General features: G+C 37.1%; 92 protein-coding genes, 2 tRNA genes and 1 riboswitch (2 of these 95 cut by a window edge). Of the genes, 38 read left to right on the top strand and 56 right to left on the bottom strand.

What is annotated here, in order from left to right; genetic code table 11:
• Positions 1–2184 carry the 3' portion of a B12-binding domain-containing radical SAM protein gene (locus CHB66_RS11730; protein WP_089241181.1) on the top strand. Its footprint begins 12 nt before the window's first position, so only the last 2184 of its 2196 coding nucleotides appear in the window; its start codon lies off the left edge, out of view; its stop codon occupies positions 2182–2184.
• 131 nt (positions 2185–2315) lie between these two features.
• On the opposite strand, the gene CHB66_RS11725 is transcribed toward CHB66_RS11730, so the two are convergent.
• Positions 2316–2387: transfer RNA gene (locus CHB66_RS11725), tRNA-Glu, on the bottom strand.
• Between the two features lie 33 nt (positions 2388–2420).
• Positions 2421–2492 (bottom strand) — tRNA-Glu (locus CHB66_RS11720).
• A gap of 316 nt (positions 2493–2808) precedes the next feature.
• Between CHB66_RS11720 and gap the strand changes: the two genes are divergently transcribed.
• Complete coding sequence (gene gap / locus CHB66_RS11715; RefSeq protein ID WP_089241136.1) at positions 2809–3807, top strand: type I glyceraldehyde-3-phosphate dehydrogenase; 999 nt, start codon at positions 2809–2811, stop codon at positions 3805–3807.
• A 27-nt stretch (positions 3808–3834) separates the two neighbouring features.
• Here gap and CHB66_RS11710 read toward each other — a convergent pair whose 3' ends face one another.
• Positions 3835–4185, bottom strand: a complete 351-nt coding sequence (locus CHB66_RS11710; protein WP_089241134.1) for a hypothetical protein — start codon at positions 4183–4185, stop codon at positions 3835–3837.
• Entirely contained in the window at positions 4178–5401 is a 1224-nt protein-coding gene (locus tag CHB66_RS11705) for a BaiN/RdsA family NAD(P)/FAD-dependent oxidoreductase (protein WP_089241132.1), read from the bottom strand. The genes CHB66_RS11710 and CHB66_RS11705 overlap by 8 nt, the downstream gene beginning before the upstream one ends.
• A 123-nt stretch (positions 5402–5524) precedes the next feature.
• Here CHB66_RS11705 and CHB66_RS11700 point away from each other — a divergent pair, with 123 nt between their 5' ends.
• Positions 5525–6262, top strand: a complete 738-nt coding sequence (locus tag CHB66_RS11700; RefSeq protein WP_089241179.1) for an outer membrane protein assembly factor BamD — start codon at positions 5525–5527, stop codon at positions 6260–6262.
• A gap of 327 nt (positions 6263–6589) precedes the next feature.
• Here CHB66_RS11700 and CHB66_RS11695 read toward each other — a convergent pair whose 3' ends face one another.
• Positions 6590–7192 (bottom strand): tetratricopeptide repeat protein, encoded by a 603-nt coding sequence (locus CHB66_RS11695; RefSeq protein WP_089241177.1) that lies wholly within the window; start codon positions 7190–7192, stop codon positions 6590–6592.
• A gap of 32 nt (positions 7193–7224) precedes the next feature.
• Complete coding sequence (locus tag CHB66_RS11690; RefSeq protein ID WP_089241130.1) at positions 7225–8040, bottom strand: 2,3,4,5-tetrahydropyridine-2,6-dicarboxylate N-succinyltransferase; 816 nt, start codon at positions 8038–8040, stop codon at positions 7225–7227.
• Positions 8041–8082: 42 nt separating this feature from the next.
• On the opposite strand from CHB66_RS11690, the gene CHB66_RS11685 reads away from it, so the two are divergent.
• Positions 8083–9219, top strand: a complete 1137-nt coding sequence (locus tag CHB66_RS11685; protein ID WP_141107398.1) for a glycosyltransferase family protein — start codon at positions 8083–8085, stop codon at positions 9217–9219.
• Positions 9220–9365: 146 nt separating this feature from the next.
• On the opposite strand, the gene CHB66_RS11680 is transcribed toward CHB66_RS11685, so the two are convergent.
• Positions 9366–9848, bottom strand: coding sequence for a hypothetical protein (locus tag CHB66_RS11680; protein WP_089241126.1), 483 nt, complete (start codon positions 9846–9848; stop codon positions 9366–9368).
• A 417-nt stretch (positions 9849–10265) separates the two neighbouring features.
• On the opposite strand from CHB66_RS11680, the gene CHB66_RS11675 reads away from it, so the two are divergent.
• From CHB66_RS11675 to CHB66_RS11655, 5 genes are all read left to right on the top strand, one after another.
• Positions 10266–10928 carry a metal-dependent transcriptional regulator gene (locus CHB66_RS11675; protein ID WP_089241124.1) on the top strand — a complete coding sequence of 221 codons (663 nt, stop codon included), beginning with the start codon at positions 10266–10268 and terminating at the stop codon, positions 10926–10928.
• Between the two features lie 193 nt (positions 10929–11121).
• Positions 11122–11571: a thioredoxin family protein gene (locus tag CHB66_RS11670; protein WP_089241122.1), complete on the top strand. Its 450-nt coding sequence runs from the start codon at positions 11122–11124 to the stop codon at positions 11569–11571.
• Positions 11572–11573: 2 nt separating this feature from the next.
• Positions 11574–12953 (top strand): tRNA uridine-5-carboxymethylaminomethyl(34) synthesis GTPase MnmE, encoded by a 1380-nt coding sequence (mnmE, locus tag CHB66_RS11665; protein WP_089241120.1) that lies wholly within the window; start codon positions 11574–11576, stop codon positions 12951–12953.
• A 490-nt stretch (positions 12954–13443) separates the two neighbouring features.
• The gene (locus CHB66_RS11660) at positions 13444–13923 is read left to right on the top strand and encodes a hypothetical protein (RefSeq protein ID WP_089241118.1); all 480 of its coding nucleotides are present in this window, start codon (positions 13444–13446) and stop codon (positions 13921–13923) included.
• A gap of 268 nt (positions 13924–14191) precedes the next feature.
• Positions 14192–14743, top strand: coding sequence for a hypothetical protein (locus CHB66_RS11655; RefSeq protein ID WP_141107397.1), 552 nt, complete (start codon positions 14192–14194; stop codon positions 14741–14743).
• An 18-nt stretch (positions 14744–14761) separates the two neighbouring features.
• On the opposite strand, the gene moeB is transcribed toward CHB66_RS11655, so the two are convergent.
• From moeB to CHB66_RS11615, 8 genes are all read right to left on the bottom strand, one after another.
• Positions 14762–15817: a HesA/MoeB/ThiF family protein gene (moeB, locus tag CHB66_RS11650; RefSeq protein WP_245812720.1), complete on the bottom strand. Its 1056-nt coding sequence runs from the start codon at positions 15815–15817 to the stop codon at positions 14762–14764.
• Positions 15817–16944: a 2-iminoacetate synthase ThiH gene (gene thiH / locus CHB66_RS11645; protein WP_089241114.1), complete on the bottom strand. Its 1128-nt coding sequence runs from the start codon at positions 16942–16944 to the stop codon at positions 15817–15819. The genes moeB and thiH overlap by 1 nt, the downstream gene beginning before the upstream one ends.
• Complete coding sequence (locus CHB66_RS11640) at positions 16937–17722, bottom strand: thiazole synthase (RefSeq protein WP_089241112.1); 786 nt, start codon at positions 17720–17722, stop codon at positions 16937–16939. The genes thiH and CHB66_RS11640 overlap by 8 nt, the downstream gene beginning before the upstream one ends.
• Before the next feature lie 10 nt (positions 17723–17732).
• Entirely contained in the window at positions 17733–18374 is a 642-nt protein-coding gene (locus CHB66_RS11635) for a thiamine phosphate synthase (protein WP_212668459.1), read from the bottom strand.
• 248 nt (positions 18375–18622) lie between these two features.
• Positions 18623–19237 (bottom strand): thiamine phosphate synthase, encoded by a 615-nt coding sequence (locus tag CHB66_RS11630; RefSeq protein WP_089241110.1) that lies wholly within the window; start codon positions 19235–19237, stop codon positions 18623–18625.
• Entirely contained in the window at positions 19238–21118 is a 1881-nt protein-coding gene (gene thiC / locus CHB66_RS11625) for a phosphomethylpyrimidine synthase ThiC (RefSeq protein ID WP_089241108.1), read from the bottom strand.
• A gap of 100 nt (positions 21119–21218) precedes the next feature.
• On the bottom strand, positions 21219–21422 hold the full coding sequence (gene thiS / locus CHB66_RS11620; protein ID WP_089241171.1) for a sulfur carrier protein ThiS: 204 nt from the start codon (positions 21420–21422) through the stop codon (positions 21219–21221).
• An 87-nt stretch (positions 21423–21509) separates the two neighbouring features.
• Positions 21510–21602: riboswitch (TPP riboswitch) on the bottom strand.
• A 484-nt stretch (positions 21603–22086) separates the two neighbouring features.
• A complete protein-coding gene (locus tag CHB66_RS11615; protein ID WP_089241105.1) occupies positions 22087–23247 on the bottom strand; it encodes a DUF4221 family protein in 1161 nt (386 codons plus the stop codon).
• Between the two features lie 163 nt (positions 23248–23410).
• Between CHB66_RS11615 and CHB66_RS11610 the strand changes: the two genes are divergently transcribed.
• Entirely contained in the window at positions 23411–24820 is a 1410-nt protein-coding gene (locus CHB66_RS11610; protein WP_089241103.1) for an MATE family efflux transporter, read from the top strand.
• Between the two features lie 104 nt (positions 24821–24924).
• Positions 24925–26073: a hypothetical protein gene (locus CHB66_RS11605; RefSeq protein WP_089241101.1), complete on the top strand. Its 1149-nt coding sequence runs from the start codon at positions 24925–24927 to the stop codon at positions 26071–26073.
• A gap of 304 nt (positions 26074–26377) precedes the next feature.
• On the opposite strand, the gene CHB66_RS11600 is transcribed toward CHB66_RS11605, so the two are convergent.
• The 9 genes from CHB66_RS11600 to CHB66_RS11560 all read right to left on the bottom strand — a co-directional run bounded on the left by CHB66_RS11600 (position 26378) and on the right by CHB66_RS11560 (position 43174).
• On the bottom strand, positions 26378–28819 hold the full coding sequence (locus CHB66_RS11600; protein WP_089241099.1) for a TonB-dependent receptor domain-containing protein: 2442 nt from the start codon (positions 28817–28819) through the stop codon (positions 26378–26380).
• A 334-nt stretch (positions 28820–29153) separates the two neighbouring features.
• Entirely contained in the window at positions 29154–29519 is a 366-nt protein-coding gene (locus CHB66_RS11595) for a hypothetical protein (protein ID WP_089241097.1), read from the bottom strand.
• Between the two features lie 25 nt (positions 29520–29544).
• The gene (locus tag CHB66_RS11590) at positions 29545–30903 is read right to left on the bottom strand and encodes a sulfatase (protein WP_089241095.1); all 1359 of its coding nucleotides are present in this window, start codon (positions 30901–30903) and stop codon (positions 29545–29547) included.
• Positions 30904–30917: 14 nt separating this feature from the next.
• Positions 30918–32516 carry a sulfatase family protein gene (locus CHB66_RS11585; RefSeq protein ID WP_089241093.1) on the bottom strand — a complete coding sequence of 533 codons (1599 nt, stop codon included), beginning with the start codon at positions 32514–32516 and terminating at the stop codon, positions 30918–30920.
• Positions 32506–34227: a right-handed parallel beta-helix repeat-containing protein gene (locus CHB66_RS11580; protein ID WP_089241091.1), complete on the bottom strand. Its 1722-nt coding sequence runs from the start codon at positions 34225–34227 to the stop codon at positions 32506–32508. Before CHB66_RS11580 ends, CHB66_RS11585 begins: the two co-directional genes overlap by 11 nt.
• Positions 34228–34447: 220 nt before the next feature.
• A complete protein-coding gene (locus CHB66_RS11575) occupies positions 34448–36334 on the bottom strand; it encodes an alpha-1,3-galactosidase-related protein (RefSeq protein ID WP_089241089.1) in 1887 nt (628 codons plus the stop codon).
• A gap of 123 nt (positions 36335–36457) precedes the next feature.
• Complete coding sequence (locus tag CHB66_RS11570; RefSeq protein WP_089241087.1) at positions 36458–38101, bottom strand: RagB/SusD family nutrient uptake outer membrane protein; 1644 nt, start codon at positions 38099–38101, stop codon at positions 36458–36460.
• A gap of 11 nt (positions 38102–38112) precedes the next feature.
• Positions 38113–41229: a SusC/RagA family TonB-linked outer membrane protein gene (locus CHB66_RS11565; RefSeq protein ID WP_089241085.1), complete on the bottom strand. Its 3117-nt coding sequence runs from the start codon at positions 41227–41229 to the stop codon at positions 38113–38115.
• Positions 41230–41617: 388 nt separating this feature from the next.
• Complete coding sequence (locus CHB66_RS11560; protein ID WP_394335282.1) at positions 41618–43174, bottom strand: sulfatase family protein; 1557 nt, start codon at positions 43172–43174, stop codon at positions 41618–41620.
• A gap of 190 nt (positions 43175–43364) precedes the next feature.
• Here CHB66_RS11560 and CHB66_RS11555 point away from each other — a divergent pair, with 190 nt between their 5' ends.
• On the top strand, positions 43365–47342 hold the full coding sequence (locus CHB66_RS11555) for a hybrid sensor histidine kinase/response regulator transcription factor (RefSeq protein WP_170932483.1): 3978 nt from the start codon (positions 43365–43367) through the stop codon (positions 47340–47342).
• 356 nt (positions 47343–47698) lie between these two features.
• Here CHB66_RS11555 and CHB66_RS11550 read toward each other — a convergent pair whose 3' ends face one another.
• Complete coding sequence (locus tag CHB66_RS11550) at positions 47699–49516, bottom strand: alpha-1,3-galactosidase-related protein (protein WP_089241079.1); 1818 nt, start codon at positions 49514–49516, stop codon at positions 47699–47701.
• Between the two features lie 334 nt (positions 49517–49850).
• Between CHB66_RS11550 and CHB66_RS11545 the strand changes: the two genes are divergently transcribed.
• On the top strand, positions 49851–50492 hold the full coding sequence (locus CHB66_RS11545; RefSeq protein WP_089241077.1) for a hypothetical protein: 642 nt from the start codon (positions 49851–49853) through the stop codon (positions 50490–50492).
• A 38-nt stretch (positions 50493–50530) separates the two neighbouring features.
• Here CHB66_RS11545 and CHB66_RS11540 read toward each other — a convergent pair whose 3' ends face one another.
• The gene (locus tag CHB66_RS11540; RefSeq protein WP_089241075.1) at positions 50531–51208 is read right to left on the bottom strand and encodes a response regulator transcription factor; all 678 of its coding nucleotides are present in this window, start codon (positions 51206–51208) and stop codon (positions 50531–50533) included.
• A complete protein-coding gene (locus tag CHB66_RS11535) occupies positions 51201–52649 on the bottom strand; it encodes a sensor histidine kinase (RefSeq protein WP_170932482.1) in 1449 nt (482 codons plus the stop codon). The genes CHB66_RS11540 and CHB66_RS11535 overlap by 8 nt, the downstream gene beginning before the upstream one ends.
• A 195-nt stretch (positions 52650–52844) precedes the next feature.
• On the opposite strand from CHB66_RS11535, the gene CHB66_RS11530 reads away from it, so the two are divergent.
• From CHB66_RS11530 to CHB66_RS11515, 4 genes are all read left to right on the top strand, one after another.
• Positions 52845–53591: a GLPGLI family protein gene (locus CHB66_RS11530; RefSeq protein ID WP_089241071.1), complete on the top strand. Its 747-nt coding sequence runs from the start codon at positions 52845–52847 to the stop codon at positions 53589–53591.
• Positions 53592–53824: 233 nt separating this feature from the next.
• Complete coding sequence (locus CHB66_RS11525; protein WP_089241069.1) at positions 53825–56644, top strand: outer membrane beta-barrel family protein; 2820 nt, start codon at positions 53825–53827, stop codon at positions 56642–56644.
• 289 nt (positions 56645–56933) lie between these two features.
• Positions 56934–57221: a hypothetical protein gene (locus CHB66_RS11520; protein WP_141107395.1), complete on the top strand. Its 288-nt coding sequence runs from the start codon at positions 56934–56936 to the stop codon at positions 57219–57221.
• Between the two features lie 35 nt (positions 57222–57256).
• Positions 57257–57448 carry a CsbD family protein gene (locus CHB66_RS11515; RefSeq protein WP_089241065.1) on the top strand — a complete coding sequence of 64 codons (192 nt, stop codon included), beginning with the start codon at positions 57257–57259 and terminating at the stop codon, positions 57446–57448.
• A 29-nt stretch (positions 57449–57477) separates the two neighbouring features.
• Here CHB66_RS11515 and CHB66_RS11510 read toward each other — a convergent pair whose 3' ends face one another.
• On the bottom strand, positions 57478–57921 hold the full coding sequence (locus tag CHB66_RS11510; RefSeq protein WP_089241169.1) for a CHY zinc finger protein: 444 nt from the start codon (positions 57919–57921) through the stop codon (positions 57478–57480).
• A gap of 244 nt (positions 57922–58165) precedes the next feature.
• Positions 58166–58975 (bottom strand): hypothetical protein, encoded by an 810-nt coding sequence (locus tag CHB66_RS11505; RefSeq protein ID WP_089241063.1) that lies wholly within the window; start codon positions 58973–58975, stop codon positions 58166–58168.
• A 486-nt stretch (positions 58976–59461) separates the two neighbouring features.
• Between CHB66_RS11505 and CHB66_RS11500 the strand changes: the two genes are divergently transcribed.
• Complete coding sequence (locus CHB66_RS11500; protein ID WP_089241060.1) at positions 59462–60715, top strand: hypothetical protein; 1254 nt, start codon at positions 59462–59464, stop codon at positions 60713–60715.
• A gap of 187 nt (positions 60716–60902) precedes the next feature.
• Here CHB66_RS11500 and CHB66_RS11495 read toward each other — a convergent pair whose 3' ends face one another.
• Together CHB66_RS11495 and CHB66_RS11490 are read right to left on the bottom strand one after the other, a co-directional pair.
• Positions 60903–61307, bottom strand: a complete 405-nt coding sequence (locus tag CHB66_RS11495) for a GNAT family N-acetyltransferase (RefSeq protein ID WP_089241058.1) — start codon at positions 61305–61307, stop codon at positions 60903–60905.
• Positions 61308–61364: 57 nt separating this feature from the next.
• Positions 61365–62810, bottom strand: a complete 1446-nt coding sequence (locus tag CHB66_RS11490; protein WP_089241167.1) for a protein adenylyltransferase SelO — start codon at positions 62808–62810, stop codon at positions 61365–61367.
• Positions 62811–63153: 343 nt separating this feature from the next.
• Between CHB66_RS11490 and CHB66_RS11485 the strand changes: the two genes are divergently transcribed.
• A complete protein-coding gene (locus CHB66_RS11485; protein WP_089241056.1) occupies positions 63154–63807 on the top strand; it encodes an ROK family protein in 654 nt (217 codons plus the stop codon).
• 16 nt (positions 63808–63823) lie between these two features.
• On the opposite strand, the gene CHB66_RS11480 is transcribed toward CHB66_RS11485, so the two are convergent.
• From CHB66_RS11480 to CHB66_RS11470, 3 genes are read right to left on the bottom strand one after another with little or no spacing between them, the layout of a single operon-like run.
• Complete coding sequence (locus tag CHB66_RS11480) at positions 63824–64786, bottom strand: MlaD family protein (RefSeq protein ID WP_089241054.1); 963 nt, start codon at positions 64784–64786, stop codon at positions 63824–63826.
• A 2-nt stretch (positions 64787–64788) separates the two neighbouring features.
• The gene (locus CHB66_RS11475; RefSeq protein ID WP_089241165.1) at positions 64789–65529 is read right to left on the bottom strand and encodes an ABC transporter ATP-binding protein; all 741 of its coding nucleotides are present in this window, start codon (positions 65527–65529) and stop codon (positions 64789–64791) included.
• 5 nt (positions 65530–65534) lie between these two features.
• A complete protein-coding gene (locus tag CHB66_RS11470) occupies positions 65535–66311 on the bottom strand; it encodes an MlaE family ABC transporter permease (RefSeq protein ID WP_089241163.1) in 777 nt (258 codons plus the stop codon).
• A 520-nt stretch (positions 66312–66831) separates the two neighbouring features.
• On the opposite strand from CHB66_RS11470, the gene CHB66_RS11460 reads away from it, so the two are divergent.
• Complete coding sequence (locus CHB66_RS11460) at positions 66832–69594, top strand: M14 family zinc carboxypeptidase (RefSeq protein WP_089241050.1); 2763 nt, start codon at positions 66832–66834, stop codon at positions 69592–69594.
• A 60-nt stretch (positions 69595–69654) separates the two neighbouring features.
• Here the strand turns inward: CHB66_RS11460 and CHB66_RS11455 are convergent, their stop codons facing one another.
• The 7 genes from CHB66_RS11455 to arfB form a co-directional block, all read right to left on the bottom strand.
• Positions 69655–70779 carry a cytochrome-c peroxidase gene (locus tag CHB66_RS11455; RefSeq protein WP_089241048.1) on the bottom strand — a complete coding sequence of 375 codons (1125 nt, stop codon included), beginning with the start codon at positions 70777–70779 and terminating at the stop codon, positions 69655–69657.
• Positions 70780–70810: 31 nt separating this feature from the next.
• Positions 70811–72334 carry a DUF6850 family outer membrane beta-barrel protein gene (locus CHB66_RS11450; protein WP_089241046.1) on the bottom strand — a complete coding sequence of 508 codons (1524 nt, stop codon included), beginning with the start codon at positions 72332–72334 and terminating at the stop codon, positions 70811–70813.
• A gap of 72 nt (positions 72335–72406) precedes the next feature.
• On the bottom strand, positions 72407–73723 hold the full coding sequence (locus CHB66_RS11445; protein ID WP_089241044.1) for a DUF4876 domain-containing protein: 1317 nt from the start codon (positions 73721–73723) through the stop codon (positions 72407–72409).
• Positions 73724–73738: 15 nt separating this feature from the next.
• Entirely contained in the window at positions 73739–76483 is a 2745-nt protein-coding gene (locus CHB66_RS11440; RefSeq protein WP_089241042.1) for a TonB-dependent receptor, read from the bottom strand.
• Between the two features lie 125 nt (positions 76484–76608).
• Complete coding sequence (locus CHB66_RS11435) at positions 76609–77916, bottom strand: sensor histidine kinase (RefSeq protein ID WP_089241040.1); 1308 nt, start codon at positions 77914–77916, stop codon at positions 76609–76611.
• A 21-nt stretch (positions 77917–77937) separates the two neighbouring features.
• Positions 77938–78615 carry a response regulator transcription factor gene (locus CHB66_RS11430; protein ID WP_089241038.1) on the bottom strand — a complete coding sequence of 226 codons (678 nt, stop codon included), beginning with the start codon at positions 78613–78615 and terminating at the stop codon, positions 77938–77940.
• Between the two features lie 29 nt (positions 78616–78644).
• The gene (arfB, locus tag CHB66_RS11425; protein WP_089241036.1) at positions 78645–79064 is read right to left on the bottom strand and encodes an alternative ribosome rescue aminoacyl-tRNA hydrolase ArfB; all 420 of its coding nucleotides are present in this window, start codon (positions 79062–79064) and stop codon (positions 78645–78647) included.
• A gap of 109 nt (positions 79065–79173) precedes the next feature.
• On the opposite strand from arfB, the gene CHB66_RS11420 reads away from it, so the two are divergent.
• Both CHB66_RS11420 and CHB66_RS11415 read left to right on the top strand, forming a co-directional pair.
• Entirely contained in the window at positions 79174–79674 is a 501-nt protein-coding gene (locus CHB66_RS11420) for a GNAT family N-acetyltransferase (RefSeq protein WP_170932480.1), read from the top strand.
• Positions 79675–79678: 4 nt separating this feature from the next.
• Positions 79679–80113 (top strand): DUF6526 family protein, encoded by a 435-nt coding sequence (locus tag CHB66_RS11415; protein WP_089241161.1) that lies wholly within the window; start codon positions 79679–79681, stop codon positions 80111–80113.
• 91 nt (positions 80114–80204) lie between these two features.
• On the opposite strand, the gene CHB66_RS11410 is transcribed toward CHB66_RS11415, so the two are convergent.
• The 4 genes from CHB66_RS11410 to CHB66_RS11395 all read right to left on the bottom strand — a co-directional run bounded on the left by CHB66_RS11410 (position 80205) and on the right by CHB66_RS11395 (position 84375).
• Complete coding sequence (locus CHB66_RS11410; RefSeq protein WP_089241032.1) at positions 80205–80735, bottom strand: hypothetical protein; 531 nt, start codon at positions 80733–80735, stop codon at positions 80205–80207.
• A gap of 93 nt (positions 80736–80828) precedes the next feature.
• Positions 80829–82829, bottom strand: coding sequence for an alpha amylase C-terminal domain-containing protein (locus tag CHB66_RS11405; protein WP_089241030.1), 2001 nt, complete (start codon positions 82827–82829; stop codon positions 80829–80831).
• 206 nt (positions 82830–83035) lie between these two features.
• Positions 83036–83248, bottom strand: coding sequence for a hypothetical protein (locus CHB66_RS11400; protein WP_089241028.1), 213 nt, complete (start codon positions 83246–83248; stop codon positions 83036–83038).
• Positions 83249–83346: 98 nt separating this feature from the next.
• Positions 83347–84375: a LacI family DNA-binding transcriptional regulator gene (locus tag CHB66_RS11395; protein WP_089241026.1), complete on the bottom strand. Its 1029-nt coding sequence runs from the start codon at positions 84373–84375 to the stop codon at positions 83347–83349.
• A gap of 239 nt (positions 84376–84614) precedes the next feature.
• Here CHB66_RS11395 and CHB66_RS11390 point away from each other — a divergent pair, with 239 nt between their 5' ends.
• The 8 genes from CHB66_RS11390 (at position 84615) to CHB66_RS11355 (ending at position 92976) form a co-directional block, all read left to right on the top strand.
• On the top strand, positions 84615–86204 hold the full coding sequence (locus tag CHB66_RS11390; RefSeq protein WP_089241024.1) for a sodium:solute symporter: 1590 nt from the start codon (positions 84615–84617) through the stop codon (positions 86202–86204).
• Complete coding sequence (locus tag CHB66_RS11385; RefSeq protein WP_089241022.1) at positions 86189–87358, top strand: amylo-alpha-1,6-glucosidase; 1170 nt, start codon at positions 86189–86191, stop codon at positions 87356–87358. The genes CHB66_RS11390 and CHB66_RS11385 overlap by 16 nt, the downstream gene beginning before the upstream one ends.
• A gap of 4 nt (positions 87359–87362) precedes the next feature.
• Positions 87363–88283: a carbohydrate kinase family protein gene (locus CHB66_RS11380; RefSeq protein ID WP_089241020.1), complete on the top strand. Its 921-nt coding sequence runs from the start codon at positions 87363–87365 to the stop codon at positions 88281–88283.
• Positions 88284–88312: 29 nt separating this feature from the next.
• Positions 88313–89035 carry a 5-oxoprolinase subunit PxpA gene (gene pxpA / locus CHB66_RS11375; protein WP_089241018.1) on the top strand — a complete coding sequence of 241 codons (723 nt, stop codon included), beginning with the start codon at positions 88313–88315 and terminating at the stop codon, positions 89033–89035.
• An 8-nt stretch (positions 89036–89043) separates the two neighbouring features.
• The gene (pxpB, locus tag CHB66_RS11370; protein ID WP_089241016.1) at positions 89044–89754 is read left to right on the top strand and encodes a 5-oxoprolinase subunit PxpB; all 711 of its coding nucleotides are present in this window, start codon (positions 89044–89046) and stop codon (positions 89752–89754) included.
• The gene (locus CHB66_RS11365) at positions 89714–90628 is read left to right on the top strand and encodes a 5-oxoprolinase subunit C family protein (RefSeq protein ID WP_245812719.1); all 915 of its coding nucleotides are present in this window, start codon (positions 89714–89716) and stop codon (positions 90626–90628) included. Before pxpB ends, CHB66_RS11365 begins: the two co-directional genes overlap by 41 nt.
• Complete coding sequence (locus CHB66_RS17305; RefSeq protein WP_089241012.1) at positions 90612–91295, top strand: CPBP family glutamic-type intramembrane protease; 684 nt, start codon at positions 90612–90614, stop codon at positions 91293–91295. The genes CHB66_RS11365 and CHB66_RS17305 overlap by 17 nt, the downstream gene beginning before the upstream one ends.
• A 169-nt stretch (positions 91296–91464) precedes the next feature.
• Positions 91465–92976, top strand: coding sequence for a DUF4301 family protein (locus CHB66_RS11355; RefSeq protein WP_089241010.1), 1512 nt, complete (start codon positions 91465–91467; stop codon positions 92974–92976).
• A gap of 68 nt (positions 92977–93044) precedes the next feature.
• On the opposite strand, the gene CHB66_RS11350 is transcribed toward CHB66_RS11355, so the two are convergent.
• The 6 genes from CHB66_RS11350 to CHB66_RS11325 form a co-directional block, all read right to left on the bottom strand.
• Positions 93045–94190, bottom strand: coding sequence for a hypothetical protein (locus CHB66_RS11350; RefSeq protein WP_089241008.1), 1146 nt, complete (start codon positions 94188–94190; stop codon positions 93045–93047).
• A gap of 106 nt (positions 94191–94296) precedes the next feature.
• Positions 94297–95211 (bottom strand): helix-turn-helix transcriptional regulator, encoded by a 915-nt coding sequence (locus CHB66_RS11345; protein WP_089241006.1) that lies wholly within the window; start codon positions 95209–95211, stop codon positions 94297–94299.
• 87 nt (positions 95212–95298) lie between these two features.
• Entirely contained in the window at positions 95299–96159 is an 861-nt protein-coding gene (locus CHB66_RS11340; RefSeq protein WP_089241004.1) for a DUF5777 family beta-barrel protein, read from the bottom strand.
• A gap of 2 nt (positions 96160–96161) precedes the next feature.
• Positions 96162–96710 (bottom strand): YceI family protein, encoded by a 549-nt coding sequence (locus CHB66_RS11335; protein ID WP_089241002.1) that lies wholly within the window; start codon positions 96708–96710, stop codon positions 96162–96164.
• Positions 96710–97210, bottom strand: coding sequence for a QcrA and Rieske domain-containing protein (locus tag CHB66_RS11330; RefSeq protein WP_089241000.1), 501 nt, complete (start codon positions 97208–97210; stop codon positions 96710–96712). Before CHB66_RS11330 ends, CHB66_RS11335 begins: the two co-directional genes overlap by 1 nt.
• A gap of 94 nt (positions 97211–97304) precedes the next feature.
• Positions 97305–97829, bottom strand: a complete 525-nt coding sequence (locus CHB66_RS11325; protein ID WP_089240998.1) for a hypothetical protein — start codon at positions 97827–97829, stop codon at positions 97305–97307.
• Positions 97830–97898: 69 nt separating this feature from the next.
• Here CHB66_RS11325 and smc point away from each other — a divergent pair, with 69 nt between their 5' ends.
• The 6 genes from smc (at position 97899) to CHB66_RS11295 (ending at position 106752) form a co-directional block, all read left to right on the top strand.
• Positions 97899–101438, top strand: a complete 3540-nt coding sequence (smc, locus tag CHB66_RS11320; protein WP_089240996.1) for a chromosome segregation protein SMC — start codon at positions 97899–97901, stop codon at positions 101436–101438.
• A 155-nt stretch (positions 101439–101593) separates the two neighbouring features.
• The gene (locus CHB66_RS11315) at positions 101594–103003 is read left to right on the top strand and encodes a TlpA family protein disulfide reductase (RefSeq protein ID WP_089240994.1); all 1410 of its coding nucleotides are present in this window, start codon (positions 101594–101596) and stop codon (positions 103001–103003) included.
• Positions 103004–103359: 356 nt separating this feature from the next.
• The gene (locus CHB66_RS11310) at positions 103360–104016 is read left to right on the top strand and encodes a hypothetical protein (protein WP_089240992.1); all 657 of its coding nucleotides are present in this window, start codon (positions 103360–103362) and stop codon (positions 104014–104016) included.
• A 161-nt stretch (positions 104017–104177) separates the two neighbouring features.
• Complete coding sequence (locus tag CHB66_RS11305) at positions 104178–104786, top strand: hypothetical protein (protein ID WP_141107394.1); 609 nt, start codon at positions 104178–104180, stop codon at positions 104784–104786.
• 62 nt (positions 104787–104848) lie between these two features.
• Positions 104849–105754: a bile acid:sodium symporter family protein gene (locus tag CHB66_RS11300; protein ID WP_089240988.1), complete on the top strand. Its 906-nt coding sequence runs from the start codon at positions 104849–104851 to the stop codon at positions 105752–105754.
• A complete protein-coding gene (locus CHB66_RS11295; protein WP_089240985.1) occupies positions 105751–106752 on the top strand; it encodes a 1-acyl-sn-glycerol-3-phosphate acyltransferase in 1002 nt (333 codons plus the stop codon). Before CHB66_RS11300 ends, CHB66_RS11295 begins: the two co-directional genes overlap by 4 nt.
• Positions 106753–106832: 80 nt before the next feature.
• On the opposite strand, the gene CHB66_RS11290 is transcribed toward CHB66_RS11295, so the two are convergent.
• Positions 106833–107858, bottom strand: coding sequence for a DUF481 domain-containing protein (locus CHB66_RS11290; protein ID WP_170932479.1), 1026 nt, complete (start codon positions 107856–107858; stop codon positions 106833–106835).
• 157 nt (positions 107859–108015) lie between these two features.
• On the opposite strand from CHB66_RS11290, the gene hppD reads away from it, so the two are divergent.
• Together hppD and CHB66_RS11280 are read left to right on the top strand one after the other, a co-directional pair.
• Positions 108016–109110 (top strand): 4-hydroxyphenylpyruvate dioxygenase, encoded by a 1095-nt coding sequence (gene hppD, locus CHB66_RS11285; RefSeq protein WP_089240981.1) that lies wholly within the window; start codon positions 108016–108018, stop codon positions 109108–109110.
• A 181-nt stretch (positions 109111–109291) separates the two neighbouring features.
• On the top strand, positions 109292–111025 hold the full coding sequence (locus tag CHB66_RS11280) for a phospho-sugar mutase (RefSeq protein WP_089240978.1): 1734 nt from the start codon (positions 109292–109294) through the stop codon (positions 111023–111025).
• Positions 111026–111139: 114 nt separating this feature from the next.
• Here CHB66_RS11280 and CHB66_RS11275 read toward each other — a convergent pair whose 3' ends face one another.
• From CHB66_RS11275 to CHB66_RS11260, 4 genes are all read right to left on the bottom strand, one after another.
• On the bottom strand, positions 111140–112072 hold the full coding sequence (locus tag CHB66_RS11275; protein WP_089240976.1) for a YihY/virulence factor BrkB family protein: 933 nt from the start codon (positions 112070–112072) through the stop codon (positions 111140–111142).
• Between the two features lie 78 nt (positions 112073–112150).
• Positions 112151–113107 (bottom strand): aldo/keto reductase, encoded by a 957-nt coding sequence (locus CHB66_RS11270; RefSeq protein WP_089240974.1) that lies wholly within the window; start codon positions 113105–113107, stop codon positions 112151–112153.
• Positions 113108–113179: 72 nt separating this feature from the next.
• Positions 113180–114562, bottom strand: a complete 1383-nt coding sequence (locus CHB66_RS11265; protein ID WP_089240972.1) for an NmrA family NAD(P)-binding protein — start codon at positions 114560–114562, stop codon at positions 113180–113182.
• Positions 114563–115343: the 3' portion of a protoporphyrinogen/coproporphyrinogen oxidase gene (locus tag CHB66_RS11260; protein WP_089240970.1), read on the bottom strand. 461 nt of this gene lie beyond the right edge of the window; only the last 781 of its 1242 coding nucleotides appear in the window; the start codon falls outside the window, past its right edge; the stop codon is at positions 114563–114565. It abuts the gene before it with no gap.

Below are 115343 nucleotides of genomic sequence, written 5' to 3'. Positions count from 1 at the left end.
ATATTATTACTAACGCCTCCATTTACCCAACTTAACACGCCATATCCTGCAACAGCATACATCAAGGGGTTTCTAAATACGCTAGGGAAAGATTCCTTTCAAGCCGATCTAGGGTTGAATGTAATTCTCAAGATTTTTTCCACAAAAGGTTTAAGTGATGTTTTTGAAAACATTGAAAAACAAGGTGTTAATAAGTTGAGTATTAACTCAAAAAGGATTCTCAAGCTCAAGGAGGATTATTTGTGTACAATTGCGCCTGTTATTGATTTTTTACAATTCAAGAACCCGACAATCGCATATAATATTTGTGATGGAGATTTTCTTCCACAAGCTTCAAGGTTTGATCACATTGATGAACTCGAATGGGCATTTGGTACCATGGGAATACAAGATAAGGCTAGGCATTTTGCTACCTTATATTTAGAAGATCTCGGAGATTTGATTCAAGAGGCATTAGATCCTCACTTTGGCTTTAGTAGGTATGCAGAGCGATTGGGAAGATCAGCTGTTCATTTTGATCCATTAGAGCAGGTGTTACAAGGTGAATTGTCCTATGTGGATCAGGTATTGATAGCAGAACTTGATGGGCTTATCCAGATAAATCAACCGGATTTGGTTTGTATTTCAGTGCCATTCCCAGGCAACCTATATGGTGCATTGAGAATAGGTCAGCATGTAAAAAATCACTATCCGTCCGTCAGGATAGCTATGGGTGGTGGTTATCCCAATACAGAGTTGAGGTCATTAGGAGATCCTCGAGTTTTCAAATATGTAGATTTTATTACTTTAGATGATGGTGAACGCCCTTTGATGACTTTGATCTCTTATTTGGAAGGTCAGATCGAGCTTAGATCATTAAAGAGAACCTTTGCATTGGTAAATGGAGAAGTTTCTTACTTAAATGGCTCTAAGGAAAGAGATATACCGTTTAGCCAAACTGGTACGCCTGATTACAGAGATTTATATTTAGATAAGTACCTTTCTGTGATCGAGGTAGTCAATCCTATGCATAGACTTTGGTCTGATGGCCGATGGAATAAATTAACCATGGCCCATGGTTGCTATTGGAAGAAGTGTTCTTTTTGTGACATTACTTTGGATTACATTAAGAATTACGAACCAGTCTCGGCGGCTTTGATTTGTGATAGGATTGAGGAATTGATAGCTCAGACAGGACAAACGGGTTTTCACTTTGTGGATGAAGCAGCACCACCTGCTTTGATGCGGGAGTTAGCTATAGAAATATTGAGAAGGAAGCTAAGTATCACTTGGTGGACAAATATTAGATTTGAGGAGCGTTTTACGTATGATTTGTGTCGCTTGCTTAAGGCTTCGGGCTGTATTGCAGTTTCTGGAGGACTGGAAGTGGCATCAGACCGACTTTTAGAAATGATGCAAAAGGGAGTCAATGTAGCACAAGTCGCACGGGTTGCTCGGAATTTTACAGAATCAGGGATAATGGTGCATGCTTACTTGATGTATGGTTTTCCAACTCAGACTGCGCAAGAGACGATAGATAGTCTTGAGTTGGTTCGACAGTTGTTTGAAAACAATGTGATTCAATCTGGATTTTGGCATTTATTTGCAATGACTGCTCATGCCCCTATTGGTTTGCAGCCCGAAAAATTTGGTGTTGTCAAGCTTGGTCCAGAAAAGGGTTTATTTGCGGATAATGATCTAAGCCATGGAGACCCTAAAGGGACAGACCATGAATTATATAGTGCAGGACTCAAAAAAGCACTTTTTAACTATATGCATGGGATGTGCTTTGATTTTCCTCTTCAAGAATGGTTTGATTTCAGAGTGCCCAAGACAAGTGTAAAATCCAATTTTGTATTCAAGTCTATATCCGAGCCTGATACTTTGGAAGCCAAGACAAATTCGAAATTGATTTGGATTGGTAATTTACCGGAAATGAAAGTGGAAGTAAGCAATAAACATTCAAAGCATTGCAAGCTACTTTTTGAAAACAAAAACTCAAGTTTTGAACTGAGTGTAGACTTGGCAAGAGGCGAATGGTTGGTGGAAAATATAAAGGCCATGAAACCAATGCAGGGCCAAAAGGATTTAACCTTTGGGCAGTTGGAAAAATCGTATACAGCGTCAGGTTTTGGAGACATCAAAACCTTGGTGTATTCGCAGCTTTGGATAGACTTGATGGATGCTGGAATGACAAGGGTATAAATGAAAAATCCGGCCTAAAAGACCGGATTTTCACTCACTTTAACCACTAACAACCATAAAACAAATTCATCATGTGAAGCTGATAAAACAGCCTTTCAACAATCTGAACGATGAAAAACATCAATTTGTTGTAGTCCGTACGGGAATCGAACCCGTGTTTTATCCGTGAAAGGGATACGTCCTAACCCCTAGACGAACGGACCATTTAAACAAAGAAAAAAGGTTAAAAGATTTTGTAGTCCGTACGGGAATCGAACCCGTGTTTTATCCGTGAAAGGGATACGTCCTAACCCCTAGACGAACGGACCATTTTTGAATCATTTAACCCTTTTTCTCAATGGTGATGCAAATATAGAGGGTTAAATTCACAATGCAAAACATGACCAAAAAATATTTGGTTAGGAAATCCAATAGCTTGAAAATAAGGGAAAAATATTTTGTATAGATGTAAAGGTTGAATTTAGCCGCATTAAAAGCAGTAAGCATTCTATTTCTTCCATTCTCAATTCATTGAAAGCACTTGTACAGATTTCTTCTAGCAGTGAAACTTTCCCGATTCTACTTTGTTTGTAGTCTTTATAATTCAGGTTTATTAACTTCGTGGCCTGAAAACAGAATACCCAAATGAATAAAAAGAGAGTAGCTGTCAATGGTTGTGGTAGGATCGGAAGATTGACTATCAAGTTATTGTTAGAACAGCCTGATATTGAATTGGTCGCAGTGAATGACCTCACAGACCCTTCTACCTTGGCCCATTTACTGCAATATGATTCTGTCCACGGTAAATATCCTTATCGAGTAGAAGAGTCTGATGGAAACTTACGGATCAATGGAAAGTTGATTAAAATTTTTGCTGAAAAGAATCCTGAATTGATTCCTTGGGCCGATTTAGGAGTTGATATTGTCTTGGAGTCAACGGGGAAGTTTACAGATCTTGAAGGTGCTTCCAAGCATTTGAGTGCAGGGGCAAAAAAGGTGATCATAACCGCACCTTCCAAGTCAGAAGCCGTTCCTACAGTAGTACTAGGAGTCAATGACCATGTCATTACAGGAGATGAACAAATCATTTCAAATGCTTCTTGTACGACTAATTGTTTGGCTCCTATGGTAAAAGTTTTGAATGATCATTTTGGTATTCAAAAAGGCTATGTTTCTACAGTACATTCTTACACAAACGATCAAAATTTACATGATGCGCCGCATCGGGATTTGAGAAGAGCGAGAGCAGCAGCCTATTCTATTATTCCTACGACTACACATGCTGCGATGGCAATGGAAATTGTATTGCCTGAATTGAAAGGTAAAATTGAGGCTTCTGCCATGCGTGTACCTGTCCCGGATGGTTCTTTGACTGATCTAATTGTATTGTTGGATAGAGAGACTACAGCTGAGGAAGTAAATCGAGTTTTTGAACAAGAGTCAAATGGCAATTTGAAGGGTATTGTAGAATACACTGATGACCCGCTAGTTTCGATCGATATTATAGGTAATCCACATTCGTGTATATTTGACTCTGGTTTAACCTCTGCAAAAGGTAATTTGGTTAAAATAGTAGGTTGGTATGATAATGAAGCAGGTTATTCCAATCGTTTAGTTGACCTGGTGAGAAAAATAAAAATGTGAGCTCAAAAGCTCACATTTTTTTACTTTTTATTCATCAAGATTTTCTTTTACAAAATCGTATGCTTCTTGCCAAGCGTCTAGGAATTCCTCTAAGTGCGCTAGAAATGCTCCTTTAAAGCCATTTTCTTCAATGATAGTTTTCCCACTGAGGACAATATCATTGAGTTTTTCAATTTCGAAAAGTGCTAGCGTTGGCTTGACTTTATGGCGTATTTGTTGGATAGTTTCGATATTTTCTTCCTCAGAACCTTCAAGATACTTTTCCTTAAGTTCTAGTAAGGAATTGTGTATAGCAGTGATAAGTTCATTCCTGAACTCCATATCACCTTCAGCCATTTCGTCAATTCGTTCAAAATTAACAGGTGGAATTCTATTCATTACTATTGGGTTGATCAGCGTGTTTCCCAGCGATATATCCTGTTGTCCAAGCGGCCTGAAAGTTAAAACCTCCAGTGATTCCATCAATGTCCAATACCTCGCCAGCGAAAAACAAACCGGGTGTGATTTTGCTCTCCATTGTCTCAGGATTAACTTCATTCAAACATACCCCACCAGCTGTCACAAATTCCTCTTTGAAAGTAGTCTTCCCTTCGATTGCGACAATATAGCAAAAAAGATTCTGGATTAATCTATTCAAATGCTTTTTTGATATCTCATTCCACAGATCAGCCTCAGTAATTTCTGCCCGAAAGACTAGATGCTCCCATAACCTGGCTGGAATTCCAAACAATGGGTTGGTACTTACTTTCTTTTTTGGGTGGGCTATTTTGAAGCGGGAGATATCTTGTACCAAACTCTCTTCTGTCCAAGAGGCATTCCATCTGATATGCGCTTTGGCTTTGTAAGTCTGCTCAGCCAGCCATCTGGCGCCAAAAGCTGAAAGCTTGAGTACCGCTGGACCAGATATCCCCCAATGAGTAATTAAAAGTGGGCCTTGGTAAGAAAGTTTTGTTCCTTCAAGTTTGACATGTGCGTCTGGCATTGCTATCCCCATAAGACTTTTGATTGGTTCTGTGGGGGTATTGAAAGTAAAAAGGGAAGGTACTGGAGGCTGAATTTGATGTCCTAATTCTTTGATGAAATCAAAGCCCTCTAGCTTAGGATTTCCTCCGGTACAGATGATTAATCTATCAAATGTTAAGGTTTCTTTACCATTACTCAATTCAAACTTTCGGGAGTTGTATTTAATTTTGATGACTCCAAATTGATATTTGATGGTCACTTGTTTTTTTAATGCTTCCTCCTTCAAAGCTCGAATGATTGATTCAGAATCATTTGAAATGGGAAACATTCGTCCATCAGCTTCAACTTTTAGTTTCACTCCCCTACTTTCAAACCAATCAATGGTATCTTTTACAGCAAAATGCTGAAAGGATTTTTTTAAAAATTTCTCTCCTCTAGGATAGTTTTTAACTAGGTGGTTGAGCTCTAGAGCTGCATGTGTAACATTGCACCTACCACCACCTGATATCTTTACTTTGGCTAAAGATTTTGAGGTCTTTTCTAGGATTGTTACCTCTGCATGTTGATTTGAGAGATGTATGGCTGCAAAGAATCCAGCTGCCCCTGCTCCTATTACTCCAACTTTTAGCATGTTTTCATGTTAATCCAGTATTGAACTTGGAATTAAAGTTTAGCTTGAAATTGATTTATGCCATAAAGGTCATTATTTTGCCGATACAAACCACATGATTTTATAAAAATGAGTCAAAGCCCAATGAATAGCCCAAAATTGATCAAATCATATGTATTGATGGTTTTCCTTTGTTTTTTGTCTACTGTATCCATGTCACAAGTTCAGCCGACATTGGGAGGTACATCCAGAATGATGAATAATGCTTTAGCAGAGATGAATAAGGGTGATTTTGAAAAGGCAAATAACTTGTTTAGGCAAATCATAGAGTCAAACCTACCTATTCCTCCAGAAATGCCTTATTATTTTGCGGAAACCTTGTTTCAATTGAAGCAATATGATAATAGTGCCAACTTTCTCAATAAATATTTGGAACTGAATGGACTCAAAGGAGAGAATTTTGAAAAAGCTAAGGCATTGGAATCCATGTTGGAAAAGCCTCTGAACGAGATAAAAGCTTGTCAGTTGTGTGATCGAAGAGGCTATAAGTTTCAAGTCTGTTTTACTTGTGAAGGGGCTAAAGACATTGAGCAAGATTGTAATTACTGTAAGGCAAAGGGAATAGTTGGCTGTAATAAGTGTGTAGGTTCGGGATTGATTACCAAAAGAAACGTCTTCAATATTGTAGAATACCACGAATGTGATAAGTGTGGTGGAGATGGCAGACATACTTGTCCCATTTGTGATGGTACTAAGATTGAGTCTGGAACTTGTAGAACATGTCAAGGAGTGGGACAGCTACAGTCAGACCAAATTTGCAATCATAAAGCAGACGAGCCAAGGCATCTTTCGGCAGTTTTCAATAGGATGAGGAGCCATTGAGTAAAGTTAGAAGATTTGGAAGTTTTAAAAGTTTTGGATTAGGAGAACTTGTTTTGGGATTGGGTGATTGAGTAACTGGGTAATTGAGTAAAGTGGGGAGTTCTCAGCGATTACACTTTGTGTTAGTTGATTGAGCTAATGGAGATTAGTTGATTGGGTTATTAGGGAATAGTTGATTGATTTATTGGGGATTGGGTGATTGAGTAACCTTGGGATCTGCACCTGCTACATTTGATTATTTGTACTTGATAAGAATTGTTACTAGCTAAAAAAAAGGCAACTGATCATTCAGCTGCCTTTTAATTTTATGTTTGCATGTAATTTTACTTATTTACAATACTTTTCTTGTGCTTCTACAGCAGCTTCAAAGTTGAGTTTGACAGCCATATTGATATCCTCACAGGCGGAGGATTTTCTTTTGTTGGTTGCTAATTTTAAAATGCCTCTATAGAAATAAGCTTGGCCAAACTCTTTATCCATTTTGATGGCTGCACTGTACTCTTTATACGCTTCATCTGTATTTCCCAACTGATGCAAGGCTCTGGCTTTGAGAAAATAGGCCATGGCTGGTGCACCGGGAACTTCTACAGCGTAGTCGGCATAAAGTAAAGCTGAGTTGTGGTTTTTCTTTTTTTGATAAAGGTTAGAAAGACTTAGCATTACTTGAATATTTTTTGTGTCATTTTCAAGTGCTGCAATAAAGTCCTTTTCAGCTTGATCAAGTTCCCCTAATTCCTCGTAAGCACGCCCTCTGTTGTAAAGTGCCTTGACATTTTTTGGTTTTGTGGCCAAGACATTATCATAGGCTTTGATGGCTTCTTGATACTGTCCAGCCGCATAATAGACATCTCCATCATTAGAAGTTTCTCCGCATGCTGAGAAAGTGAAAATTGCAATTAAGACTGCTAAGATTTTAATCTTGTAATTCATAAGTATTGAAATAGGTTTGAGGTTGCCTGTCATCAGACGGCAACATTATTTTCTCTTAAAGCATCATTTAGAGATGTTTTTAAGTCTGTTGAAGCTTTTCTTTGTCCGATAATCAAAGCACAAGGAACTTGGAATTCACCTGCTGGGAATTTCTTGGTCAAAGATCCTGGAATCACCACTGATCTCGCTGGGACATAACCTTTATACTCTTTTGGCTCGGATCCAGTTACATCGATGATTTTGGAGCTTGCAGTGAGGGTAACACCTGCACCTATTACGGCTTCTTTTCCAATTCTGACTCCCTCTACTATAATCGCTCTCGAACCGATAAATGCACCATCTTCCACAATTACTGGAGCCGCTTGCACTGGTTCCAATACGCCACCGATACCAACTCCACCGCTCAGGTGAACATTCTTGCCAATTTGAGCACAAGAGCCTACTGTAGCCCAGGTATCAACCATTGTGCCACTGTCCACAAAAGCACCTATGTTTACATAAGAGGGCATCATCACTACACCTGAGGCGAGATATGCGCCATATCTTGCAACTGCATGTGGTACTACCCTGACACCTTGCTTGGCATAATTGGTTTTGAGTGCCATTTTATCATGAAACTCAAAAGGTCCAACCTCGATGGTGTGCATTTTTTGGATAGGGAAATAAAGGATTACTGCCTTCTTTACCCAATCATTGACTTTCCAAGAACCATCTGTCTGAGGTTCAGCTACTCTTAGTTTTCCAGTATCAAGATCAGAAATCACAGATTTAATAGCAATTTCGACATCCTTTTCTTTCAACATTTCTCGGTTATCCCAAGCACTTTCAATGATCGTCTTTAAGTCCATATTTTTTGTTAGTTTCGCTTTTATACAATGAATATTCCGGTAATGGAAAAAACAAGGATTGTCATCGCTTCCCTACTAAAACCCTTGAAGGATTCTAGGGCTTTTTACCGGATGGCGCTTTCGCTGCGTGAAACAAATAAATACCATCTTAACATCATAGGATTTTCTACAAAAAAAGAGGATGATCAAAAGGATATTTATTTCTACAGTCTCTATGAAAGCGATAGAACAGCTTTAAAAAGGCTATTTGTAGCTTATAAGTTCCTTCGCTTGTTAAAAAAAATCAAACCAAAGCTCATTATAGTAACTACCTATGAGTTACTTATTCCCGCGGTGATTTACAAAGTATTAAAAAACAGTAAATTGATTTATGATATACAAGAAAATCATAGTCTTAATATTCGCTTTAATAGAAGTGTATCCAAGCCTTTACATTTCTTGATTTCACCTTTGATTCAGTTTCTTGAATTTTGTTCAAGGCCATTTATAGACCAATATATCCTAGCAGAAACTTGCTACAAAGCTGAAATTCCCAAGTTGGTAGATGCTGTGATTTTAGAAAATAAATTTACAGGTGCATATAGAGAAGTCAAACCAAAATGTTTTGAATTAGATCAGCCCTTGCGTTTTTTGATTTCAGGTACTTTGACGGAAGTTTATGGTATTATAGGTGCCATGAGGTGGTTTGGGGAGTTTGTTCAGCAATATCCAACAGCAAGTCTTCATGTGATTGGTCATGTTACTATTCCCAACTATGGTGAGGAAATGATTCGAGTTAATACATCCATCCCTCATGTTGATTTGGAGATTTCTCGTACCCCTATCGCTTATGATCGGATATTGAAAGCTTATGATCGAGCAGACTTGGTGCTCCTTCCCTATTATCAAATTCCAAGTATCAGTCCCAAAATTCCTAGTAAAATGTATGAGTGTTTGGCGATGGGTAAGCCATTTTTACATTCACCGAATGAAAAATGGAAGTCAATCGCAAATCAACATAAAGCGGGACTTGAAGTTGATTTTTGTGATTTGAGCAATATTCCCCAAGTAATTGATAGTATTACTAGCTCTACTTTTTTTGAAAAAGGAATTGTGAAAAGTGCTTATTGGAAAGCGCAGGAACATGAGGCTTTACAAAAGCTTATTGAGGTGAATTTAAAAAAGCGCTATGTCCCTTAGAGTCTCTGTGACTTTAAATATATTGTTGATGCCACAAAGGCTCCAAGGCACAATGCTAAATCTGATAGACGAGTAAATAGATTTGGAAAGCAACTAATAGCTTTTACTTTAAAGAAAAGCCCAATTTATAAAGCATTTATTTTTTATCAGAAATTAAGTGATAAGCCAAGTCCATTTCTTTGTACTCCAAAGGCTAGTTGTAAAGGTCTATAATTAGATGCATAAGGCATATTTGCATTGTAAACTTCAGTAACAAGTTGGGCATTTTTACTGTAAGCTACTTGAAATAAAATTCCAGCGCCTATTAAACCAGCTCCTGCTCCTACCCAACCCCACTCGATTGGAGCACCAGCTAGTGCACCACCTAAACCCCAGCCTATGGCAAATGAACCGGGATAGGCCATCACACCTGACATGATTTGATTGGTTCTTGCTTTACGAGCCAGATTGTTTGCCTCTTCATTGACTTTAGTGAGTTGTATCACCTCAGCCATTTTTAGTCGCTTGCCATTTTGAAAGAACTGACCACTTCCAAAGCTCAGCATTCCTTCATAAGGATTAGAGCTTTGTTGTGCCTGCAAGCTTATCCCTAAGCCTAAGGTCAATACTAATAGGATTACTTTTTTCATGTATGATAATGATTTTTTAGTTAAAAATAGATTAAAAAACTAAATAGTCAATAGGATGAAAAAATAATTGATAAATAACCTTGGAATTGCTCTAACCCTTGCTGTTTATAAACTGCATAGCTTATCCACATCAATTATTGAAAACAAGTAAATTTCCTTTTCAAGGAAACTACTTTTCAGTAATTGGAAACTTTGCTTGGAAACATCAATTGTAATACAATCAAGATATAGATGAATTAGTATGTTGAATTTGAATTCGTTGTGTTCTTTTTAGATAAGGCTAAAATAAAAATAAGGATGTCCTAATATACTACAAACATTCATTTATGACTTATCCACATTTGTTTTAGCCTGTATTAAATTATTTTTTAGTGTTGGCTAAAACCTTATCTTTGTCCTCCCATTCGTTAGATATATATGATCAAGTTGACTTACGCAGAAGAGAATTATTTGAAGGCCATTTATGAATTGACAGAGGCTGGGAAGAGGAGTACTTCCACCAATGACATTTCCACTTGGATGAAAATCAAGCCGGCATCTGTCAGCGATATGCTCCGCAAACTCGGAGAAAAGACGGTGATAGATTACCGTAAATACTATGGGGTGCATATTACTGAAGAGGGGAAAAAATTAGCCTTGAGGACCATTAGAAAGCATAGGCTATGGGAAGTGTTTTTGGTTGAAAAGTTGCGGTTTTCTTGGGACGAGGTAGCAGAGGTAGCTGATGAATTGGAGCATGTGCAGTCCCCTACCCTCATTCAAAGACTGGATGAATATTTGGGTTTTCCAAAGTTTGATCCCCATGGTGATCCCATTCCCGATGAGTTTGGAGATGTTCGCTCTCGCCCAAGAGTTCCGCTCAATGAAATAGAACTAGATGGTACTGGACAGATTGTGGCAGTAAAGGATAGCAGTGCAGCGTTTTTAAGATATTTGGATAAAGTTGGCGCCTATATCGGTGCCAGAATCAAAGTTTTGGAAAAGGTCGAGTTTGATGGTTCTATCGAAATATTGGTAGATAACAAAAAGACGATCTTCATGTCCAAGGATGTAGCTGGGAATATTTTGGTGATACAGTAAGGGATTAAAGGTTAGAAAGTTTAAAAGTTGGGGAGATTGGAAGAACTTGACCCCAGGCATCAGGATTGTAAAATTGGGGATAAAGTTGAAAGTTTTGGGCTTTGTTCTTGGGACTTTGTACAACGACCTTTGAACTTACTCGGAATTGAAGTCGTTTTGGAAAGGATTGGGTAGAAATAGTTAAATTTGAATTATGAAAAAATTGAGTGTGATCATCTGTTTGTTTTTGTTAGCTAGTTTGAGTGCTTTTGCGCAGGAGGAGATCAAATGGATGAAATTTGAGGAGGCTGCCAAAGCTACTCAAGAAAACCCGAGGATGATTTTGGTAGATGTATACACGGATTGGTGTGGTTGGTGTAAGAAGATGGATAAAGAAACTTTTACAAATCCTGAGGTCATTGCTTATGTGAATGCTAATTTTTACCCAGTTAAACTACATGGAGAGAAGGAAGATAGAAAATTTACTTTTAAAGGCAAAGAATACACTGAGGCTAGCATGGCCAAAACCATGCGAGTAAGTTCCTATCCTAATTTTGTTATCATGGATGTCACCATGGAGAATATTACTCAATTGCCTGGCTACAGACAGCCAAAGCCTTTTATTGAAGGTTTGGAAGGTATAGTGAAGCGATTTACCAAGTAAGGATGTTCAGTTTACACGAGAAAGAAGACACCATTGTAGCCTTGGCAACACCACAGGGTGTGGGTGCTATTGCAGTCATCAGACTTTCTGGCAAAGATGCCATCAAGATTTGTAATAGAATTTTTAAGGGAAAAGACCTTGAGAAACAGGAATCACATACCATACATTTTGGCACGATCAGAGATGGAGATCGGATTATAGATGAAGTTTTGGTTTCTTTATTTATAGCACCAAAGTCATTTACCAAGGAAAATGCCGTGGAGATTTCTACCCATGGCTCTTCTTATATTGTCAATCAAGTCATCAAGTTATTAATTCGTAATGGGGCGAGACCAGCTAAGCCGGGTGAGTTTACCCAACGAGCATTTTTGAATGGTCAATTTGACTTGGCACAGGCTGAGGCTGTGGCAGACTTGATTCATGCCGACTCTGAGACTTCCCATCAGGCTGCTTTGAATCAAATGCGAGGAGGATTCAGTGGAGAAATTTCAAAGCTTCGCGCAGAATTGATCCACTTTGCTTCCATGATCGAATTGGAGCTAGACTTTACTGAAGAGGATGTAGAGTTTGCCAGCAGGGATGATTTGAGGATATTGGTAGAGAAACTCCTACGTGTGGTGGAGCAACTGATCAGCAGTTTTGATCTCGGCAATGTGATCAAAAATGGGGTACCTACCGTGATTGCCGGTAAGCCCAATGCTGGGAAATCTACCCTGCTCAATGCTTTACTTAACGAAGAAAAGGCAATTGTTTCGGACATCGCAGGAACCACCCGTGATTTTATTGAAGATGAAATCAATATTGGGGGGGTAATCTTCAGATTTATCGATACTGCAGGTTTACGTGAGACAACTGATGTGATCGAATCAATTGGTGTTAGTCGAACTCAGGAGAAAATGAAGACCGCCTCCTTGATTCTTTACCTATTTGATCTGGGAGATACAGATATGGTAGAGATCAATAGAGATATTAATAAACTGGAAAATCTAGGTGTACCTTTCCTTAAAGTAGCGAATAAGCTAGATAAAGCTAATGATCAATTTGTCAATGAATTAAAGATTAATCATCCTGACACTATTTTTATTTCGGCGGGTCAAAAGGAGAATTTAGAAGACCTAAAAAGTCAGATCTTGGCCTTGGTCAATTTGGATAAGTTCAAGACGGGTAATACCATCGTCACCAATATTAGGCATTATGATTCCTTGGTAAAAACTAGGGAATCGCTACTGGATGTTTTGAATGGATTGGATGCAGAAGTGACCAATGATTTCTTAGCGATGGATATCCGTAGGTCATTGCACTACCTTGGGGAGATTACAGGCGAGATCACGACGGATGATTTGTTGGCGAATATCTTTAGTAAGTTCTGTATCGGGAAATAGGGTTCGCGCAGATTTCACTGATATATTTTACCACGGATGAACAAAGGTGAACACGGTTTTGATTTAAGATTTTAGCCCCGAGGGATCAGAGGAGATTTAAGATTTAAGATTGAGTCTCCTCCCTAAAGGGAGACAAGCACACAGATCCTCACTTGCGGGAGACAGGTACGCAGATTACACTGATTTATATTATCACGGATGAACACAGGTGAACACGGTTGTAGTTAGATAGTGATGACTGTTAAACGTTAAGTGCGTTAAGTGTTTGTCGTTGGAGATGTTGTGTTTTTTGTGAAATCATATTTCTTTATTAATTCCGTCCAATCAGCAAACATGAAACTGTTCTTATAATATTAAATAGAGGATCAATTTTTTAATGATTAAACCTCTAGGTTCTTCAATCGTTTTGAATAAGATAGCTCTATTTTGGCTGTAATATTTTAATTTTGGGAAGATTTCAATAAATTATTGAGTATTAAATTTCATAAAAATGAAAAAAGGCAGAATTATTCTTCAATTTTTAAGTTTATCTACAATTGTGATTTTGTTCTCTTGTATTGATCATGAATCTGAGGCTACCCATAGTTTAATTGGAGATTGGGAGGTAAATGAAGTGATGATTACATTTGGGAGTTCTCCATCAAGTCAGGACAGTGTTTTGCGCTTTGAAGGTGAGCTTGGGAATTTTTCTTTTGATAGCAACAATGTTCAGTTTAGCTTCCTTGAAGGAAATTTTAAACAACAAGGTGAAGATGAATATGAGCTTACTTCTTCTATGGAGCGAATGGGATTTAATCGTGTTCGCAAATGGCAGTTAAAATTATCAGATCGTGAATATGAAGTGGAGTTTGATAACAGAACAAGGAGGTCATATGTAAATGCCAATAGGATTACGGTGATTCAGCAAGGAGTCATGTTATTTCCAGACATTTATTCTAATCTTGTTTTGGAAATGACCAAGGTTGAATAGAAGCCTCATTTCTAGTAAAATTAGGTTTATCTGATGAATAGGGATGGAACCAAGAGATTAAATGAATGAAACAAGATTTAAGACCTAGAACGGATCGAAATTTCTAGGATTTTGATCGGATAGTTTCAAAAAAAATGAAGCTGAGTTTTCAAAAATCCATGTCATATTAAAGTTTACTAGTACAAAATCTATGAAGCCAAATTTTCCTTTTATTTTCCTTATAATAATACTTTTCAATTTAGACCTTAATGCTCAAGTAAACACTGAGATGAAATTCCCTAATGTAAAAGAAATCAAAACGTTAGAAGCTTCAATGAAGGGTGTTTTAGAAGGGAGTGCGGAATTAATTTTAAACTTTAATCCATTGGAAAAGGATGGGAAAAGCAGGAAAACTAAGGGAGAAATTTACAAAAGACCGACCTCTAGTTTTCCTTTAGACCTTCATGTTTGGTATCTATTTGATCAAAAAGCTAAACCAGCCTCAGTAATTATTTACAATTGGGGACTTTATAATCCCAGTTTTAATGCCAATGAAAATGTGGAGTTACTTAGAGAACTCAACAAAAAGGAGGTTGAATTTGTGGCGCATTTTAATAGTTTATACCAAGATTTTGTCCAAAAGCATGGAGATCCATTACCAACCGATACTGATATAGATGAACCCCACATCTTACTGAAGTCTTGTTTTTGGGAAAAAGAAGATAGATTTATAAAGTTGAAATTAGAATTTACTAGGAAGCTCAATGATTTTCCAGGTATAGGTTATCAAACTAATAATTTTAAAATTGAGGTGGTTGTAAGTAGTAAGGCAGAGATTTAGGTTTCTATTTCTCTACTATCATTCCCTTGCTGAACCTATTCCACCTGAAAGGCTGAAAATGTTTCCTCGGAATCTGTTCAACAGAAAGCTTACTGCTGATTTACTTCTTATGCCGCTTTGACAGCATACAAGTAGCCTTTTGTTTTCGGGTAGCTCCCCTACTCTTTTTGGTAATTCCTGCAAAGGAATATTGATACCTCCGAAATTATGGGACTCAAACGCTGTCTTTTCCCTGACATCCAGAATGATAATGGCATCAGGATCTGATTTTTGTTCTGAAAGGAATGTGGAATAATCCATTTCAGGGATTTCTGCTTGTATTTCAGCGCTTTTATTTGAAACTAATGCTGTTTTATTTTTAGGAATGTTAAAAATATTAGTGGTATTGGTCAGCGAATTGATGTGCAATAGTTTTCCTGACAGACTTGTGCCCAATCCACAGATTACCTTGATCGCTTCATTGGCCATATACATGCCTATCAAGCCTGGGAGAATTCCTATTACACCAATGTCAGAGCAGTTGGGAACTTCATCTCGTGGCGGAGGCTCAGGAAAAAGATCTCTGTATTGAGGACCATTTTGGAAGTTGAAAACAGACACCTGCCCTTCAAATTTGAGAATAGACCCAAATATTAAAGGAGTACCTAATTTCACGCAGGTATCATTGACCAAATACCTTGTCGCGAAATTATCCGAGCCATCAATGACCAAATCATAACCCTGAAAAATAGCCTCGGCATTGCTTGAATCCAAGCGCACTTCATAAACTTTGGTTTGTACAAAAGGGTTGAGCGCCTCCAGTTTCTTGGCTGCGGTAGGCGCCTTGGCAAGGCCAATGTCAGTCGTGTGGTAAAGGATTTGTCGATGAAGGTTGCTTATATCCACCAGGTCATTGTCCACTATTCCCAAGTGGCCGACTCCAGATGCTGCGAGGTATTGTAGGATAGGGCAACCTAATCCACCTGCACCGATTACCAAAATCTTGGCATTTTTTAATTTCATTTGACCTCCTAGGCCAAATTCAGGCAGCATGATTTGCCTGCTGTAGCGATTCATTTCCAATTCTTGTGCCATCAGTAATTAACTTTTGAATTCAAGATACTGTCCCAGTCTTTCCAAACCGGTTCGTAACCTTGTGACTTGATCAGTAGGGCGATAGCTTCTGGGCTTCGCTCGTCGGATATTTCAAACTGTTCCAAAGCTTCAGGTTCTACAGCATATCCCCCTGGATTGGTTTTGGAGCCTGCACTCATGGAAGTGATGCCCAATTTGATGATGTTGTTTCGAAAAAGCTCAGATTCTCTGGTAGAAATAGAAAGTTCCACTTCTTCATTGAAAATCCTGTAGGCGCAGATCAATTGCACCAATTCCCGATCATTCATGGCTACTTTGGGTTCCAAGCCTCCAGAAAATGGTCGTAGCCTTGGAAATGAAATGCTGTATTTGCTTTGCCAGTAGGTTTTTTCCAAATAGGATAAATGAAGAGCCGTGAAAAACGAATCTGTCCTCCAGTCCTCTAAACCAATCAGTACCCCCAATCCCATCTTATGGATTCCGGCTTTTCCAAGTCTGTCGGGGGTTTCCAGTCTGTAATCAAAATTTGATTTTTTCCCTTTGGGATGATGCATTTTATAATCCTGTCTATGGTAGGTTTCCTGATAGACCAAAACAGCATGAAGCCCGCGTGGAATCAGAGCCTCGTATTCTTCCTGTTCTAGCGGCTGCACTTCTATCGATACATTGGCGAAGTGTGGGTTAACCAATTCCATTGCTTTTTTGAAATAATCCACATGTACGGTCTGGTTAGCCTCACCTGTTACCAAAAGTACATGGTCATAGCCCATTTTTTTGATCGATTCGACTTCTTGGAGTATTTCCTTTTCAGTAAGTGTTTTTCTCCTCACTTTATTGTCAAAGCTAAATCCGCAATAGGTGCAGATATTATTACATTCATTGGACAAGTAAAGCGGCACATAGAGTTGGATGGTCCTTCCAAATCTTTTTTGGCTGAGCTGCTGACTGAGTTGCGCCATTTCTTCTAAAAAAGGCGCCGCTGCTGGAGAAATTAGCGCTTTGAAATCCTCCAAATCTCTTTTCGAGGCATGTAAGGCCTTGAGGACATCAGTTTCGGTTTTGCTGTAAATACTTGCTTTGACATCCTCCCAGTGATAGGTATCGAATAGATCTTTGAAGCTAGACATCGAGAAAGGAAGTTAATGGACTACTTGGAATTGCGTTGGAATGTTGAGGAGCAAGTTTTGCTTTGAAAGCCATGTGCCCTGCTTCCACGGCAAGCTTAAATGCCAATCCCATTGCTACAGGATTAGGAGAAACCGCGATTGCGGTATTGACTAGTACCGCGTCAGCACCTATTTCCATGGCTTTAGCAGCATCTGACGGGGCTCCGATTCCGGCATCTACAACGACCGGTACTTTACTTTGTTCAATGATTATTTCCAAGAAATCGATTGTTTTCAGGCCCTTGTTGCTTCCAATGGGAGAGCCCAGAGGCATTACAGCTGCTGTGCCCGCATCTTCCAGCCTTTTACAGAGTACCGGATCTGCATGGATGTATGGAAGTACGGTAAATCCCAACTTGGCCAATGCTTCAGTTGCGATCAGGGTTTCAATTGGGTCCGGCATCAGATATTTGGGATCAGGGTGTATTTCCAGTTTGATCAGGTTGGTTTCCAATGCCTCTCTAGCCAGCTGTGCCGCAAAAATGGCTTCTTTGGCATTTCTAACTCCAGAAGTATTCGGAAGTAGCTGAATATGTGGATGCTTGAGCCTACCCAGTAAATTGTCATGATCCTGATTTTTAATATCCACCCTCTTCAATGCCACTGTGATTAGCTCTGAACCTGATGCGAGAATAGATTGCTCCATCAGCTCTGTAGCGCTGAATTTGCCAGTGCCTGTGAAAAGTCTTGAACTGAATTCAACTTCTCCTATTTTTAATTTATTGATGACTTGTTCCATACTTGTTTTATTAATTTTCTATCTCCAGCATTTGATAAATCCCATCTACTTTGCTTTTCATATCAGGTGCCCGGTTGATATCACCTGAGATAGCTACACCATGGACACCTGTTTTCAACAAATCAGGGATATCATCAGCTGTGATTCCTCCAACAGCTATGATTGGGATAGTGATATCCATGCTTTTCAATTTGTCCATAATGACTTGAAAGCCTTCCAGTCCTAATACAGGACTTAGCTTTTCTTTGGTCATGGTAAATCTGTATGGACCTACACCGATGTAATCAGGATCAGCCTTTAAGTGCATTTGTATATCCTCAATTGTATTGGCGGTGGCTCCGATAATTTTATCGCTTCCCAAAATCATTCTTGCTTCTGCGACGGACATGTCATTGAGTCCGATATGCACTCCGTCAGCATTTACTTTTTTAGCTACAGTAACATAATCATTGATGATCAACAGCGCCTGATGCTCGGTACACAGTTGTTTTGCGACTTTGGCAATGTCTAAAACCTCCTGTTCCTGCAGGTTTTTCAGTCTTAGCTGCACCCATTTACAACCAGCCTCCAGTGCATGTAAGATAGACTCAAGGTGAGAATTGAAGGGCTTCTCCTGAGAGATGTATTGGAGTTTGTTTATTTCTTTTTTCATATATGTTTATATGATTATTCACAATTTTACTAGTATTTAAATGTTTCAAATATTATCACGCGAATCGTTGCTTGTCGATGGGTCACCAGTCATCAGTCAACAGTCGACGGACAACAGTCAACAGTCGATGGTCAACAGCTGATTTTATGAGATTTATTTCTTATTTTCTAGAGCTACTGGTATGAAAGCGGATAGGCATATCAATTAGTAGCTACCATATTCATATTTTGCTGCCAACATGAAAACCCTTATCGAGAATAGAGATTCCTGCATGTTTCCATTAAGCCTTTTAATACCTCAATTCTTTCCTCCTCTTCCTGATTCCAAATTGTTCCCAATACAGCTGCTCCATCAAATTTCATTGATTTGACCTGAGAGATATTTTTCAATTCCACTCCACCAAGCGCAAAAACCTTCGGCGAACCAATAGGCTTCTCAAGTCTAAATCCACTCTCCAAACTACTGCTGTATCCCTGCTTGGAGATGCTGTCAAATACAGGGCTGAAGAAGGTATAATCGAATTGATCTAGACTGTTCAGTAAATACAGGTCATGGATAGAGGTACTGGTGATCAATCCATTTCCCTTGATTTCCTGCAAAGCTTTGAGGCTTACTTTCTCTCTATGATTTTCTGTGAAATGCAATCTTTTGAGTCCAAATTCGGCAGCTAAACCGTGATGCTGATGAATGGCTATCCTATCATAATACTGTGGGTCAATTTGGGAGAGCAGATTGGCTACAGATTCCAGATCACTTTCAGGCTTCCGCAGATGAAACAAGCCCAAACCAGCCTCCATCAGTAGATTGATGTTGTCGGCCTCGTTGGGCACTGGCTTCGGATATGAAATGACGATTAGCTCCAATTAGAGGTAAATTTGGTTTCCTTTTTCAGCGAATTCCTTGGCTTTTTCCTGAAGCCCTTTTTCCAGCGCTTCAGACTCCTCTAGGTCATTCTCTGCCGCATATTTCCTTACATCCTGTGTGATCTTCATGGAACAGAAATTTGGACCACACATGGAGCAGAAATGTGCAATCTTGGCACCTTCGGCAGGGAGTGTTTCATCGTGAAAGGATTTGGCTGTATCAGGATCAAGGGAAAGGTTGAACTGATCTTCCCAGCGGAATTCAAATCTGGCTTTGCTCAGTGCATTGTCTCTGTACTGTGCTCCAGGATGGCCTTTTGCCAAATCTGCCGCATGCGCAGCTATTTTGTAAGTAATCACCCCATCTTTGACATCTTTTTTATTGGGAAGGCCTAGATGTTCCTTAGGCGTCACATAGCAAAGCATGGCTGTCCCATACCAGCCAATCATAGCTGCTCCGATGGCAGAGGTGATGTGGTCATAACCAGGTGCTATGTCAGTCGTCAATGGCCCCAAAGTATAAAACGGGGCTTCACCACAATGGGCAAGTTGCTTCTCCATATTTTCCTTGATCAAATGCATCGGTACATGACCCGGCCCTTCTATGATTGTCTGTACATCATGTTTCCAGGCAATTTTTGTGAGTTCACCCAAAGTCTCAAGTTCCCCAAACTGTGCTGCATCATTGGCATCAGCAATGCTACCGGGTCTCAAGCCATCACCCAAAGAGAAAGTGACATTATAGGCTTTCATGATTTCACAGATTTCTTCAAAATGGGTGTAGAGAAAATTCTCTTTGTGATGCGCAAGGCACCATTTCGCCATGATGGAACCACCTCGGGAAACAATCCCCGTCATTCTTTTGGCTGTGAGGGGAACGTATCTCAACAGTACCCCTGCATGGATAGTGAAATAGTCCACTCCTTGTTCAGCCTGCTCAATTAAAGTATCCCTGAACAGCTCCCAGGTGAGATCCTCGGCCTTTCCGTTTACTTTTTCCAAAGCCTGATAAATCGGAACAGTTCCGATGGGTACGGGGGAGTTCCTGATTACCCATTCGCGGGTTTCATGGATATTCTTTCCTGTAGAAAGGTCCATAATCGTATCTGCTCCCCATCTGCAAGCCCAAACTGCTTTTTCTACCTCTTCTTCAATATTGGAGCTCACCGCGGAGTTTCCAATGTTAGCGTTGATTTTTACCAGGAAGTTTCTTCCTATGATCATAGGTTCCACTTCAGGGTGATTGATATTTGCTGGGATCACTGCCCTTCCCAAAGCAATTTCCTGTCTTACAAATTCTGGCGTGATCAAGCCTTTTGGGGTATTGGCACCAAAGCTTTGTCCTTGGTGTTGGTGTAGGAGCTCCTTGTTGCCAATATCATTTTTTCCCAGTTCAGCGATTCTTTGATTTTCCCTGATTGCTACATATTCCATTTCAGGAGTGATGATTCCCTGCTTGGCATAGTGCATTTGAGAGACATTTTTCCCTGATTTAGCTTTGAGAGGTTTATTGAGGTTGGGAAAACGGATGTCATTTAGGCTACTATCATTTTTCCTTTTTTGTCCATAATCTGAGCTGATATCAGCGAGGTATTCCACATCTCCTCTTCGGAGGGTCCATTTTTCAAAATTCCTTGGCAAACCCTTCTCAAGATTTACCTGATAAGATGGGTCTGTGTAGGGTCCACTGGTGTCATAGACTGTGACGGGTGGGTTTTGGCTTGCAGTGCCGCCTTTGATTAAGGCTTTGGTATCGTGGAGCGAAATCTCTCTTGCGGGAACTTTGATTGCATTCAGCTGACCGTCTAAGTAGACTTTTTTGGAAGCAGGAAATGGACTGGTTGAAATGCTCTGGTTGTTAGGTGTCTGTTCTGTTTTCATGTGTTTAAAATTTGTTTTCATAGGTCACATGGAATCTTGCCATTATAATCATTCCAGTGTGTGAAGTTCTCGTCATGCTCGATTTCATCTTTCTGTGGTTTTATCCTCCTTGGGTTGCTTTGATCAAAATGATGTTATCACCGGAACCAATGAAGGTTTTCCCCCAATTTTCTTTAGGGATCACGGATTGGTTGATAGCCACAGCGATGCCTTCTGCTTTGAGCTGAATATGATCTTCCAATAATTGTGAGAGAGAACAGGAATCTGAAATTTGAAGCGGTTCATTGTTTACGGTAATATCCATCCTTGAAATTGTTTGATTGAACATATAACTTCAGGAGTGGTCCGCAACAACGGATCAAAAAACGAAAATACAGCCTTGCGAAAAGGCAGGTATTATTTCACTTTTCCCTTCGGCAGTACTAACTGCATCAGGTTCGTAGGGTATGATCTCAGTCCGTAATGGACACCCCTAAAGTTTACTCAAACCTATTGAAAACAATTTGGAATAGCAATCGGTAATTGATTAAATCAGTGTAAAAACATGCCAGCTAACTTTAAATCAAGTGTTTGTAATTTACATTTCCTTTGCATCATGTTATTCCAATTTCTTCTTTTAAAAGCGTAAATTGCTTACTGATAGCAAGCTGAGAGACGATAAAATCCTGAGCTGCTTTGGGAAAGCCATTTTTTTGCTGGCAACTGCTAGAAATATTTCATATAGCTAATCACATTATCTGGGTCTCGAAACCCGAGGTGTCAGGGCAAAATTCAAGAAGTGAGTGTTTGTCAAGGAATGCAGTTTGAAAACTGCGGTGGATGGAGGTCCAAGTCAGAAGACTTGAACCAATGGGTCTCGAATTCCGGGGTGTCGGGGCAAATTTCGAGAAGTTAGTGTTTGTCTAGGAATGCAGTTTGAATACAGCTATGGCAAGAGGTCCAAGTCAGAAGACTTGAACCAACAATGATTAAAACTGAATACGGATAAAGTTTAATTCATCATCTAAATTCAGGAACATCCAAATGGCTCCTTCTTTGATAAAATATTTAGGGATTCCTGATTTTTTGATCTCAGGAATTTTTTGGTCTAGGAGATGATTGAAGTTTTCATCAAAAAATGAAATGTAGAGTGTGCTCTTGTCAATCTCTGGGAGTAGATATTCTTCTCTTTCTTTTTCCCCATAGTCGATAGAAGCCGATAATCTGAGGTATTTCTTGTTTGTGTTGTCAAAAACCAAATGGCCATATACGATTTGACTGCGATAGTTTTTAAGCGCATTTTTCCTATCTTCTGTGGAGTTTACTAGGTCTCCTTCAGTCGTAGGAGTAACTTTTGAAGGTAGGTTTGGAGCATCGTACTGTATGGAGATGAGAGAATCCTTTTCGGGATACAAAACATAAAAATCATTGGCATATTCGTGGGAGACAATGATATGATCCCTGACACTTTTAATATTGACTCTTGGGTCCCATTTGTTGTAATTGCTTAAATCACCTAAGGTGTATGTTTTGTAGTTTTCATTGGGATCAATGTTGTAGGACTGAATGAAATCATCTGAGCTATCGAGTTGTCGAAGAGAAACTGTGTTGGCATGGTCATTCACAACAATGGCAAAAACCTGCTGTTGAAAGTTGGGATTCACCACTTGATAGAATACGCGTTCTTCAGCCAAGATTCCTCCTTTCTCTTTTTCAATAGCAGACCAATCGAATCTGTGTTGTAATTTGCCTTCAAGGGTATAGATTCCAGCGCGTTCTCCCCCTAAAAAAAGCTGTTGCTCAGAAGCAATCTTCAGATCAGAAGTCCAAAACCCTGTACCATTGGGGCCTTCTTGCTCAAAAGGAATGACTTTTTCGACTGTTAAGGTATTGAGATTGATTTGTTCGACCTGATTAGTTTTGTCGTTGAAATTGTACAGCATCCCATCGAATTCCGAATAAGCTGAAGTATATAAATCACGCTGTAAGAATAAAATTTTATCCTTGGAGTCAATGGAAACTGTGTCAATAGAATAGTTTAATGTACTTTGATTTTCCTTATCCGCTTCATTTCCACAGGAAGTCAAAAAAGATAATGTAGTACCGAATAGGTATAAATAAAGTAATCTGTTCTTTTTGAATGAATGCATGGCTTAAAACTAAGGAAATTATGAAGAAGGAGGTGTAGGGGTTAACTAAAATTAACTTCTATATGAAAAATAGAAGATCCTAGAGAAAGATGAATTATTAATTCAGCGAAACTTAAATTACCAAAAAAACAATTTATTTTCGATCTTCTTTAATTTGATTTTCATGAAGGAAGATATTAAGGTATCCACAAAGGGGCTTTGGCAGCACCTTATTTTGGCCTTGAAAGGCTCAGAGGAGGACTACACGCAAATTGACATGAAAAAAGCCATTTTTCTTTTGGCTGTTCCAATGATTTTGGAATTGTTGATGGAATCCACTTTTGCTGTGGTCGATATCTATTTTGTAGGAAAGCTTGGCGCTTCCGCTGTGGCAACTGTAGGATTGACAGAAACTTATTTGTTTTTATTGTATTCCATTGGGATGGGTCTTGCAACAGCTGTAACGGCTATAATTGCACGAAGGACGGGTGAAAAGGAGAAGAATCAAGCTGCTATATCTGCTGTACAAGCTATCTTCTTGGCCATATTGGCGTCTTTGCCTTTTGCAGTCTTGGGTATCTTCTATTCCAAAGAACTCCTTGCCTTAATGGGTGCTGATGAATGGGCTATTGCATATGGGTATCGCTACACCCAATGGATGCTTGGAAGTAATGCGGTGATCATGTTGCTTTTTGTCATCAATTCGATTTTTAGAGGGGCTGGTGATGCAGCTATCGCAATGCGGGTTTTGTGGGTTTCCAATGGAATTAATATCCTTTTAGACCCCATTTTGATTTTTGGATTAGGACCAATTCCTGCTTATGGAATTGAGGGGGCTGCAATTGCGACTACTATAGGTCGTGGGATTGGGGTTTTAATTCAGATTTGGGTTTTATTCCGTGGAGGGAAACATATCAAGGTTCTTAAAAGGCATTTGATCTGGAGTGGAAATGTAATTTTGAACTTAATTCAAACCTCCTTAGGTGGAATTGGACAAATGATCATTGCCATGAGTGCCTGGATATTTATTATGCGGATCTTGGCAGATATCAGCAGTGAAGCAGTTGCAGGAGCTACTATTGCTTTGCGGGTTTTATTATTTACTATGATGCCAGCTTGGGGACTTTCTAATGCTGCTGCAACGCTTGTAGGTCAAAATTTGGGAGCCAATGACGCTGACCGGGCTGAATCAGCAATTTGGAAAACAGGAGCATATAATATGGTTTTTCTTGTTTTGGTCTCTTTCATATATTTCTTTTTTGCTAACGACTTGATGGCAACATTTACTTCAGATTCTGTTGTCATTCAAGTGGGATCCGATTGGTTGCGGATCCTCTCCTACTCTTTCTTCATTTATGGTTGGTGGATGGTTTCTGTCCAAGCTTTCAACGGGGCTGGTGATACGGTCACACCAACAAAAATCAATGTTGTCTTCTTTTGGCTTATACAAATCCCCCTAGCATACCTCTTGGCTATTCATTTGGATTGGGGATATATAGGTGTTTTTTGGGCCATCTTCTTTTCAGAGTCGTCAGTGGGACTTTTCACACTTTGGCTTTTTAGCAGGGGTAAATGGAAAACTTACAAAGTTTAATTGAACCACTTTTTATAAATGTTAGCAAGTTGAGGGATTTAATTAACTAATGTTTTTCTATTTTGATTGGGATTTTTATATTTGAGAATAATGTAAATACAACTATGAAAAATTATACAAGTATTCTATTACTATTTTTTGGTTTACTTTTTTCTTGTAAAGAGTCTGAGGAACCTTCAATTGAAACAGAAGTTGAGTTGGAACAGTTTGAGAGGCATGATCATTTTTTATTCAACTTTGGATATTCTGATGTGCAGAGAATAAAAGTCATTGGTGATCGGATGCTTTTCTCCAATAAAACCAATCCTGGGTATATGGACAACAGTGGAGAAATTATTCAGTTATGCTGTAGTAGAAATAATAATATGGACTTGAGACAAAGTTTGTCATCCCAATACATTGTTGCGGCAGATCAGAGTTTGAATGTTTACAATATCTATGATGTCAATGAAAGTAGAAGTTCATCTATATTTTTGGATAGACTTATTTCCCATGAGAATTATGTCCGCGTTAACCCTAGCGTTTCGCTGAGTAATTTTGAAATGAATGAAGATCATTTGATCAGTTCGCTCATTGTGGACGGTGTCAATGGCATTTATATCTTTGATTTTGAAAAGCACTTTAGCTTATTTGGGACGGTAGAAAGTGGTAATGATGTTATCAAGGTAGATATACCAACCAGCAGCCAAAATTTTGGCCCCACTTTTTATAAAGTAGATGCTTTCGAAGACGGGTGGATTGCCTCTATTAACAATATTGATTTTTCTTCCAATGGGACTTATTTTATAGATAAAGCTGGTAGAGCTGAGCTCTTATATTCGCAAGACGATCTATCTTATTTTGGTCATGCTTTTACTAGTGAAGGTCAGCTTTTATTGGGAGGTTTTCGTGAATTAAGAGTTTCTTCAGATCAAAGTAGAGATAACTTTTACTTTATCATTACTTCTTTTAACAATTTTAAATTTAGATTAATCCAAGATCGATTGGTGATTTGGAACCCTAACTTTGCTGAATTCTATGAAGTAGAGGGTTACAAAGCAGACGAGGAACTTGTAGTCAGAAGGTTGAATAATGAAGGTGTGGAATTTACAAAACTAAATGATATCGCTGAGTTTAACGGGAAAGTGTATCTGGCTACAACTCAAGGACTATTCAGCAAAAGTCTTGAAGGCTTTTGGGATTCCTTTCCTGAACAAGATGGAGTTAGTGCTTTGGATGATTTTATGGAGGGACTTGAGATTAGGAAGTATTGAAAAATTGAAAGATTTTAAGATTGGAGATGGCTGATTAAAAATTATCAATAAGTGCAACGTTGCAATTTAATTAAGTAGAGGCATTTACATTTTGCGGAAACCCATCAACAGACAACAGTTAACCGAACATGAAATCGACCATTCTACTATAAGTTTTTTTGATACGTGAATTCAAGCTGAATACACATAATTTTACAAACAAATCCTGCTTTTACCAAAAGCAGGATTTGTTTTTAGGACTTTTAGAAATCTTGATCACAATACTCAATTCCAGATTTATTTGTTTCTTAGGATCAATTGATTTTTAATACTCCTTATCCCCAAATTCACTTTTAGAGAACCTTAATAATTTATTGATTTGATTGAGTCTATAGGAGATACTGAATGCGACGATATCTCTTTCGGAAATGTATTCGGTAGAGGTGAAAAAGCCCCTTCCTGATCCAGATATAGTTTGTCGATTTGAATTGATCATGCCTAGTCCTATGTTCCTCCAATGCAATGCTAAATCCAGCTTGGCTCGAGGCAAACTCTTTTTCAAGCTTAGGTTAGGTGAAAAGAAAGATGATTCTTCGCCCTGGAAGGTTACAGTTCTTGAGAGATAGTTAAAATTAAAAACCATAGTAAACCCTTTGGTCAGACCAATGGTAGTGTTGATATCAAAAGAAGAGTTTAAGCTTGAATTGGAGCGCGGTTCGCCCATCAGTTCACCTTGGATATTAAAATAGAAGATGTTTGCACCAAAATAGATTTTTGCCCAATCGGTAAATTCATACTCGGTACCAGTCTCTAGCCCCAAAACATTGGAGACACCTGCATTGGTATAAACTCTCAATAATATTGAATCATTGAATACTGCATTGATTCTATTGATCGAGTTGGTAGTTCTTCTATAATAAGAAGTCATAAAAAGAGAACCTTTATCAAAGAGCTTTTTTCCGCCAATTTCGAGTGCATCTGTAAATTCAGGTAATAATTCAGGGTCTCCTACTTCAAGAACTTCAGCATGTCTTCTTGCAAAGAAAGGATTCATCATGGATGTGATGGTTCTGTCAATCCTTCTTGAATAAGCAAAATTGAAAGAATAATCTCCCATTGCATAGTTTAAATTCAAGTTTGGAAACACATTAAGAAGCGAGAGATTATAATTTTCCGAATTGGTATTATCTAAAAAGTCCCTCTCTGTTTTTTCAAGCCTAAGTCCAACGCTATAATCTAACTTATTTGATTTTTTGCCATTGATTTGGCTATAAAAAGCATGAATATTTCTTTCTAATAAAATATCGCTACTAAATTCTGGTAATAAATTGTCTCTTCCAATATCAAATTGTCTTTCGAAAAATTCAAAAACACCGGTATGCTTCAATCTCCTAAATTGGTAGCCAGCCATCAAATCCAGATTATCAGAAAGTTTATTTTCGAAGTCAATGTTTGCCCTGAAACCTTCTAGTGGATTGAATTCTTCCATTCTTTGTAAATCATAGACATCTAAAGGGTTTTCTGGATTTCTATTAATATTGATAGTCGGTCCACCCAACTCGGTTTTTTCATATAGAAAAGAAGCATCAACTTTTGATGTTTTAGAGATTTTCCATGAATGATCCATTTGAATGATTAAAAAATCACTGTTTCTTTCTCTTCCGTTTTCATTGAAATAAGGGAAATTCTCGAATGCCATAGGATTTGAGGCTCTTCTCCTTGATTGATTATAAAGTAAGTCAGCAGTTCGGAGCTCCCTTTTGGCTCCTGCATTGATAGAAGCGCTTGTTTTATGCAAGTCATTCCAATTATAAGAAACTAAGCCTCTGTAAGAATAACTGCTCCGTCTATAACTTCTTTCACCACTAGAAATGGAGCTGGTGAGCGTATCCCCTCTTAGTACTTCAATGGTTCCATTTCTAAAACCAGCGATATCATTTCTGTTATAATCCGCTCCTATAGCGATGTCCCATTTATTTTTAATATAATTTAAAGTGAAATCAGCATTGTACCTCCTAGGTTGGTTTTGATTGTCATGAAGGTCTAGCGATGGTGCACCGGCAAAGCCATTCATGACTAGAGAAAGACCATCGATGGTGCCCTTTTTTGTCAAAATATTGATCACACCAGCTTTTCCATCTGCATCAAATTTTGAAGAGGGAGAAGTGGTAATTTCAATATTTTCAATGATGTTGGCTGGAAGTTGGCCGAGAATACTCATGGGATCCCCTTGGACTGGTTTACCATTCAAGAGCAGTAAAAATCCCGTTGCTCCTCTTAAAGTCAATTCTCCCTCGCCATTGATAGAGATCGATGGTAGATTTCTCAAAATATCAGTTACATTTCCACCAACTGCTGCTTCAAAATCCGAGCTTGAGAAAATTTGCTTGCCGACGGTTTGTTGAATTGCAAAACTCTTTCCTTCTACTTGGTATTCCGCAAGCTCTTGCACTGATTCTTCCAGTTTGAATTGACCCAAGTCCAAATTTTGACCAGTTACCTTAATTTCTGGAACCACCAATTCTTTGAAACCCATAAATGACACGACCATTTGGTAGGTATTGGGTTCAAGGGTAATTTGAAACAATCCAACTTCATCTGCCACAGTGGAGCTAAGAAGCTTTTCTCCTGATTTGTCTAAAAATGAAACCAAAGCAAATGGAATAGGATCATCAAGGCTATCGATAATTTTCCCTTTGACATTTGTCTGAGCGAAAGCGTTAAAACTTAAAAGTGGAATAAGTAATATTGAAAATATGTATTTCATTGTTTAGTTAATAGCTAGAAATTAAGTTCAAATTTTATCTTTCAAATTTAGCCTCTTTATAGACTTGAATTTTGTGTTATCTGTTCAAAATATAGGTTAAATCGTTCATTAAAAATCTTAAAACAATTTATGTGAATAAATTAGTCAATTTTTTCTCAACATTCAGGCACAAAAACATGACGCATCTACTACTAGTATAGATGCGTCAATATCGCAAGCCTGTATTTGGCTTGTCCATTTATTAATTATAAAATCGTCTGCTATAATTTGAGTACTACTCTTTAATGAATATAACTTTCTTAATAGCACATGATATTTTGTCATTCATGTTTATTTACATGGTCATCTTATTCATGATTGGGTGTACCCTATCATTAAATGGTTCTAGTTTATCCCATTGAACACCTATGGCATCCATTACAGCTTTTGTATGTGGGTAGACATTTTTTTTCCTATACTGCTCCATTTCTGATTTCTTGATTTCACCACTTTTGTTCTTGTCAGCCATTTCCTTTTGAGCTTGAATCAGTGCCAATTTGGCCTCGTATATTGCTTGCTTTTTGGAGTCTTTAAGTTTGAAATGCTTGACTGCCTCAGCAGCATAGTATTCGGCTTTTTTTTCTTGAAGGGAGGTTTGAATATCAGATGCCCAAAGGACATTTGAAAGGATCATTGCTAAGATTAATAGTACATTTTTCATTTTAATTGAATTTAGGTTATAGGTATTAATAAGTTGGAACCGCTTCAGATTCCCATTTTTCTAGTTTGTTTTTCAATGCTACTTCTATGGCTAAGCCCTCTCCTACTCGATTTTGTTGCTCGGAGATGTCTTGGACTACATTAAATAATTCGAACTTTCCGCTTCTGTATTTGATTAGTTTCCAGTCTCCTGATATGATGGCTGCATACTGGTCTTCATAGCTTCTGTAAAAAAACAAATCTCTGGTATCGAGTGGCTCCTCTTTCAATGCAGGCATGAAGCTAACTCCTTGTATTTTATCAGACGAATAAGGCTTTAAAGATGCTATCTCAACCAATGTTGGAAATACATCGATTGTTTGGATGGGTGTGTCAATGGTAGAATCAGGTGTGGTTAAGCCTGGATAATACACGTAAAATGGAACTCTTGCCCCACCTTCACCTAAGGTATTTCCTCCAGTTTTAGCTCCTGACAAAGGCGCATTGCTATAGAATCCTCCTTGATCAGAAATAAGCAAAATTACGGTATTTTCATCCAAACCATTTAGCGCAAGTGCTTCCCTAATACGTCCTACAGATTCATCCACACTTGCCACCATCGCAGCATAAGTAGCTTCTTTTGATTCATAACCTTTTGCAAGAAAATGATCAACAAGATCCTTCCTTCCAACAAAAGGTGAGTGAACATTGTAATACCAAAAGGTCAGCATAAAAGGATTTTCTTGTTTGTAATTATTTAGAAAATCCACTGCTTTATTTGTCAAAATATCTGTTAGATAATCTTCTTCATACTCGGCAAGTAAATCATCTTTGAAAAATTCAGGATAGTAACTTTTTGGATGACCCCAATTACCGGTTCCAAACATCTCGTCAAAACCTTGATAAATTGGATAATAGGGTTCATGTCCCAAATGCCACTTTCCAATGAACATATTGTAGTAGCCTTGCTCCTTCAATACTTCTGCATAAGTTTCCTCCTCCAATGGAAGCCAATTGATGGAAGGCATTTGTGCAGGATCATTTTTCCAGTAATTATATTTGTCATCATTGCTACCGTCCTTGTTTTTATGTTCTATATGACGCGGCATCTCCAAGCGTATTGCCTCCTTTCCCGTAAGCAAACTTGCTCTACTTGGACTACAAGTGGGTGTCGGTACATAAGCTCTTGTGAACTCCATCCCATCTCTTTTTAATCGATTGATATGGGGAGTTTCAAACCTGTCATTGCGATAACCGACATCAGCCCATCCCCAGTCATCTACAAATAAGAGTACAATGTTAGGTTGAGTCTTATCAGGTGTATTCTGGGCAAAGGCTGATGCATCAAGTAGATGTGTAAAGATGATTGGGATCAACAAGTGCTTAAATTGGTTCTTATAGGTCATTTTGGGAAATTGTTTTAATCTATTGGCTCTTTTTCAGCATCTGTGGGATTTACCCATGGCGTATCCTTAATTGTAAATTCTCCATTCATATAGCGCTCGTAGTAATTCCATCCTTGTGGATTGTTGAATCCATAAGAATTGAAAATATCTCCATTTCCAAACATCCTTGGATCTTCTTGCTCTTTGAGAATTGCCTCCATTTGATTTTTCATAGATATTTTCAATTTTAGTAAATTAGGGTCTTCGGATAGGTTGATCATACAATCTGGATCATTCTTGACGTTAAAGAATTCCTCTTCAGAAATTCTTTTGCCAAAGGACAAATTCCAGAAAAACTGGTCTTGACCGGAGCGACGCATATTGAGTATTTGTGTCTTAGTCGGCGAAGCATCACAATCCAAATAACCTACCTCAGGGTTTCCAGCAGGATACAGTGAAATATCATAATTGAACAGGTACATGTAATCATTGGAAACTATACCACGAATGGGAAATCCTTTATTTTCTGGTCTGCCATAATCATGACGCTCTCGTCCAATCAAAACAAAATCTCTTTCGGGGTTTACCTGACCTTCCTTGTTTGAATAAAATATATCCGTAAGGCTCTTTCCAGGAGAGGGATGCATTTTTGAGTCTTTAAAAGATATGCCTGCTAATTCCAAAAATGTAGGGGCAAAATCTATGAAACTCACCATGTCTTTGATAATTCTGCCTGGGCTTTTTATTCCTTTGGGCCATCTGATAGCCAAGGGCACTTTGTTGGAGTAAATGTATTCCTGCGCTTTTGCTCTTGGGAAAGGCATTCCATGATCCGAAGTCATGACAATGATTGTATTTTCCAGCAATCCTCTTTTTTCAAGGCTTGCTATCATTCTTCCTAAATGCATGTCTGCATATTCTATCTCTAGTGCATAATCCAACATGTCATTTCTCACCGTGTCGGTATCTGGCCAAAATCCTGGCACCCTATCTATATCTTCCAGTTTTTTGCCATTGGCCTGACCTGAGCCATATTCATATTTTCTATGGGGTTCATGGGCTCCATACCAAAAAAACCAAGGCTTGCCATCTTCAAGGTTATCAAGAAAATAATCGAATTCAGAAGAATAATCTGCACTGCTCATGCCAGTTGTCCAAGGTTCGGTGTTGTGTTTTTTTACAGGAGATCCAATCAGCTCCCGTCTTTTTCCATCGATTGTTCCAGGATCTCCTGGAGCGTATCCTTTACCAGTTCTAGCAGTTTCATATCCATTTGCTCTTAATACTTCTGGAAATGTCTTGAATTTGGCTGGAAAAACGGCCACGTGATTGCCAGCCTCCTCCAATTGCCAAGAATTTCGTCCAGTCAAAACATTGGCTCTTGATGGGGCGCACTTGGCATTTGGTGTATAGGCATTGGTAAATAACAAGCCTTCACTAGCTAATCGATCAAAATGTGGGGTTGAAACCCAGTCAACTCCATAAGCGCTCATGTGAGGCGATGCATCGTCCATGATGCAAAAAAGAATATTTGGACGTTCTTGAACTTTCTCTGGATACTGGATAAAACCATATGCCAAGACCACTCCCAGCGCTCCAATGGTTAGTGTCCATCTGATCGATCTATTTTTCATGTACTAAAATTTTCAATCCAAAATTCTCTTCAATATTTTCTACATTTTCTAAGTAGACAGTTCTATTGGAATCCTTATCCCTGCCAAAATCTCTTCTCCAAGGGAGTAGGTTTGTATTATCAGGAGATATCACCTTATTATCTAGGAATTTGAGTCCAATAGTAGAGGTGATACCAAAGCCAGGATTAATGGATTCAGAAACCGTGTTTCCTTGGATAGTAATGTTGTTGTGTGCACCAGCTGTCCCCACTTGACCATTGCCTCCGAATGCATATACAGCAATGCCAACATCACGACAATATTTGACTATGTTGTTTATAATCATCAGGTTATTCCCACTTCCTGCTTCCAGCCATTGATGCTCTGGAGAACATTTGATACCCATTCCCCAATTACTTATTAATTGGTTATTTGCAATCGTTCCATTGCTGGCTTTTGCTATGATTCCCCTACTTCTATTTGGGCCAGCTATGCAGTCTATTATTTCAAATCCATTCCCTAATTTATTGGCTGAGGCTATTACGCTGCCCAATGGAAGGTTGATAGGTCTATCTATTTCAATTAAGTAGACATTCGGAGCATCTTTGGTTTTACCTGATTCAGCTAAGAATTTTTGGGTACCTAAGAATTTCTTTTCTTCGGCATTAAGGGCTCGTCCTTTTTTTATGGAAAGTACAGTAGCATCCTCGAGGCGACTTCCATCATATGAAACCAATTCTACTGGATCACCTACCTTGATATCAGGAGTTTTTCCTGATTTTCCTACTACTGTGATGATATTTTCATTTGTCGCTGTGATCACATGATATTGTCCGCTGATTGCAAATCCATCGTCCCCATTGTATCGCGCCAAGCAATTTCGATATGAAGGCCCTACTTCAGCAGATTTGGAATGAAATCCATCCGCATTATTGCTACGCATCCTTTTGACTTCTCTTGGTTTGATATCAGATTCTAGAGGTCTTCGGTCTACTTTACAATTGACATACTTGGAACCATTACAACTCATTTCAAAAAATGCAAAAGTTGTCCCTGAATAAACTGTGATACCGTCTAGAACTAAGCCCTCACTATCACGCATAAGTATGGAATGAGGACTAAAGCGTTTATTATAGGTGTCAAACACGATGATATCCCCGATTTCTTCGAAGGAGTGTTGCTCGTTCGCTTGAGGTTTTTTGGTAAACACTACACTCTTATTGGCTTCATCTACATCATAAGTGACAGAATAATAAGTTCTGGTCACCAATTCGCCTGTTTTGGGGCTGTATATTTCTAGTTTATCGTTCCTGAGGTTGGTAGTATAGCCTTCAAGTATATCTACCGTCAACTGTGTTTTGTCATCAGACATCCCAACGATTCTCCCTTGGGTAAATGGCAGTGGATCGTAATCCACTGCCAGACCTTGAATTTTCAGATTCTTACAATTGGTTATATTTATTGCTTGAACTGTCTCTGTGCAAATCAACTCTACATCATTTGCTAGAATGGTGATGTCGTTGAGGTTTTCAAAGAGTAGATGTGTGTTTCCTTTTGGTTTTACTCGATACCTGCCTGGAGGAATGACGATTTCTTTTTTCCCTTTAGAGATTTCTTTATCTATGAATCCTTGAAGGTCAAAGTTTCTCCCTGGATCGATTTGGGCCGTTAGTGTATTTGAAATCAATACTGCTAGGAAGCAGAAAGGGATAAATAATATTCGGTTTTTCATTTTGGGTTTTTAAAGGAATTAATAGGTTTAATAGGTTTGAGCTCTTATTTCCAAAGTAATTTTATTTAAAATCAGAAAACAATTTTCGCTGTAACACCAATCTTTAGAAATGTAACAATTCATGATAAATCTTTTTAATATGCACATTTGAGACAATTTGATTCTATTAATAGCTCTATTTTCTATATCAAGGGAATTATTTTAGTTGATGTTTTCTGAATTACATGTTTGATACCTTGTTGATCACATCTATAGCTTTTAACTTATTTTGAAAATCAACTGTGATATCTATATTTTTTATTATAAGTGTGTCTATGTGATGGACATCTAGGACATGAGCACTTGGGTATAATGCCGGAAAGCTCTTAGAGTTTTCGATTTTATTATCTGAAAACTCAAGATAGCGGACACCATTGGCTTTAAGAATAGAAGGATTGAAGTTGGTAAACGTATTGTTTTTAATGGTGATGTTCCCGAAGATGTAATCGGTTTTATCCAAGTCTGTCTCAATATAAATCACAGGTCTGTCTCCTCCTCCATAAGCACAATCACCAAAAGTATTCCCTTCAATCAGCAGATCCTGTGCACTACCTGACTCGTACCACCAAGTTAATTCAACAGGGACAAAAATCGCCGACATCATGTTACTGAAATAATTATTTCGAACAATGGTCTTCTTGGGTGTAGATAAAAGAATTCCTCTAGCTCTGTTATCTGCAAAATGATTATTTGTAATGGTCAATTCAGGATACCAATCCAAGTTTTCAACTACATAATCATCATTAAGCTGCGATGCAATATTTTCACTCAATGTGATGATATAATATCTTTCATTTAATTTGTTGACATGCTGTACTGTAGTCTTAAGTTCTATATTAGCAGATTTCTTTTGATTGATAAATCCAATCTTATCTCCTGCTTCTGCAAAGTCAAAGCCGCCTTGCTGAAAGTGTCCAACCCTCACTCCTATTTTGTTTGGTGAGAGTACATCAGAAACGATCACATAAGATCCATGAACATTGGTAGCATCATCTAACTGATTTCTAAAGTTACAGTTGTTGATGATGATTTCTCCTTTGCAGTTGACAAAGTGAGAAGCATCGGCTGTGGTGGATACCATTAGATCTCTTTCAGGATTTGGAAAGATTTTCATGTTATCCAATGTGATATTGATACTTCTTTCACCAATCACACCCATCCCTCCTGCATGATAGATGGTCACATCATGGATTTTGATATCTTGGCTTTTATTGATGTGAATAGCATTAGCTGTTCTATTGTCTCCATTTTGGCCTTTGGCGACCAAAACCATTCCAACAGGCGGTGGACTTTTGGACAAGCCTGAAATCCGTACTAATCCATGAGCTAATTCTTCAGCTTTGAGAATATTTTCTTGATTCTGATATACATACTCAGGTGACCTCAAATCCACATAGTTTTGAAAATCAAATGAATGCTTGTTCTTGATTTCAATATTTTTGTTCATCCGCAATGGGGTATAATCATTGGTATTATATGCTACTGCCTTTCTCAAAGGGTCATATAAAATCGCATTGCCTAAATCATGTTCGTAACCTTCCTTGATAAAAATTAACTTTTCGTTTCGGATGGTGTAAGGGAAGCTTTCTGCAATCTTCAAATCCACTGAACCATTTTCTTGATCATTGGCTACTACCAATGCTTCACTGTGTAATGGTATGTGCCAATCAATGGAGAATCCAGAGATATCTACGTTTTTAGAATCTTCAATCAAAAATGGCATCATTAGCCCATGAAAAATAAATTTGGCGCCAGATGCCTGAAGCGTGAGTCCATCAAAACCCTTGATTGGAAAAGCAATTCTCCGCATGGTATTGTCATGATTGGAAACGAAACTATACTGCTCGTAAGCTTTTTCAGGATAAAAATGATATACTCCCTCTTCTATAATGACCTTGCTATCCTTGTATTCAGAGGCATCTTGTAGCATGGTAAGCACAGCCAATGTTACATCTTTTTCATTTTCATTCAGATAATTACTCAATCTAAAATCCTGTGCATGTAGCTTTTGAACCAACATGAATGCAGGTATTAAAGCTAAGATTCTTAAAAGTCCAAAGTGATTCATGTTTATAATTTTATTCAATTATTCATTGAAGTGTTTTAATGTGATTTTAAAAAAAGAGCCACTTAAGTCAGTATAGTGACATTCAAGTAGCTCTCCTTTTAATTCGATTAATATTTGGGATTCCTAGTACCCAGGATTTTGATCCAAATTTGGATTCAAGTCAATTTGTTGTATAGGTATTGGGAACCATACTCTTTCTGATCTCCAGTTTTGCTTTATCAAGTTTACATTACTATTGTAAGCACCAAAATTTGGATTGAGCGCATTTATTTTCTCGTCATATTTATTGAAGCGAGCAAGGTCAATTCTTCTCCAGATCTCAAAGCAAAGTTCTCTAGATCGTTCGTCAATAAGTTCTTCAAAGAAATCTTCCCTGAAATAAGCATTATTGAGAACTGCTACAGATGAAGAAGGTAAGACAGAGCGTTCTCTAACTTGACTTAAAAGTACTCTAGCACCAGCTTCATCCCCTGTAAAATAAAGTGCTTCTGCTCTCAGGAGTAAAATATCACCTAATCTTAATAGAGGGAAGGATAGTGCAGTTGCAAAAGCCGCATAACTTTTCTGAGCTGGATCCATAAGTCTGTATTTACCAACGCTCATCAAAGGGCTATTTGGTCCAGGTAGTGGTCTTGGTTGGAAATATCTCACCCCATCTACAACTAATACATCTAATATATTAGGATTACCCCCTAAATTTCCTGATACATTGTGGCTGAATCGGAAATCATTCACATTATATAAATTATACAATTCACCTGTTGGACGTGTCCAACCCGAGCCAGCGCCAATAATTGGTGAATTTCCTTGAGGGATAAAATTATTCACTACTATGGTAATTACATTTTGTGATGGATCAGTAGAACCTTCCGCAGAAAGCATTACCTCTTGTGCTTGAGCGCTTTTTGTGGTTTCTCTGAAAAGTCTATCATAGTTTTCTGTAAGGATATAACCACTATTCGCAATGAGGTCGGCGGAAATTGTCAATGCGTTATTATAGCTAGCTGCAACATCCACCCATGCAAAACTATTAGGGGTATACCCAAAGTCACTCAAACCATGAGAATTCATACTTGCGAGATAAGCATATATTTTTACCAATAGTCCTGCTGCTGTCCATTTATTTACCGTAGCGGCTCTTGGGCCTCTATGTTGAAGATTTTCATAACCAAACTCTAGGTCAGAAATAATTTGCTCGTAAACTTCCTGTACTGGTAATCTTGGCAAATTGGGATCATCACTGGTACTAGTATATATTGGAATTGCTCCAAACATCATACTTAACATCATGTGTTGAAATCCACGTAATACTTTAGCTTCAGCTTCAATTTCAATTTTCCTACTACCTGCGAAAAGATTATCAGGCATATTTTCAAGGTTTTCGAGCAAGCTGTTTGCACGACCAATACCTGCATAAAGGAAAAACCAAGCATTGTTGATCTCAAAATCCGAACTTGTAAAGCCAGCAGTTCCAAACTGCCCACCTCTCAAATTTGCAAAATTAGCAGGTTTAACACCTTCATCTGTTCCTTTAGCCAGCATTTCCATTAAGTCTCTACGGAAACCAGAAGCATTACCTGCTCCTTGAACAGAGCCAGCTGTCAGTGTGCTATAAACGCCTACCAAGGCTATTTCAGCATCATTTGCAGTTCTATAGAAATTTTCAGGTGCAGTAAATGAAAATGGTGTAGGTTCAAGAAAATCAGCACATGCGCTTGCTGCCATTACTGAAACAGCTAGAAATAAGATTTTTATATATTTTTTCATGACAAATTCTTTTAGAAGGTTGCATTTAGGCTCAATGTAAAGGTTCTTGCTCTAGGATATGGAATTCTATCCAGACCAGCGAGCAAAGGATTGTTGAAATTCACTTCTGGATCCCATCCGGTATAGTTGGTCCAAGTCAGTAAATTGTTACCAATGATGTTAGCCTTTAGGCTTGCCATTCCTATCTTTCTAGCCATAGCTCTTGGAAGCGAATAGCCAAATGAAAGTGTTTTTAGTCGAAGATAAGAGCCGTCCTCTACGTAATAAGAAGATGCAATTTGTCTATCAATAGCACCATGTGCAGGATATTGATTACTTGGATTTTCTGGCGTCCAGTGATTAACAAAATAGTCCTGAACTACGTTTGCCCAAGGTTCTCCACCGTTGAGTCTAACTTTGGATGCATTGAATAAGTCGTTGCCATATGACCATTGGAAAAATATAGACAATTCAAAGTTCTTATAGTTGAATGTATTGTTTATTCCTCCAAAGTGCTTAGGATTACTTTGACCAATGATTTGTCTATCTTCATCATTGATGACACCGTCACCATTTGTGTCAGCATATTTCATTCTTCCAGGTTGTGGATTTCCTGTATAAGCAGGCAAGTCATCTCTTAACACATAATTTCTGCTTCCATGTGGTATAGAAGGGTCACTGTTATTTTGCCAAGTGAAGTCTTCTATTTGGTAGATGCCATCAAAGACAAAACCAAACATAGTTCCAATAGGCTGTCCAACGGCAGCTCTACCTATGTTTGACTGGAAGTCACCTTGTGTAGAGATTGGGATAAAATCTGCTGAACCTAAGTCAATGATCTTATTCCTATTGAAAGAAATATTAAAGTCGGTCCTCCAAGTGAAGTTATTTTTATCATAATTCACAGAAGAGATTTCTAATTCAAGTCCATAGTTATCAATTCTACCAATATTTTGCCATTGGGCAGTAAATCCACTCTGCGCAGGAATAGGTGCATTCAGCAAAAGATCAGTTGTGATTTTTTGATAAACATCAGCACTAAAGTTTAATCTGCCATCAAACAAGCCTAGGTCAATCCCAGCATTGAATTGATTTGTAACTTCCCATTTTAAATTTGGATTGGGAAGAGAACCTGGAGCGAGACCGAAGATCATGGCATCATTGCTTGCATAGAATACAGGATCCAATTGTGCTAGGTAAGTGTAAGGTGGGATACGTTCGTTACCTGTTGCACCATAGCTTAATCTCAATTTCAAATTAGAAACCGACCTGATATCCTGCATAAAACCTTCATCGGAAATTCTCCAGCCAAAAGCTGCAGATGGAAAATATCCCCATCTATTATCAGCACCAAACTTATCTGACCCATCCGCACGAATACTTGCTGTAATTAAGTATTTGTCAAAAAGCGTATAGTTAATTCGAGATAAATAAGAAAGTCTATTGTTATTGTATCGCTGTGTACTGTAAGAAGTGACAGCTGCACCCTTCGTGATATTATTTACACCGGTAGTTTCGTCTTCGAATCCCGAAACAGTATTTGCGAAATCTTCAAAGTTATAATGGAAAACCTCAAATGCCGCCATGGCATCGATTTGATGATTAGTTCCAATAGACTTGTTGTAATGCAACTGAGAGGAATGATTGTAAGAATAAGTGCTTACTTCTTTCAGCCTAGCCAATCCATTAGGAAGTCTACCCCAAGATGTTTCTGAACCGTAATACTCTTTCACTTTAGATTGGCTGACATTCGTACCTAGAACACCTGTGTATTTTAAATTATCTGTGAACTTATAACTCATGTTCACACTTGAAATCAACCTTAGTATGTTAGTACTCTTGTCTGATTTTTGGATCAAATCCAATGGGCTTATATAACCATCACTTACCAAATCCACATCATCAGTTAAGATATTCCAAGGGTTGGCTAATAGGAGCTGTTGGGTGATTCCAGTAAAACTATTAGGGCCACCATTGTTCGCAACACCACTTAGTACAGAGTAGGATGCATTTGAACTAAAGCCAAATGATAATTTTTCATTGACATTGGTGTTGAGTCTCAATCTCATGTTGTATTGAGAATAATCGTTGTTCACCACAAGACCTTCTTGATTGAGGACTCCAATTCCTATAGAATAATTAGTACTATTGTTACCACCTCTAATTCCAAACTGATGCTGCATGGTCACACCAGCTCTCAAGGCTTCATCTTGCCAATCAAATGATCTTAATTGACCGAAATCTCTAGGAGTGTCGAAAGTGCCATCACGATTTGTATCTTCATTCAAGAATTGAGAATTGCCTCTTTGAGCTTGATACACCAAATAATCATCAGGTGACAATACTGGCATTCTCCTGATAGGCTCTGATACACTTGCATCCAGTGAATAGCTAACTACGGTTCTACCGCTTGAGCCAGCCTTTGTGGTGATTATTACGACACCATTCGCACCTCTTGAACCATATATTGCCGTTGCAGAAGCATCCTTCAATACTTCTATAGATTCAATATCAGCGGGATTGATACCAGTCAGCGGATTGACTCTTGCTTGAGAAGATCCTGTACTGGCAACTTCATCAAAATTGACATCGATTTGTACTCCATCAATGACAAACAAAGGAGAGGAAGAACCATTGATAGAAGTTTGTCCCCTGACAATGATATTCATACCAGCGCCAGGCTGGCCTGAATCAGTAGAAATCTGCACACCAGACATCCGTCCTTGCATGGCTGAAAAAAGGTCTGTGCTTCTCGATTCCATGAGTGTTTCATTCTTAACACCTGTCAAAGATCCTGTAAGATCACTTCTTCTTTGAGACCCATAACCAATTACCACAAATTCATCTAAAAGGTCATCACTCTCCTTGAGACGGATTTGCATATTGGATTGAACCTTCAACTCGATTCTTTTGTAACCAGCATATGAAATGACAAGAATAGCATTTTCGTCATCTACACTAATGGTAAACACTCCATCGAGGTCTGTAATCGTACCTTTAGAGGTATCTTTTACCAAAACAGTAGCGCCAATTAAAGGGTCTCCTGTTGTATCATCTGTAACAACTCCTTTTACTTCTATCTGTGCCAAGGAATCATTTACTTGGAACAGAAAGAGAAGGATTAAACTAACTAGTAAACGTGTTTTCATAGAACTCCATGATTATTTTAGGTTATTATTAATTTTAGGTGGTTTTTAGATGGGATTAAGCCTGTCTAGATTTTTTTAATTCGCTTGGGTGTGCATTATGGCGATGTATTTTTTTCCTTCCAGTATATTAGCTGCTTGGGATTTTGTAGAGACAGCACAGTATAAATGGTTGTCCATCAAAACTTTTGCACTTGAAACTTCTTGTAATTTTAATTATTCTCATTCGCTAATAACAAAAATCTTGTAACACGACTATCCACTTTTGTAACACAAAACCTAACTTTTCAAAAATGTTACAAAATAAGTATTGGGTGTTACGATGATTTCCATTGATGGTAAGATTGAACATATCTAAAGTATGACACCTATGATAAGTTAGAGCGAACTATTATTTCAATTCAATCTCTTCAATCTTTTGATTGTAATTTCCACGAAGTTCTTCGAATCTTTTGATCAGCTTTGCTAGTAATTCAGTTTCTTGTTGTGCAAGGTTATTCTTTTGGCCTTTATCTTGGGTGATATTGAAGAGTTGAAATTCTGAATTATTCCCTAGCTCAATATTCACTGATTCAAGTATTGCAGGGCCATCATAAGGTGGAATCATCACGTAATTTCCACTTCTCAAAGCCGTGCGGCTGATAGCTTCTAGAATAAGATGCTCCCTTCCTTGATTACTTTTTCCCATCAACACATCTATCAAGTTCAAGCTATCATCGGTTTTGACTTCACTTCCAACCATACTTGCAAAAGAGCTTAAGATATCCAATTGGGAAATCAAAGCATCAGATACTCCAGGTTGAATCTTTCCCTTCCAATACGTCATGAAAGGAATTCTTGTACCAGCTTCAAAAAGGCTATATTTACCACCTCTAAAGGGTCCCCAAGGTCTATGATTACCAAGTTTTTCTACTGCATCGTCGTAGTAGCCATCATTCAAGACAGGTCCATTGTCAGAAGAGAAAATCACAAGGGTATTTTCTAATATTCCTTCTTCTTCTAAAGTTCTCATTAATTCACCCACACACCAATCTGCTTCTAAAATCACGTCTCCTCTAGGCCCCATTCCTGACTTCCCCTCAAATCGAGGATGTGGAGTTCTCGGTACATGTGGTTGTTGCATCGCATAATAGAGGAAAAATGGCTTACTGTCTTTGCTTTTAACTTTAATGTAATCCTTTGCTTTTATTAAGAACTCATCAGCCATGTCTTCATCGATCCATTTGGCACTCTCCCCACCTTTCATATAACCAATCCTCGGAATTCCATTGACAATGCTAGAATTATGACCATGATGCCACATCATACGGAGCATTTCAGGATTGTCTTTTCCTGTAGGCTCTCCTTCAAAATTCTTGTCATAGTCGACAAATATCGGATCATCTTTATCAAGTCCGACCACATGTCCATTTTCAATATAAACAGTAGGTACCCTGTCCTGAGTAGCTGCCATGATGTAGGCATAATCAAAACCAACTTCATTTGGGCCAGGGGTTATTTTTTCGTTCCAATTAACATTACCATCTCCAAGACCTAGGTGCCATTTACCAACGATGGCTGTATTATAACCTTCATTTTTTAGCATTTTTGGAACTGTCATCTGATCAGTCTCAATTAATAGTGGTGCTGAGCCAGGTAGAATTTTAGCGTCATCATTTCTCCAAGGATAAATTCCAGTCAATAAGGCATATCTACTGGGTGTGCAAGTTGCGGAAGTAGCGTATGCATTGGTAAACATCATTCCCTCTTTTGCCAATTTGTCGATCTGAGGAGTCTCAATTTCGGTAGCTCCATAAGCGCTTAGATCACCATATCCCAAGTCATCCAAGTAAATAATGATGATATTTGGTTTCTCTCCATTTACATCATATGAAATTTTTGAATTTTGATCTTTACATCCAAAAGCTACGATGAATGAAAAAATCAAATAAAGTCTGTAATTTTTCATTGTCATGATTTTAATTTATTGAGTTTATAAGGGGTCTCAACAAATGTAAAAAATGATAAATAGGATCGGCTTAGATGGGTTTTATCTGGTGTAACAAGATGATTTAAGTCTGTAACAAAATGATCAATTGTCTTAAAAATTGGATCTAAATCAATATTATTATATCATGATCGCCAAAGTGAAATGTCACATGCAAGAACTTAAAACACCAAGAATTTTATCGGCTCTATTGTTAACCTTTTTCCTTCTTGGAGGTGTTGCTGCACAAGAGCTTCACTTCAGGCAGTTGAGTGTTGACAATGGGTTGTCCCAAAATGATGTTAACTCTATTGTCCAAGATAGTTTTGGATTTATTTGGATTGGGACTTTCGATGGATTGAATAGGTTTGACGGCGTAAGGGTGCAGTCCTTTCACAGAGTATCGGGCAATCCAGAAAGTTTACCTGATAATAGGATTAGTGCGCTCAAAGAAGATAATCAAAAGAGACTTTGGATTGGTACTCAAGCAGGGCATGTTTCTTATTATTCTCTTCAGCAAGAAAAATTTGTACGTATTCCCACCCCAGAAGTTACTGGGACAGTTTATGATTTTTTACTGACTAATGATAAAAAATTCTACGCAGCCACAAGTAATGGGATACTCCAGTTGAATGAAGAGAAAGAAGCATATTTCGAGTACATCCAATCTTCCAAAAAAATTCATTTTAAGTCCTCTGCTGAAGACGCCTATGGAAACAAGTTTTTTGTAGGGGATTCAGGCGTTTTTTTGTTAGAAAATGGAATCTTAAAGAAAATAAAAGACCCTACAAATGCAACCGTCACTTGTGTAAAGATTGTGAATGAAAAGATTATAGTTGGATCATTGACAGGTCTTTACCAAGTTGTTGACTTAGAAAAAGGTGGATTTTTGAATCAACTTGAGTTAGTAGGTAAAGAAACTGTGCTATCACTAGAAGTAGACAATCAGGGAAACTTATGGGTAGGTACTGAAATAAGTGGTTTAATTCAATTGGATTCTTCTTTGAATTTTGTCAATCAATTTGTTTCATCTCAATTAGATAATAGGAGTTTATTGAGCAACATTGTTTTATCTCTTTATTTTGACCGATCAAACAATTTATGGGTTGGGAATCGACATGGTTTATGTTTTACAAGTCTTGAAAAGACATGGTTTAGTTCTTTAAAATTGAATGACCTTAATAGACCATACATTAGGAATTTGTATGTACGGGAAAACGATTTATACATAGGTATTAATAATCAAGGATTGTTCAATTTTGATTTGGCTACTCAAAAATTCGAAAAACTAATGCCATACGATATCAAATATGTCAATCAGATGGCTGAGATTGATAACAAACTTTATGTTTGTTCGGACCAAGGCCTATTGATATATGATGGAGATAAAAGATTTCAACGCGTGTCTTTGAATGGGGTGATTGCAGATAGGAGGTCTCAAGGTATTAGATCAATAGAAAGAGATGAGTTTGGTCGCATTTTTTTAGGAACCAGCAATGGCATAGTTTTCAAGGATAACAATAATTATCAACTGATGTGGGCAGCGCATCCAGCACTTAAGGAACTTGAAGAATATACTGTTTTTAGAATGCATTATGATAAAAATAGTAAACAATTACTTGTTGCTACCATTTCAAAAGGCCTTATAGCAATCAATTTTGATGATAAGGGAGATTTTTTGGGACTTGAAGATGAATTATTATATGATTTGAATGACTCCCCTATTTCCAATACTTCAGTTTGGGCTTTTCATACAGATAAATATAACAGAATTTGGTTGGGTTCAGATGTTGGTTTGTTTGTTAGAGAGCAAGATTCCAGAATTTTTGAGCAGGTAGAAATTGATGGAATTTTAGATAAGAAAATCGTGAGTATAGTGGAGGACAACTTTGGTCACCTTTGGCTTTCAAATACCCATGGACTAATTCAGTATAAACCAGAGTCAGGTAAAATCATGAAATATGATTATGGCGATGGTCTTCTATCGAGTAGCATGACAGAAGGTTCTGGCAAATTAGGAGATTCGCTTTTCTTTGGTACTTCGAGCGGTGTGAATTTTATAAATCCTCAAAAACTGAACACCAAACTAAAAAAGCCTGAAATTCTATTGTCTAATCTTAAAATCCACAATGAACTCGTTACGCCTGGTAGAGAGCTATTTGGATCAGTGATATTAAATAAGAATATCAATTCAGCCGAAATATTAGAATTAAATCACAACCAGAATAATTTTTCTCTTGAATTTGCTGGAACTGATTATTCAAGTATTACAAAGAATAGGTTTAGGTATCGACTAGAAAATTATGATAAGAAATGGATCAATGCCAATGAAAACAGGTTGATTTCATATTCCAATTTAGATCCAGGCAATTATGTATTGCAGATTCAAGCTGAGGATAATGAGGGGAATTGGGCGGAGAATTCGATTTATTTACCCATCAGTATTGTCCCATCTCCTTGGAAAACACCTCTAGCTTATTTGATATATACATTATTGTTGGTTTCGATAGTTATTATTTTCATCTATTTCTATCACAGTAAACAAAGATTAGATCATCAAATCCAGCTAGACCAAATTAAAATCAATCAGGATAAAGCCTTAAGAGATAAGCAACTTAGGTTTTTTGTGGATGTAGCTCATGAGTTCAAAACACCTTTATCCTTGATCTTAGCTCCTTTTAACGATTTGTTCAAGCATGATCTTAATACAGATCAAAAGAATGTTTTTCTTCAAATTGTATCTAGGAACATCAATCGAATGAATTTTCTAGTAAATCAACTTTTGGATCTTGGAAAAATAACAGAAGGATTGAACCTCATCAAGGTGACAAAGAGGGATTTAAGACAAACCATTCGTGACTACCTACAATCTTTTGAATGGCAAGTCAATCATGAGAAAATTGATTTGAGATTAAATCTTGATCATTGTGTAGGTTTCTTCGATCAGGATGTTCTTGAAAAAGGGTTTTATAATGTTTTATCAAATGCTTTCAAATACACTCCTCAAGGAGGTACTATAGATATCTCTTTAAAAGCTAAGGAAATTAATGGAGAAGCAATTGCCATCTTAACCGTGAGTGATAGTGGACCTGGAATTCCCGACGAGCAAAAAAATAGAGTGTTTGAGCGATTTTATCATGGAAAAGACAGAGCCTCTTCCGGAATTGGGTTACACTTAGCCCAGCAGCTTATTCAAGCACACGGAGGAACGATTTCGGTGGAAGATAGTAAGATGGGTGGAGCTAAGTTTATCATAGAACTTCCAATTTCAAAAGAGCGCTATTCAGATTATCAGACTGATTTGAGTGATGAAGCAGAAGAAATTCAGACTGATTCAGATGTTGTTTTTGAAGAAGAGACAGCTGTAAATGAAGAAACAATTTTGATTGTAGAAGATGATTATGAGTTAAGAAATTACTTAAAGTTGAGTTTGCAACATGATTATAGAATCTTAGAATCAAATAATGGTGAACAAGGCTTCGAAATGGCCCAAAATAAACTGCCTGATATCATTATCAGTGATGTCATGATGCCTATCATGGATGGTATTGAAATGTGTAAAATGCTCAAATCAAATGAAGGGACTTCGCACATTCCCATTTTATTTCTAACTGCCAAAACTGATGTAGAAATGCAGAAAAAAGGTTTGGATGCTGGTGCATGGGATTACATTACCAAACCGTTTGATTCTGAAGTATTGCATAGAAAAGTAGAGAATATTCTGGTAACTAGAAATAGGTTTAAATCTTATTTGCTTGAACACAATCTCAATTTTGACATCAGAACCCATTATACCTCCTATGACCAACGCTTGCTTCAGAATGTAAACAAAGTAATTGAAGAAAACCTTGAAGATGCTAGTTTTACAGTGAATGATCTAGCTAATGAAGTAGGCTTAAGTAGAATGCATCTTCACCGAAAACTCAAAACTTTGGTCGGTGAAACAGGCAAGGAAATCATTGTTAGGGTCAAAATCAAGTACGCAGTCAGCATGTTTGATCAAGGATGTGACAGAGTACAAGAAGTCATGAACGCCATCGGAATGACCAACTATGGTAGCTTCAACAACAACTTTAAAAAGATCATGAACATCACCGCAACCGAATACTTGGCAAATCTAAAGTCTAAAACCAAGGAGACTGATCATTGAAAAATGTGATCTTAACTTAGTCAAAACTAATATGTTTTTCCAAAGGATTTGAATTTGATGTATATATGGAACTTTACCCACAACTGCATGAAAAAACGGAATTAGTTTACCCCTTATTTAAATAAATATTGGATACGCCAATGCAGACAAGTTACTTATTGATATTGGTCAATAGCAAACGAGTAAAAGCAATGAAGAGAAGTTACTATCAAAAAATCTTATCATCAGATTTAATAATTAAATATTAAACCAAAAAGGGGCTTCTCAGAGCCCCTTATTTGGTTATTACTTTTTTTACAATCTGTTAAAATAAAAGTGAAATAATCTTTTCAAATAACTAGTGTCGGTATCAAAATTTACTTTTCATTAAATCCTTTATTATTTTCATTCTTTAAGGTTTTTGAGCTTTTTTCATCTGACTTTAGAGCTTTGATAGACTCGCCTTCATAACTATTACCTTCTATTCTAATGTTTTGAGAGTTTGTTAATTCGATCATTGGAGCATCAAGATAGAGATTAGGACCTTGATCGATTTTTACAATTTTATTCCCTTTAATTATTAATCCCTCTACCCTATCAGCCATGACGATTCTGTTTCCAAATGTATGGATGGTGTTATTCTCAAACCTAATATTGCGATCATATAAATGAGTTTGATCGAATGATTTCCCTAATCTAGGTGAGATATTTAGAACCGCGTGCTCGGCACCACTATAGGCACAGTATTCAAAAGTATTGTTTTGGATCAACACATCCGTTACTCCGCCAGATTCAAACCAAAAGAATGTCTCTCCCCTAAAAAACACCGAAGACATCATAGAAGAGAAGTAATTGTTTTCTATTACTGTTTTCAAAGGGGTTTTGAGTACGATATTTCTAGCTCGGTGATTTCTTATTGTACAGCCTCGCATGGTGAATTCTGGGTTCCAGGTCTTATTTTCGAGAATATCTCCAGGCTGCAATCCTTCTGGAATATTAGTATTGAAGTTAAGTTCAGTGTATTGCTCGTTGATGGTTCTTACTTGGCTGACGATAGCTGTTTCACTTCGCTCGGGAGATGGCTGCTTGATAAACCAAACCTCGTCAGATGGGGCTGCAAATTCAAAACCCATTTGCTCGAAGTGCATCAACTTGGTTAGTACCGTTTTATTATCTATGATCTTGTCGATTACCACGTATGTTCCACGTACATTGGTGCCATCGTCCAGCATGTTTTCAAACCTGCAATTTTCGATTAAAATGGCCCCTTTGCAATTGGCAAAATGGGTTGCATCGGCTGTAGATGAGATGACTCTGTTGGTACCTTCTTTTAGATGTACTCCGCTATTTAGAATTTGAATATTTTCAGAGCGTTCAAATAAAAACCCCATTCCTAAGGCATGGTGAATAGTAATATTTTCTAAGATGATATTGGAAGATGTTTTGAACTCAAAAGCTGGAGCATAGCGGTCATTTTCACGATCTCCTTTTGAACTAAGTAGCGACCCAACAGGCGGATAATGATTTAAATGTTCATGAAATCTCAAATTCCCATTCGGCAATTCTTCTACCCATCTTGGATTACTGTTGATATCCCATGCACCATGCATAGGTCTTTTTTCTATTGGATCAAATGCTAAAGTGCTTCCTGGATAATCATAGGAAAAGCCATCAATATTTGGGAATTCAAGCCTACCCTTCTTAATTGTCCAAGAGAAACCTTCTGTTCTAGGTTTAATGTCACGCCAACCTTCTTCTTCATTAATTGCCATTACCTCTCCCAAAAAAGTAAATGGAATATCCCAATCGATGGTTATTCCACTGATATTGACACTTTCACAACCTTCGAAAAAGAAAGGCATAGCTTGACCATGAAAAATGAATTCAGAGCCATTTCCATCAATTTTTACTGATCGAAACTTATCAAAATTAAAAATGATCTTTTTGTAACCATTCCCGTGATTTGTAATGCTTAAATATTTTCCTGAAGCATAGTCTGGTAAAAACTTATATTCTCCTTTTTTAAATTCAATGATTAGGTCTTTTTCATTGGTATTTTCAATGATCTCACGGATTATTGGAGTCATGTCTTCGCCAATTGGTTCGATGATAATCTTCGAACTAGGAAAAACTGCCGCGCTGATTGAAAACCCTATAAATGTAAAAACTAGGATTTTGATAAATTTGGATGTCATGTCTTTTTAAAATTAATAAGATTTATAGGTTGTATAGACAAATTAGCTCTTGATCAATCCATATTTTGAGTAGTGATTTATCAAGATTATTTTAGCCAAAAATAAAGTTTAAGGGATCAAGAATACCTATCTAGGTGTAACACAAGCCTACAAGATTGTAACTTGGATAAAAAAACTAAGGATAAGACAAGTGAAAAGATTGAAAAATTGAATTAAAGCTTGAAGAAAAAAGGGAAAAGGACGATATAAACAGAGTTCTTTCCAGTTCAATTCGAAAAATCCTCTATCTTTATTTTTCGAAGAAATGCTAAGATGACTTTTGAATTAACTTTAAATGGTACATAAGTTCTCAGATAGAGAAGTAAAGTTTGCTCAGTATATTAAAGAAAATACTCCTCATAAAATTTGGTTTGGATATTATATTGATTATGCATTTGACTTTGGAAGCTTCTATATTAAATTAGAATGTATTTTAGAAGATGTTGATTCTCCCCATATATATTCAGAAGCTAAAATTGTGAGATTGACCAAGCATGATGAAGTGTTTGTTCCTGAAGAATATACAAAGCTAATCTGTCAAAAAAAGAATATTGAATGTTTATTCATTACAAGAGCAATGTTGCATTTTTCCTTATTTGAAGAGTATTCGAAAACAAAACAAATTTTTAATCGGTTAAAGCAAAAGTCAAAAATACTTTTTACTGGAAAACAAGATTATTTGGGTGATATGTTTGCTAAAGTAGATGGTTGTTATGAAACATTTATTAGTCATCCCTTATCGATAAATGCTAAAGATGTAAATCCAGAATTTTCTAATCTGGTAGATTGTGGTTTACTTATTCAAATAGAAGGAAAAATGTTAAAAGCATTTGTTGAAGATAATAGCTATGGATTTCATGTTTTCAATGACAAATATTTTTTCGCTAAGGAAGAAATAAAGGAGATTTATGATAAATATGAGTTGATTGAGATTTAAAAAAAATATAAGCATCAAAGGAGATGAATCAACCTCTCTTAATAAGAAAAGTAGTATCCTATTCCTTTGATGGTGATGATTTCGACGTTTGGGTCAGCTTTGAGGTAGTCTCTGAGTTTGGTGATGTATACGTCAAGGTTTCTAGAATTGAAGTAGCTGTCATCGTCCCAAAGTTTGAGCAGAATTTCCTTTCTCTCTAAGGTGCTATTGGCATGTTTCAATAATAGACTCAGAATTCCTGCCTCTTTATGAGAAAGTCTTTTGAAGGTATTATCTGGACATTTGAGTTCGTAGCGTAGGGGTAGAAATTTGAATTTCCCAAAATTGATTTCTTGCGCATTGCTTACCTGACCAGAAGTCAAGGTTAGTAAGTTTTCTATCCTGATGATCAATTCTTCCAGACTAAATGGCTTTTTCAGGTAGTCATTCCCTCCTACTTTGAAGCCTTTGAGGACATCATTTAGCTGACTTTTGGCCGTGAGAAAGATAATAGGCATCTTTGGTTGTGTTTTTCTTATTTCCTCTGCCAAAGTATAGCCGTCCATTTTGGGTAGCATGATGTCTAGGATACAGATATCGGGCTGCATACTTTCAAAAGCCCGCAAACCCGCCAAGCCATCTTCGGCCATAGTGATTTCATAATTTCTGCTTTGAAGGCTTTCTTTGACAATTTTTCCTAAAGCAGGCTCATCTTCTACATAGAGGATTTTAGTCATTTGTTGGAAGGGTAATGGTGAATATTGTTCCTTTGCCTTCTTTAGAGTTTAGGCTGATTTTTCCTTGATGAGTTTGGACTGCTGCAGCCACTTGTGAAAGTCCCAAACCATAACCTTTGACATCATGTAAGTCCGCTTGGGGCACGCGGACAAACTTGTCAAAGATGTCTTTCTGATATTTTTCAGGTATTCCTATGCCTTGGTCTTGAATTTCAAAGACGAGTTGTTTTTCTTTTTTGTAAAGCTTGAGATGAATCAACTTTGTCTTGATGCTGTATTTGACTGCATTATCAAGTAGATTGAAGATCATCAAGGTTAATTGTTCTTGAATTCCAAACAAATTGTATTTTCCTGCTTGCTTTTCGAAATTAAAAATAAAGCCTTTTGCTTGTAATATAGGCTTAAAAGCATGTATCTGCTCTTCAAGAATTTGATCAAATCGAATTTCGATTTTGGATTCTTTTTGCATGCCTGATACCAAAGAACTTAAAATGCTTTCGGACATTTGGCTGAGTCTGTTCAACTCTTTTTTGGCTATCTGAATGTATTCCTTTCTGTTTTCTACCTGTTGATCTACGCCAAAATTCTCCAATGCCTCCAAGACTATTCCTACAGTGGCTACGGGTGTTTTGAGCTCATGAGTGATGTTGCTAATCAGGTCATTTTTGAGAAGATTGAGCCTTTGTTGGTTGAGGATGTTTTTATAAAGAACAAGAAAGGAAAAACTGATCAGTGCGAGCGCTAATATTCCAAAAAGTAAAGTAGGAAACATTTTGGACCAAAGATAAGGTTGGTAATTGATCAATTCGGCCTGAAGTTTAACACCAAAAGGAACAATAACTTCATCTAGTACTAAGCGATTTGTTGAATCAGTGGAGATGTTTTGACCAAAGTTTAACCTTCGGACAGCAGCTGATAAGTTGTAGTCTTGCTCAGTCAGCCTTTTATTGAAAACTTCTGATACGAGTGCACTATCTAAGATTTCTCTTCTAAAAATAAACTCCATTCCACGTCCAGAGATACTATCAGTTTTTTGGATGATCGGCCTGATAAATTGCCTGATCGAATCTACACCGAAATTTGAATCAGATGATACTATACTTATAACCCTGTTTCTAACTGAATCGCCTAAAGTATCCTTAAGTGAATCTACAGTTACTTGAATCTTCAATTTCCCATCGGTCAATTGATTATGGAATTGTTGATCTATTCTTCTAAGGACAACTCCCCTTGCCTCAGATGCAGAGATGCTGTCTACAGGGAGAATAGGTGGAAGCCTTAGAGGCGATGCTCCTTTCCAAACTAAGGAATCTATCAAGTCAGTGACAGTATTGGAGAAAAGTAAAGAAGTCTCTTGCTTCAACCCTGATTTATAATCTTGGTATACAGCATGTAGCCATAGCCCTTGAAGTACAAGCATCACAAGGATACTAGATGTCATCAGGATTAAGAAGGACTTGTTCTTTTTAGTCATAAAACAAAGATAAGTGCTTTTTTTAGGGCTAGTTAGCCTCATTAACCTTAATTAACCTTGTTTACAGCTTGATTAACCTAATCGGGATTTTTCACTTCCTACATTTGATGCAACAATTCGATTAGCAAAATTGAGCTTTGATTAAATTAAAATCTTAAGAATATGAAAAAATACATGTTTGTGATGCTCCTATGTGCCCTTTGGTCATTTATCAGCCAACATGCTGAAGAGGGCGCCATTATTTACCAAACTAAAATCAACATGCACAAGAGACTTCCTGCTGAGCGAGAGGAGTTGAAAGCCATGATTCCTGAATTTAATGTAACAAAAAATATTCTGCTTTTTAATCCAAGTGAAAGCCTTTATAGAACTGTTCCTGAGGAAGAAAATCCTTTTGATCAGGCAAGCGGTGGTAATCGCATGGTCATGCGTACCATGAATTCTAATGAGACTTATCAGGATAGAAAAGAGTCAATGATCACTTTGGTTAGAGAGTTTATGGGTAAAAAATACCTTACCAAAAGGGAGCTTAACAGGATTCCTTGGAAACTTGAAAATGAGACGAAAGAGATTCAAGGTCTTCTGTGTAAAAGTGCTAGCTATACAGACGAAAATCAAAGAGCAATAAAGGCTTGGTATACAGAAGAAATTAGAATCCCTCTTGGGCCTGAGAATTTCCAGGGTTTGCCAGGATTGATTCTCGAAGTAGCTATCAATGATGATGACATGATTATCAGTGCTGATAAAATTGAATGGAGGGCATTGAAGAAAAATGAGCTAAAAGCTCCAAAAGGCGGACAAGAAATCAGTGATGAAGCCTACCGTGCTATGCTAGAAGAGCAAATGAAAAATATGGGGGTTCAAATGCAAGGTCAAGGAAGTGTAAGGACATTTATAAGGAGTTTTTAGTCATTAAAGATTGGAAAATTGGAAGATTCAAAAATTCTGGCTTTTGATTTTATGGAAGTTTTCTTCATTAAATAAATCAGATTTTTGATATGGAGGATAGGCTTGAATTGCTTGTCAATCGCTTCTTTTTAAGGTGTTAAGGGCTTGGCACTTGGTACATCGTACTTTCTACAGACAAGTCAAAGTTAAGGAACGGAAAATAGATAATGTAATTATACTACTAGAATTGAATTATGAAAAAGCTGATTACTTGTATTTTTCTATTATTGCTTAGCGCCTCAATCCATGCCACTGCGCAAAATAGCCGATGGTCCTTTATGGGCAAGTTGCAAGACAGTCAGTCAGAGCCTTTGCGATCTGCAACAGTGACGCTTTTGAGCCCTTCAGATTCAACGCTTTTGGCCTTCGGAATAAGTGATGCTAAAGGAGAATTTGAAATAAGAAATATTACTGAGCAAGTTTGTCTGGTACAGGTGACTTTCATGGGAATGGAAACATTCTACCGCCTTGTAGAAAGGCCTGAAAACGCGCTTAGTTTGGATATGGGCATTATTCAAATGAAGGAAAGTACAGCCGAATTAGAAGAAGTTACTATCCAAGACATTGCTCCTATTACCATCAAGAAGGATACCATAGAGTATCATGCGGATGCATTTAAAACACAACCTAATGCTAATGTAGAGGAGTTGCTCAAGCGGCTGCCAGGTGTGGAAGTGGATCAAGAAGGAAATATCAAAGCGCAAGGAGAAACAGTCAATAGGATTTTGGTTGATGGTAAGGAGTTTTTTGGAACTGATCCAAAACTGGCAACAAAGAACCTACTGGCTGAAGCAATAGAAAAAGTCCAAATCCTAGATCGCAGGTCTGAGCAATCCCAATTTACAGGAATAGACGATGGACAGCGCGAAAAAACCATAAACCTAAAGTTAAAAAATGATTTCAAAAAAGGGTTTTTTGGTAATTTCACCGGGGCGTACGGAACAGATCAGCGCTATAAACTACAAGGTAATCTTAACAGGTTTTCAGAAAATCAACAATTATCATTTTTAGGGCTTTCTAATAACATCAACGAGCAGGGTTTTTCGATAACTGATTATCTCAATTTTCAAGGTGGTGTGCAAAGTATGGGGGGAGCAGGAGGACAAGTGAGAATCACAGTGGGTGGACCTGGAGGTGGAAGTGCAGGTATTCCGATTAATTCAGGTCAGCGCATGAATGGTATCATGGATAGTCATGCCTATGGAGCTAATGTCAACCAAGATTTCTCGAAAAAAACACAGTTGAGAAGTAGCTACTTTTTCAACCAACTCAATCATCAGATTTCACAAGATACAGATCGGTTGAATTTCTTCCCTTCTGGTGATTTTACATTTGAAGAAAGGAGCATTCAAGATAATGCCTCCAATAATCACAGACTGAATTTGATCTTAGATCATCGCATAGATAGTCTCAATTCTTTTCGGTCCACCAACAATGCTCAATTTACTCAATCTGATCGATTTGGACGGAGTGAAACAGTCAATAGGGACTTATCTGGTAATCTTCTCAACCGAGGAAATAGGACCAATTTGACGAATGGTGATACCTACCAAGCCAATACTGAAATGTTATTGAGACATAGGTTTAACAAACCTGGACATACAATCTCAGCCAATCTAACTTTTGGAATCAATGCGAGTGATTACGAAGGATTCTTGTCTGCCACCAATGAATTTTTTGGTGAATCCCCAAGTGTAGAAGTGATTGAGCAAGAAAATAGACAACAGAACCAAGCTTTGAATTATGGTTCGAATGTTTCATATACTTCTCCTTTAGGAGGAAGAAAATATTTGGAATTGGTCTATAATTTTAGACAAAATCGAAGTGAAGTAGATAGAGCAGTGTTTGATAGAGTCGGTGAAAATCTGGTATTCAATCAAGCGCTTAGTAATCAATTCAATGCTGTCTATACCTATCATCGACCTGGAGCTAATGTGTCTTATAATGCGGGAAAATACAATTTGGTAGCAGGACTAGCCCTGCAAGCGACAGCTCTTAATGGAGAGTTACTCCTATTTGATGATACGATAAGTAATAACTTTCAGAATTTGCTTCCAAGCCTCAGGATGAATTACAGCATGAGCAATACGAAAAACCTGATGATCAATTATCAAACCTCTGTGAATGAACCAAATATAGAGCAGTTGCAGCCTGTGATCAATAATGCAGACCCATTGAATATCTATGTGGGGAATCCAACATTACGGCCTGCATACAATCATAGATTGCAGTTGAATTACAATAGCTTTGATATGGGAAAGTTCATTAATCTTTTTGCGAATGGATTTGCCAATTTTACAGAAAATGCCATTGTAAACGCTCAAAGCATTGATGAGAGGCAGGTTAGGACGATCACTCCTGTCAATGTTCGTAGTAATATGTTATTTGGAGGTACAGTGAATCTTGGCTTTCCTATACCTTCATTGAATAGCAGATTTAATCTAGGTCCTAATATTAATTACAGCAATGGGTATAATCAAATCAACGAGCTAGAAGACAGGATACAAATCAATAACCTAGGTGGAAATTTGCGTTACGATTTTACATGGAAGGATTTGGTTAATTTCGGTTTTTCATCCAACATCAGCAGACAATCTACAGCATATACCTTCAATGCTCAACAAAACCAATTGTTCTTCAATCAAAACTATAATGTTGAATTGGGTTTGACATTCCTTGAGAAATATGCTTTTGCTGCAAATTTCAATTATCTGAAGTTTAACTCTAAGACTACCGATTTCAATGAGGCAATCCCCCTACTCAACATCTCTTTGAGTCGATTTATTTTGAAAAATAACATGGGTGAAATCAAACTATCTGGAAATAATCTCCTTAATCAAAATATTGGAGTATCGCAGCGAGCCGATGTGAATTTTATAGAGCAGACTGTAACCAATAATCTGGGTAGGATTATTATGCTCAGTTTTACATACAAACTCAATAGCAAGCTAAATCCACTCAACTCAATGGGAAGACCAGGTGCTGCTGGACCTGTGAGGATGATAAGGATGTGATTTTAAAGATAATAGAGCTGTTTTTATAAATGATGTATCTGTAGAGTTGTACCTAAGGTATGAGGAGAGGCTATATATAGCTTGGTAAACGCTACTTATAGATAGGTGAACCAATCCCACAGCACCATAAATTAGGATATATATTAGTTTTTATTTGATTTCTAAGACTTTATCAAATAGCTGTTTTAATTAAAATTTTGCAAGTTTATCTTTTAATTATGTAATTATTTTGTTGAAAAATTCCTCACTTTTGAGTATCAACAACGAGGTTGATGTAACCCTAACTACCATGAAAGATTACCAAGAAAAAAATCAAGAGAAAAGAAAAGGCGATTTCTCTCAACCGAAAGAAAAGCATGAGAATGACAGAAAGCAAGAGCAATTTGGTCAAGTTCAGGCTGGAAAAGATCATTCTGATCGTCAAGAAAGGAAAGATGAAAAACAAGGCAGCAACATCATCTCAGAGAAAAATCAAGAACAAAGAGGAGGAGATCAGGATCAAAAATCAGGTCAATTTGTGAGAAGTAACGAGCAAGCTGATCGTGATCAAAGAGATGATCAAAAAGAGAAACGTTAATTAATGCAATATTAAATCTTATAAACAAGAAAAATATGACTGCGATAAAAGATAAAATGAAGGGAAATTGGAATCAAATAAAGGGTAAACTCAAACAGAAGTATGGTGACCTTACTGATGATGATCTAGTCTATGTAGAAGGTAAGGAAGATGAGTTGCTTGGCAAAATCCAGAAGAAAACTGGTAAGTCTAAAGAAGAAGTGAATAAGTTCATTGAAACCATCTAATTGGAAAAGTCGGTTGATCTGTCATAGGTTTACCGACTTTTTTCATGTTTATTAATCTTTTTTGTCTTTATTTTTTTCTTTTCTTCCACATCAAAATACAGGTGGTAATGATTGCTACAGCCTGGATTGAAGCTGGCTTCACATTTTGGACATGTATTGTTGGCGTTCATGTAATCTGTTACACTAAGTTCATGACCACAAACGCCACAGAGGATAGCTTTTTGATTAAACTCAGCCTTTGGCCAAACCTGATGCTCATGGTCGGCCTCTTCTTCATGACAGGAAAAGCAAGGATAATACTTATCGCAGCATTTGAATTTGATAGCAATGACATCTAAGTTAGAATGCCAATGCACGCATCTCGTTTGGTGATCTATGGATTTACCAAAAACTCTAATCCCTTCAATTTGAATGATATTGAAAGGTCCTGATGTCTGATCTTGGGCTGATGCAATGCTTATATTCAATAGCATGCATAGAAATATTAATAATTTCAATGGAAGCTTTTTTGGTAATTCTTTGAAGAAGCTCATTATTACTGACTATTGAGTTTATAGCGCTAAAATAAGGAAATTATATTATTAGCTCTATTAGGTATAAAGTTTCAACTCAAACTTGAGAAGGCTTACCCATGGACTGAGAATTCTGATAGTTGAGTAAACGAAGTAGGTACTAAATCGCTTAGGAAATGCTATAAATAATTATAAAACAAGATCACTACTCCTCTGGCTCTCCTACAATAGCTCCTACTATAATCGCCCCTAGTAATAAGCCTCCCAAGAAGCCTAATCCTTTAAGTTCATAGTAAGTGGACATGTCTTCTCGAGAGATTAATTTTTGATCTAAAGTTTTGCGGCTAATATTACTCAGCCTTGCATAACTTGATAAGTAAAAGTTTTGTGTTAAAGTATTGGTTACTTCTGGCTGATTGTTTTTATCCAATAAGGAGTAATTGATAAAACTGGTAAGTTTCAGCGGGCTGTCATCCTGATTATAAAATAGTACTTTCATGTACATGGGTTCATCAAATAGAGGATAGGTAGTCCAATTCCCGTCAAATTTCTCCCCTATTACCATTTGCTTTTCTACTCTGATATTTGTGTATTGTCCTTCAGCAAAAGAGAATGGAGGAATAATAATGGTATTGGGTGTTGTTTGCATTTCTGCATTCAAATAGCTAATTGCGCCAAATTCACCTGTTCCAAAAGTATTCAAATTTCCGAAAATAGTCGACTTTCCATCAACAAAGCCCATAGCCTTTCCATTGACAGTCATTGCGGATTTGGTCAGATTGATTAGTAGTGGCTTATTTGAATAATTTTCCATTCTGATCTGAATCTTTCCACTGCTTGTATTGAAGGCGTGGGAGATCCCTATGGTATCATTTTTTATAGCATAATTGCCTTCATCGGTTAATTCCTTTCCCTCATCATAATTCTGCCATGTTCCAACATAATGTACTGCACAACTTGAAGCTAAAAACATTACTGAGGCTAGTAGAAGGATTGATTTGATTATTTTAAACATAAAACTTTCTTATGATACCTAGTTTGTTATACGGAAAAGAAAAAATAAGTTTGACAAATAATCCCACTTTCAAACAAACTATTAAAAGAATAAATATTGGGATCAATGTATTTTGAAATATAATATTTTGAATATAAGCGAATTAAATGCAGCGGTATTAGAAGATTTAATTTTGAAAAGAATGATACCTACGCTTTTAAATAAATTTGATGTAATCTTTCCAAAGTTTAAATTCCCCCTATTTTTTATCTGATAAGATTATTCCAATTCTTTGAATTTGGTTCCAAAATTAAAGATTAATGGATTCATTGTCATGGATCTGTGAACTATAAGAAGGGAGATAAATATCACCAAAGTCATTATTTTCATATTGTTACAATAAGATTTAATTCTAAATTGTTTTGAACATTGACTAACAAAATTTAAGATTTTTTAATTGATGACTTACCAAGAAATTCATTTACTTGCTTTTAAATATTTAAGGCTATGAACAGAATTTTATACAATTTCAAAACATTTCCTAAGCTCTTTTTAGCGATGTACATTTTTATTTATTGTTTTCCATTTCCAATCAACTACATGCCTTATGGTTATCAATTACTGGGAAAGCAGATCAATAATTTCAAAGCCAAACTTAATATTTGGACTGCCGAGTACCTTTTAGGTTACAAGCCTGTAAGTTATCAGGAAATGAATGGCAGTGGGGATACCACCTTAGATTATGTTGCCTTATTGAGCTATTCTTTGGTAGCTGTGATTATTGTGTTGGTAATTAGGCTTGTTTTTAGAAAATATGATTTTATTCACAAGGTCTATCCTGCTGCATTGGTTTATGCGCGGTATTTTATTGGTATTACATTGGTGTCTTATGGAGTGATTAAGTTTTTGCATGGTCAGTTTCCAAGTCCTAGTTTGATGGCTTTAGAAACTACATATGGCGAATCTTCACCTATGGGGCTTGCATGGAGGTTTTTTGGGTATTCATCATTATATAAGGGTTTTATGGGAGTGTCTGAAATCCTTGCGGGTATGTTGCTGCTATTTAGGAGAACTGTATTATTAGGGGCTTTACTTTCCATAGCTGTTTGTACCAATATTTTTATTGTGAATCTTTCTTTTGATGTTCCGGTAAAGTTATTTTCAGGTCATTTATTGATGTTTTCTATATTGATAGCTTTGCCATATTTCAAGTCACTGATTTCATTTTTTATCTTACATCAACCAACTCAGATTCGCTCTATATCCTATCCATTGGTAAGTAAGTGGGATAAAATAGCCTATTATGGTGCAAAAACTATCCTTGTAGCGCTGATTCCATTGAGCCTTGCTTATGGTCATGTTGCTAGCCAGTCATTCAGGACTTATCTCAACGAATGGGAAGGCGTATATGAAGTAACGCATTTTGAAATTGAAGGCAAAGAAAACCTATCAGCAACTGCACATTGGGAAAAAGTCATCATCCAGGGGCAAACGATCATGACAATCAATCGTGCAAAAACAAAAAATTACTACACCATTGAGCAAATATGGAATGAGGGTGAAATCAATTTTGTATCCTCTTCAGAACAAGAAGATCCATATCAGCTATTCGTTACGGAGTTAGAAGACGGCACCTATTCACTGACGACTACTATTGGTAATAATCAATACCAAGTAAGTGCAAAACGAAAAATTAAAGCTGATTACCTGTTGATGAATCGTGGATTTAGGTTTGTCAATGAATTGCCATTTAATAGATGATTTGTAGTTTATTAAGAGTAAGCTAATATTCAAAAATTTCTTTTCGTCTTAGTGGGAATTACAATTTGAGATGTAACGCCGGTGACACGGGTTTAGCGGATGTTACTGATCTTATAGATATTTGCTCTTTTAGCTAAGACTTTTTTGTGTCTTAGCTTGAATTAGCTTTACTAATTAAAAAGAACTCTCAGAGCATTTTTTCCATCACCACATAATCCATTCCTGCTTTTTGAAAAGTTTTTGTGGTTGTAACCAAGCCAAAGTTTGAATAAAAGTCAACTTTCGACACCCTTGCATTGCACCAAATTTTAGGGACATCTCGCTTTTGCATAAATCCGATCATATAGACTAGCAATTTGCTCCCATAGCCTTTGCCTTGGTGTTTTGGAAGGGTTGCAAATTTTCGAAATTGAGCTCCATCTTCTTTTTTGAAGACGGACACTACAGAAATCAGTTCCCTATTGGCAAAAAGGCCTAGATGTGTGGCTTCTTCGTCTCCTGGAACCCTCACAAAGTCAAGGTCTTTGTCAGGCCACATGGCTAGGTGCCTAATAGGCAAGGCTTCCTCTAGGCTGATTTCTCTGATGATCATGTCTGTGGTTTAATATTTTGGGGTGGTTTCTATCTGCTTGCAAAATAGCATTTTTTATCAAGTTCCACAGAATGTTTGATAACCTTCATCTCGATTTTGTGGTGGAAATTGATAAGCGGTATATCCTATTTTCGGTGTGTATGGATCTTGAAGAACATCCAGTAATTTTTTAAATAAACTGAAATCATTAACTTCAGCAGCTAAATCTAGCGCTGCTTCGACTTTATCATTTCTTGGAATAAATTGTGGATTGTATTGATTCATTTGTGTGATTGCTTCTTCTAACGGGCGGCCATTTTGACTTGCTCTTTTCAGCCAGTTCATATACCAGTCTTGATATTCGAGGCTTTCAAATAGTTTTTCATCTTGAAACTCTCCTGAAGCAATACCTAAAAATGTATTGGTGTAGTCAGCTTGGAATCTTTGCATCATATGCAAAAGGTCATCTATTAAAAGCTGATCACCTTCCTCCTCTCCTAGCCATCCCAGTTTGTCACGCATCATCCCAAGGTATTCACTTTGATAAGATTGAGGAAAGTTGTTGATGACATCTTGAGCCAATTGAACAGCTTTATCTTGATCTTCATCGATTTGATTGACCAATGCTATTGCCAAGCGAGAAAGGTTCCACTGAGCAATTTTGGGTTGGTTGCCGAAGGCATATCTCCCTGAAGAATCAATGCTACTAAAAACTGTCTGTGGATCATAGGCATTCATGAATGCACATGGGCCATAATCGATTGTTTGACCACTGATGGTCATGTTATCCGTATTCATGACACCATGAATGAAACCGACTCGCATCCATGCTACAATCAATCTGATTTGTAGCTGCTGAACAGCTTTTAACAATTCTAGGGCTGGATTATCAGCATCTTTTAATTCGGGAAAATGTCTGTAGATAGCGTATTTCGTAAGTGCCTTTTGATCTTCCAAAGTTGTAAATTGATAAGCGTATTCAAAAGTACCCACGCGAAGATGACTTTTAGCCACTCTCGTAAGGATAGCACCATCATAATTTTTCTCTCTGTAAACTTGCTCCCCTGTTTTTACGACAGCTAATGAACGCGAAGTTGGGATTCCCAGTCCATGCATGGCCTCTGAAATCAGGTATTCTCTGAGCATGGCTTTTACAGTCGCTCTTCCATCACCACCACGGGAAAAGGGTGTTCTGCCAGAACCTTTGAGCTGTATGTCGTAAAGCAAGCCATCTTTACCTCTTTTTTCTCCTAATAAAATAGCCCTTCCATCTCCTAGCATGGTGAAATTACCAAATTGATGCCCTGCATAAGCTTGAGCCAAAGGTTTAGAATTAGGGATTATTTGATTACCTGAGCATATTTTTAACCAATCGTTAATTTGAAGATCATCAATACCCAATTGCTCTACTAATTCATGATTGAAAAGGAGCATTTCAGGTGATTTAACTGGAATGGGGTTTTGTAAGGAAAAAAATTGCAGAGGAAGATTGCTATAGGTATATGATAGATCTGGTATATTCATTTTTACAATTGGATTTTGGGATTTCCATTTCAAGTTCCAAACATAGCTGAATTGCGAAAGATTCATTTTTAAAATTTCAGTATGTCTGGCATACTCAATTTCGACATCAACTCATCAGGGAACTGCCTATGCTATAACTCTGAGTTGCTGAAGTCAATATTGTTTGAGGAGACAGCTTTTTTATTAGGTAAGCTTTAAAAGAGCCAAGTTGAAGTGTTACCATTTGGAGCTATAGATCAAGATTTTTTTCTTAGATATAGCGAATATTTAAGTCCAATGACAAGATTGGATATAAAGAAAAATTGATTTAGTTTTAGCTAGAAGAACTATAAACGCATCAATTTTGAAAATACTTGTCATAGACATCGGTGGATCCAATGTGAAGGTTAGGGTAAATAATGGAGAGGAAAGAAGAAAAATCCCATCAGGAAATTTTATGAATCCTAGTTTTATGGTCGCTGAGGTGAAGCGGTACACAGAAGATTGGGACTTTGAAGTGATTTCCATAGGATTTCCTGGTGTGGTAAAAAATGGAAAAATTGCTTCCGAACCCGTCAATCTAGGTGGAGGCTGGAGAGGTTTTGACTTTGAGTCAGCTTTTGGTAAACCTGTAAAAATCCTCAATGACGCGGCCATGCAAGCACTTGGCTCTTATGACAAGGGGACCATGTTATTTTTAGGCTTGGGTACTGGACTTGGTTCGGCCTTGGTCAGTGAGGGTCATGTGGTTCCCATGGAATTAGCGCATTTGTCTTACAAGAAGGGTGTATTTGAAGATTATGTAGGCAAGCGTGGATTCAAAAAACTAGGCTTGGTCAAATGGAATAAGCATGTGAATTATGTTGTCAGACGTTTTGATACAGCATTCAATCCAGATGAAATTGTCCTAGGTGGAGGTAATTCCAAACACCTGAGCAAAGTCCCTGAGAAATGTAGATTAGGCAACAACCATATGGCATTTGAAGGAGGCTTGAAGATGTGGAATGGTAGAAACTAGTTCATTTGATTTTACTCTACTCTTTTTTCTCCAGCCTACGGAAATACCTTCTGAATAGAAAATTCTGTTTTAAGGCTTCCATATTCTGATTGAAGTTGTCAGTTCCTGATTCAAGGTTGGATATAGTTTGCTGAATTTCAGCTCTTAAAGCACTATCTTGGAGAATTAGGTTTACCGTTCCTTCTGCTTCTTGAATTTCAGTCAGCCAGTTTCTGATTTCAGCTATCAAGGTGACGGCATTTTCACTGGTTTGTATGACATTATCCATAGAAGCTATCAATTGTTCGCTTAGCGTTTCATTTGTAAACGCAGTATGGACCAACCCCTCACCCACTTCTAATTTTTTCAACAAGTCCAAGCCTGATTTCGTCATAGCCGTAGCATTGCGACTAGCTAGATTAAGTTCCTTGATAGTACTTTTGATATCAGCTGTCATTTCTTGATCAGAAAGTACTTTCCATAGTGCCTCGCTTTGATTGAGTTTATTGGTGATATCGTAAAGATTGACAGCTATGCGTTCAAAATAATCCCCCGTGGAGCCAAGCCTTTTCAGCATTTCATCAGTACTGAGAACATCTTGCGGGTATAGCGTATCTCCTTCAATTATTGGCCTAGCATCTCCATCTTGAGGAATTATTTGAAGAATTTTGTTCCCCATTAATCCATCTGTATTGATAGAAGTCAAAGCATTTTGCTTGATATTTGGTTGCATTTTTCTTTTGACCAAAAAGTAAACGAATATAGAGGAATCGTTGACCATATCGATAGATTTTACTGTGCCGATATCCATTCCTTTGAATCGGACATTGTTGCCAGGTACGAGTCCATTGACATTGTCCATCACAGCCACAACTTCAACAGAAGAGCCAAATAGATTTTGGTTTTTCCCAATCATATATAGAGAAAAAACTAGGAATAGGACACCAGCTATGACCATTAGTCCAAGTTTTGCGCTATTCAATTCTTTTTTTTCTTTCATGGCTAGTCAAAGAATTCACGGATTTTAGGATCCGTTGATTTTTTTAAATTTTCAAATGTATCTTCTGCATAATTTTTCCCATCGATCAACATGATGACCCGATTGGAAGTAATGCGAATACAGTTCATGTCATGAGAAATGATGATCGATGTTGCATTATATTTTTTTTGAACATGTACCATCAATTCTGAGATTTCTCTTGATGTAATCGGATCAAGTCCTGTAGTGGGCTCGTCATAAAGAATCACCTTAGGTTTGAGAATCAGCGAACGTGCTAGTGCTACTCTTTTTTTCATTCCACCTGAAAGTTCTGCGGGCATCATATCGATAGTATGTGCAAGCCCAACATCTGTCAATGCTTCTAATACTGCTTTTTCCGCCCCTTGTTTCCGATGGTCGGTACTCCAATGCCTTCTTAGTGGGAATTCCAAGTTTTGCCTTACGGTCATGGAGTCATACAAGGCGTTGCTTTGGAAAAGGAATCCAATTTCTGACCTCAGTTGATCTACCTCATCTTCATCCATATCCTGAATGGATTGATTAAGGATTTTAAGCAATCCAGCATCGGCTTGAATCAGATTGATGATGCATTTGATCAGGACTGATTTGCCAGAACCAGATTTACCTAAGACTACGATATTTTCGCCAGGTGAAACTTCCATGCTGAAGTCTTTGAGCACATGGTTGCTTCCAAAGGACTTATATAGATTTTTGACTTCTACTATGGGAGTTGAATTTTTCATATCGATCATGTCAAGCCCAATAAATCCGTCACTTGTACTGCAATCAAGTCAATAATGAAGACCAATAAGGAAGCTACAATTACAGCAGTTGTAGCGGAACGACCTACTCCTTCTGTTCCTTTTTTGGAATAATAGCCCATGTAGCAGCCTATGATACCTATGGCAAAACCAAAGAAGAAAGTTTTGACAATAGCTGGAATCAAATCTCCAAAACTTAAAGCATCAAATACCTGGAACCAATAGAGGTTCCAGCTGACACTACCTCTGATATTTACACCTAGGTAACCACCATAGAGCGAAATGGCATTGGCCAAGCTACTCAATACAGGTACCATCAGGGTTGCAGCCATTACGCGCGTTACTACTAGGTATTTAAATGGATTGGTACCTGATACCTCCATAGCGTCAATCTGCTCTGTCACGCGCATAGATCCTAACTCGGCTCCGATTCCAGATCCGATTTTACCCGCACAGATCAATGCTGTGATGACCGGGGCGATTTCACGTATCAAAGAAACAGAAACCATGGCTGGAAGCATGGATTCAGCACCAAATTCTACCAAAGTTGGTCTCGACTGAATGGTCAATACCAAACCCATGATGAATGCAGTGATGCCCACCAATGTAAATGTCTTGAAGCCGATCCAGAAACATTGGTTGAGAAACTCCTTGTATTCTTGTTTCGGCTTGATGACTGTTCTGAAGAACTTACCAGTAAATCTGGCAATGTTTCCGATTTCCTTCAAGAATTCATTTTGCTCTATTTGAAAGGTTTTCAGCATGCTTATTTGGTTCTTGCTCAAATTTGCAGAATTTACAAGCATAAATTCAAAATGTCAATCAGTTAAAAGTATGACATTGATCAGTTTATCTGAAATTGTCCGAAACTGTAAATATAATTGTCCGAAATAGGACATCTACTGATGTTAAAATGATGAAATTATACATTAGAACACCCATTTTAAGTTTGGAAGCTATTTTGTGAGTAGATCTAAAAAAATTAAATATGATGACATTTCTGCTTTGGTTGATACTCTTGATCATCTGTTGGCCTATTGCCATATTGGCATTATTCCTTTATCCTATCGTTTGGCTTTTACTGCTTCCCTTTAGATTATTAGGTTTTGCGATCAATCTGTCGTTTGATTTGATCAGGAGTATTTTTTTATTACCCTTTAGGTTGCTCGGTGTTCGATGATTGACATATTTTGACCATTGATCGATTTTGAATGGATTTCATGTAAATGCCATATCTGATTGGATAGATTTTTTGTAGATTGAATGATCACTAATTAATTCACTATGAAAAAACGTTACAATGCTATCCTGCTATTGATCTTTTTTTTATACCTAGGTCAGGTTAATGCTCAGCAAATAGATCAGGTATATAATCAGAAGATCAAGGATTTTACAACAGACAAGCGGTTTTTGCCTCAGTCTTTACTGGATCTTGTTGTTCATCCTAATATTCCTTCTCCTTTGAAGCATTTTGGACATATCATTGGCGAAGAAGGGCATGTTCATAGAACTTCTGAGATTTACGCCTACTATCAGCAATTAGCTGAAACTTCCCCCATGGTTCACATGCAGGAAATGGGCGAAACAGAGGAAGGTCGAAAGTTTTATTTGATTGTCATAGGAGATGAAAAATCAATCCAGAATTTGGATCAGTACAAAACACAAACAGCGCTTTTGGCTGATGCTAGGAAGACCAGTGTGGAAGAGGCCGAAAAAATCATCGAAACAGCTAAACCTATATATTATGTGAGCGCGGGTATGCACGCTACCGAGATGGGGGCCCCAGAAATGTTGATGGAACTAGCTTATCGATTGGTGACTTCTGAGGCTGTTCATATCAAAGAAATTAGAGAAAATATCATTACAGTCATCAATCCTGTTTCTGAACCTGATGGTTGGGATAAACAAGTGGATTGGTATTACAGACACACTAAAGGTAGAGAGTTATTTGATGATGGATTTCCAAGGTCAGTACCCTATTGGGGTAAATATGTTTTTCATGACAATAACAGAGATGGACTACAAGTTTCACAAGCCATCACAAAATCCATCTTCAAAGGGTTTTTTGAATTTCACCCAACTGTGATGTTGGATTTACACGAGTCTGTTCCCCTACTCTACGTTTCTACAGGGACTGGGCCATATAATGACTTTGTAGACCCGATTACCCAAAGTGAATGGCAAGTAATGGGCAATCATGATGTGGCTGAAGTGGCTGCACAAGGGATGCCAGGAGCATTCACATGGGCTTTTTATGATGGCTGGTGGCCAGGATATGGTATTTGGGTAGCTAATAATCATAATTCCAACGGTCGTTTCTATGAAACTTATGGCAATGCAGGTGCAGATACTTATTTGAGAGATCTGTCTACCTCTCGCTATGCGGGTGATCTCGCAACTTCCAAAGAATGGTATAGACCAGATCCTGCTACGCCACAAGTATTGTGGTCTTTTAGAAATAATATCAATTATACGCAAACAGGAGTGATTGCTTCTCTTTCCTATGCCGCCAATAATGGCAAAATGTTGCTTCGAAATTTTTATAAAAAAGGATTCAACAGCGTAGAAAAAGGTAGAACAGAAGGACCTAAAGCTTTTACGATTGCCAAAGCACAAAGGGATCCTGCTATGGTTGCTTACTTAGCCAATCAATTGATGGTTCAAGGTATAGAGGTACATGAATCAGCGGATGAATACTTGGTTTTATCTGAGCAGCCTTATAGAAATCTTTTGGTTTCATTGATGACTCCTCAGGCCTATCCAAAAGATGCCAAATTTCCTCCTTATGATGCCATCGCTTGGACTTTACCCAATTTATATGGAGTTGAGGTAGATGCTTTGGGTGAGCTAGATGGCAAAAATCTATCTTCTTATAAACTTTTAACAGAAGAGGTGAAATACGATGGAAAAGTGGATGGCAGCGGCAATGCTTTTATCCATACTTATCAAGCTCAAAACAATGTCCTTCCAGCTTTATATGCGCTCAAGCAACAAAATAAGAATGCTGGAATTACTGTTTTGAAGAAAACAGAATCAATCAACGAGAAAGTATTTCCCGCTGGCTCTGTAATTATTACTAAAACAAATTTGAACCAAATCAAACAGTTAGCAGAAACTTTTGGATTAGATTTTGAAGCAAGTTCAGCTGATTTTTCTAGATTTGAACAGAAGTCAATCAACCTTCCACGAGTAGCCATCTATCATACCTGGTACAATACCCAAGATGAAGGCTGGTCAAGGTATACTTTTGAGCAGAGGGGAATTCCTTATACTTCGATCGATAAGGACGAGTTGAAGGCTGGAAACTTGAAATCTAAGTATGATGTGATCTTGATTCCTCGGGTGAGAGGCAATGCAAAAATGTTTATCAATGGAGTAGACAGCAAATTTGGACCTATGCCCTATACCCAAACAGCCGAATTCCCGAGCCATGGGGTTCCCGCTTCTACCAGTGATATGACAGGTGGACCTGGATTTGGGGGCATAGAGCATTTGAGAAAATTTGTACAAGATGGCGGCTTGCTGATAGCCTTAGAAAATAGTGCAGCTATCATGGCGGAATTGGGTCTTGCACCTGAGTTGAGTCCAGTCAGTTCGGGTAGTTTATTCCATCCGGGGTCTATTGTGATGGCAAAAGTGAGAAAATCCAGTTCACCAATTGTCAATGGATATCCAGAGGAATTTTCGATTTTTAGGGGTAATGGTCCATTGTTGCAAACGAATAAATACAACAGAGATTTGATGCTTGTGCAGTATGGAAGCAAGCCATTGAAAGATGAGATTCCTTATGAAGGCCCAATTCTTGGGATGACTGATAAGCCTAAAAGTGAGAAGGTGGAAGCTAAGGAAGAAAAATCAAAGCCTTATGTAGTTGCTGGTATGGTAAGAAATGAACAAGAGATCATTGGTCATGGAACTGTATTCAATGTGCCTGTTGGTCGAGGCAATGTTTTAGCCTTCACATTTGATCCATTGCATAGATTCCTCAATCATCATGATGCGCCTATGGTTTGGAATGCACTGATTAATTGGGATGGATTGAGGTGAGTTTTATATTGATTCAAATTATAAGAGACTGTCTCGTATGTAGGGACAGCCTCTTTTTTTTTATTTAGGGATTTCAGGTCTTGCCATTCTAAAATTTGGTGCAGAGAGTGCATGAAGAAAGGCAATTAAGTGTTCTTTTTCTTCCAGTGACAAGTCTAGTTTCTTGAGTAAATGTGATGTTTCAGGAAAGTTTGGATCATCTTCCATTCCAGGTCGTGGTTTGGGTCTTGCCATCCCATTATCATACATCTGCATGATTCCCATGATATCATTGAAGAAGCCATTGTGCATCCATGGTCCTGTATACATGACATCTCTCAGTGAAGGAGTTTTAAACTTGCCAATATCTTTTGGATCACCTGTAAAATCAAATCTACCTAAATCTTCAAACCTTCCTCCATAGAAGTGTAAGCCTAGATTATGAAATTTATTGTCGGTAAAAAATGGTCCGTTATGGCAATTGATGCATCGGGCTTTTGTCCTGAATAAATGCATTCCTTGGATAGCTTCGTCAGAAAGTGCATCTTTTCTCCCTTTCATAAATTGGTCAAAGTCACTTGTACGACTTGTTAAGGATCGTTGGAAATAAGCAAGAGCAGAGGAAAGTCTTTCTGTTGTAACAGAATCATCTCCAAAGGCTTCTATGAAGTATTTCTTGTATCCTTCAATTTTGGAAAGCTTCGTTGGTAAAAAATGAATTTTCTGGTGCATTTCTATCGGATCTTCCACAGGCATCAAGGCTTGTTCTTCCAGAGTGGCAGCTCTACCATCCCAGAAAAGAGGTTCTGTTTGCCAAATATTGTTGAGCCCTGGAGAGTTTCTTTTTCCTACTTGATGGTTATGACCTACAGATTGAGATCTTCCATTTGACCAGCCTAATTCTGGATCATGACAAGTAGCACAGCTGATTTGATTTGATGAAGATAATCTAGGGTCAAAGAAAAGTACTTTACCTAATTCGATCACTGGTTTGAGGGAATCTACATTTCTATACGGATTGTCAGGCATCAAGCCAATTTCTCTAAATTCAACATCCTCGTCTACATGTGGCTCAGGCCAATGTTCAGATGGCTGAGAATAAATTTGTCTGAGTTGGTCCGCTGTATACTTCTGAGAGACTTGAACCCATCCTATACAGGTCAGCAAAGTAATGGTAGATAATATGATGATTTTACGCTTAGTCATTTGATAACTCTAAATTATTTGGGTTTGACAATCAATGGATAAAATTGATGCTGAATCCTATGGTCTGTCTTTGTGTATTCCTTATTTCAAAATAGTCCGAATTGAGTGTAGTTAATGGTTGAAAATTGTTGAAGTTACCAAATATGACTGGGTTAAGATCAAATTTTCCCAAGCTGTATCTAGCTGATAGTGTTGCCTGGATTTGTCTAAATTCAGAACTGAAATAGTCAATATTTGGAATCATGATGCTTCTACTGACGACATTGATTTGATTGGGAATGATGTTTACAATTTGGTCTAGATTCTGATTCCAATTGATCGAAAGTTCAGGGTAAAAGGTCAATTTTTTGGAAACCTTTAATGGGAATTGAGCACCAATACCATAGTTAAAATTGATGATTTCATAAGCATGACTTGCATTAAAATCCCGCATAGCATGCGTATTATGATTAATCGTGGAGTATAAATTGAAATTATTTAGATTTTTGAAGGTATAGAAAATATCCAAGCCATAACTATAATCATCTTGCTGGAAGTTGTTCCCAACCAATAGGTTATTGAAATCAGTTCCTTGGCTGACTTGTAGCTTTCCTACTGCTTGAATTACGCTGCTTTGATTCTGGTATTCTACAAAGATTTTATTTTCGATTATGTCGATATCATAAAAGCCGATTTCTTCAAAAATTCTTTGAGATCCTTCTACCCCTCTTCTATTGAATTGTTTTTGGGAAAGAGAGTAATTGAATTCATTACTTATTTTGAGGTTTTCACCAGTGTAGTAATAAGCAGCTGAAATGCCATAACCTTCATCAAATAATTCGTAATTGGGTCTTCTTAGTAAATTGAAAGAAGCACCTCCCATCATGGTATAAATATTATATTCTGAACGTCCAAAGCTATCATTGCTTTGATTGAAATTAGATACAGATCCTCTTTCCTTTGCACTCAAGATTTGTACACCTGCTGCTATTTGATGATTCTCAATAAACCGATAGGAGATTTGTACCTTTGGTTTGATTAAATAGTAATTAATCAAAGGCCTTGGATCATTTCCTCTGCTGTGGGTTTGCAGTGAGTAGTCTACACCAATTCCAATTCCTAGTTTATCTCCAAAGAAAAACTTGCTGGCATTGATGTAGGAATTGAAAATTTCATTTCTCCAATTTCCTCGCCTAATATTGCCATAGTAATAAGGAGTTTCGTTAACATTTCTCGTTTGCTTCCACCCTACACTGTCTTGCTTTTGATTTTGATACCGGAAGTATCCTTCTATTAACCAACCTTTTACTTCCCTATTGCCATAGCTAAAGAACCCATAGTTTCTTTCCTTTTCTGGCATTTGGATGGTATGAAATTCTCCATCTGTATAATCCCAATAAGCACCACTAAACCCAAATTCCTGCCCTATCAAGGTCGATCGTAGTGGTTGGATCGCGAATTGATCCAAATACACTTGAGTGCTTTTCAAGAGCAGTTTTTCATTCCAGTCAGCCTGTTGAGCGAAGACCGAAAAGTTAAAGTTTAAAAGGATTAATATGTAGAATAGTTTTTTCATAGATAGAGAACGATACTCTGTTTTAGAATAGAGAAGGGGGAGAAATATCCCCCCTTTTTTGAATAGATAGTCTTAATCTGCAAATCCTTTTGGATCAGCTTTTTTCCCTATAATGTCATTCTCAGAGTTATTAGAATCTTTCATCACTCTTCTATCACCGAAAGTATTGGCTGTCAATCTAAATCCTGCTTCAGAAGAAAATGAGCCACCTGGTACATAGAAGAATCCAGCATCAATATCAACCGGAAGCATCTTAGGAACTTGATTAGTCGGAGACTCTTGTCCTTCTACACCATCAATGATCAGTGATTTAGGGATTTGATATCTTAAAACGGTATTGTTTGTGATATTTTGTGAATTAGGCGTGGCATATCTCGGAAAAGTTCTGACATCAACATCAGAAGCAAATATTACCACTGACTCTCTCCCTCTATTATCTAAAATCAAATCAGTGCCTTGCCATTGGATGTTTAACATATTTGGAACAGATTGATTATCAATATCTGAAGCTAATGGTGTAGGGACGTCATCTCCGAGGTATACTTCAAAATCGGCATTACTAAGGTTTACTGTTAAGTCTGGATTGTTGACAGTAATTGTATTGCCGTCGTTTCCTTCAAAAGGAGCTTTGTGATTGACAGCAGTAGCTGCTAAAATGATGCTAGCGCCTGGTTCTACGGGATATTGCTGTCCAGAACCTGGGAATTGGTACAACCACTTGGAGTATACATAATCAGTATTTGGGTCGCCTTCTGCATTCATTCCTACAGATTTGGTCCAGTCCCATTGTCCATCAGGTTGAGTGAAGTCTTGAACTGAATTTGCCAATCTTCCCAATACTCCCATGATGTATAGACCATCCATGTATTGAGTTTCTGTGGAGTTGTTATGAATTTCTATGAATTGATCTCTGAAGAGTGCTCCGTCTACTCTATCAGATCCTGCAGCATATACTTGTTTGATCACAAGGTTACCAAGTCTACCAGCTAGAAGTTCTACCGTAAAGGATGAAGCCGTGGTGTTGATGGGTACAGCAGTTTGGTTGGCGTTAAAAACTACCTCTTCCCCATCAGGAAGGTATCCGGCAAAATTAAAGAATGCTTCAGCATCCATGGTGATCGTTGCGCTGATATCATATATTCCACTTGGAACAGCTTCAAAGATGATTGAGCCATCAGCTGTGGTTTCACCTTCAAAAGTTTGTTGAGAAGTTGTATTTCTTAAAGTAACCTTACTTCCTTGAGCAGGTTCTTGATCGAAATCTTCACTATGGTTGACTTGTATAGTTACATCAGTTGGTTCTACTCTTGGACTATCATCTCTTTCAGAGCATGCTAGTGAAAAGGCTACAATTCCAGCCAGCATAATTTTTGAAAATAATTTTTTCATAGGTGTGTATTTTAGTTAATATGTGAATCTTAATTCTAGACCGAAGTAGGGGTCTTGGTTGAGGAAGCTGAGGAAAGTTCCAGTGGTTGGATCTAATAATTCCGGTCGAATATTTAGGAAATTGTTAGCGAAGAAGGAGAAACGAATTCCTTTCCCAAGGTTTTTGCTTAAGTTGAAGTGCGCATTGAAGTAGGTGAAATCAGGTCTTCTAAAATAATTACCTTGTTGTTCTGTTATACTTAAGATATCATAGAAAGGACTATCTCTTTCTGATTCTGGTATTTCTACAAATTCCATATTGCCATTTAAATACCCAACTGCACGATCAGTGGAAGGAAAGCTTCTTTGATAATTATATATAAAAACTTGTCCTCTTAGTGCCATGACCAAGCCAAGTTTTGAAATGTGATGATTGATTGTAAATAGACCATTTGCATTTCCTCCTTGGGATTGTGTACCAGAATAAACTCCAAACCAAAAAGGATCTCCTGGTTGAAAGTTGGTTCGTTCCAGATATTGCAGGTTATCATTGAAATAATAACTATCATAGTAAGATAAATTCAAGCTGAAAGATGTGTTGATAGGTTCTATTTTTTTGGTAGCGGCTACTACTTCAAAGCCATAACTTCTATCATAATTTCCATTTACTACCTGTCTTTCTGTGACTGGAACTATCCTTACTTCGCCTGTTGGTTGATAGATGGGTCTTTGATTTTCTCTGACTTCTACCAGTTCATATTGGGGCACATCTAGGCCAACTCTATTTGTATTTACAGAGAATCCATTTTTGTTCTCGTTCAAAAATGCTGTCACACTTACATTGAATAAACCTTTTTTGAAATAAGCCCCAATTTCTCTTTGGTAGGCCTGCATGGGTCTGACTTGAGAAGCATCATTTGGCCTTTGATAGGTATACACCAGGTAGAGTGACTCTATTTCACGTCCATTGAAGAAATTGATCAAAGGAATATCTTGGAATTGTGGGCCAGGAAAGAGGTGAATTAATCCAGGGGCTTTGTAGCTAATTCCGAATGCTCCAGTTAAAGTTAAGTTTTCATTGACATTGTATCTTGAATTGATCCTTGGTGAAAAACTCCAATTATTGAATTGGTTATCAACTCTGAGGCCAAGGTTGAGATTGTATCCTTTATTTAAAAACTCTCCTTTGATGCCATCTTCAATATAAAACCCAAACTGCTCTAAAAAGGGATTTATTTCTCTGTAGCTTAAGGGTCTTTCATTCCCAAATTGAGAAACTACCCCAGATGTTCTGAGTGGTCTAAGTGGATCAAACACCCTTCCTTCACCATAATTACCATTAAAGTTGTATGTGAACCCATATGAAATATTATGATCTGTATTTTTGTAGACCAGGGCTTTTGAAAAGTCAAGTCTGGCTGAAATATTTACAGGTTTCCCTTCAATAGCTCTAGTAGTTCTATAAGAAGATGGATGGAATGTACCTTCATTTACACCTTCGCCCAAGAATCCTGTTACTGGCAATACACCAGGATTGACAAACTGCTCAACAAAGGAATAATCATAACCTCCATTGTAAGAAAAAACTGTTTTGAAATTGTCAAAAATCGGGGTTTCTAAATTGAAGTAAGTTCTATTTGAAACGGTTTGACCTCTTCTTTCATATAATACCCTTCGTTCGGTGGCAAAGTCTGGGTCTATCCTAAAATCATCTAAAGTAGTGTTATATTTTAAATCCAGTGTGTTTTTGATCAATTTACCAGATCCTATGAATGCGCTCCACATCAATCCTCCCCCTACTCTGTTGAAAGATTTGACAGCATCTCTCAAATCAGGACGACTATTCAAATAATCAATATTGGCAAATATGGAATGTCTTTCTGATAGCTGAAATCCTTTGGATAATTGAAAATTCTGATCAGCTCTGGCTTGCCTCAAGGAAAAGTTAAGGGGGGCTTGACCAGCAGATGTTTCTATGATAATAGCACCATTGGACATATCCCCATATTTTGCTGATGCCACGCCTTGGATGACTTCTACTTTTTCAATATTCCCCACTGAGATTTGCCTGAGGTCAAAACCACCACCAGGATTTTCGCCACCTTCAAATGAACTGGATCTGAAACTATTGCTACCTCCAAGCGAGTTGAACCCGCCTGTTTGAATAGGGTTTCTTCCTTGCATATTGCTATTGTTATTCAGCTGATTATCATTCATAACTATAGATATTCCGAAGGAATTGTTGAGAGAAGATTGACCTGTATTGGCAGATCTGAAATTGATGGCTTGGGCACTTTGCAAATCAGGGTTTCGAATCTCTTGTCCAGGTATCAATTGGAGTAATTCAGCAAGACTATTAGCTTGTGACTGATCAATGACATCTTTATCAAGCTTGAATGCGGATACAGACACATTTTCATCATCTCGTTCGGCAGTGACGACCACTTCCGACATGTAATTGTCGTTGTCTTGAAGGATTATATCTCTTGTAATGATATTCTGACTTGGGTTCAATGATAGCTCTATTCTTTCCGTTCTTTTACCCACGAGTCTTACAGTCAAGGTTATATTTCGAGCCGAAGTAGAGCTTATTTTCAGCTCATATCTCCCATTTTCATCAGCCAAAGCATAGACATTCTGGCCAGCCATTACTGTCACAAATGGTAGCGTTTCCTTAGTTTTAGCATCTGTAATATGTCCCTTGATGGTATACTGTTGTGCTATAGCAAAGGTCGAACTGCTTAAGGTGAAAATAAGTATAATGCGTAGAAGTTTTCCCATAGAGCGGATTCAGTGTGAAGCGAATTCAGCTCTAAATTTGAAAAACAAATTAGAAGAAAATTAGAAGATGTTAATAATATGACTCAAACAGTATTAAAATTTGGCAAAAAGCTTTAAAAGCTATCCTAAATTACTGTTTCAGTAACAGGCGTAAAATTGGTTATTTTAAAAGAATGTAAATCATTGATCATTCTATAACTTATTTTAAAATCATGCAATTGTACAATCTCTTTGCATATAGCAAGTCCCAAGCCACTCCCAGCTAAGTTTTTATTGTCTTTATTGAATCTTTTAAAAATCTTATTTTTATCAAGAGCTGTTGAATTCCCCGTATTTTGAATGATCAAAGATTTACTATTGAGGTAAACTTTGATCTTTCCATTTTCAAAATTATGAGTGGTAGCATTCGTCAATAAACTATTTATCAATGTCTCTATTAAAGCAATATTCCCCTTTATAATGATCGAATTTTTAATTTCAGCATAGCTACTCAAATTTTTACTTTCAAAATTAGATTGATAAAGCTCTAGAGTTTCTTTGACTACATCAGATAAATTTACATTTTCATTGGTTAGATACTGCTTGTTCTCTAGCTTGGTCAAAAGAAGTAAATTTTTGTTTAACCTATTCATTCTATTGACAGCCAAATTGATTTGGTCAACGATTTCAAATTGCTCTTTTGTCAAATTAGATTGTATAAGTAATTCTGCTTTTGACTGAATAATAGCCAAAGGAGTTTGTAATTCATGTGAGGCATTTTCAGTAAATTCTTTTTGCTGCATGTAGGCAGAGTGACTCCTATTGGTGTAAAAGAGTAAATTATCAGAAAGTTTCTTGAATTCTTCAATATCTGATTCAATAGGGCTAAGCGTTTGGCCATTTTGAATATTTAAATTCGATAATTCATCTATGCTCTTGTAAAAGGGTCGCCAGACTTTTCGTGCTATGCTTCTATTGATCCAATAATATCCAATTAGTATCAAAAAGAAAAAAAGCCCTGCAACTGCCGTAGTGTAAGGGATTACATCAAAGTACTCTTCCATATCGACTTCGGCTTTCAATAGATATTCTTTGTCAAAAATATCAATAACTGTTTCCAAATATCGGTATGGCCTGATGCTGTTTGAATATTGGTCAAATCTTTCTGCTGTATAAAACCGATCACCCCTTTCAGCAGGAAAAGTATCCATGGATATTATTTGATATCCAATATCCAATTCGTTCAGAAGCCTGATTCTTATAACTGCTGTTCTTGGATGCATATGAAGATGATTGAGCTGATCCTCTACACGTAATTTGTTGTTTATAAGTGATTGATCAGCATCTACAGTATATATATAAACGACTACAAAATAAAACAAAGGAATGCTGACCAAAACCAAAATGGTAGTCATTATCACAAATGGTTTAAATGATTTATCTAAAAGTTTCATGATACTTTCTTGAATTGTACATCAATCGATACTGAATTTATATCCAATACCGTATACTGTTTTAATATATTCTGGACATCCTGCTTGTTGCAATTTTTTCTTCAAGTTTTTAATATGGGCATATACAAGTTTGTCACTATCTACAAAATCAACCTGCTCTCCTAAGAGATGATCTGCAATGGCTGTTTTGGATAAAACACGCTGATGAGACGAAAGGAATAATCTCAGGAGTCTGAATTCACGAGGTGTTAAGTCCAAGTTTTCATTTTTATATTTGACAGTATTATTGATTAAATCTAGGGTGATGCCTCCAAATTCTACGATATTATTCCCATCAAACATTTTTCTTCTGGTAACAGCAGTGATTCTCATGGCCAATTCAGCCATGTGAAATGGCTTGGTAAGAAAGTCATCTGCTCCAATTTCTAAACCTTTGAGCTTATCATCTAAGGAGTTTTTCGCCGAAATAATAATCACGCTGTCAGATTTTTTACGGATTTTTATCTCTTCCAAAATGTCAAAACCAGACCCATCGGGAAGACCAATATCCAGCAGAATACAGTCATAATCATAAAGGTCTATTTTTTCAGAAGCATCTTTTACATTGGTCACTATTTCACATACCACAGGAGAACCCAGAAAGTAATTGTGGATAGCTTCTGCAATTTCAATTTCGTCTTCGATAATCAAAACTTTCATAAAGGATCAAATAATTAATTAATCAATATCTACCAATCCACTTTCCCTCGATTTTGCTTTTTTTGAGAGGTACTTTTTTTAGCTTTTATCCTTGTTTCTATGGCTGATTTTGAAGGTTTTGTAGCTTTCCGTATTTTCTTTTTCTCAAAAGCTTTGGATAAGGCATCATAAAACTTCTGTATGGTGATTTCCTTGTTTTGATTTTGAGAACGCTTTTCTTGGCTCTGAAACATGATTTTACCCGTAGAATCAATTTTATTTTGCCACTTTTCAAGCAATAATTCTTTCTCTTCCTCAGAAAGTATTTGTGAAGCTTGAATGTTAAAAAATAGTTGAACTTTGGAATTGACCTTATTTACATTTTGACCTCCAGGTCCACTACTTCTTGAAGCTTGAAATTCAAACTCAGAATTCAAAGCTTGATTTTTTATTTTTTGCTGAATGGTCATTGCGAACAAATAGGATGAATCTTAAAGGTAAATATATTTCGTGAAAGGATTTTGTTTCCAAAATCCAGAAAATGGATTTAGCTTTAAACATCATTTGTTTTCACAATACATGTTGAAGATTTACCAAGCTACAGAAAGCCAATTAATAGAAGTTCAGAAAATAGCTCAAATTACATGGCCACATACCTTTAGGAATATTTTGACTCCAAGTCAGATTGATTACATGATGGAGTGGATGTACACCTTAGATTCATTAAAGTCTCAGGTTAAAGACAAAAAGCATGTATTTCTTTTAGCCGAAGAACATTCCAAATACATAGGATACTGCTCTTATGAGCTCAATTGTGCTGATTCTAGTAAGGTTAAGATTCATAAGATTTACCTTCTTCCTGATGCGCAAGGTCATGGCGTAGGTAAAAAATTGATTTCAGAGGTTGAAAAAATTGCAAAGGTCAATCAATTTGATGCCATTTACCTGAATGTCAATAGGTTTAATAATAAAGCTATACATGCCTATTTAGCTCTAGGATTTTACGAAATCAAACGTGAAGTAATAGCCCTTGAAAATGGATTTGTGATGGATGATATTGTCATGGAAAAGAAAATCTAAGTATATGCAAAACTATAAAAATCACGCTCGTTACTATCCTTTACATCATTTTGTGATCACACCTTTGACTTTGGTCTATTTCATATGGTCTATAGTGAAAGTAATTCAAGCTTTTGATACTGATTTATTTTCTAATGCTATTTTTTTTCTAATAGGCGCTTTGATCATTTTAATCCTTCCTTTACTGGCAAGGTTGTATGCGTTGAAAAATCAAGATAGAATCATCCGCATGGAAACGAGACAAAGGTATTTTGAGTTGACAGGTAAATCCTTTCGTGAGCTTGAACCAAAATTACGCCTATCACAAATTATTGCACTTCGCTTTGCATCAGATGAGGAGCTACTTTCACTGATTGAGGAAACCATCAAGAATGATCTCAGTGCCAAAGTTATCAAGCAAAGAATTAAAAATTGGCAGGCAGATATAAGAAGGGTTTAAAAAATGAGAGCACCAATAGTAAATTACTGGTGCTTTATTTTCAAATCTTAAATTTGATAGTTTCAGGAATTTCGGAGTATTTATAAGTTGATTAAAGTTCGCTTAAAATTAATTGACCCGCAAGTAGGATTTCGTCTTCTTGATTTTGATTCATTACAGCCATCCGACCAGTAAAATTAAAGTTGCCGGTTAGTAAACCCCTATCGAAATCTAGTTGCGTAATTTGAACATTAGAAACTGTGAAACTTCCCTCGAATGAATCTAAAGTGACATTATCGTTATTTTTTAATAAGACTTTTATATTGCTTGTTGAAAACATATTCCCCGTTATTCTACCTAAAGGAAGAATTTCTGTTTGATTGAATGCTAAATTAAAATCTATTGTGTAATCATCAGTATCAATTCTTATTTCTGCTCTACTTTGATTTGTTTGTTGATTGTTAATAACTAGTATGGTTATCAACTCTAAATTTGGAATCTCTCCAGAAAAACTTTGGGTGTAGGGAGCACCAGTGATTTCAATTGAATATCGATGATTTAGTCCTTGAGGTTGTTCACCAGGATTTTGAATACAAGAAAACAGCGTAAAAATGATTAATAATAAAGGGAGTGTGGTTTTCATATGACTTTAAATTTAAATCCTAGGATATAACGACAAAACTATGGGATAATGTTTTTGTAAATAAATAATAGAGAGAGAAATTTGAATTTTCTTTTAAGATTTTACTTTTTTTAAAACAACTCCTGCCCTACTTGGTAAGTACATTAATAAACAATTTTCTTTGGTAGCAGTATAATTCAACTGTTTGTCAATTCTTTCAAAACCCCCAAATTTATTATCATCAGAATTCAAAATGATTTCAAAAGAACCTGATTGTGCAACAGGTACTTTATAGCCAAAATATGATTTGCTGGGGTTGAAATTAAATATGAAGATGAGGTCTGCTCTTTCGAATACTAGGATTTTATTATCTGCATCCAAATAACGTTGAAAAGCATGTGGGCTACTACAGACTTGATATTGGTTGATTATTTTCAACATTTCCTTGTCCCAGTTTGCCAAAAACTGATACTTTAACTCAGGATTATCCATCAATGACCATTGTCTCCTAGCATATTTGTAACTCCAGTCATTGCCTTCTCTTGGGAAATCTACCCACTCAGGATGTCCAAATTCATTGCCAATGAAATTCAAATAACCTTCACCACCCAGTGCAATTGTAATCAATCGGATCATTTTATGAAGAGCAATGCCTCGATCTACAACAAGGTTTTCTTGGCCTATCCCCATGCTGAAGTACATCTCCTTATCCATCAGCCAAAAAGCCAAAGACTTATCCCCCACCAATGCTTGGTCATGAGACTCCGCATAAGCTATTGTCTTTTCTTTTTGTGGCCTATTTGTCAGTTCGTGCCATAATTCAAACATGTCCCAGTGTTCATCAGGCTTATGCTTGAGCGTTTTGATCCAATAGTCTGGAATTCCCATGGCCAATCTAAAATCGAAACCTAAACCCCCATCTTCTGGAGTTCTGCACATACCAGGCATACCACTTACTTCTTCTGCAATGCTGATTTTATTTCCTCCAAAAGCATGTATCAGCGTATTGGCTAATTGTAAATAAATTACTGCGTCCCAATCCACTCCATCATTGAAATACTTATTGACATGATCGAAGGCTGTATGACCATGATGTAAGTAAAGTATGGAGGTGACTCCATCAAATCTAAAGCCATCAAAATGATATTCTTCCAACCAAAAGCGAATATTAGAAAGCAAAAATTGCTTCACTTCCCATTTTCCGTAATCAAATAGTTTGGAATCCCAGCCTTCATGATAGCCTCTTGGGTCTGGATGAAAGTATTGATGTGATGATCCGTCAAATTCGTTGAGCCCTTCATTGATGTTTTTGACAGCATGTGAATGCACAATATCCATGATGACTGCCAACCCCATATCATGAGCTTTATTGATTAAGTATTTCAATTCTTCGGGAGTCCCAAATCTACTGCTAGCAGCAAAAAAATTGGAAACATGATATCCAAAAGATCCATAATACGGATGCTCCATAATGGCCATCATCTGAATGGTATTATAGCCAGATGCTTTGATATGTGGCAGAATTTGATCTGCAAATTCTAGATAAGTTCCAACTCCTTCCTTTTCCAAAGCCATACCCACATGACATTCATAAATGATGGGCTGCGCCTTATGTTCGTTGGTAGCAAAACTTTTATCTGTCCAAGGGAAGTCTTGAAAAAACCACAATTGTCCAGAAAAATCATGTGTTTGTTCATCTTGGACTACTCGCCGAATGTAGGCGGGAATTCTATCCTTTGAGCCATTTTCAGCTACTATGTGAACTTTCACCTTACTTCCATGAATAAATCGCTCTTGATAATCGGAAAATGGCAAAAATATCTCCCAATCTCCTCTATGATTTCTTTTCATAGGATGGCTTGAGCGATCCCATTGATTAAAATCTCCCATTAAATAGAGTGCAGTTGCACTTGGAGCCCATTCTCTGTAGATCCAGCCATTCCTCAATTTTTCGAAGTGAATGCCATAGTATTCATGTGCTCTGGCAAATTCAAGAATACTTCCAGCTTCATTTTCGATTTCCTGCAAGGCCTGTCTGTACCTTTCAAATCGATGATAAATATCCATAGCATAGTCCTCAAGCCATGGTTCATCTTTTACAATGGGAAGATTCATATTGTCGTTCACAAAAAATTGTTTTAATGAAAATGTAAGTTAGGAATATTTGAATTTCTTGCAAATAAATGTTGCTGCGATTGAGGAATTTGATAGCGTAAGCTTTTTTCTTCCTTACAATATTTTAAAAAGTAATAAATAAACATTGTTTAATTGGAATGATAATAAAGATTTAGATTCCAATATTTCAAATTCTTCACCAAAATCTAGATAATAAAATACACCATGACTGATGCGAAAATATACCCGATCAAGAAACTTAAAAAAATAGAGCCTCCAAGGGAGAATTTTTTATGATCAGGTTCACGCTTGTGGTACATAGAATGACTAAGCTTACGGATAAACCTATCTGGGACAACAGACAATATGGTCAAACCATAAATTGCTGTCAGCATAAGGAGTGAAAATAGTGTTTCCATAATTGTTACTAGGGCATAACAAAGTTAACATTTCCATAATAAGGTAAAAGCAAAAAGTCATAAAATATTGGTAATCAATCCTGAGAGTGGAAAATGATTCATTCTCTCCTCTTGGAGGAAGCTCTTACTATCAATTCTGTCTTAAGTATTTTGGTTTCCTGATGTAATATATCTTGATTTTTGATCATTTCTAACAAAAGCTTTGCAGCCTCTACACCCATTTGAAAACCATGCTGATTGACAGTGGTTAATTGTGGACTCATGACTCTTGAAACCATCCAATTGCTAAAACCAACTAGTCCCACTTCTTCAGGGATTGAAATCGCCTTTTCTTTGAGGTACTTCATTGCTCCAAAAGCAACGACATCAGTGATACAAAAAATAGCATCCGGAGGATTAGGCCCCTCCATCATCTCTTTGGCAAATTGATATCCTTCCTCTTCTGTGATAGAAATACAAGGTTTAACCAAATGGTCCATCATCGGTAATCCAGCATCCTCTAAAGCCTTTTTGTAACCTTCATATCTGTCACAGGCATTTTTTACATCAACCCTTCCTCGAATATGAGCTATTCTTTGATATCCTTGCTCTACTAAATGATTCACAGCATTATATGCCCCATTGAAATCATCAACAACAACCATAGGAGTTTGAAGAAGCTCAGATACTTTATCAAACTGTACTACCGCTTTTCCCTCTTCTAAGAACTCCTTTAAGTGCTCACCAGTAGTAGTTTCGTTTGATATTGAAATCAATAGCCCATCTACACTGCTATTTAGCATGGCACGACTCGCTTTTTCTTCATCTCTTAAGATATCATTTGATTGAGATACCAAGATATTGTAGCCTTGTTTGTTGGCTTCGGAAATTGCGCCGCTGATAACTGTAGAGAAAAAATGATGTACCAACTCCGGTACTATCAACCCAATGTTGAATGTTCTATTTTTCCTAAAATTTATTGCTAATAAATTAGGAACGTAGTGATGATCTTCAGCATATTTTTTGACAAGATCGATGGTTTCTTGTGCAATATCTGGATGAGCTTTTAAAGCTCTAGAAACTGTAGATACAGAAAGATTGAGGGCTTTCCCTATATCCTTTAAGGTTAGCTTCTTTTTATCGGTCATTTTAGCTGTCTATAAAAATTAATATTATACAAATCTACACTTCCATCCAATAGCTTAAATATTATTGATATCGATTCTAAATAACGAATTCGCAATGGATTGTGCAAACGGTTGCGATAATTTGCTTCTTGCAGTAGAAAATATTTTTCTCTTTCTTTTCACATTGAAATAATTCTGTTTAAAAGAAATTGTCGAAAAACCTTTAGCATATTGACCAATAAACCCACCAACTTTAACCTATGAATGTTGATTTGATAAGTAATATAGACCTTGTCATCATGGTCGTTTATTTGATAGGAATGATCTTTTATGGCCTTTATCATTCCAAACGACAAAATTCCGAGGAATATTTTTTGGCAGGCCGTAGTATGACTTGGCCGATTGTTGGTATTTCCTTGTTTGCAGCAAATATTTCTAGTACAACCTTGATTGGATTAGCTGGTGATGCTTATAGTACAGGAATATCAGTCTATAATTACGAATGGATGGCAGCTGTCATTTTGGTGTTTTTTAGTATATTCTTTTTACCCTTTTATTTAAGATCAGGTGTATTTACTATGCCGGAATTTTTAGAGAGAAGATATGATAGAAGGAGTCGATACTACTTCTCCTTTATTACTTTGATTGGCAATGTTTTAATAGAAACAGCAGCAGGGCTATATGCTGGAAGCTTGATTCTCAAGTTGGTTTTTCCCGAAATCAGTATGACGGTGATCATTTTGATTCTGGCTTTCGCTGCTGCGGCTTATACCATTCCGGGAGGTTTATCTTCTGTAGTACATACGGAAGTAATACAGGCAATATTGCTTTTGATTGGCTCTTTGATCCTTACCTATATGACCTATCAAGCTGTAGGTGGATGGGGAAATGTCATGGACGTCACTCCTCCAGAAATGATAAGTTTGATCAGACCAATAGATGATCCATCTGTTCCATGGACTGGTTTGATTTTCGGAGTTCCCTTGTTAGGATTTTATTTCTGGGCAAATAATCAGTTTATGGTTCAGCGCGTTTTGACGGCCAAAGATTTAAATCATGGTCGTTGGGGAGCTTTGTTTGCAGGATTGCTCAAACTCCCCGTGCTTTTCTTTATGGTATTGCCTGGTACTATGGCTAGGGTAATATTTCCTGACTTAGAAAATCCAGATACAGTTTTTCCCACACTGGTCTTTGAATTGCTTCCTGCGGGTTTGATAGGATTATTGATGGCAGGTTTATTAGCTGCTATGTCATCAAGTATATCAGCAACTTTGAATTCCGCATCGACTTTGATAACCATGGATTTTGTAAAAAATCTTAAGCCAGGGCTTAGCAGTAAGCAATTAGTAAGAGTTGGACAATTCGCTACAGTGATATTGGTGCTCTTGGCGGCAGCTTGGACACCACAGATAGAAAAATTTGATTCCCTTTTCAAATATTTACAAATGGTTGTTGGGTTGATTGCTCCACCTGTCGTGGTCGTGTTTATTTGGGGAATGTTTTGGAAAAAAGGAAATGCAAATGGTGCATTTTATTCTCTAATAGCTGGTTTTGTGATAGCAGCTGTTTTGATCGTAGTTAAAGTCAGTTTACCAGAAGCTGGAATTAGCCAATGGCATTTTTTGCATACTGCGCCTTTATTATTTTTGATATGCTCCGCAATTTATGTACTCGTAAGTTTAAGAGGTCCTATGCCTTCCGAAGAAAAAATTGCGGATTATACTTGGAAAAATAGCATTTATACAGATGAGACGGCAGCTATAAGTAGCTTGCCATGGTATAAAAATTATAGAATATTATCTGTGTTTTTACTGATCATCACATTTGTAATAGTATGGATATTCAGATAGTCAATGGTAAGGCTCTAGAAATTCTTCGCCTTTCCTCCCACTCAAAAGGCTTTTTAGCATCAGCAGTTGGAAAAGATAATTATCAGCGAATTTGGGCCAGAGATGGTGTAATCACAGGTTTGGCAGCTTTGGCAAGCCGAGATTTAGCATTAATTGCGACATTCAAATCCACTCTGGAAACCCTTGGATCTCATATAAGTCCTCAAGGGCATGTACCTTCCAATGTAGATATCAATTCTGGTGATGTGAGTTATGGAGGCCTAGCTGGTCGAGCCGATACGGGTTCTTGGTGGATCATAGGAATTTGTCTTTATAGCAAATATACAGGTGACAGATCTCTTATAGATAGGTACAAAAGTGAGGTAATTAAAATCCATGAATTATATCAAGCATGGGAATACAACAACAAGCATTTGATCTACGTGCCATTAGCAGGTGATTGGGCAGATGAGTATGTTTTAAGTGGATATATTCTTTATGATCAGGTGATTAGGTATGCTGGATTAAAGCTTTCATCAGAGGTCTTTGAAAATGAAACTTGGGCAAAGAAAGCTGAGGCTGTACATGCATCTATTCTTGCCAATTTTGACTTATCAGCAAGATCAAACTTATCGGGAATTCATACTTTGGCAAAGAAAAAAGAACTCGAAAAAGGTACAATTCCTTATTTGCCAGCTTCATTTAATCCTGCTGGATATCAAAATTACTTTGATGCCCTAGGAAATGCTTTGGCCATTATTTTTAGAATTCATCCAAATGCTCATGCTTGTTTGGATTGGGTTGAATCAAAGCAACTGAACCCTGTTCCTGCTTTCTATCCAACCATCTTTCCTGAAAATCCCGATTTTCATTTACTTAAACAGAATTTCCGATTTGAATTTAGAAATCTACCCTATGAATTTCACAATGGTGGTATTTGGCCTATGGTTAATGGATTTTGGGGAATGGCCAGTCTTTTAATCAAGGGGAAGCATGAAGCTAATCAGATCCTTGAAAATATCATTAAGCTAAATTCAAATGAAGGTTGGGAATTTAATGAATGCTTTCATGGGGAGTCACTATTGCCTTGTGGCGTAAAGGCTTGCACTTGGAGTGCAGCAGGGCAGTTATTATTAAGTTATAGTATATACAAAGGTTTTTACCTCCTAGATTAATATTATGAATGAGAATATAGACATTGTCGTGGTTGGAGAATTGCTGGTAGACTTGATAGGTCATGAACTGAGAGACGAGCTTTTCAGAACACATTCATTTAGAAGATTTCAAGGAGGTAGTCCAGCCAATCTCGGAGCTAACCTCTGTCGTATAGGCAAAAATGTACATTTGGTAGCCAGTGTAGGTGCTGATGGGATGGGTAAATATTTAATTCATGAATTAGAATTGTTGGGGCTAGATGTGTCAGGTGTAAAGAAAAGAACAGCCTACCCCACAAGCCTTGTATTGCTTTCAAGAAGTCATGGAACACCTGATTTTATAGCATACAGAGAAGCTGACCACTTTATATACCCTGCAGATATTGATGATCAAGTTTTAAATTCAGCTAAAATTTACCATACTACCTGTTTTGGTTTAAGCAAGCAGCCAGCACAAGCATCAATTTTGGATGGTGCCAAAAGAGCATACAATCATGGTGTTCAGTTAAGTATTGATTTGAATTATGCTCCAAGCATTTGGCCTGATTATGAAGAATCGCGAAGTGTAATGCAATATTATTGTGAGTTAGAGCCATTTGTTAAAGTCAGTCAAGATGATTGCAACCGGATTTTTCAAAAAGAGATTTCAGAAATTGAAGCAATCGAAACGATTTTAGATTGGGGAGCCAAGTTGGTTTGTTTTACTAAAGGAAAAGACGGTAGTCATTTAGTCTTGAACACAGGAGAAAACTTCACAGTGCCAGCAGAGGAAATTACCGTGAAAGGAGATGCTACAGGTGCAGGTGATGCGTATTGGTCTGGATTTTTATCTGCTTGGTTGGACTGTATGGATTGGGAAAATTGTGTAAAATCAGCTGGTAAAATGGCGGCCATCAAATTATCCATAGATGGTCCTATGCCTGAAAAAATCAATCTTAAAGCTTGAATTCAAGGAAATAGGTTAATTTTGGTTTGATGAGCACAATCAAGCTACCCTATGATCTGAATTGTGACCTTGGAGAAGGAATCTCCAATGATGGGGAATTAATGCCTTTTCTTGGAAGTTGTAACATTGCCTGTGGTGGCCATGCAGGAAATGAGGCATCAATCAGAAGAACACTTTTGCTAAGTCAATCCAGTGGTGTTAAAGCTGGAGCCCATCCTTCCTATCCTGATCTTGAAAATTTTGGTAGAAAGCATGTTTCACTTTCTAAGTTAGCATTTCAGAATACGATTCTTGCTCAATTAGAACTTTTTGCAAATGGAGCGAATGAATTAAATATCCCTATGCACCACATCAAACCACATGGTGCATTGTACAATCGTCTAGCGGTAGATGAAGTTGAATCTGACTGGTTCATTGAATTGATGCTTAGTCATTTTCCTAATACTATTCTATTTGTTCCTCCCAAGTCGGTGATAGAGAGAAAGGCTAACGAAAAGGGTATTTTAATTTTCCGAGAGGTTTTTGCGGATCGGACTTATCAAGATGACCTTACTTTGGTATCTAGATCCCATCCACAGGCATTGCTCACAGATCCTCAACATGTAATTGCACATATTAAAAATATGGTTGAGCTTAAAAGCATAAAAACGATAAATGGTAAGTTGGTACCAGTGGACGCTGAGACCTTATGTATTCATGGAGATAATCCAGCTGCTTTAGAAATTTTACAAGCTATAAGAAAAACTTTTTGATTTAGTTTATGGAAAAAAAAATCATATTTATTCAGCCTGATCTAGTAGAAATTCAATGGCCTAATCAGATAAATGATTCGATTTTGGAAGAGCAACTCCTTTGGAAAGCTTATTTGCAAGCGAATTACCAAGCAAGTGTTTATGAAATCAGGTTAGGCTATCATGTACTATCAGTTTTATTTTCTAAGCCTATTGATAATATTGAATTTGAGTCAATTTTAAGCCGATTAAAAAAATTAAAAAAGGAAAATGTTGTAAATCAAGTTAAAACATGGTCTATTCCTGTATGTTATGAAATTGAATTTGCTAAGGACTTAGAGCTTTTTGCTAACATAAAAAATCTTTCCATTGAGAAAGTAATTCAACTCCATACGACTAGTTTTTACAGATTACATTTCTATGGTTTCCTTCCAGGATTCATGTACTTAGGTGGCTTAACTGAAGAACTTTATCAACCTCGAAAAAGCAGTCCAGATCCTTTAATAAAAGCTGGTTCTGTTGCGATTGGTGGACAACAAACTGGCATCTACCCTACTGATAGTCCTGGAGGATGGTATGTCATTGGAAAAACACCATTACGAATATTCGATATAAATCAAACTTGTCCAGTTGTACCCCAACAAGGAGATTTTATTCAGTTTTTTGACATTAGTAAAACTGAATACTTAAGAATCGAGAATGAAGTACAACTTGGAAACTATAATTGGTCACATGCTTAAGACTACTGCCTATATTCATTTTTTAAAACCTGGATTGATGACATCTGTACAAGATCAAGGTAGATTCGGCTATGCTGATTTTGGTGTCCCCTATGCGGGTGCGATGGATCAGCTTTCATACAATCAAGCCAATATGCTTTTGAACAATCAAGAAGATGCAGCAGTTTTGGAAATGGCAGTCTTGGGACCCATGATGATTTTTGAGCTGCCAACTAGAATAGTATTTTCTGGCGCTGAAGCGGATATTTTTGTCAATGATCAACTTCAACCAATCGGGAAATTGATTCAAATTAAAGCTGACGATCAAGTTAAAATTGGTCGATTTAGAAAAGGTCAATGGCTCTACATGGGCATTGAAGGGGGGATTCAATCTCCTGAATTTTTGGATAGTAAAAGCTGGTACCATGGTATCAGCGAATTTTCAAGGGTTCAGAAAGATTCAAGCATTTGTTATCTTTCCGAAGAACACTTTAGCAGGTCACATTATTCACATCCAAAATTATCAGCTGATTGGTATCAAAAAGAAGTTATTCCCGCTTATAAAGGGCCAGATTGGGAGCTTTTAACGATTGAACTACAAGAAAAATTAACCCAACAGAAATTTTCAATTAGCAATATTTCTAACAGAATGGGAATTCATCTCACAGAGTTACTTACCAATAAACTACCGAGTATTTTGACCGCTCCAGTATATCCTGGAACTGTCCAACTTACGCCTTCTGGAAAACTCATCGTTTTGATGCGAGATGCTCAAGTGACAGGAGGCTACCCAAGAATTCTTCAATTGACTGATCATAGCATCAATGTGATCGCTCAGAAAAAATTTGGGGAAAATTTAATTTTTAGTATAATTGAGAATGATAAAATTATTTAAAGAAGAAATTGACTTTTTGAGATCATTATTAGCAACAAAAAGAATTCGATATTTCAAGGGATCTATTTTTCAAAAAATCTTTTTGATTTTATTTGGCTATTTCTTTATTAACTTAATTCTAAATCTAATCATCATTTACCCACTTTCGGAATTATTTCCGGTCATAGAAGAAGCGTATCGTGATGAATTCAAGTTAGATTATGGGTATTTCTTTTTGATTGTTCTTCTCCTGCCATTATTAGAGGAGCTTATATTTAGACTTCCTTTGAAGCTTTCCAATTGGAGGATACATTTTCCCTTTTTGATAATTGTACTTAGCACATTTGCTTTTCATATGTACGTAGGATTTGCTTTTTTGACGATATGGGTAGTTTCTATGAATCTGCTGATCATTAAACGATACTATAACCGATTGATGAAATTTTGGATTAGAAAAAGAGTCGCTATTTTTTGGACTTCTTGCTTCTTATTTGGTGTAGTGCATACAACCAATTTTGATCCGTCCATTCTTCCATGGTATTTGTATTTTGTAGTTTTTTTTCCGCAGTTAATAGGCGGGGTTTTCATTGGAATTGTTAGGTTAAGGTTTGGTTTTTGGTATGGTGTCTTGTTGCATAGTTATTTCAATGCTGTAGTAACTTTATTATCAAAATATTTAGATAATTAACCATTTACAAAACATTCAATAAAGCTAAAGGGATAGATTAACCCCAGTTTGGATCATGGCGATAGCATTTACTGAACTTAAGACCACCTTCTAAATTCTTTATTATTTTATCTTTCATAATACCGAAATCAATTTTTATATTGAATCACCAAATTTTAAAACCTCAACCATGAACCAAGAGATAGAAAAACAGATTTTGGCCCAAGGCATGTCAATGGAAAGAGTAAAGGAGCAATTGATGCACTTTGAATCAGGCTTTCCTTTTTTACCTATTGTTTCACCAGCCACTATTGGAAAAGGTATCAAAGTATTGAGTGCTGAAGAGATAGCAGCTTTTCAGAAAATATATCCAGAAAAAGCAAAGGATCTTAAGGTAGTCAAGTTTGTACCTGCAAGTGGTGCAGCTTCTAGGATGTTCAAAGATTTATTCAGCTTTTTAGATGGGGATGGTGACCTCACTAAGAGTCCATTTACAGAGCGGTTTATCATCAACCTCTCCAAATTTGCTTTTTATGATGATTTGAATGCTGTTTTGGAAAGCAAAGGGACGAGCATAAAAAAAGCTATCAGTGCAAAAGATTATAAAGGAATTGTAAGCGCCTTGTTATCTGATGAAGGCTTGGGCTATGGTTCATTGCCTAAAGGTCTCCTGAAATTCCACAAATATGATGATCATAACAGAACGCCAACTTATGAGCATTTTGTAGAAGGATTGATGTATGGATTGGGTAAAAATAAGTCAGTGAGGTTGCACTTCACGGTCTCACCTGAGCATGAGACTAGGTTTAAGGAAGAAGTAGGAAGGATACAAGGCCCTTTGGAAAGAAAGCATAACGTACTTTTTGAAATCAGCTTTTCTAAGCAAAAACCTGCTACTGATACTATTGCAGTGAATATGGATAATACGCCATTTGTAGAACATGATGGCAGTATTTTATTCAGGCCAGCAGGCCATGGAGCACTATTAGAAAACTTGAATGAAATTGATGGAGATCTGATTTTTATCAAAAATATTGATAATGTAGTTCCAGATAAAATCAAGGGAGAAACTAAGGAGTATAAAGTGGCCTTGGGTGGTTTGCTTTTAGAGGTTCAAGAACAGATTTTCAAAGCATTAGAAGCTTTGGAAAACGACTTTGATGAAGCTACTATCAAAAAGGGCGAAAAAGCGTTGGAAAAGGCCCTGGGTTCTGAATTACCAAAAGCTTATAAAAAAATGTCTGCGAAGGAAAAGGGGCAAGTTTTATTTCAAAGTCTTAACAAACCAATCAGAGTATGTGGCATGGTCAAGAATACCGGAGAACCAGGTGGTGGTCCGTTTTGGGTCAAGGAAGACGATGGAACGCTTTCGCTTCAAATCGCAGAAACTGCACAGATAGATATGAACAATCCCAAAGTAAGGTTGCTTGTACAGCAGTCAACTCATTTTAATCCTGTGGACTTGGTCTGTGGGACTAAAGATTACAAAGGCAAGGCTTTTGATTTACTTTCTTTCAGAGATATGCGTACAGGGTTTATCACTGAGAAGTCAAAAAGCGGTAGAATGCTCAAAGCGCTTGAATTACCTGGTCTTTGGAATGGTGCTATGGCAGGTTGGAACACCATATTTGTAGAAGTTCCCTTGATCACCTTCAATCCTGTCAAGACTGTCAATGATTTGCTAAGGGAAGAGCATCAGTAAAACACTATGGAGGGAATTGAAAGGTCAATAGAATTTCAATCTTGTAAATGGGGCTTTGGCCCCATTTACTATTTCAGTATATTGAGTTTATAAAAAGTCACAAAGTCTTCTTCTACTCCAAAGTAATCTTGATTTTTTAGGGCTAGGATATCACCATCATTATTGACAACTGAGGACCATATTAACCCTTTGGGAAGAGGTATGTCATTTTTTATGAGTTGATGATCCTGATTAAAGACAGCTGCATACCTAGGGATGTTATAGATGAAATCCATCCATTCGGTATGATTATCAGGGCTATAGTTTTTTGAAATTTCTTCATCTACTCCTTTGGTATAGATGACAATGATATCATTTTCTCTTCTGTATAACTGTTCTATTTTCCCAAAGATAATATGTCCTTTTTGCGAATACCATTCTGCATAGTCCTTCATGGGCACTCCAGGCATTGGAATAGCATTTTCCAATTGGAGATCTACGGCCTTGACAAACTCTACTTCTCCATCTTGCTCTTTGTAGACAAAGTACTTCATTTCGGCAAGAAGAAAGAGCATCCATTCTTTGCCATTTCTAATCACGTTTGGAAAAGAGTGATTATAAAAATTACCATCTTCATAAATTGAATTCTTCGGGAATGGCATCGTATTTCGAACTTGATTTGTTTTGGGATTATATACCTCTAAAATGGGGCTGCTATATGCACTTCCAAAAAGTAAGGACATATCTCTTATTGTCTGAACATCTCTTTCTGGTCTTGGATAAATATATGATTCCTCAAATTCCTTTGCTGAAAAATTCAATCCATATACAAAAAAGAAATCCTTAGGAATTTCAATTCTTCTTAAGACTTCTCCATTATTTCCAATTTGGGTGATTCCACTTTGATCTTCCAAGATTGTGAACTCTCCTTGCATATACCCTACTCCATGTGCATACTTAATTGTATTGGGTCCATCATTTTGTAGTATGAACTGATTATGAATCTTTCCATTATCATCGAAAAATACATACTCTTCATTATTGTTCCACCTACCTAAATATAACCCACTGCCTGCATCAAAATCATAAGGAAAGAGATTCCCCATATATGCTACTTGAATAAAATCCACGATGGCTACGCTTAGGTCGGTATCATTTTGCAAGCCTTTTTGCTCAGAGTTACAGCTTGCCAGCAAAATCAGAGCTAGTAATACAATAATTAATGGATGTTTCATACTTGAAAAGTACGGTGAAATGCCAAGACCAAAAACTTAAAAGTTCTTAAAACTGAAATAGAAGAAAGGGAATAAGTCTAGCTTATAATACCTTGAATCTTCCACCTTACCAAAAATTCGCCTTCTTCATTTGTTGTTCCAAATATTCCTTCAGCTCCTCTCCTTCCAAGACTTTGATTTCACCCGGTAAGCCCAGAATGAATCTTGCAATGCCTGGAAGTTGAGGAATTTGACCTTCGAAAAAGTACTTTTTATGGTTCTTGGTGGATGTATATGGCTTGGCATCTGGATACTCCTCGATCATCAATTGATAGGCTTTTCTTGTCATTTGAAGCTGAATGTGAAAGTTGTTCTTCCCTGAAAAACCAAATAATCCTTGTTCTAAAGGTTGATGCATTGACTCGAATTCAAAAGAGTTGGAAGTGAGCATTATAGCTGCTATCCTTTCTATTTTGAACACCTTCATGATCCCACTTTCTACTTCATAAGCGTGAATTGAATCAAAGTTCTTGTTGAAATTGACAGGCTCTATTAAGCGATCAGAAACAGTTTCGCTACTCGGCGCATAGTAATCTTTCAGAATCACTTGAGTTTTTGATTTGATAGCATTTGACAATTGATCCACAAAAAGACCCAAATTGGCATTGAAAAGTTGATTTACCCCTTGACGGAAATCCGAGCGCAAAGTAATCTTTTGAAGGATACTGTCCTTCATCAAGTTTTTTTTAGGCTGCTTTTTCAGCAAACTACCTACAAACTCGATTTCTTCTTCAGAAAATGTTCCATAATTATATTCAAGAGGTGCTTCTACCCTATCAATGATTTTGAATTTGGAGTGCTCTTTGACTACTTGAAACCCTAGGGCTTCCAATAATTTAAAGTACCGATAGATGGTTCTGGTATCTGTGCCGAGAGTTTCAGCAAGTTTGTGTACTGGCCTACCAATATTTGATCTCAATAAGGTAATTAATTTAAAAACCCTGAGAATTTTTTGCTGCTCAATGTTAGATGCTTTTGCCATATCTGTGTGAATTGAACCACAAGATAGGACAGTATATAGAGACGCTCAAATTAATGACACTAATTGACTGAAATCTATTTTGGAGATCTATCTTCTCCTTCCAGTGGCAAAAACACGGTTGACATTAAAACCTACTCTAAACTCTTCACCAGGAACGCCATTGCCTCCAGCTAAGAGGTATTGCTCGTTCAAAGCTTGTGAGGTTACAAAATACATTTGGAAAACATGCCCGCCCGCCTCTACATCTATACCAATACCTAAGTTGCTTCTCAACTCACTATTTAGGTTAGGTATATATTGCAAAGTAAGGGAAGATTTTCCTGTGATTTTGTATTTTGTACTAAGCCCTAGAGCTAAGTATAGATTTTGGTCACCCTCAATAAAATACACTTCTCTTGGATCTACAAAATAGGCCATCATAGGTGAGAGCTGTAGACTCAACTTATCAGAGAATTTTCTTGCTATCATCAATTGGGCTGCATAGCTAGTTCTTTCCTGAAAACTAGGACTTCCTTCAGGTAAAAAACTATATTCTGAACTATTGATACCTGCTCCAGCCATCAATGATAGCGAAAATGGCATTTTATCATCGTTGGTTTGTTTCAATAAATGATATCTTCCATAGAGATTATAAAACTTGTCTCTACTAGACCTTGCAGCACCAAGAGAGAAGTTTTCATTCAAAGCATATTCAAAACTAAATTGAATATTAGCTCCATTGTCTAAGCCATAAAGATTCCTGATACCTCCATCTAATGTTCCAAAGGTATGCATGATGGCAAAATGAAGTGTATTTTTATCCAGAGGCTCTACCGTGAGCAAATTGATATGTCTTGGAGCATGGAAAATCAAATCTACTTCTTGGTTTTCTGTGGCCAGTTTTCTCTCTAATTGTGCCATTGCAGGACTACACAGAAAAAAGATGAAAAGTATCAATTTGGTCTTCATGTTTATTTTTTTAGAGTTGTATTGATTGTTACTTCTTGTTCTTCAGCTAGTTCGTAAAATACCACCTTAGGAACTTCTATTTTGTAATCTGATAATTTCACTGTGAATTTGGCCTCAAGTTTCAATTCATTATCTGAAATTGCAGTAAGTTTTCCTGGAACTTCAATTGATCTTTCCACCCCATGAATTTTGAATTTTCCTTTAGCCGTTACAGTTTTGCTTTGTCCTTTTTCAAGTTTTACAGATTCCTTGATCTCACCCACAAATTCGGCAAATGGATATTTCTTAGTCTCGAGGTAATTTTCCCGCATGTGACGGTCTCTCAGACCGATACCTGTTTTTAAAGTATTGAGATCAATAAAAAAATCAAAAGTGTTCTTTTCTAGATCAATCAAACCATTCAACTTATCAGATACACCTGTAAATTCATTCAAAGGAGCTTTCGACAGGAACTCCACATTGCCACCTTCTGTCTTATACACCTGAGCAAAAGCATCCTTTGAAAATGTCAAAATCAAAGAAATTATGAATATTTGAATCAAACCTTTCATTAGCTTCTATTGATAGTCAATATATCTCCTGACCTGCTATTGGAAAAAGCTTGGAGAGGGCTGCTAGCAGGACCATTCACTACTGCACCTGTAGTTGTAAAACGTGATCCATGACATGAACAAACAAATTCATTATTTGTAAGTGACCAATTTCTATCGCAACCAGAATGGGTACATATAGAAGTTAGTGAGCTAAAATTGCCTCCAGTATTGACAACTAGCATTCTAGCGGAGGTAATAAGTATCCACCCTCCAGTGTTATTAAGAGCTGTCACCTCAGCTAAATCTATAACAACAGTGTTAGAATTTACAGTTATTCCAGAACTATTTCCTGTCGGAGGTGTATTATTTCCTGTTGGTGTTGTATCATCATCACTGGCGCAAGAAGTAAAAAAGCCAACTCCAAACATGGACATGACTGCAAAAGCTCCTGATTTTTTTAGGAAATCTCTTCTTTGATTTGATAGAGTTCCTGATTTGATTGTCTCTAATTTTTTCATATTCCCATTTACGCTAAAGTATTAAAGATCGGATTAATGAATCTTTAACTTTATTTAAATGTGGAATGTTTTGTATAAAAGGTTAAACAAAAAATTAAAAATGTTTTCTATTCAAAATTTCACTCAAAATGATGGCATCTTTTACATTGCCCTTACTTTGAAGAAGTTTACGATATCTGTTATTTGATTGCTGTTTTCTTGTTGTTGCTCTCTCTTCTCTAGGAATAAGCCCCTCAATATTGGCAGTCAAACTTACTTGCTCATCAAGGGTTTTTAATTTTTGTGAATTGCTATCAGATACTGCTCCCGAATACTTGTCAAAGGCGTGACTATGTTTATTCTCTTCTCTAACTTCCACCGAAGCAGGTTGAGTAACTTTTCTTTTAATAGGCTTTTCAACTTCTCCTTGACCAGTATTTTTGAAATCTTCCTCTCTTTCTCGCTGACCAGATCTAATTTCTCTTAGTAATTCTTCAAAAGAAGGCACTTTTTCTCTTTGATCTGCTGGAATATCTGGCTCATTACTATTTGGTTGTGCATTTTTGTTGCCCTTTTTTACTGCCGTATAGATGAAGTAAATAATTACAGCTACGATATATATGATATTTCCTGCGTCCACGATTTTTCTTTTTGATGATTCTAATATAGTTATAAATTTGTTTCTTGTTCAAATTTTAAAAAAGGAAGCATGCTGCTGAGTAAGCTGGAGATAAAAGGTTTCAAGAGTTTTGGTGACAGAATGGTGATTCATTTTGACAAAGGGATCACTGGAGTAGTTGGTCCAAATGGCTGTGGTAAATCCAATGTGGTAGATGCCATCAGGTGGGTATTGGGAGAGCAAAAATCCCGAATGCTTCGCTCTGATAAGATGGAGAACGTGATTTTCAATGGAACCAAAAACCGTAAACCAACCAATTTAGCAGAAGTTTCTTTAACTTTTGAAAACACGAAAAATCTACTTCCAACGGAATATACCCATGTCACCATTACCAGAAGGTACTATCGAAGCGGTGAGAGCGAGTACTTGCTCAATGGTGTAGTTTGTCGTCTAAAGGATATCACCAACCTCTTCATGGACACCGGGATCAATTCCAATAGCTATGCGATCATTGAATTGAAAATGATTGAAGAGCTACTTAATGATAAAAACAACTCAAGAAGGGATCTGTTTGAGGAAGCAGCAGGGATATCAAAGTTCAAGGCTAGAAAAAAAGAGACATTGCGTAAACTTGAGGATACAGATGCTGATTTGGATCGAGTAGAAGATGTACTTTTTGAGATTGAGAAGAATCTAAAAAGTTTGGAAAAGCAAGCAAAGCAGACGGCCAAATACTTTGAGATCAAACAAGAATATAAAGAAGCAAGTATTAACCTCGCCAAAAAGTCCGTAGCTAAGCATAGTGAGTCTTTGATAGAGCTAAATAAAAAGCTTGAAACTGAGTCTGACAATAAAATCATGCTCAGTACCCGAATTACTGAAAAGGAATCCCTTTTAGAGCAAGTAAAAGCTGATTTGATTCAAAAAGAAAAACTTCTCGCTAGCCGTCAGAAAACACTCAACGAGCATGTTAATAAAATAAGGCAATTTGAGTCTGATAAGAAAATTAAGAATGAAAGGCTGAGATTCTTAGAAGATCGTGCTCAAAAATTGAGAGAGCAAATCGATACTGACCGAAAGTCTAATGATAGAGCGGGTTTCAGCATTAGGTCTCTTGAACAGGAGATGGAATCTGCCAATAAATTGCTTGCAGAGAAAGAACTAACAGTAGAGCAACTTCGTGAAGCCTACGAAAATCAAAAGACTTCGCATGGAGAAATACAAGAAAGACAAAAGGATCTTAACCGAGAATTTTCCACTCGTAAGGATCTGGTCTATCAACTCTCAAAAGATCAAGAAATCAAGCAAATCCAGCTCTCTACACTCAAGCAAGAACTAGAGAAAACAGCTTCGGATGATTATTCGCAAGAATCAAATTTGGCGGACTTTGAAGCTAAACTGTTGGTTCTGAGAGAACAGCTAGAAGAGAAACAGAGTGAATTGACTAAGCTGAAAACAAAAGAGGAAGAGCAGAATCAAAAAATAGAAGAACACAATAGGGTCATAGAAATGATCCGAGAGGAAGTCACTCAAAATTCCCGTAAACTAGATGCCAAACAGAATGAATTCAACCTAACCAAGTCATTGGTTGAAAATCTAGAAGGTTTTCCGGAGGCAATTAAATTCCTAAAGAAAAATTCTAATTGGGGCAAGGACACTCCTCTCCTTTCTGATATTTTGACTACGGACGAAAAGTATCGAGTGGCGATAGAAAACTACTTGGAAGGCTACATGAATTACTATGTAGTGGATACACAGGAACAAGCCATCACCGCAGTGAACTTACTCAGTGATGCCGCACGTGGTAAGGCTAATTTCTTCGTGTTAGAACACTTTGATAAATTTCAATCTTCTCAGACGAAGCTTTTTGCAAATGCGATTGCGGCTACAGAAATCATAGAATACGATGAAAAATATGCCAAATTAATCGCTTTTATTTTGGATGATGTGTATTTGGTCAAAGGAGAGTATCAAGATTTTCCTGCGGATAGTTCGGCTATCTTTATTTCTGAAAGTGGAAAGTTTACTAAACGAAAGTTTAGTATCTCAGGTGGTTCAGTTGGCTTATTTGAAGGGAAAAGAATAGGAAGGGCCAAGAATCTTGAAAAGCTAGAAAAAGAGATCAAAGAACTCAATAAAAAAGTCAGTCTCACTAGGTCTAATTTAGATAAGAAGCTTAGCGACCTATTGAAGCTTAAGGAAGTCAGTTATAAGAAGGTCATTGAGGTTCTTCAAGCTGAAATTTCTGAAATCAATCAAGAATATGTTTCCGTTCGCACCAAAAAAGAGCAGCTCAGTGAGATGCTTTCTTCAAATGCCAACAAGCGGGAGGATATTTTGGAAAGAGTTGAGGAATTAGAAAATAGCTTGGCGGATATTTTACCTCGCTTGGAAGATGAAAAAGCTAAATTCGAATATCTTGAAAATGAATTAGAGGACCTGAATGCTCAGCTGCAAATCGAATCTGAGAGTTTGAGTCAAAAATCGAGTGCTTTCAATCAAGAAAACATATTATATCACCAACAGCTAAATAGAGTTAGTAGTCTAGACCAAGAGATAGAATTCAAAAGAAGTGCTTTTGAAAGTAGCAAAGAAAGGATAGAAAAGTCACAGCTTGAACAAGGTTCAATAGACCAAGAAATCAAAGCACTTCTTGACAATAATGAAGTCAAGGATGATGAATTGATAGAGTTATATACAGAAAAAGAAGCCATAGAAAAAGGCGTCAATGAAGCTGAGAAGGATTACTATGCTTCTCGGGCAGAAATTGATACCACAGATAAGCAAATCAGGGAAATTCAAAAAAGTAAAGAGAATATAGATGCGGCTATTCAAGAGCTAAATAATGCGCTTAATGAATTGAAATTGAAGCTCAACTCCATGAAAGAAAGGCTCAGCGTGGAGTTTGAGATTGACCTGGATACCCTAATGGAAGAAAATCCAGTAATAGACGAGACCTATGAAGCCATGGAAGATACTGAGATCAGGCAAATCGTTCAGCGTTGCAAAGATAGGTTGGAGAAAATCGGACCGATCAATCCAATGGCCATGGAAGCTTATGATGAGATCAAAGAGCGTCATACCTTCATCACGACACAAAAAGAGGATTTGATCAAAGCCAAAAATTCGCTTGTAGAAACCATCAAAGAGATTGATGAAGTGGCCAAAGAAACCTTCTTGGATGCATTTGGAAAAATTAAAGAGAACTTTGTGAAAGTCTTTAGATCACTATTTACTGAAGAAGATGATTGTGATCTCAAATTGGTAGATCCAGATAATCCGTTGGAAAGCGCCATAGAGATTATGGCCAAGCCAAAAGGTAAAAGACCACTGACCATCAATCAGCTTTCGGGAGGAGAGAAGACCTTGACAGCTACTTCCCTACTCTTTTCGATTTACTTATTGAAGCCTGCACCGTTCTGTATCTTTGATGAAGTCGATGCGCCCCTAGATGATGCCAATATAGATAAGTTCAATAATATCATTCAGACTTTTTCCAAGGAGTCACAGTTTATCATCGTGACGCATAACAAACGTACCATGGCAAGTACAGATATCATCTATGGGATCACCATGATTGAAGCAGGTGTTTCAAGGGTAGTTCCAGTGGATTTGAGGGAGTTGGCTTAATAGATTTGTGCTAAGTTTAGGATTGAGTTCCTATTTATCAAGTTCGGTTAGTAACCGGACTTTTTTTATGATTTGTTAAAATCAAATATTAATTATGATTTTTGATATTTACTGACTAATTTTTACGCTTATTAACCATTTCTAAAATCCTAACTATGAAACATTCATCCATTTTAATGGCTGTACTGGCTTTTTTGATTTTGAGCTGTGGACAGCAAGAAAAATTTGATCCGAAGATCATTATCGCAGGAAAAGTAGCGAATGCGGATTCAAAAGAACTTAATATTTACCTTCAGCAGGAGATTGCTGCTACTACCATCGCTGACGACGGAAGTTTCCAAGTGTCATTTGATGCAGAGGAATCAGAGAATTATTATGTAAGGATGGGTCGCGAGGGATTCAATTTATTTCTAAGCCCAGGTGATAGCATTTTTGTTGAAGTTGATAAAGAATCATTCAATGATAGCTTCAAATTAGTCGGTGACCATGCTGCAGAAAATACTTACCTATTTGACAAGAATCAGTATTATCAAGAAAGTGGTATTGGTAATATGATGGAATTGATGGGAATGGAAAAGGATGCTTATTTTGCAAAAAAAGACGAGTTTTTTGCAACACTTAAATCGAAATTTGAGTCAGTTAAATCTCAAGAAAAATTAGATCCAGACTTTATTAAACTTGAAGAGGCTTACTTTGAATATCAGCCCTTACTTTTTGATACGCAATACCCAATGTATCATGCTTATGTGAATAAAATTTCTCAAGATTCAATAGATTTTCCAAAAGAGGAGGTAAAAGCAAAGATTGCATCAATGGATCTCGGAAGAGCTGATTTGTTAAAATCTGGTCCATATAAGGGCCTTATTGATAGAAGATTGAGTGATGAGATTAGCGAAATCATGAAGCAGGACACCACGCTTAGAGGGAGTTCTGATGGTTATGAAAAAGCCAGATTTATGGCGATGGATAAATTGATAGAAAACCCTGAAGTTAAAGATCAATTCCTTTTTGACTTTATCAAGTCTAACTTAGAGTATCGGGGACCTGTGCATGTGAAGTCTTCGCTTGAAAAGTTTATGACTGAAAATCAAAGTCCAAAACTTGAAGCCAAGCTAGAAGAAATTAAACAAAAATGGGAACCAATCATGCCTGGTCAGGATGTCCCAGATTTTAATTTTGTCAATATAGAAGGAGATCCTGTCAAATTGAGTGATTTGAGAGGTAACTTGGTCTACGTGGATATCTGGGCTACTTGGTGTGGACCATGTATTGCCGAGCATCCGCATTGGGATAAGATGAAAGAGGAATATAAAGATAAGCCTATTTCTTTCTTGACGGTTTCTATTGATGACAGTAAGGAACCATGGGAAAAAATGGTCAAAGCTAAAAATATGGACGGTTTGCAGTGGTTTACTGAAAATGCTTGGAAATCAGAAATTGCCCAACACTTCATGGTCAATGCTATTCCTAGATTTTTGCTACTTGACAAAGAAGGGAAAGTGATAGATCCATCTGCTGATAGGCCTTCAGGAAAAATCAGAGAGACTGTAGACAAGTATTTATAGTAAATGAATACACTGAGCTTGGCTATAAACAAAAGAAAAGCCTAGATTAGCTTATAACCGATCCGCCGCAGCGGACAAGTTATTAATTTGATATTAGATGCTTATAGATATTGAAAATAATCGAACAATCAACCATCGATTAAGGCTACTGGCAAAGAAGCATTTAATCAAATTATAGTATTAGGTATTTAAGATTCTGAGGATAACTGAAAGGACATACAACTTTAAAACCTAGATTTTGGAAAAAGAGGAAAATTTTAAAATTTTCCTCTTTTTTTTTTATGCAAATAATTCCAAGGTATTTTTTATTAAAAAATTAGTATTAAATTTTCAGTCATAATCTTAAACTCAATTCTATGAAGAAAATTTTATTGCTTGTTTTAATGCTTACTGCTTGCTTTGAAGGATTTAGCCAAGAGGTAATCAAATTTAAAAAGGGGTATGTTGGTATAAGTCTTGGTCCGTCAATTTATGTTGGAAGTGATTATACAAGAGGTGAAAATTTAGCTAGTATTAATCCCGAAGGTGGTCCAATAACCTATAGAGAAGCTTTGCCGATCACAGCTGGTACAATTGGACTTAATCTCAACTTAATAGATGCTGGTTATGAAATTTGGAGGGGCTTTGGTATAAATTTAAGATGGCAGGGAGGTGCTATTATTAAAGCTAATAATAATGAAAATATGATGATTAGCTATGGTGGGATAATGGCTGGACCTATGTATTCATACAAGATTAATGAAGAGTTTACAATTGATCTTCGAACTAGATTTGGAAGAATGTATCATGGGGCCTTCTACGAAAATGAATATTGGAATGGGACTAATGTTTCTAGCTCAAAAAGAGAATTTGAATATTTTAACTTTGCTATGGACACAGGGTTGACACTAAGATATCATTTTGCCCAAAAGTGGTCATGGGTAAATAACCTAGAATATCAGTATTTCTATTCTGGAACCAGACATAACTTTGATAGAATCAATCTTTCAACGGGAATCGCTTTTAGATTTTAAAGACACTTTATTTGTCCTTTGAGTCCTCAAATTAGAGTGTACAAATTCATTTTTATTAGAAAGGAAGATGTCAAAATCTTCCTTTTTTTGCATGGTATTATATAAGTTTTAATTATCATTGAGGCCAATTCTAAATCACCCATAAAACCTACAAAAATAACATGAAGAAAATCGCGCTTTTAATACTGATGATTGCAGTTTATGCGAATGGATTTGCTCAAGAAGGTATCAAAAAAGGATACTTTGGAATTAGCCTAGGTCCTTCGATTCATACAGGTGGAAATATAAGGTTTGTAAATGCCAATCCCGGAATCATACCTGGGTCGAATGATCCAGAAGTAGGACCAGGTTCAGTTGGTTTCAACTTTAGCTTTGTAGATGCGGGCTATACTTTTGATCGTAACTGGGGGATAGCAGCTAAACTTCAAGGTGGTTTTTTTACCAATAAAGCTGATAGAAAAGTATTGAAATCTAATTATGGTGCTATTTTACTCGGCCCGATGTATTCCTATGAAATCCATGATGATTTGATCATTGATTTTAAAGCTAAGGGAGTTCGGTTTTTCAACGTTTTGGATTATACAGATGAGTTTGCAAATGGAACTCGAGTAAGTGAGTTTGATTTCGGAATTGAGTTAGGAGCCACCGCAAGGTATCACCTCTCTCCTACTTCTTCTTGGTTCAACAGTATAGATTTTCAAAATCAATTCAGAGGATCTGGTAATATCAGTAGAATCAATATAGCAACGGGGATAACCTTCAGGTTTTAAATGATGCACCTTGGTCATATTCTACATTAATTATATCTTGTTGCTCCAACCCAATTCTAATTATGCTTGAAGTATTGGATCAAAGCACCTTGAATTTTGACCAAGGATCTTTGTTCATTCTTAATATCTCCTTGGCTATTATCATGTTTGGTGTAGCCTTGGATTTGAAAGTAGCTGATTTCAAAGCTATACTGACCAATCCAAGGTCATTTCTTGCTGGTATTCTGAGCCAATTTATTTTTCTTCCTTTTCTGACTTGGGTTTTTGTTTTGTTCGTCAATCCTCCTCCATCAGTTGCATTGGGAATGTTCCTTGTAGCAGCATGTCCTGGTGGAAATGTCTCTAATTTTCTCAGTCATCTTGCAAAGGGTAATGCAGCTTTATCCGTTAGTTTGACAGGGTTTTCTACTTTGTTTTCAATCTTTCTTACGCCATTCAATTTTGCTTTATGGGCAGGATTTTATGCTCCATCAGCAAAAATTTTGAGAGAAATCAGTTTGAGTTATTTTGATGTTTTTCAGACAGTTGCCTTAATTTTAGGAATTCCGTTGATTGTTGGGATTTTGATCAACAGCCGTTTCCCCTCTTGGAGTCAAAAAGCTACAAAAATTCTTAAGCCCTTAAGTATTTTAATTTTTGCAGCTTTCGTAGCCATCGCATTTATTGGTAATTACAAACTATTCGTTCAATTCATTGGATTGATTTTTCTTTGGGTTTTAGGACATAATTTATTGGGTTTAGCCTCTGGATACAGTTTGTCCAAAATTTTTGGTTTAGATCTACCTGATACCAAAACATTGACCATAGAGACAGGGATTCAAAACTCTGGTTTAGGATTGGTTTTGATTTTTACCTATTTTGATGGTTTGGGTGGTATGGCTATTATTGCTGCTTGGTGGGGAATTTGGCACATCATCTCAGGCATGTCTATCGCCCTCTATTGGAAAAATATTCCCAGTATCAAATGAAGAATTTCTTTAATTATTGCTTAAGGCTGATCGTCAAGCTAGCGCTCAATCTCTATTATGGAAAAATCATCGTAGAGGGGAAGCAATTTATTCCAAAAGACAAGGCTGTGCTTATAGTCTGCAATCATCAAAATGCCTTGATAGATCCTATCCTTATTGCTACCAATACGAACTTAAAGCCACATTTTCTTACTCGAGCATCAGTTTTTAGGCAATCTTTTATAGCTAAGCTATTGAATTATATTCGGATGATTCCTATCTATCGTGTTCGTGATGGAGTCAAAAATATGGAGAAGAATCAGGAAACATTTGATAAAAGTGTTGATGTACTTCTGAATAAGGGAGCCATGCTAATTTTTGGAGAAGGGAGTCATTGTACATTAAGGAATTTAAGGCCATTGAAAAAAGGTTTTGCTAGAATTGCTTATCAAGCCCTAGAGAAGAATCCTGAACTTGACTTGGTAATTCTTCCAGTGGCGATCAATTTCGGCAACCACATGCATTCTGGTAGCCGAGTTAGAATCACATTTGGTGAAACCTTAAATCCAAAAATTTATTTTTCCAATTTTGATGCTTTGATAAAAGCAACTTATACTGCTTTGGATCAACTGGTCGTGACGATTCCAGAAGCTAATTATGATGCTGATTTAGCTGATTTGATAGCACATGATATTGACTTGACTTCCAAAGTGAAAGTGGAGCAATTTCTATCTGACAGATCTACATTTGAGAGGAAAAATAAGAGTCCTTATTTGAGGAATAAAGTGATGAAATTGTTTCATTTTCCATTATACTGGGTATGGCTTATAATGGAACCCAAGATCCAAGATCCAGCATTCAAAGCGACATTTAAATTTGTTATTGGCCTAGTGGGCGTACCAATCTGGTATTTAATCTTATATCTCGGGCTGTCAGCTGTTGGCCATCAAGATTGGGCGATTTCCTTTCTATTTTTAGCAGTCATTTTCTTACTAGGCAATAGAAATGGTCAAAAATGACATTTCTATCTTTCTGAAAAGTCTTATGTCTTTTCAAATTTGGAGGATGTTGTCTGCTTAAGTCTCAAAAATAGTTTAAGCTACTTTGAAAAAGACCAGCCAAAGGTTGTTTGAAACACATAATCTAAACTACTAGCGCCCCCCACAGGTTGTCTATCATAATTGATGGTTGTACCTGTTTTCAAATAAAAATCTAGAGGCAGATCATATTTGATATCGAATCGATAATCTACTCTTATTCTATTTCTTTCAGTCAGGCTTGGGTAAGCAAAAATGGTGGAGTTTAAACTGACTTTTTTGATGTCAAAAATATTTAACTCAGTTCCAATCCAAGTCTCAACGCTTCTTTTCCTAGAAATTTCACTATCAAAATTTTCAAGGTTATAAGAGATTCCTCCTAATGCAGTCCATTGCATTCGATTGGAGTTCAACAGGTAATTTCCTATTCCAATTTTATTGTTTAATCGGATATCAATTAATTGTTCGGTATTGTATAAATAATCAATTCTCGCAATTCCCAACCAATCCTTGTTTAAAGAGTATAGAGATGTTAAGTACCCATCTCCCCGTCTGATCGTCTCAGCACCTTCTTGTGAAGCATATAGTTTATTATAAGATGCATCAAAAGACCATTTTTTAGAGGTGTATCCAAATCTACTCCTCAGTGTAAATTGTCTCTGATTTCTACTTCTTGTCAAAGAGAATCCCATATCAAGTGCAGCATTGAAGCGTGATAAAAAACTGCTTTCCAGTGGTTTTATAGCCACGATATCTTCAATGGCGTATTGATATTCGACATCCTTTGCTACAAGGAGTTTTATTTGACCTTTTTCAAGCGTTTTGACTTTTCCATAATCTTTGAATCCTGCCTTGGTAGTCAGTAAAAAAGACTTTTCAGAATACAACTCTGTTACCTGTAGCCATTTGATTTTAAAATTCTCCTTGCTGAAGGGAGTCTTCATTGTCAAAACACCCTTCTCCAATGATTTTATTTCACCGACCAAGTAGTTATTATTTTGAAAAACCACCGAATCTAAAGCATTTTGCGCAAAGATAGCAGGACTTAGCAGTAGAAAAACAATGAATAAGTATAGAGATAATTTCATTTGCAAAGAGTTCGAAGTCATGGCAAGAAAGAGACAAGATATTAATTATTTTCCAATTGAAAATTGATCTTTTTTATACATTTATCTGCTTCCGTCCTTTGGCTAAGTATATTTTTTTATCTTTGTGAGAGTAGTATAAACCCAAATTCACAGCAAAATGGAACATGATTTTCTCCCTTTATTAGGGACAGATTACGTAGAACTGTACGTAGGCAATGCCAAACAATCAGCACTTTATTACCAATATGCGTTCGGGTACGAACTTATCTCTTATGCAGGACCAGAAACAGGCATTAAGGATAGGGCATCCTATGTATTGAAGCAAGATAAAATTAGATTGGTTCTGACTACCCCATTACAAGAAAACCATCCAATAGCAGACCATATTAAAAAACATGGAGACGGTGTAAAAGTTTTGGCACTTTGGGTAGATGATGCCAAGAAATCTTGGGAGGAAACCACCGCTAGAGGGGCCATTTCTTATGAAGAACCAAAAACAATAAAAGATGACAATGGCGAAGTTGTCCTAGCTTCGATCAGAACTTATGGAGAAACTATCCATACTTTTGTGGAAAGGAAAAATTACAAGGGTATATTCCTCCCAGGATACAAACCTAGGACTTCACAATACAAACCAACCCCTATTGGATTGAGATATATAGATCACTGTGTAGGAAATGTAGGTTGGGGAGAAATGAACAAATGGGTAGATTTCTATGAAAAAGTCATGGGCTTCAATCTTTTGATTACTTTCGACGACAAAGATATTTCTACTGAGTATTCTGCCTTGATGTCTAAGGTAGTTTCCAATGGTAATGGATTTATCAAATTCCCAATCAACGAACCTGCAGAAGGCAAGAAAAAATCTCAAATTGAAGAATATTTAGATTTCTATAACGGAGCAGGTGTACAGCACATGGCAATCGCTACAGATGACATTGTTCACACTGTTTCGGAATTGAGAAAAAGGGGTGTAGAATTCCTGGAAGTTCCTTCTACCTACTATGATGATTTGCTAGATAGGGTTGGAAAGATCGATGAAGACCTTCAACCACTCAAAGATCTCAACATCCTAGTAGATAGAGATGATGAAGGCTATCTGTTGCAGATCTTCACCAAGCCAGTGCAAGATAGACCTACACTATTTTATGAAATCATCCAAAGAAAAGGTGCCAAATCATTTGGAAAAGGGAATTTCAAAGCGCTTTTTGAAGCCATCGAAAGAGAACAAGAATTAAGGGGGAACCTTTAAAAATATTTTGAAACTAGAATCAAAACTCATCATACCTAGTATGGTGAGTTTTTTTTATTTCTACAGACATTGGAATAGAAATAATGATTCTTTGTGCAAATGCCATCATCAATTTTTGAGGAAACCTTTCACTTTGAAAAGAGAATTTATAACTTGAATATTCATTCAAACTTTTTACAAAATGACCAATGTAGATCCAATGATTATAGCTAAGGCAGAAGCTTGGCTGAAGAGTAACATCGATGAAAAAAGTAAAGCAGAAATTCAATCACTTCTCGATTCAACTGACAAGTCAGAATTGATTGATTCTTTCTACCGTGACCTAGAGTTTGGTACAGGCGGCTTAAGAGGAATCATGGGTGTAGGTTCCAATAGGATGAATGTTTACACAGTAGCCATGGCCACTCAAGGTTTAGCTAATTACCTTTTGAAATGCTTCCCCAATGAAAGCATCTCGGTAGCGATCACCCATGATTGTAGAATCAACAATACGCTATTTGCAGATACTACGGCTAATGTTTTCACCGCTAATGGGATCAAAGTGAAATACTTTAAAGAGATGCGCCCTACTCCCATGCTATCTTTTGCTATCAGATATTTTGGATGTAAAAGCGGTGTAATGGTAACAGCTTCTCACAACCCCAAAGAATACAATGGCTACAAGGCATATTGGGAAGATGGTGGTCAGGTAGTCGCGCCACATGATATCAATATCATCACAGAAGTACAAAAAATCACTTCAGTAGATGACGTCAATTGGAATAAAAATGACAGCTTGATCGAATATATTGAAGAGGATTTTGACTTGATCTATCTCAATGAAGTCAAGAAACTCAGTCTATCTCCGAACGCTATTATGCTTCAGAGAAACATGCCTATTGTTTTCTCTCCTATCCATGGAGCCTCAGGTAAGATGGTGCCAGCTGCACTGAAAGTCTTTGGTTTTGAGAATATTCATGTTGTCAAAGAACAAGCAAAGCCTGATGGTACTTTTCCAACAGTCATCTATCCTAATCCAGAAGAAGCTGAAGCCCTGACCATGGCGCTGGCATTGGGAAAGAAAGTAAATGCGGAATTGGTGCTAGCTTGTGATCCTGATGGAGATCGATATGCCGCTTGTGTTCCTGATGAAAATGGCAACTTTGAGTTACTGAATGGAAATCAAACAGGATCTTTGATCACCTACTACCTACTCAGCAAATGGCGAGAGCATGGCAAACTCACTGGTAAGGAATTTATGGTGAACACCATCGTGACCACAGAATTGATAGATGAAATCTGTAAATCTTTTGGAGTGACTTGCTATTCGGTTTTGACAGGATTCAAAAATATCGCAGAGGTAATCCTTGCTCAAGAAGGTAAGCAAACTTATATAGGAGGTGGTGAAGAGAGTTATGGCTATCTAGTGGGTGATTTTGTCAGGGATAAAGATGGCGTATCTGCTTGCTCAATAGTAGCAGAAATCATCGCATATTATAAGTGTAAAGGTCAGACTGTTCAAGATGTCTTAGCTGAGATTTATATGCAGCATGATTTCTACAAGGAACACTTGATCTCAGTCACCAAGAAAGGTAAAGATGGTGCTGAGCAAATTCAAAACCTGATGGCAGGATACCGTGCTAACCGACCTAAAGAAATCAATGGGATTCAGGTGACCAAAGTCGTAGACGTAAAAGAAAGTAAGGTCTATGATATGGTCAATGGGATGGAGCAAACTTTACATTTGGCTAAGTCTAATGTGATGCAGTTTTATCTAGCTGATGGAAGTAAGATTTCTGCCCGACCTTCGGGTACTGAGCCTAAGATCAAATACTACTTCTCTGTCCATGAAAAACTTCCAAATAGAGCAGCATATCGTGCGGTTGAGGCTTCCTTGGATCATAAGATTGAAGGCCTGAAGAGCTTTTTTGGATAATTTGACAATTAATAAAGCCAACATCAATTCATGATGTTGGCTTTATTTTGTTTGATAATATCAAGGTTCGAATAGTTTTAAAAAACTAGCAAGGGCTTTTATTTCTTTTTAACCTTATTTTTCCTCCTTTTCAGACTTTATTTCCTCTATTTCCCGTAATTCCACTTTTACTGCTTGCGCTAGGGGAATAACTCCTTTCCCTACTTTTTCAGCGATGTAATAGGTGATCTGACCTCCGAAAAGAAATATGACAACAGAATAATATACCCAGATCAAAAGGATGACTAGTGAACCAGCAGTTCCATAAGCAGAACCTAGGTCTGAGTTTCCCAAATAGAGTCCAATCAAGTATTTTCCTAATACAAATAAAAGCATTGTCAGAAATGCTCCGAGCCATGTATCTCTCCATCTCACTTTCGCATCTGGAAGGATCTTAAACATCAAAGCAAAAACAACCATTAATATAGCCTGACCGATAACCAAATGTCCTATAGATGCTAGTAAGAAAGCCATGGATTCGAAGAAGTCAGAAAACCAATTAAATATGACTACTAATAACGCATCCATGATCAAGGAAACCAATAAGATAAATCCAATCGAAGCCACCATTGAAAAACTCAATAATCTGTTGATCACAAACTTTAAAAAACCTCTTTCAGGTTTCGCTTTGATATGCCAGATATGATTGATGCCATTTTGCAAACTTACAAATACAGTGGTCGCACTAAAAGCCAAAATAGCAATAGCAAAAACATTAGAGAAGACACCATCTGCTTGTATTGTGAAGTTAGCCATGATGTCAGCCAAAGTCTGAGCGCTCTCCTCACCCGCCAATTGCCTTACTTGTACAATTATTTCTTCTTTGACTTCTGACTCTTGATAAAATGTAGTACCTATATTGAGAATAATGATCAATAAGGCAGGCATACTGAAAATTGTGTAAAAAGCAGTACTTGCTGCGAAACTCATTGAATCGCTGCTTGCAAAGTCTTTGACACTGTCTATAATAATTTGAAAAAATGTAAATTTTTTAATTCTTTTGATCATCTTAAAATAAATTTATCTATCAACTAAAGCAAGAACAAAAAAGACCAAGAATTAATTTCCTTGGTCTTTTTTGAACTTTTATTCTATTTCCCACAAATCACTCAGTTGATAAGGACTTTTGGGACCTGTAAAAAAGCTCCCATCAATAAACCTATATTGAGTATTAATTTTGAGTAATAAGTCCAAATCTTCAGGATTCAATTTGATATCAGCAGCTTCAAAGTTCTGTTTTATTCTTTCTTTATTGACGGATTTAGGAATAACAGCAATATTTCTATGAATAGAGTAAGCGATCAAGACCTGAGCAGGGCTAATTTCATATTTATCGACTAATTCTTTGACAAGAGAATCTTCAAAAAGATTGGGTTCATTGGGTTTTTTGATTGAAGTTGATCGATCACCTGACCCTAATGGGGAATATGCAGTCAAGAGCATGCCTTTACTTTTGCAATAATTGACCAGTTTGTCTTGTCTAAGATAAGGATGCATTTCTATCTGATTCATTTCTGGACCCTGTCCTCCTACTGCAAATAGTTCTTCCAGTTTTCCAATATTAAAATTAGAAACCCCAATATGACGTACTAGCCCTTCTGATTGAATTTGTTGCATACCTTGCCAAGTTTGTGCAAGTGGTACATCGGAATAAGTGTAGAATTGTTCCCTACTTTCTGCAAAACCTACACCCTTTTTAAAACTCACAGGCCAATGTATCAAATAGAGATCTAAGTAATCCAATTTTAAATCCATTAAGGTCTTGCTTAAGCCCTTTCTGACATCTTCTAATCTATGGCAATCATTCCATAGTTTGGAAGTGACAAACAAGTCTTCTCTTTTTACTATTCTATCTGTAAAGGCTCTTGCCAATGCATCTCCAACTTCTTTTTCATTGTTGTATATAGCAGCACAATCTATATGTCTATAGCCAGCTTCAATCGCCCACAAGACAGCTTGATAGACTTCTCCAGGTTTGGATTTCCAAGTACCCAAGCCTAAAATTGGTAATTGATCGCCATTATTAAATGTTAACGTTCTCATAAAAGTACTTCAGATTAATTCTTAGATAAAGATACGAATTCAGAATGGCCACAGACCAACCACTTGTACAATTTAATCTTGGAATCGCTTGAGGTATTTGGCAAAATTATTCATGACAATCAAATGTGCATGGGCCTGAGTATTGATATAAATGTACCATGGCAATCGAGGCACAAATTCGTGAATAGCTGAAATCATAAATTCTCCATCCAAAACCTCACGAAATTCTAGCCAGCCATAGTCAAAACGCTTGACAAGTGAACCTCCTGTAATATAAAAAAGCTGACGTTTGAGATCACTTCGATCTGGAATCCAAGTCAATTGAAGTAATGGCTTTTCCATATTCAACAAATGAAAACCAATATCGCCCCTTTGATTTTCTCTGGCTTTTATAAAAGATCTAAAAAAGAATGGTAACCATACTTTATACCTGTTTGCCACCCAAAGAGCACTTTTATGTCTTGTATTAGGTAATCTTTGAATACTTCTAACAGTATTTTTTACAGCTTGTAGTCTTTTGAATTTCGGTAATTTAGGAAGTTGATTTGTAGGGTCAATGGCTATGGACACACTTTCTTCGTAAGACAAATAATCAATAGTCCTCAAATCAAAAACTAGGTCTGGATCTACAGTAAGTGTGTGTTTTAAGCTGTCAACCAGAGGGTAAACAAGTTTTTTTGGGCTTTTACCAAAGTAGCTCACCCAAAGCTTGGAGAAACCAACTGAGAAAACTGGAACAGATTTTATCAACCGTTTTTTGCCCATCTTCCGGGCAGTAGTTTCCAGCATACTTTTATACGTCAGAATCTCAGGATTGCCTATTTCATAGACCTTACCATAAGCTTCTTCGTTGCCGATACAGGTATCCATGATGGTCAGTGTGTCACGTAAAGAAATGGCTTGGGTGTTGGACAAAGTCCATTGAGGACAAATCATCACGGGAAGATTATCAACCAAATGATATATCATTTGAAAAGATGACCCGCCAGGTCCAACGATGATACCAGCTCTTAAAGCTGTAACAGGAGTTCCCGAGCTTCCCAAAGTTTTTTCAACTTCTAGTCTACTTCTAAGGTGCTTGGAGATCTTTTGATCCTCAACTTCTTTAGGTAGTATCCCTCCCATGTAAATGATTTGCTTGATGCCATTCACTTTAGCAGCTCTGGCAAAATTATCTGCCAAAAGAAGATCTGTATCTTCAAAACTACCTTGATTCAACCTTGTGGATGCTGACATGGAATGAATTAGGTAGATTGCGTAGTCTACGCCCTTTAGGGCTTCAATGGTTGATGTTATTGAATAGAGCTCAACAGAACGCCATTCTACTTGAGAATCAGGATTGTCAAGCGCAATTCCTCTACTAAGGGCCACGATATGATATTTATCTTTAAAGCGATCTATAAACCATCGCCCTACATATCCTGCTGCTCCTGCTATTGCGATGGTTTTTTTCATTTACATCGGGTTTTGTGTGCTGAGTAATAAGGCTTCCACAGCTTTTCTACCTGAAGTCATTGCTGCATTGATTGAGCCATTGAGTAGATAATCTCCTGCTAGAAATACATAGTCGTTCAATTTGGAATTAGTAAAAGGCTGATCTGATTTCATGTCATCTACATCAGGTAGCGCTTCTGATATTTGATAAGTTTTGACCGGCTTAAAGTACTCTGCCTTAATACCGCTTAAAGCTTCTAATTCTATACTGACCAATTTCTCCAAGTTGATTGAGTCTTTTATCGGTTTAGTAATTGAAACCGAAAGCAAAGCTTTTCCATTTTTACTGTAAGCTTTACTTACATCAGACATAAATACAATATTGTTAATCAAATAGTTATAATCAGGAATCAAAGCAATCATAGGCTGTATCAAAAAGGATTTCTCAAGCGAGAAATACAAATTATAGACTGATCTAAAAGGCTTGATTTGTCCTTCTAACTGTGGAATAATTCTATCAGGTCTGCATGCAATAATAATCTTGTCTGCTTCAAGAACTTCCCCATTTTCAAGAGTTACTTCTTTTCCAATGACTGATTTAACAGGAGAATTCAGTTTGATAGTGGTGTGTTGTAACTTTTGGCTGAGCTGTTTTGAAATCTCTCCCATTCCTTTCTCAGGAACTGCCGCGTATCCTTCTCCAAACATTTTGAAAACAAACTGGAACATGCGAGAAGACGTACTCAATTCGTTCTCAAGGAAAATCCCTTTGAAAAAAGGCTTAAAGAAATTATCAATTATT

The organism is Belliella buryatensis, from assembly GCF_900188245.1.
GTDB classification, from domain to species: domain Bacteria; phylum Bacteroidota; class Bacteroidia; order Cytophagales; family Cyclobacteriaceae; genus Belliella; species Belliella buryatensis.
Note: the sequence above shows the minus strand (reverse complement) of the source record. Positions and strands in the feature narration are given on the sequence as shown.

Bases quoted from the DNA above. Each gene is read 5' to 3' on its own strand.
- gap (WP_089241136.1), top strand. From the start codon at position 2,809: ATGAATAAAAAGAGAGTAGCTGTCAATGGTTGTGGTAGGATCGGAAGA.
- CHB66_RS11710 (WP_089241134.1), bottom strand. From the start codon at position 4,185: ATGAATAGAATTCCACCTGTTAATTTTGAACGAATTGACGAAATGGCT.
- CHB66_RS11705 (WP_089241132.1), bottom strand. From the start codon at position 5,401: ATGCTAAAAGTTGGAGTAATAGGAGCAGGGGCAGCTGGATTCTTTGCA.
- CHB66_RS11700 (WP_089241179.1), top strand. From the start codon at position 5,525: ATGAATAGCCCAAAATTGATCAAATCATATGTATTGATGGTTTTCCTT.
- CHB66_RS11695 (WP_089241177.1), bottom strand. From the start codon at position 7,192: ATGAATTACAAGATTAAAATCTTAGCAGTCTTAATTGCAATTTTCACT.
- CHB66_RS11690 (WP_089241130.1), bottom strand. From the start codon at position 8,040: ATGGACTTAAAGACGATCATTGAAAGTGCTTGGGATAACCGAGAAATG.
- CHB66_RS11685 (WP_141107398.1), top strand. From the start codon at position 8,083: ATGGAAAAAACAAGGATTGTCATCGCTTCCCTACTAAAACCCTTGAAG.
- CHB66_RS11680 (WP_089241126.1), bottom strand. From the start codon at position 9,848: ATGAAAAAAGTAATCCTATTAGTATTGACCTTAGGCTTAGGGATAAGC.
- CHB66_RS11675 (WP_089241124.1), top strand. From the start codon at position 10,266: ATGATCAAGTTGACTTACGCAGAAGAGAATTATTTGAAGGCCATTTAT.
- CHB66_RS11670 (WP_089241122.1), top strand. From the start codon at position 11,122: ATGAAAAAATTGAGTGTGATCATCTGTTTGTTTTTGTTAGCTAGTTTG.
- mnmE (WP_089241120.1), top strand. From the start codon at position 11,574: ATGTTCAGTTTACACGAGAAAGAAGACACCATTGTAGCCTTGGCAACA.
- CHB66_RS11660 (WP_089241118.1), top strand. From the start codon at position 13,444: ATGAAAAAAGGCAGAATTATTCTTCAATTTTTAAGTTTATCTACAATT.
- CHB66_RS11655 (WP_141107397.1), top strand. From the start codon at position 14,192: ATGAAATTCCCTAATGTAAAAGAAATCAAAACGTTAGAAGCTTCAATG.
- moeB (WP_245812720.1), bottom strand. From the start codon at position 15,817: ATGGCACAAGAATTGGAAATGAATCGCTACAGCAGGCAAATCATGCTG.
- thiH (WP_089241114.1), bottom strand. From the start codon at position 16,944: ATGTCTAGCTTCAAAGATCTATTCGATACCTATCACTGGGAGGATGTC.
- CHB66_RS11640 (WP_089241112.1), bottom strand. From the start codon at position 17,722: ATGGAACAAGTCATCAATAAATTAAAAATAGGAGAAGTTGAATTCAGT.
- CHB66_RS11635 (WP_212668459.1), bottom strand. From the start codon at position 18,374: ATGAAAAAAGAAATAAACAAACTCCAATACATCTCTCAGGAGAAGCCC.
- thiC (WP_089241108.1), bottom strand. From the start codon at position 21,118: ATGAAAACAGAACAGACACCTAACAACCAGAGCATTTCAACCAGTCCA.
- thiS (WP_089241171.1), bottom strand. From the start codon at position 21,422: ATGGATATTACCGTAAACAATGAACCGCTTCAAATTTCAGATTCCTGT.
- CHB66_RS11615 (WP_089241105.1), bottom strand. From the start codon at position 23,247: ATGCATTCATTCAAAAAGAACAGATTACTTTATTTATACCTATTCGGT.
- CHB66_RS11610 (WP_089241103.1), top strand. From the start codon at position 23,411: ATGAAGGAAGATATTAAGGTATCCACAAAGGGGCTTTGGCAGCACCTT.
- CHB66_RS11605 (WP_089241101.1), top strand. From the start codon at position 24,925: ATGAAAAATTATACAAGTATTCTATTACTATTTTTTGGTTTACTTTTT.
- CHB66_RS11600 (WP_089241099.1), bottom strand. From the start codon at position 28,819: ATGAAATACATATTTTCAATATTACTTATTCCACTTTTAAGTTTTAAC.
- CHB66_RS11595 (WP_089241097.1), bottom strand. From the start codon at position 29,519: ATGAAAAATGTACTATTAATCTTAGCAATGATCCTTTCAAATGTCCTT.
- CHB66_RS11590 (WP_089241095.1), bottom strand. From the start codon at position 30,903: ATGACCTATAAGAACCAATTTAAGCACTTGTTGATCCCAATCATCTTT.
- CHB66_RS11585 (WP_089241093.1), bottom strand. From the start codon at position 32,516: ATGAAAAATAGATCGATCAGATGGACACTAACCATTGGAGCGCTGGGA.
- CHB66_RS11580 (WP_089241091.1), bottom strand. From the start codon at position 34,227: ATGAAAAACCGAATATTATTTATCCCTTTCTGCTTCCTAGCAGTATTG.
- CHB66_RS11575 (WP_089241089.1), bottom strand. From the start codon at position 36,334: ATGAATCACTTTGGACTTTTAAGAATCTTAGCTTTAATACCTGCATTC.
- CHB66_RS11570 (WP_089241087.1), bottom strand. From the start codon at position 38,101: ATGAAAAAATATATAAAAATCTTATTTCTAGCTGTTTCAGTAATGGCA.
- CHB66_RS11565 (WP_089241085.1), bottom strand. From the start codon at position 41,229: ATGAAAACACGTTTACTAGTTAGTTTAATCCTTCTCTTTCTGTTCCAA.
- CHB66_RS11560 (WP_394335282.1), bottom strand. From the start codon at position 43,174: ATGAAAAATTACAGACTTTATTTGATTTTTTCATTCATCGTAGCTTTT.
- CHB66_RS11555 (WP_170932483.1), top strand. From the start codon at position 43,365: ATGCAAGAACTTAAAACACCAAGAATTTTATCGGCTCTATTGTTAACC.
- CHB66_RS11550 (WP_089241079.1), bottom strand. From the start codon at position 49,516: ATGACATCCAAATTTATCAAAATCCTAGTTTTTACATTTATAGGGTTT.
- CHB66_RS11545 (WP_089241077.1), top strand. From the start codon at position 49,851: ATGGTACATAAGTTCTCAGATAGAGAAGTAAAGTTTGCTCAGTATATT.
- CHB66_RS11540 (WP_089241075.1), bottom strand. From the start codon at position 51,208: ATGACTAAAATCCTCTATGTAGAAGATGAGCCTGCTTTAGGAAAAATT.
- CHB66_RS11535 (WP_170932482.1), bottom strand. From the start codon at position 52,649: ATGACATCTAGTATCCTTGTGATGCTTGTACTTCAAGGGCTATGGCTA.
- CHB66_RS11530 (WP_089241071.1), top strand. From the start codon at position 52,845: ATGAAAAAATACATGTTTGTGATGCTCCTATGTGCCCTTTGGTCATTT.
- CHB66_RS11525 (WP_089241069.1), top strand. From the start codon at position 53,825: ATGAAAAAGCTGATTACTTGTATTTTTCTATTATTGCTTAGCGCCTCA.
- CHB66_RS11520 (WP_141107395.1), top strand. From the start codon at position 56,934: ATGAAAGATTACCAAGAAAAAAATCAAGAGAAAAGAAAAGGCGATTTC.
- CHB66_RS11515 (WP_089241065.1), top strand. From the start codon at position 57,257: ATGACTGCGATAAAAGATAAAATGAAGGGAAATTGGAATCAAATAAAG.
- CHB66_RS11510 (WP_089241169.1), bottom strand. From the start codon at position 57,921: ATGCTATTGAATATAAGCATTGCATCAGCCCAAGATCAGACATCAGGA.
- CHB66_RS11505 (WP_089241063.1), bottom strand. From the start codon at position 58,975: ATGTTTAAAATAATCAAATCAATCCTTCTACTAGCCTCAGTAATGTTT.
- CHB66_RS11500 (WP_089241060.1), top strand. From the start codon at position 59,462: ATGAACAGAATTTTATACAATTTCAAAACATTTCCTAAGCTCTTTTTA.
- CHB66_RS11495 (WP_089241058.1), bottom strand. From the start codon at position 61,307: ATGATCATCAGAGAAATCAGCCTAGAGGAAGCCTTGCCTATTAGGCAC.
- CHB66_RS11490 (WP_089241167.1), bottom strand. From the start codon at position 62,810: ATGAATATACCAGATCTATCATATACCTATAGCAATCTTCCTCTGCAA.
- CHB66_RS11480 (WP_089241054.1), bottom strand. From the start codon at position 64,786: ATGAAAGAAAAAAAAGAATTGAATAGCGCAAAACTTGGACTAATGGTC.
- CHB66_RS11475 (WP_089241165.1), bottom strand. From the start codon at position 65,529: ATGAAAAATTCAACTCCCATAGTAGAAGTCAAAAATCTATATAAGTCC.
- CHB66_RS11470 (WP_089241163.1), bottom strand. From the start codon at position 66,311: ATGCTGAAAACCTTTCAAATAGAGCAAAATGAATTCTTGAAGGAAATC.
- CHB66_RS11460 (WP_089241050.1), top strand. From the start codon at position 66,832: ATGAAAAAACGTTACAATGCTATCCTGCTATTGATCTTTTTTTTATAC.
- CHB66_RS11455 (WP_089241048.1), bottom strand. From the start codon at position 70,779: ATGACTAAGCGTAAAATCATCATATTATCTACCATTACTTTGCTGACC.
- CHB66_RS11450 (WP_089241046.1), bottom strand. From the start codon at position 72,334: ATGAAAAAACTATTCTACATATTAATCCTTTTAAACTTTAACTTTTCG.
- CHB66_RS11445 (WP_089241044.1), bottom strand. From the start codon at position 73,723: ATGAAAAAATTATTTTCAAAAATTATGCTGGCTGGAATTGTAGCCTTT.
- CHB66_RS11440 (WP_089241042.1), bottom strand. From the start codon at position 76,483: ATGGGAAAACTTCTACGCATTATACTTATTTTCACCTTAAGCAGTTCG.
- CHB66_RS11435 (WP_089241040.1), bottom strand. From the start codon at position 77,916: ATGAAACTTTTAGATAAATCATTTAAACCATTTGTGATAATGACTACC.
- CHB66_RS11430 (WP_089241038.1), bottom strand. From the start codon at position 78,615: ATGAAAGTTTTGATTATCGAAGACGAAATTGAAATTGCAGAAGCTATC.
- arfB (WP_089241036.1), bottom strand. From the start codon at position 79,064: ATGACCATTCAGCAAAAAATAAAAAATCAAGCTTTGAATTCTGAGTTT.
- CHB66_RS11420 (WP_170932480.1), top strand. From the start codon at position 79,174: ATGTTGAAGATTTACCAAGCTACAGAAAGCCAATTAATAGAAGTTCAG.
- CHB66_RS11415 (WP_089241161.1), top strand. From the start codon at position 79,679: ATGCAAAACTATAAAAATCACGCTCGTTACTATCCTTTACATCATTTT.
- CHB66_RS11410 (WP_089241032.1), bottom strand. From the start codon at position 80,735: ATGAAAACCACACTCCCTTTATTATTAATCATTTTTACGCTGTTTTCT.
- CHB66_RS11405 (WP_089241030.1), bottom strand. From the start codon at position 82,829: ATGAATCTTCCCATTGTAAAAGATGAACCATGGCTTGAGGACTATGCT.
- CHB66_RS11400 (WP_089241028.1), bottom strand. From the start codon at position 83,248: ATGGAAACACTATTTTCACTCCTTATGCTGACAGCAATTTATGGTTTG.
- CHB66_RS11395 (WP_089241026.1), bottom strand. From the start codon at position 84,375: ATGACCGATAAAAAGAAGCTAACCTTAAAGGATATAGGGAAAGCCCTC.
- CHB66_RS11390 (WP_089241024.1), top strand. From the start codon at position 84,615: ATGAATGTTGATTTGATAAGTAATATAGACCTTGTCATCATGGTCGTT.
- CHB66_RS11385 (WP_089241022.1), top strand. From the start codon at position 86,189: ATGGATATTCAGATAGTCAATGGTAAGGCTCTAGAAATTCTTCGCCTT.
- CHB66_RS11380 (WP_089241020.1), top strand. From the start codon at position 87,363: ATGAATGAGAATATAGACATTGTCGTGGTTGGAGAATTGCTGGTAGAC.
- pxpA (WP_089241018.1), top strand. From the start codon at position 88,313: ATGAGCACAATCAAGCTACCCTATGATCTGAATTGTGACCTTGGAGAA.
- pxpB (WP_089241016.1), top strand. From the start codon at position 89,044: ATGGAAAAAAAAATCATATTTATTCAGCCTGATCTAGTAGAAATTCAA.
- CHB66_RS11365 (WP_245812719.1), top strand. From the start codon at position 89,714: ATGAAGTACAACTTGGAAACTATAATTGGTCACATGCTTAAGACTACT.
- CHB66_RS17305 (WP_089241012.1), top strand. From the start codon at position 90,612: ATGATAAAATTATTTAAAGAAGAAATTGACTTTTTGAGATCATTATTA.
- CHB66_RS11355 (WP_089241010.1), top strand. From the start codon at position 91,465: ATGAACCAAGAGATAGAAAAACAGATTTTGGCCCAAGGCATGTCAATG.
- CHB66_RS11350 (WP_089241008.1), bottom strand. From the start codon at position 94,190: ATGAAACATCCATTAATTATTGTATTACTAGCTCTGATTTTGCTGGCA.
- CHB66_RS11345 (WP_089241006.1), bottom strand. From the start codon at position 95,211: ATGGCAAAAGCATCTAACATTGAGCAGCAAAAAATTCTCAGGGTTTTT.
- CHB66_RS11340 (WP_089241004.1), bottom strand. From the start codon at position 96,159: ATGAAGACCAAATTGATACTTTTCATCTTTTTTCTGTGTAGTCCTGCA.
- CHB66_RS11335 (WP_089241002.1), bottom strand. From the start codon at position 96,710: ATGAAAGGTTTGATTCAAATATTCATAATTTCTTTGATTTTGACATTT.
- CHB66_RS11330 (WP_089241000.1), bottom strand. From the start codon at position 97,210: ATGAAAAAATTAGAGACAATCAAATCAGGAACTCTATCAAATCAAAGA.
- smc (WP_089240996.1), top strand. From the start codon at position 97,899: ATGCTGCTGAGTAAGCTGGAGATAAAAGGTTTCAAGAGTTTTGGTGAC.
- CHB66_RS11315 (WP_089240994.1), top strand. From the start codon at position 101,594: ATGAAACATTCATCCATTTTAATGGCTGTACTGGCTTTTTTGATTTTG.
- CHB66_RS11310 (WP_089240992.1), top strand. From the start codon at position 103,360: ATGAAGAAAATTTTATTGCTTGTTTTAATGCTTACTGCTTGCTTTGAA.
- CHB66_RS11305 (WP_141107394.1), top strand. From the start codon at position 104,178: ATGAAGAAAATCGCGCTTTTAATACTGATGATTGCAGTTTATGCGAAT.
- CHB66_RS11300 (WP_089240988.1), top strand. From the start codon at position 104,849: ATGCTTGAAGTATTGGATCAAAGCACCTTGAATTTTGACCAAGGATCT.
- CHB66_RS11295 (WP_089240985.1), top strand. From the start codon at position 105,751: ATGAAGAATTTCTTTAATTATTGCTTAAGGCTGATCGTCAAGCTAGCG.
- CHB66_RS11290 (WP_170932479.1), bottom strand. From the start codon at position 107,858: ATGAAATTATCTCTATACTTATTCATTGTTTTTCTACTGCTAAGTCCT.
- hppD (WP_089240981.1), top strand. From the start codon at position 108,016: ATGGAACATGATTTTCTCCCTTTATTAGGGACAGATTACGTAGAACTG.
- CHB66_RS11280 (WP_089240978.1), top strand. From the start codon at position 109,292: ATGACCAATGTAGATCCAATGATTATAGCTAAGGCAGAAGCTTGGCTG.
- CHB66_RS11275 (WP_089240976.1), bottom strand. From the start codon at position 112,072: ATGATCAAAAGAATTAAAAAATTTACATTTTTTCAAATTATTATAGAC.
- CHB66_RS11270 (WP_089240974.1), bottom strand. From the start codon at position 113,107: ATGAGAACGTTAACATTTAATAATGGCGATCAATTACCAATTTTAGGC.
- CHB66_RS11265 (WP_089240972.1), bottom strand. From the start codon at position 114,562: ATGAAAAAAACCATCGCAATAGCAGGAGCAGCAGGATATGTAGGGCGA.